Source organism: Nonomuraea sp. NPDC005730 (genome assembly GCF_040630865.1).
Classification (GTDB): Bacteria; Actinomycetota; Actinomycetes; order Streptosporangiales; family Streptosporangiaceae; genus Nonomuraea.
Genome location: NZ_JBEXYK010000028.1, coordinates 1 through 111,271 on the forward strand (window position 1 = coordinate 1; position 111,271 = coordinate 111,271).

The 111,271-nt window shown below is 71.6% G+C and carries 99 protein-coding genes; 63 read left to right on the plus strand and 36 right to left on the minus strand.

Going from position 1 to position 111,271, the window contains the following annotated elements; all coding sequences use genetic code 11:
• Nucleotides 1–47 precede the first annotated feature (47 nt).
• Nucleotides 48–3,686, minus strand: coding sequence for a multifunctional oxoglutarate decarboxylase/oxoglutarate dehydrogenase thiamine pyrophosphate-binding subunit/dihydrolipoyllysine-residue succinyltransferase subunit (locus ABZ444_RS27940; RefSeq protein WP_358002840.1), 3,639 nt, complete (start codon nt 3,684–3,686; stop codon nt 48–50).
• A gap of 204 nt (nt 3,687–3,890) precedes the next feature.
• The gene (locus tag ABZ444_RS27945; protein WP_358002843.1) at nt 3,891–4,535 is read right to left on the minus strand and encodes a phenylalanine--tRNA ligase beta subunit-related protein; all 645 of its coding nucleotides are present in this window, start codon (nt 4,533–4,535) and stop codon (nt 3,891–3,893) included.
• 88 nt (nt 4,536–4,623) lie between these two features.
• Between ABZ444_RS27945 and ABZ444_RS27950 the strand changes: the two genes are divergently transcribed.
• Entirely contained in the window at nt 4,624–5,217 is a 594-nt protein-coding gene (locus ABZ444_RS27950) for a helix-turn-helix domain-containing protein (protein WP_358002846.1), read from the plus strand.
• Nucleotides 5,214–6,503 (plus strand): MFS transporter, encoded by a 1,290-nt coding sequence (locus tag ABZ444_RS27955; RefSeq protein WP_358002849.1) that lies wholly within the window; start codon nt 5,214–5,216, stop codon nt 6,501–6,503. Before ABZ444_RS27950 ends, ABZ444_RS27955 begins: the two co-directional genes overlap by 4 nt.
• Here the strand turns inward: ABZ444_RS27955 and ABZ444_RS27960 are convergent.
• Nucleotides 6,451–7,296 (minus strand): glutathione S-transferase C-terminal domain-containing protein, encoded by an 846-nt coding sequence (locus ABZ444_RS27960; RefSeq protein WP_358002852.1) that lies wholly within the window; start codon nt 7,294–7,296, stop codon nt 6,451–6,453. The two genes, ABZ444_RS27955 and ABZ444_RS27960, sit on opposite strands and share 53 nt — an antisense overlap.
• 46 nt (nt 7,297–7,342) lie before the next feature.
• Here ABZ444_RS27960 and ABZ444_RS27965 point away from each other — a divergent pair, with 46 nt between their 5' ends.
• The 8 genes from ABZ444_RS27965 (at nt 7,343) to ABZ444_RS28000 (ending at nt 16,378) form a co-directional block, all read left to right on the plus strand.
• Complete coding sequence (locus ABZ444_RS27965; protein WP_358002855.1) at nt 7,343–8,401, plus strand: MBL fold metallo-hydrolase; 1,059 nt, start codon at nt 7,343–7,345, stop codon at nt 8,399–8,401.
• 55 nt (nt 8,402–8,456) lie between these two features.
• Entirely contained in the window at nt 8,457–9,329 is an 873-nt protein-coding gene (locus tag ABZ444_RS27970; protein WP_358002858.1) for an SDR family oxidoreductase, read from the plus strand.
• A 178-nt stretch (nt 9,330–9,507) separates the two neighbouring features.
• The gene (locus ABZ444_RS27975; protein ID WP_358002861.1) at nt 9,508–10,665 is read left to right on the plus strand and encodes an ROK family transcriptional regulator; all 1,158 of its coding nucleotides are present in this window, start codon (nt 9,508–9,510) and stop codon (nt 10,663–10,665) included.
• 11 nt (nt 10,666–10,676) lie between these two features.
• Nucleotides 10,677–12,161 carry a sugar ABC transporter ATP-binding protein gene (locus tag ABZ444_RS27980; protein WP_358002864.1) on the plus strand — a complete coding sequence of 495 codons (1,485 nt, stop codon included), beginning with the start codon at nt 10,677–10,679 and terminating at the stop codon, nt 12,159–12,161.
• Nucleotides 12,161–13,168, plus strand: coding sequence for an ABC transporter permease (locus ABZ444_RS27985; protein ID WP_358002867.1), 1,008 nt, complete (start codon nt 12,161–12,163; stop codon nt 13,166–13,168). The genes ABZ444_RS27980 and ABZ444_RS27985 overlap by 1 nt, the downstream gene beginning before the upstream one ends.
• Nucleotides 13,165–14,211 carry an ABC transporter substrate-binding protein gene (locus tag ABZ444_RS27990; protein WP_357984925.1) on the plus strand — a complete coding sequence of 349 codons (1,047 nt, stop codon included), beginning with the start codon at nt 13,165–13,167 and terminating at the stop codon, nt 14,209–14,211. The genes ABZ444_RS27985 and ABZ444_RS27990 overlap by 4 nt, the downstream gene beginning before the upstream one ends.
• 11 nt (nt 14,212–14,222) lie before the next feature.
• Entirely contained in the window at nt 14,223–15,377 is a 1,155-nt protein-coding gene (locus ABZ444_RS27995; protein WP_358002870.1) for a Gfo/Idh/MocA family oxidoreductase, read from the plus strand.
• Nucleotides 15,374–16,378 carry a sugar phosphate isomerase/epimerase family protein gene (locus ABZ444_RS28000; RefSeq protein ID WP_358002873.1) on the plus strand — a complete coding sequence of 335 codons (1,005 nt, stop codon included), beginning with the start codon at nt 15,374–15,376 and terminating at the stop codon, nt 16,376–16,378. Before ABZ444_RS27995 ends, ABZ444_RS28000 begins: the two co-directional genes overlap by 4 nt.
• 11 nt (nt 16,379–16,389) lie before the next feature.
• Here the strand turns inward: ABZ444_RS28000 and ABZ444_RS28005 are convergent, their stop codons facing one another.
• Nucleotides 16,390–16,878 (minus strand): hypothetical protein, encoded by a 489-nt coding sequence (locus ABZ444_RS28005; protein ID WP_358002876.1) that lies wholly within the window; start codon nt 16,876–16,878, stop codon nt 16,390–16,392.
• A gap of 98 nt (nt 16,879–16,976) precedes the next feature.
• The gene (locus ABZ444_RS28010) at nt 16,977–17,768 is read right to left on the minus strand and encodes a helix-turn-helix domain-containing protein (protein ID WP_358002879.1); all 792 of its coding nucleotides are present in this window, start codon (nt 17,766–17,768) and stop codon (nt 16,977–16,979) included.
• Nucleotides 17,769–17,887: 119 nt separating this feature from the next.
• On the opposite strand from ABZ444_RS28010, the gene ABZ444_RS28015 reads away from it, so the two are divergent.
• From ABZ444_RS28015 to ABZ444_RS28025, 3 genes are all read left to right on the plus strand, one after another.
• Complete coding sequence (locus ABZ444_RS28015; protein ID WP_358002882.1) at nt 17,888–18,406, plus strand: DUF2231 domain-containing protein; 519 nt, start codon at nt 17,888–17,890, stop codon at nt 18,404–18,406.
• A gap of 49 nt (nt 18,407–18,455) precedes the next feature.
• On the plus strand, nt 18,456–18,902 hold the full coding sequence (locus ABZ444_RS28020; RefSeq protein ID WP_358002885.1) for a hypothetical protein: 447 nt from the start codon (nt 18,456–18,458) through the stop codon (nt 18,900–18,902).
• An 84-nt stretch (nt 18,903–18,986) separates the two neighbouring features.
• Nucleotides 18,987–20,210: an FAD-dependent oxidoreductase gene (locus ABZ444_RS28025; protein WP_358002888.1), complete on the plus strand. Its 1,224-nt coding sequence runs from the start codon at nt 18,987–18,989 to the stop codon at nt 20,208–20,210.
• Between the two features lie 49 nt (nt 20,211–20,259).
• Here ABZ444_RS28025 and ABZ444_RS28030 read toward each other — a convergent pair whose 3' ends face one another.
• The 4 genes from ABZ444_RS28030 to ABZ444_RS28045 all read right to left on the minus strand — a co-directional run bounded on the left by ABZ444_RS28030 (nt 20,260) and on the right by ABZ444_RS28045 (nt 22,494).
• Nucleotides 20,260–20,580 (minus strand): hypothetical protein, encoded by a 321-nt coding sequence (locus ABZ444_RS28030; protein ID WP_357984902.1) that lies wholly within the window; start codon nt 20,578–20,580, stop codon nt 20,260–20,262.
• A 162-nt stretch (nt 20,581–20,742) separates the two neighbouring features.
• Nucleotides 20,743–21,831, minus strand: a complete 1,089-nt coding sequence (locus ABZ444_RS28035) for a Zn-dependent alcohol dehydrogenase (RefSeq protein WP_358002891.1) — start codon at nt 21,829–21,831, stop codon at nt 20,743–20,745.
• 22 nt (nt 21,832–21,853) lie between these two features.
• Nucleotides 21,854–22,045: a ferredoxin gene (locus tag ABZ444_RS28040; RefSeq protein ID WP_352324009.1), complete on the minus strand. Its 192-nt coding sequence runs from the start codon at nt 22,043–22,045 to the stop codon at nt 21,854–21,856.
• Nucleotides 22,042–22,494, minus strand: a complete 453-nt coding sequence (locus tag ABZ444_RS28045; RefSeq protein WP_358002894.1) for a pyridoxamine 5'-phosphate oxidase family protein — start codon at nt 22,492–22,494, stop codon at nt 22,042–22,044. The genes ABZ444_RS28040 and ABZ444_RS28045 overlap by 4 nt, the downstream gene beginning before the upstream one ends.
• A gap of 85 nt (nt 22,495–22,579) precedes the next feature.
• Here ABZ444_RS28045 and ABZ444_RS28050 point away from each other — a divergent pair, with 85 nt between their 5' ends.
• Entirely contained in the window at nt 22,580–23,209 is a 630-nt protein-coding gene (locus ABZ444_RS28050; RefSeq protein ID WP_358003087.1) for a class I SAM-dependent methyltransferase, read from the plus strand.
• Here ABZ444_RS28050 and ABZ444_RS28055 read toward each other — a convergent pair.
• On the minus strand, nt 23,206–24,516 hold the full coding sequence (locus ABZ444_RS28055) for a DUF1702 family protein (protein ID WP_358002897.1): 1,311 nt from the start codon (nt 24,514–24,516) through the stop codon (nt 23,206–23,208). The two genes, ABZ444_RS28050 and ABZ444_RS28055, sit on opposite strands and share 4 nt — an antisense overlap.
• On the opposite strand from ABZ444_RS28055, the gene ABZ444_RS28060 reads away from it, so the two are divergent.
• The 3 genes from ABZ444_RS28060 (at nt 24,443) to ABZ444_RS28070 (ending at nt 28,599) form a co-directional block, all read left to right on the plus strand.
• Entirely contained in the window at nt 24,443–24,640 is a 198-nt protein-coding gene (locus tag ABZ444_RS28060; RefSeq protein WP_358003092.1) for a hypothetical protein, read from the plus strand. The genes ABZ444_RS28055 and ABZ444_RS28060 overlap by 74 nt on opposite strands.
• Before the next feature lie 64 nt (nt 24,641–24,704).
• Nucleotides 24,705–27,935, plus strand: coding sequence for a BTAD domain-containing putative transcriptional regulator (locus tag ABZ444_RS28065; protein WP_358002899.1), 3,231 nt, complete (start codon nt 24,705–24,707; stop codon nt 27,933–27,935).
• Between the two features lie 34 nt (nt 27,936–27,969).
• Entirely contained in the window at nt 27,970–28,599 is a 630-nt protein-coding gene (locus tag ABZ444_RS28070) for a hemerythrin domain-containing protein (protein WP_358002901.1), read from the plus strand.
• A gap of 24 nt (nt 28,600–28,623) precedes the next feature.
• Here ABZ444_RS28070 and ABZ444_RS28075 read toward each other — a convergent pair whose 3' ends face one another.
• Genes ABZ444_RS28075 through ABZ444_RS28085 form a run of 3 tightly spaced genes read right to left on the minus strand, consistent with a single transcriptional unit; the run spans nt 28,624 to nt 31,704 of the window.
• Complete coding sequence (locus ABZ444_RS28075; protein WP_358002904.1) at nt 28,624–29,679, minus strand: prenyltransferase; 1,056 nt, start codon at nt 29,677–29,679, stop codon at nt 28,624–28,626.
• Nucleotides 29,676–30,386 carry a methyltransferase domain-containing protein gene (locus ABZ444_RS28080; RefSeq protein ID WP_357973483.1) on the minus strand — a complete coding sequence of 237 codons (711 nt, stop codon included), beginning with the start codon at nt 30,384–30,386 and terminating at the stop codon, nt 29,676–29,678. Before ABZ444_RS28080 ends, ABZ444_RS28075 begins: the two co-directional genes overlap by 4 nt.
• 46 nt (nt 30,387–30,432) lie before the next feature.
• On the minus strand, nt 30,433–31,704 hold the full coding sequence (locus ABZ444_RS28085; protein WP_357973480.1) for a glycosyltransferase family 4 protein: 1,272 nt from the start codon (nt 31,702–31,704) through the stop codon (nt 30,433–30,435).
• A gap of 266 nt (nt 31,705–31,970) precedes the next feature.
• Here ABZ444_RS28085 and ABZ444_RS28090 point away from each other — a divergent pair, with 266 nt between their 5' ends.
• From ABZ444_RS28090 to ABZ444_RS28100, 3 genes are all read left to right on the plus strand, one after another.
• Nucleotides 31,971–32,999 (plus strand): GDP-mannose 4,6-dehydratase, encoded by a 1,029-nt coding sequence (locus ABZ444_RS28090; RefSeq protein ID WP_358002907.1) that lies wholly within the window; start codon nt 31,971–31,973, stop codon nt 32,997–32,999.
• 118 nt (nt 33,000–33,117) lie between these two features.
• Nucleotides 33,118–33,675 (plus strand): helix-turn-helix domain-containing protein, encoded by a 558-nt coding sequence (locus tag ABZ444_RS28095; RefSeq protein WP_358002910.1) that lies wholly within the window; start codon nt 33,118–33,120, stop codon nt 33,673–33,675.
• Nucleotides 33,668–34,507, plus strand: a complete 840-nt coding sequence (locus ABZ444_RS28100) for an SRPBCC family protein (protein ID WP_358002913.1) — start codon at nt 33,668–33,670, stop codon at nt 34,505–34,507. The genes ABZ444_RS28095 and ABZ444_RS28100 overlap by 8 nt, the downstream gene beginning before the upstream one ends.
• 10 nt (nt 34,508–34,517) lie before the next feature.
• On the opposite strand, the gene ABZ444_RS28105 is transcribed toward ABZ444_RS28100, so the two are convergent.
• Nucleotides 34,518–34,991, minus strand: coding sequence for a MarR family winged helix-turn-helix transcriptional regulator (locus ABZ444_RS28105; RefSeq protein ID WP_358002917.1), 474 nt, complete (start codon nt 34,989–34,991; stop codon nt 34,518–34,520).
• A 76-nt stretch (nt 34,992–35,067) separates the two neighbouring features.
• On the opposite strand from ABZ444_RS28105, the gene ABZ444_RS28110 reads away from it, so the two are divergent.
• The 3 genes from ABZ444_RS28110 to ABZ444_RS28120 all read left to right on the plus strand — a co-directional run bounded on the left by ABZ444_RS28110 (nt 35,068) and on the right by ABZ444_RS28120 (nt 37,081).
• Complete coding sequence (locus tag ABZ444_RS28110; RefSeq protein WP_358002920.1) at nt 35,068–35,955, plus strand: LLM class flavin-dependent oxidoreductase; 888 nt, start codon at nt 35,068–35,070, stop codon at nt 35,953–35,955.
• 305 nt (nt 35,956–36,260) lie between these two features.
• Nucleotides 36,261–36,902, plus strand: coding sequence for a hypothetical protein (locus ABZ444_RS28115; protein ID WP_358002923.1), 642 nt, complete (start codon nt 36,261–36,263; stop codon nt 36,900–36,902).
• Nucleotides 36,899–37,081 carry a hypothetical protein gene (locus ABZ444_RS28120; RefSeq protein WP_358002926.1) on the plus strand — a complete coding sequence of 61 codons (183 nt, stop codon included), beginning with the start codon at nt 36,899–36,901 and terminating at the stop codon, nt 37,079–37,081. The genes ABZ444_RS28115 and ABZ444_RS28120 overlap by 4 nt, the downstream gene beginning before the upstream one ends.
• Before the next feature lie 35 nt (nt 37,082–37,116).
• On the opposite strand, the gene ABZ444_RS28125 is transcribed toward ABZ444_RS28120, so the two are convergent.
• From ABZ444_RS28125 to ABZ444_RS28135, 3 genes are all read right to left on the minus strand, one after another.
• Complete coding sequence (locus tag ABZ444_RS28125; protein ID WP_358002929.1) at nt 37,117–38,301, minus strand: cytochrome P450; 1,185 nt, start codon at nt 38,299–38,301, stop codon at nt 37,117–37,119.
• 406 nt (nt 38,302–38,707) lie between these two features.
• Entirely contained in the window at nt 38,708–39,391 is a 684-nt protein-coding gene (locus ABZ444_RS28130; protein WP_358002932.1) for a response regulator transcription factor, read from the minus strand.
• 45 nt (nt 39,392–39,436) lie between these two features.
• Complete coding sequence (locus tag ABZ444_RS28135; RefSeq protein ID WP_358002935.1) at nt 39,437–40,588, minus strand: sensor histidine kinase; 1,152 nt, start codon at nt 40,586–40,588, stop codon at nt 39,437–39,439.
• Between the two features lie 125 nt (nt 40,589–40,713).
• Between ABZ444_RS28135 and ABZ444_RS28140 the strand changes: the two genes are divergently transcribed.
• From ABZ444_RS28140 to ABZ444_RS28180, 9 genes are all read left to right on the plus strand, one after another.
• The gene (locus ABZ444_RS28140; RefSeq protein ID WP_358002938.1) at nt 40,714–41,535 is read left to right on the plus strand and encodes a type II CAAX endopeptidase family protein; all 822 of its coding nucleotides are present in this window, start codon (nt 40,714–40,716) and stop codon (nt 41,533–41,535) included.
• Between the two features lie 472 nt (nt 41,536–42,007).
• On the plus strand, nt 42,008–42,853 hold the full coding sequence (locus ABZ444_RS28145; protein WP_358002941.1) for a fumarylacetoacetate hydrolase family protein: 846 nt from the start codon (nt 42,008–42,010) through the stop codon (nt 42,851–42,853).
• Nucleotides 42,853–44,142, plus strand: a complete 1,290-nt coding sequence (locus tag ABZ444_RS28150) for an L-fuconate dehydratase (RefSeq protein ID WP_358002944.1) — start codon at nt 42,853–42,855, stop codon at nt 44,140–44,142. Before ABZ444_RS28145 ends, ABZ444_RS28150 begins: the two co-directional genes overlap by 1 nt.
• Nucleotides 44,139–44,882 (plus strand): SDR family oxidoreductase, encoded by a 744-nt coding sequence (locus ABZ444_RS28155; protein WP_358002947.1) that lies wholly within the window; start codon nt 44,139–44,141, stop codon nt 44,880–44,882. The genes ABZ444_RS28150 and ABZ444_RS28155 overlap by 4 nt, the downstream gene beginning before the upstream one ends.
• A 6-nt stretch (nt 44,883–44,888) precedes the next feature.
• A complete protein-coding gene (locus ABZ444_RS28160) occupies nt 44,889–45,929 on the plus strand; it encodes a sugar ABC transporter substrate-binding protein (RefSeq protein WP_358002950.1) in 1,041 nt (346 codons plus the stop codon).
• Nucleotides 45,929–47,410, plus strand: coding sequence for a sugar ABC transporter ATP-binding protein (locus tag ABZ444_RS28165; RefSeq protein WP_358002953.1), 1,482 nt, complete (start codon nt 45,929–45,931; stop codon nt 47,408–47,410). Before ABZ444_RS28160 ends, ABZ444_RS28165 begins: the two co-directional genes overlap by 1 nt.
• Entirely contained in the window at nt 47,407–48,396 is a 990-nt protein-coding gene (locus tag ABZ444_RS28170) for an ABC transporter permease (protein WP_358002956.1), read from the plus strand. The genes ABZ444_RS28165 and ABZ444_RS28170 overlap by 4 nt, the downstream gene beginning before the upstream one ends.
• Nucleotides 48,396–48,701, plus strand: coding sequence for an L-rhamnose mutarotase (locus ABZ444_RS28175; RefSeq protein WP_358002959.1), 306 nt, complete (start codon nt 48,396–48,398; stop codon nt 48,699–48,701). The genes ABZ444_RS28170 and ABZ444_RS28175 overlap by 1 nt, the downstream gene beginning before the upstream one ends.
• On the plus strand, nt 48,698–49,615 hold the full coding sequence (locus ABZ444_RS28180) for an aldo/keto reductase (protein WP_358002962.1): 918 nt from the start codon (nt 48,698–48,700) through the stop codon (nt 49,613–49,615). The genes ABZ444_RS28175 and ABZ444_RS28180 overlap by 4 nt, the downstream gene beginning before the upstream one ends.
• A gap of 35 nt (nt 49,616–49,650) precedes the next feature.
• On the opposite strand, the gene ABZ444_RS28185 is transcribed toward ABZ444_RS28180, so the two are convergent.
• From ABZ444_RS28185 to ABZ444_RS28215, 7 genes are all read right to left on the minus strand, one after another.
• Entirely contained in the window at nt 49,651–50,922 is a 1,272-nt protein-coding gene (locus ABZ444_RS28185; RefSeq protein WP_358002965.1) for a S1 family peptidase, read from the minus strand.
• Between the two features lie 102 nt (nt 50,923–51,024).
• Nucleotides 51,025–51,972, minus strand: coding sequence for a DNA polymerase ligase N-terminal domain-containing protein (locus ABZ444_RS28190; RefSeq protein ID WP_358002968.1), 948 nt, complete (start codon nt 51,970–51,972; stop codon nt 51,025–51,027).
• 38 nt (nt 51,973–52,010) lie between these two features.
• Nucleotides 52,011–52,685, minus strand: a complete 675-nt coding sequence (locus ABZ444_RS28195; RefSeq protein WP_352322012.1) for a FadR/GntR family transcriptional regulator — start codon at nt 52,683–52,685, stop codon at nt 52,011–52,013.
• 25 nt (nt 52,686–52,710) lie between these two features.
• Entirely contained in the window at nt 52,711–53,736 is a 1,026-nt protein-coding gene (locus ABZ444_RS28200; RefSeq protein WP_358002971.1) for an MBL fold metallo-hydrolase, read from the minus strand.
• Nucleotides 53,737–53,773: 37 nt separating this feature from the next.
• Nucleotides 53,774–54,889 (minus strand): steroid 3-ketoacyl-CoA thiolase, encoded by a 1,116-nt coding sequence (locus tag ABZ444_RS28205; RefSeq protein WP_358002974.1) that lies wholly within the window; start codon nt 54,887–54,889, stop codon nt 53,774–53,776.
• 43 nt (nt 54,890–54,932) lie between these two features.
• Nucleotides 54,933–55,937 carry a sigma-70 family RNA polymerase sigma factor gene (locus ABZ444_RS28210; protein ID WP_358002977.1) on the minus strand — a complete coding sequence of 335 codons (1,005 nt, stop codon included), beginning with the start codon at nt 55,935–55,937 and terminating at the stop codon, nt 54,933–54,935.
• Nucleotides 55,938–56,005: 68 nt separating this feature from the next.
• Entirely contained in the window at nt 56,006–56,656 is a 651-nt protein-coding gene (locus ABZ444_RS28215) for a TetR family transcriptional regulator (protein ID WP_358002980.1), read from the minus strand.
• Nucleotides 56,657–56,843: 187 nt separating this feature from the next.
• Between ABZ444_RS28215 and ABZ444_RS28220 the strand changes: the two genes are divergently transcribed.
• Genes ABZ444_RS28220 through ABZ444_RS28250 form a run of 7 tightly spaced genes read left to right on the plus strand, consistent with a single transcriptional unit; the run spans nt 56,844 to nt 63,926 of the window.
• Nucleotides 56,844–58,448, plus strand: a complete 1,605-nt coding sequence (locus ABZ444_RS28220; protein WP_358002983.1) for an AMP-binding protein — start codon at nt 56,844–56,846, stop codon at nt 58,446–58,448.
• Nucleotides 58,448–59,488 (plus strand): acyl-CoA dehydrogenase family protein, encoded by a 1,041-nt coding sequence (locus ABZ444_RS28225; protein WP_358002986.1) that lies wholly within the window; start codon nt 58,448–58,450, stop codon nt 59,486–59,488. The genes ABZ444_RS28220 and ABZ444_RS28225 overlap by 1 nt, the downstream gene beginning before the upstream one ends.
• Nucleotides 59,488–60,642 (plus strand): acyl-CoA dehydrogenase family protein, encoded by a 1,155-nt coding sequence (locus ABZ444_RS28230; protein ID WP_358002990.1) that lies wholly within the window; start codon nt 59,488–59,490, stop codon nt 60,640–60,642. The genes ABZ444_RS28225 and ABZ444_RS28230 overlap by 1 nt, the downstream gene beginning before the upstream one ends.
• A complete protein-coding gene (locus tag ABZ444_RS28235; protein WP_358002993.1) occupies nt 60,639–61,601 on the plus strand; it encodes a bifunctional MaoC family dehydratase N-terminal/OB-fold nucleic acid binding domain-containing protein in 963 nt (320 codons plus the stop codon). Before ABZ444_RS28230 ends, ABZ444_RS28235 begins: the two co-directional genes overlap by 4 nt.
• Entirely contained in the window at nt 61,598–61,993 is a 396-nt protein-coding gene (locus ABZ444_RS28240) for a MaoC/PaaZ C-terminal domain-containing protein (protein WP_358002996.1), read from the plus strand. The genes ABZ444_RS28235 and ABZ444_RS28240 overlap by 4 nt, the downstream gene beginning before the upstream one ends.
• The gene (locus ABZ444_RS28245; protein WP_358002999.1) at nt 61,993–63,159 is read left to right on the plus strand and encodes a lipid-transfer protein; all 1,167 of its coding nucleotides are present in this window, start codon (nt 61,993–61,995) and stop codon (nt 63,157–63,159) included. The genes ABZ444_RS28240 and ABZ444_RS28245 overlap by 1 nt, the downstream gene beginning before the upstream one ends.
• Nucleotides 63,160–63,200: 41 nt before the next feature.
• Complete coding sequence (locus ABZ444_RS28250) at nt 63,201–63,926, plus strand: DUF981 family protein (protein ID WP_357973393.1); 726 nt, start codon at nt 63,201–63,203, stop codon at nt 63,924–63,926.
• A 4-nt stretch (nt 63,927–63,930) separates the two neighbouring features.
• Here the strand turns inward: ABZ444_RS28250 and ABZ444_RS28255 are convergent, their stop codons facing one another.
• Nucleotides 63,931–65,640: a sigma factor-like helix-turn-helix DNA-binding protein gene (locus tag ABZ444_RS28255; RefSeq protein WP_358003002.1), complete on the minus strand. Its 1,710-nt coding sequence runs from the start codon at nt 65,638–65,640 to the stop codon at nt 63,931–63,933.
• Between the two features lie 263 nt (nt 65,641–65,903).
• Between ABZ444_RS28255 and ABZ444_RS28260 the strand changes: the two genes are divergently transcribed.
• The 6 genes from ABZ444_RS28260 to ABZ444_RS28285 are packed head-to-tail and all read left to right on the plus strand — an operon-like array spanning nt 65,904 to nt 70,390.
• Entirely contained in the window at nt 65,904–66,956 is a 1,053-nt protein-coding gene (locus ABZ444_RS28260; RefSeq protein WP_358003005.1) for an ABC transporter ATP-binding protein, read from the plus strand.
• Nucleotides 66,949–67,626 (plus strand): ABC transporter permease subunit, encoded by a 678-nt coding sequence (locus tag ABZ444_RS28265; RefSeq protein ID WP_358003008.1) that lies wholly within the window; start codon nt 66,949–66,951, stop codon nt 67,624–67,626. Before ABZ444_RS28260 ends, ABZ444_RS28265 begins: the two co-directional genes overlap by 8 nt.
• Nucleotides 67,623–68,315 (plus strand): ABC transporter permease subunit, encoded by a 693-nt coding sequence (locus ABZ444_RS28270; RefSeq protein ID WP_358003011.1) that lies wholly within the window; start codon nt 67,623–67,625, stop codon nt 68,313–68,315. Before ABZ444_RS28265 ends, ABZ444_RS28270 begins: the two co-directional genes overlap by 4 nt.
• A 40-nt stretch (nt 68,316–68,355) precedes the next feature.
• Nucleotides 68,356–69,282 carry an ABC transporter substrate-binding protein gene (locus ABZ444_RS28275; RefSeq protein WP_358003014.1) on the plus strand — a complete coding sequence of 309 codons (927 nt, stop codon included), beginning with the start codon at nt 68,356–68,358 and terminating at the stop codon, nt 69,280–69,282.
• A gap of 37 nt (nt 69,283–69,319) precedes the next feature.
• Nucleotides 69,320–69,802 (plus strand): flavin reductase family protein, encoded by a 483-nt coding sequence (locus ABZ444_RS28280; protein WP_358003017.1) that lies wholly within the window; start codon nt 69,320–69,322, stop codon nt 69,800–69,802.
• On the plus strand, nt 69,803–70,390 hold the full coding sequence (locus ABZ444_RS28285) for an NAD(P)H-dependent oxidoreductase (protein ID WP_358003020.1): 588 nt from the start codon (nt 69,803–69,805) through the stop codon (nt 70,388–70,390).
• Nucleotides 70,391–70,569: 179 nt separating this feature from the next.
• Here ABZ444_RS28285 and sppA read toward each other — a convergent pair whose 3' ends face one another.
• The 6 genes from sppA to ABZ444_RS28315 all read right to left on the minus strand — a co-directional run bounded on the left by sppA (nt 70,570) and on the right by ABZ444_RS28315 (nt 82,935).
• Complete coding sequence (gene sppA / locus ABZ444_RS28290; protein WP_358003023.1) at nt 70,570–72,267, minus strand: signal peptide peptidase SppA; 1,698 nt, start codon at nt 72,265–72,267, stop codon at nt 70,570–70,572.
• A gap of 98 nt (nt 72,268–72,365) precedes the next feature.
• Nucleotides 72,366–73,715: a S8 family serine peptidase gene (locus ABZ444_RS28295; protein WP_358003089.1), complete on the minus strand. Its 1,350-nt coding sequence runs from the start codon at nt 73,713–73,715 to the stop codon at nt 72,366–72,368.
• Between the two features lie 162 nt (nt 73,716–73,877).
• Complete coding sequence (locus ABZ444_RS28300) at nt 73,878–75,251, minus strand: S8 family serine peptidase (RefSeq protein ID WP_358003026.1); 1,374 nt, start codon at nt 75,249–75,251, stop codon at nt 73,878–73,880.
• Nucleotides 75,252–75,424: 173 nt separating this feature from the next.
• The gene (locus ABZ444_RS28305) at nt 75,425–77,320 is read right to left on the minus strand and encodes a S8 family serine peptidase (RefSeq protein WP_358003029.1); all 1,896 of its coding nucleotides are present in this window, start codon (nt 77,318–77,320) and stop codon (nt 75,425–75,427) included.
• Between the two features lie 97 nt (nt 77,321–77,417).
• Nucleotides 77,418–79,658, minus strand: coding sequence for a 1,4-alpha-glucan branching protein GlgB (gene glgB, locus ABZ444_RS28310; RefSeq protein WP_358003032.1), 2,241 nt, complete (start codon nt 79,656–79,658; stop codon nt 77,418–77,420).
• A 169-nt stretch (nt 79,659–79,827) separates the two neighbouring features.
• Nucleotides 79,828–82,935, minus strand: a complete 3,108-nt coding sequence (locus ABZ444_RS28315; protein ID WP_358003035.1) for a BTAD domain-containing putative transcriptional regulator — start codon at nt 82,933–82,935, stop codon at nt 79,828–79,830.
• A 74-nt stretch (nt 82,936–83,009) separates the two neighbouring features.
• On the opposite strand from ABZ444_RS28315, the gene ABZ444_RS28320 reads away from it, so the two are divergent.
• Entirely contained in the window at nt 83,010–83,864 is an 855-nt protein-coding gene (locus tag ABZ444_RS28320; RefSeq protein ID WP_358003037.1) for an NAD(P)-binding domain-containing protein, read from the plus strand.
• Between the two features lie 30 nt (nt 83,865–83,894).
• On the opposite strand, the gene ABZ444_RS28325 is transcribed toward ABZ444_RS28320, so the two are convergent.
• The 3 genes from ABZ444_RS28325 to ABZ444_RS28335 form a co-directional block, all read right to left on the minus strand.
• The gene (locus tag ABZ444_RS28325; RefSeq protein WP_358003040.1) at nt 83,895–85,226 is read right to left on the minus strand and encodes an aminoglycoside phosphotransferase; all 1,332 of its coding nucleotides are present in this window, start codon (nt 85,224–85,226) and stop codon (nt 83,895–83,897) included.
• Between the two features lie 3 nt (nt 85,227–85,229).
• A complete protein-coding gene (gene treS, locus ABZ444_RS28330; protein ID WP_352352254.1) occupies nt 85,230–86,930 on the minus strand; it encodes a maltose alpha-D-glucosyltransferase in 1,701 nt (566 codons plus the stop codon).
• Nucleotides 86,931–87,001: 71 nt separating this feature from the next.
• Complete coding sequence (locus ABZ444_RS28335) at nt 87,002–89,104, minus strand: alpha-1,4-glucan--maltose-1-phosphate maltosyltransferase (RefSeq protein WP_357973351.1); 2,103 nt, start codon at nt 89,102–89,104, stop codon at nt 87,002–87,004.
• 293 nt (nt 89,105–89,397) lie between these two features.
• Between ABZ444_RS28335 and glgP the strand changes: the two genes are divergently transcribed.
• Together glgP and ABZ444_RS28345 are read left to right on the plus strand one after the other, a co-directional pair.
• Nucleotides 89,398–91,977, plus strand: coding sequence for an alpha-glucan family phosphorylase (gene glgP / locus ABZ444_RS28340; protein WP_358003043.1), 2,580 nt, complete (start codon nt 89,398–89,400; stop codon nt 91,975–91,977).
• Nucleotides 91,978–92,027: 50 nt separating this feature from the next.
• Nucleotides 92,028–92,924, plus strand: a complete 897-nt coding sequence (locus ABZ444_RS28345) for a MurR/RpiR family transcriptional regulator (protein WP_358003046.1) — start codon at nt 92,028–92,030, stop codon at nt 92,922–92,924.
• Here ABZ444_RS28345 and ABZ444_RS28350 read toward each other — a convergent pair.
• Entirely contained in the window at nt 92,887–94,797 is a 1,911-nt protein-coding gene (locus ABZ444_RS28350) for a peptidoglycan recognition family protein (RefSeq protein ID WP_358003049.1), read from the minus strand. The two genes, ABZ444_RS28345 and ABZ444_RS28350, sit on opposite strands and share 38 nt — an antisense overlap.
• Nucleotides 94,798–94,985: 188 nt before the next feature.
• Between ABZ444_RS28350 and ABZ444_RS28355 the strand changes: the two genes are divergently transcribed.
• From ABZ444_RS28355 to ABZ444_RS28365, 3 genes are all read left to right on the plus strand, one after another.
• The gene (locus ABZ444_RS28355) at nt 94,986–95,189 is read left to right on the plus strand and encodes a hypothetical protein (protein ID WP_358003052.1); all 204 of its coding nucleotides are present in this window, start codon (nt 94,986–94,988) and stop codon (nt 95,187–95,189) included.
• Nucleotides 95,190–95,196: 7 nt separating this feature from the next.
• Entirely contained in the window at nt 95,197–95,889 is a 693-nt protein-coding gene (locus ABZ444_RS28360) for a CBS domain-containing protein (protein ID WP_358003055.1), read from the plus strand.
• A gap of 249 nt (nt 95,890–96,138) precedes the next feature.
• Complete coding sequence (locus ABZ444_RS28365) at nt 96,139–97,197, plus strand: 3-deoxy-7-phosphoheptulonate synthase (RefSeq protein ID WP_358003058.1); 1,059 nt, start codon at nt 96,139–96,141, stop codon at nt 97,195–97,197.
• A 57-nt stretch (nt 97,198–97,254) separates the two neighbouring features.
• Here the strand turns inward: ABZ444_RS28365 and ABZ444_RS28370 are convergent, their stop codons facing one another.
• Entirely contained in the window at nt 97,255–97,539 is a 285-nt protein-coding gene (locus ABZ444_RS28370; RefSeq protein ID WP_352328823.1) for a Fe-S cluster assembly protein HesB, read from the minus strand.
• Between the two features lie 101 nt (nt 97,540–97,640).
• Here ABZ444_RS28370 and ABZ444_RS28375 point away from each other — a divergent pair, with 101 nt between their 5' ends.
• From ABZ444_RS28375 to ABZ444_RS28430, 12 genes are all read left to right on the plus strand, one after another.
• Nucleotides 97,641–98,297 (plus strand): endonuclease, encoded by a 657-nt coding sequence (locus ABZ444_RS28375; RefSeq protein ID WP_358003061.1) that lies wholly within the window; start codon nt 97,641–97,643, stop codon nt 98,295–98,297.
• A gap of 27 nt (nt 98,298–98,324) precedes the next feature.
• Complete coding sequence (locus ABZ444_RS28380; protein WP_358003064.1) at nt 98,325–99,098, plus strand: enoyl-CoA hydratase-related protein; 774 nt, start codon at nt 98,325–98,327, stop codon at nt 99,096–99,098.
• Nucleotides 99,099–99,178: 80 nt separating this feature from the next.
• The gene (locus ABZ444_RS28385) at nt 99,179–99,526 is read left to right on the plus strand and encodes a hypothetical protein (protein WP_357973329.1); all 348 of its coding nucleotides are present in this window, start codon (nt 99,179–99,181) and stop codon (nt 99,524–99,526) included.
• Nucleotides 99,517–100,722, plus strand: coding sequence for a DUF6395 domain-containing protein (locus ABZ444_RS28390; protein WP_358003067.1), 1,206 nt, complete (start codon nt 99,517–99,519; stop codon nt 100,720–100,722). The genes ABZ444_RS28385 and ABZ444_RS28390 overlap by 10 nt, the downstream gene beginning before the upstream one ends.
• Nucleotides 100,723–100,765: 43 nt before the next feature.
• A complete protein-coding gene (locus ABZ444_RS28395) occupies nt 100,766–101,608 on the plus strand; it encodes a M55 family metallopeptidase (protein ID WP_357697516.1) in 843 nt (280 codons plus the stop codon).
• A 30-nt stretch (nt 101,609–101,638) separates the two neighbouring features.
• Complete coding sequence (locus ABZ444_RS28400) at nt 101,639–103,195, plus strand: flavin monoamine oxidase family protein (RefSeq protein WP_358003070.1); 1,557 nt, start codon at nt 101,639–101,641, stop codon at nt 103,193–103,195.
• Nucleotides 103,196–103,259: 64 nt separating this feature from the next.
• Nucleotides 103,260–103,772, plus strand: coding sequence for a YbaK/EbsC family protein (locus ABZ444_RS28405; protein WP_358003073.1), 513 nt, complete (start codon nt 103,260–103,262; stop codon nt 103,770–103,772).
• Between the two features lie 141 nt (nt 103,773–103,913).
• Entirely contained in the window at nt 103,914–106,094 is a 2,181-nt protein-coding gene (locus ABZ444_RS28410) for a protein kinase (protein ID WP_358003076.1), read from the plus strand.
• 16 nt (nt 106,095–106,110) lie between these two features.
• Entirely contained in the window at nt 106,111–107,877 is a 1,767-nt protein-coding gene (locus ABZ444_RS28415; protein WP_358003079.1) for a serine/threonine-protein kinase, read from the plus strand.
• Nucleotides 107,878–107,912: 35 nt separating this feature from the next.
• Nucleotides 107,913–109,133, plus strand: coding sequence for a serine/threonine-protein kinase (locus tag ABZ444_RS28420; protein ID WP_358003081.1), 1,221 nt, complete (start codon nt 107,913–107,915; stop codon nt 109,131–109,133).
• Nucleotides 109,134–109,386: 253 nt separating this feature from the next.
• Nucleotides 109,387–110,166: an electron transfer flavoprotein subunit beta/FixA family protein gene (locus tag ABZ444_RS28425; protein WP_358003083.1), complete on the plus strand. Its 780-nt coding sequence runs from the start codon at nt 109,387–109,389 to the stop codon at nt 110,164–110,166.
• A 19-nt stretch (nt 110,167–110,185) separates the two neighbouring features.
• Nucleotides 110,186–111,139 carry an electron transfer flavoprotein subunit alpha/FixB family protein gene (locus ABZ444_RS28430; protein WP_358003085.1) on the plus strand — a complete coding sequence of 318 codons (954 nt, stop codon included), beginning with the start codon at nt 110,186–110,188 and terminating at the stop codon, nt 111,137–111,139.
• Nucleotides 111,140–111,271 lie beyond the last annotated feature (132 nt).

Below are 111,271 nucleotides of genomic sequence, written 5' to 3' on the forward strand. Positions count from 1 at the left end.
ACACAGAAGCCCCCGGCCGGACGGCCGGGGGCTCACTGGCGGCCTGCTCAGCCGAAGAGCTGGTGGAGGATCTCCTCCAGCTCGGTGTCGTGCGAGTTGTGCGAACCCGTCGCGGGCGAGCTGTTCGGGGTCCGCGAGACGCGGCGCAGCGACCGGCCGCCGAGCGTCTGCGGGTCTTCGGCCAGCTTCAGCGTCAGGTAGGGCCACGGGCCCATGTTCACCGGCTCGTCCTGGGCCCACACCAGCTCGGCCTGCTGCCCGTAGCGGGCCAGCTCGGCGGTGAGCTCCTCGGTGGGGAACGGGTAGAGCCGCTCGAGACGGACGATGGCGACGTCGTCGCGGCCCGTCTTGTCGCGCTGCGCGGCCAGGTCGTAGTAGAGCTTGCCCGAGACCAGGACGACCCGGGTGACCTTGGCCGGATCGACCGTGGTGTCGCCGATGACCGGCTGGAAGGTGCCGGTGGTGAAGTCGGACGCCTTCGACGTGGCCGCCTTGTGCCGCAGCAGCGACTTGGGCGTGAAGACCACCATCGGCTTGTGCCGGTTGGACTCCACCTGCCAGCGCAGCAGGTGGAAGTAGTTGGCCGGCGTGGACGGCTGCGCGACCGTCATGTTGTCGAGCGCGCAGACCTGCAGGAACCGTTCGATCCTGGCCGAGGAGTGGTCGGGGCCCTGGCCCTCGAAGCCGTGCGGCAGCAGCAGCACGACCGACGACCGCTGGCCCCACTTCTGCTCACCGGACGAGATGAACTCGTCGATGATCGTCTGGGCGCCGTTGACGAAGTCGCCGAACTGCGCCTCCCAGGCCACCAGGGCATCGGGACGCACGACGCTGTAGCCGTACTCGAAGCCGAGCGCCGCGAACTCGCTGAGCAGCGAGTCGTAGACGTAGAACTTCGTGGTGCCCTCGTTGAACTGCTTCAGCGGCGTGTGGTCGGCGCCGGTCATCCGGTCGACCAGCACCGCGTGCCGCTGGGTGAACGTGCCACGCCGGGAGTCCTGGCCGACCAGGCGCACCGGGTGGCCGTCGATCAGCAGCGAGCCGAACGCCAGCGTCTCGCCCATCGCCCAGTCGATCGAGTCGGTCTCGACCATCTGACCGCGGCGCTGCAGCACCGGCGCCAGGCGCGGGTGCGGCGTGAAGCCCTCGGGCAGGTTGAGCTGGGTGTCGACGATGCGCTTGAGCGTCTCGTCGCTGATCGCCGTCGGCGTGTCGGCGTGGGACCACTTGACGACCTCGGCCGGGGGCACCCGCATGGCGGCCGCCTCCTTGGGCTTCTTGGCCGCCTCGCGCGTCTCGGTGAACGCCTGCTCCAGCTTGGCCTGGTAGTCGCGCAGCGCCGACTCGGCCTCCTCGACCGTGATGTCGCCCCGGCCGATCAGCGCCTCGGTGTAGAGCTTGCGGGTGGAGCGCTTGGCGTCGATCAGGTCGTACATCAGCGGCTGGGTGAAGGCGGGGTTGTCGCCCTCGTTGTGGCCGCGGCGGCGGTAGCAGATGAGGTCGATGACGACGTCCTTGCGGAACGCCTGGCGGTATTCGTAGGCCAGCTGGCCCACGCGCACCACGGCCTCGGGGTCGTCGCCGTTGACGTGGAAGATCGGCGCCTGGATCATCCGCGCGACGTCGGTCGCGTAGACCGACGAGCGGGAGGAGGCCGGCGAGGTGGTGAAGCCCACCTGGTTGTTGACCACCACGTGCACGGTGCCGCCGGTGCGGTAGCCGCGCAGCTGCGACAGGTTGAGCGTCTCGGCCACCACGCCCTGGCCGGCGAAGGCCGCGTCGCCGTGGACGAGGACGGGAAGGACGGTGAAGCCCTCCTCGCCGCGCTCCAGCAGGTCCTGCTTGGCGCGGACGACGCCCTCCAGCACCGGGTCGACCGCCTCCAGGTGGGAGGGGTTGGCCACCACGGACGCCGTGATCATCTTGCCGCTCGGGGCGGTGAACTCGCCGCTGGCGCCCAGGTGGTACTTGACGTCGCCGGAGCCGTGGGCGGTGCGCGGGTCGATGTTGCCCTCGAACTCGCCGAAGATCTGCGCGTAGGACTTGCCCACGATGTTGGCCAGCACGTTGAGCCGGCCGCGGTGGGCCATGCCGATGACGACCTCGTCGAGGCCCTCGTCGGCGGCGTCGCTGATCACCGAGTCGAGCAGCGGGATCAGCGACTCGCCGCCCTCCAGCGAGAAGCGCTTCTGGCCGACGAACTTCGTCTGCAGGAACGTCTCGAACGCCTCGGCGGTGTTGAGCCGGGACAGGATGTTGAGCTGCTCGTCGCGCTCGGGCGAGGCGTGCGGCTTCTCCACCCGCGCCTGGATCCAGGCCCGCTCCTCGGGGTTCTGGATGTGCATGTACTCGATGCCGACCGTGCGGCAGTAGGAGTCGCGCAGCACGCCCAGGATCTCGCGGAGCTTCATCAGCGGACGCCCGCCGAAACCGCCCGTGGCGAACTCGCGCTCGAGGTCCCACAGGGTCAGCCCGTGGGACTGGATGTCGAGGTCGGGGTGCTTGCGCTGCTTGTACTCCAGCGGGTCGGTCTCGGCCATCAGGTGGCCGCGCACGCGGTAGGCGTGGATCAGCTCGATGACCCGGGCCGACTTGGCCACGTCGTCGTCGTGCGAGGCCGAGATGTCCTGGACCCAGCGCACCGGCTCGTACGGGATGCGCAGGGCCTCGAAGATCTCGTCGTAGAAGCCGTCCTCGCCGAGCAGCAGCCGGTGGATCTGGCGCAGGAAGTCGCCCGACTGGGCGCCCTGGATGATCCGGTGGTCGTAGGTGCTGGTCAGTGTCATGACCTTGGAGACGGCCAGGCGCGACAGCGTGTCGGGCGAGGCGCCCTGGTACTCGGCCGGGTATTCCATCGCGCCGACGCCGATGATCGTGCCCTGGCCGGGCATCAGACGCGGAACGGAGTGGACGGTGCCGATCGTGCCGGGGTTGGTCAGCGAGATCGTGGTGCCGGAGAAGTCGTCGACGCCCAGCTTGCCCGCGCGGGCCTTGCGGACGACCTCTTCGTAGGCCACCCAGAACTGGCGGAAGTCCATCTCCTCGGCGCCCTTGATCGAGGGCACGAGGAGCTGGCGCTCACCGTTGCTCTTCTGGACGTCGATCGCCAGGCCGAACCCGACGTGCTCGGGCTTGACCAGCGTGGGCTTGCCGTCGACCTCCGTGTAGGAGTGGTTCATCTCCGGCATGGCCTTCAGCGCCTTGACGATCGCGAAGCCGATCAGGTGGGTGAAGGAGATCTTGCCGCCACGCCCCCGCTTGAGGTGATTGTTGATCACGATGCGGTTGTCGATGAGCAGCTTGGCCGGGATGGCCCGGACGCTGGTCGCCGTCGGGACCGTCAGTGACAGGTCCATGTTGGCGGCCGTGCGCGCGGCGGCGCCGCGCAGCTTCACCTCCTCGGCGCCCTTGGGCACCGGGGTGGCCGGCTGCTTCGGCTTCTCGGCTGCCGGAGGCGCCTTCGGGGGCGCCTTGGGAGGTGCGGGCGCGGTCGCAGTGCCGTTCGCCGCCTCCCTGACCGGGGTCCGGCCCGGTCCGTAATCAGGGTTGTAGTCAGCGAAGAAGTTCCACCAGGCCTTGTCGACAGACTCTGGATCTTGAAGGTACTTCTGGTACAGCTCGTCGACAAGCCACTCGTTCTGACCAAAGCTTGCCAGCGGGTTTGTCCGCGACGACTCAGACGACACGGCGGAAATCGCCCTCTTCCGCAGATCGGCGTTGATGTTAGAGAACCTGTCCAAGGCTACTCGCCCGGACCGGCAGCGCGCGCCGAAGAGCACGCGCCGCCTCGAACGATCCTCTCAGGACACGCCGAAGAGGTCACGCCCGCCTAGTCAATCCAGGGAGAGCCGCCATTGTTACTGTTTGGTATCAACGTATGGCCGGCAGGTTTATTTCCCTCCGGGCACGATTCTGCTGGTGATCCGCACTCCGGGTGACAGCTCCGACAGCAGGCCCGCGAGCTCCTTCCCGGCCTGCTGGAGCTCCTCCATCGACATCGGCTCCAGGCGCTCGAGGAGGAAGATCGCGTTGGTCGTCTCCTCGGTGAGCCGGGTGCGCGCCACCTGACGCCAGTTCCACCGGCGGCAGGTCACGCCGGCGTCGTCGCGCCAGATCACCTCGCCGGGCTCGGGCTGCCCGAGCGCCTCCTCCGAGTGCTCGTCGCCGGTCGCCCGCACCAGCCGGGCCGGGCCCTGGTAATGGTCGAGGTCCTCGCCGCCGATGGGCAGCGCGTGCTTGACGCTGATCGTGTTGTACGCGTCGACCACCCGGTTGATCTCCGGCAGCGGCATGCGCCGGGTCAGGGCGTCGACCGAGGGCCTGGTGCGCTGCGGCTTGGCGCCGAAGGAGCGGTAGGCCTCCTTCCAGGCGTCGATCTTGTCGGCCTGCACCTCGGACGCCGACGCCTCGGCCAGCCAGGCGCGGGTGCGGTCGTCGGTGGGGCCGTTCCGCAGGCCGTGGGCCAGCATCACCAGCACGGCGAAGTCGGGGCGCAGGGCGAGGACGGCGTCGTCCACGCGGATGTCGTCAAGCATCCGCCCAGTTTAGGAGGCCGGGCCGGCGGGCCGCAGAGATCGCAAAATAGCCTTTGCAAAAAAGGCTTTGCGGTCTATGCTCGTCCCCATGGAGGAGCAGTACACGATCAGTGACCCGCAGGTGCTCAAAGTGGTCGCCCACCCCTTGCGGGTGCGGCTGCTCGGGCTGCTGCGCAGCGACGGCCCGGCCACCGCCAGCGAGCTGGGCCGCAAGGTCGGCGAGAGCTCCGGCTCGACCAGCTACCACCTGCGCGAGCTGTTCAAGTACGGCTTCATCGAGGAGGACCCCGATCGGCGCGACGGCCGCGAGCGCCGCTGGCGGGCCCGCCACCGCTACACCTCCTGGGACAGCGGCGAGCTGTCCGGCACCGAGGAGGGCCGCGAGGCGGTCCGGATCATGCGGATGCGCCAGGTCGAGGCACTCGCCCGCGTCGCCCAGGAGCACGACGAGCGCCGATGGTCCCCCGAGTGGGTGCGGGCGGCGGGGATGAGCGACGACTTCGTGGAGCTGCCGCCGGCCGGGCTGCTGGAGTTCGACGAGCGGGTCGAGGAGCTGCTCCGCGAGCTGGCCGCCCGCTACGCCGGTGACCCCGACGTCCGGCAGGTGCACATCTGGCGGGGCGGCTTCCCCCGCGAGGGTTTTCCCCAGGCCGGTGACAACGAAGAGGAGCAGGACCGATGACCGCTCGTTCCGCCCTGCGGCGCTACATGCTCGTCAGCTTCCTGACCTGGCTGCCACTGGGGCTCATGGTCGCCTGCATGGTGCTGCTGATGACCGAGAGGGGCCTGAGCCTGGCCCAGGTCGGCCTGTCGGTGACCGTCTTCTCGGTGGTCACCGCGAGCCTGGAGCTGCCCACCGGCGGCCTGGCCGACGTCGTCGGGCGGCGCGCGGTGCTGGCCTGCTCGGCGGTGTTCACCGCGGCGGGCCTGGCGCTGATGAGCGTCTCCACCGTGTTCTGGATGTTCCTGGTCAGCGGCGTGCTCAAGGGGGTGGCCAGGGCCCTGTCCAGCGGCCCGGCGACCTCCTGGTACGTCGACACGCTGCACGGCATCGAGGGCGAGGGTGCCGACCTCAAGCCCGGCCTCGCGCGCGGCGGCGCGATGGAGTCGGTGGCGCTGGGCGTCGGCGTGCTGCTGGGCGGCGCGGTCCCGATGCTGGTGCCGCCGGAGCTGATGACGCCGCTCGCCGTGCCGCCGCTGCTGGGGGCGGGCGCGGCCGTCGTGCTGCTGGTCGTGGTGATGTTCGCGCTGCCCGAGCCGGCGCACGCGCGGCGGTCGCTGGGGGGCGTGCTGCGTGAGGTGCCCGCCACGGTGGTCGCCGGGATCCGGCTGGCGGCCGGGGGCGCGGTGCTGCGCCGCCTGATGGCCGCCGCGGCCGCGTCCGGCGTGCTGCTGATGACGATCGAGCTGCTGACCCCCGGCCGCCTGGCCGAGCTGGCCGGCACGGCCGAGCGCGGCAGCGCGGCCTACGCCGTCGTGGCGGCCCTGGGCTATGCCGCCAGCGCCACCGGCAGCGTGCTCGCCCCTCGCGTGGCGCGCCTGGCCGGGAGCTCGGCCAGGGGGGCCATGGTGGGCGCGGTGCTCTGCGCGCTGTCGGTCGGCTCGCTGGCCGCCACCGCCGGGCTGGACGGCGTGCCCGGCCTGGCGGCGGCCGGGCTGGCCTACCTCGTCCTGTTCGCCGGGCTGTCGGTGACCGGGCTGCTCTGCCTGGAGATGCAGCACAACGCGGTCTCCGCCGCCGAGCGCACCACGGTGACCTCGACGTCCTCGCTCTCGCTCCAGGCCGGCGGGGTGCTGGCCAACTCCACGCTCGGCGTCATGGCCGCGCAGACCGGCGCGTCCGCCGCCTGGTGGGTGGCCTCCGGGGTGGTGCTGGCCTCGGCGCTGCTGTTCGTCGCGATGCCGAGGCCGGGGGTCACAGGCTCCAGTCGAGTTCCGGCCCTACCGGAACGATCCTGCTCGGGTTGACGTTCGTCTGGGTCATGTAGTAGTGGCGTCTGATGTGGTCGAAGTCCGTGGTGTCGCGGAAGGCGGGGATCGCGTAGAGCCTGCGGGTGTACGCCCACAACGCCGGATAGTCCGTCAGCCGCCTGATCGAGCACTTGAAGTGGCCGTGGTAGACCGTGTCGAACCTGACCAGCGTGGTGAACAGCCGCACATCGCTGTCGGTGAGCGTGCCGAAGAGGAACTCCGACTCCGCCAGGCGCACCTCCAGCAGGTCGAGCGTGGTGAACACGCGGGTGACCGCATCCTCGTACGCCTGCTGCCCGCGGGCGAAGCCGGCCTCGTAGACCGCGTTGTTGAGGCCGTGGTAGAGGCGGTCGTTCATGATGTCGATGTCCGGGCGCAGGCGTTCGGGGTACAGGTCGGGCGCGCTGCCCCACGACGTCTCCAGATCGAGGGTGATCTGCGGGAAGTCGTTGGTGACGAGGCGTTCGTCCTGGATGTCCCAGATGCACGGCACGGTGTAGCGGCCCGTGTAGCCCGGTTCGGTCGCGTGGTAGAGCTCCGACAGGTACGGCGGGTCGCCGTCGGGGATCCGCCAGCCCTTCTCGTCGCGGATGGGGTCGACGATCGTGACGTCCAGCAGGTCCTCCAGGCGGAGCAGGGCGCGGACGATCAGCACGCGCTGTGCCCACGGGCAGGCGTAGGAGGCGTAGAGCCGGTAGCGGCCGGGCTCGGGCGGCCCGAGCCGTTCGGTGAAGCGGTTCGGCTGCCGGACGAAGCGGCCATCGTCTGAGATCTCGCGGCTCAGCTTCATGACCCCTAGTAGAACATGATTCGGGACCAGAACTATATTCGGGGCCATGGCTAAGTTCGTGGTGACTCCTTCCAGCGTGGCGCAGCGTGAGGCGTGGATGAGCGGGGCGGTTCCGGAGGTCGAGCGGGTCCGGCCGGGGTTGTGGTCGATCCCGGTGCCCATCCCGGTCAACCCGCTGCGGTACGTGCTGGTCTACGCCCTCGAACTGCCCGACGGCGTGGCCGTCGTGGACGCCGGGTGGAACACCGACGAGGCCTACGACGCCCTCGCCGCCGGGCTGGCCGTGGCCGGCTACGGGATCGCCGACGTCAGGGCCGTCCTGGTCACCCACCTGCACCCCGACCACTACGGCCTGGCCGGACGCGTCCGCGAGGCGTCGGGCGCCTGGATCGGGCTGCACCCGGCCGACGCGAACCTCGTGCGCGAACGGTACGACGAGGACGCCATCGACTCGCTCGTCCAGCGGGAGCGGGCCCTGCTCCGGCGCTCCGGCGTGCCCGATCTGAGCCTGGACGAGCTGGCCGGGGCCTCGATGATGATCAGGCACATGGTCACGATGGCCCGTCCCGACCGGCTGATCGAGGACGGCGAGAAGCTCGACCTGCCCGACTGGGACCTGCGGGCCGTCTGGACCCCCGGCCACACGCCCGGCCACCTGTGCTTCGTCTCGCCGGAACGCAGGCTGCTGCTGTCCGGCGACCACGTGCTGGCGAAGATCACGCCGATCGTGGCCGTGCACCCGCAGTCGGGCCCCGACCCGCTGGCCGACTACCTGGGCTCGCTGGCCGCCGTGCGTGATCTGGAGGTGGACGAGGTGCTGCCCGGCCACGAGTACCGCTTCCTGGAGCTGGCCGGACGCGTCGACCACGTGCTGGCGCACCACGACGAGCGGCTGGCCGAGATCGAACGGGTCGTCGGCGAGGACGACGGCGTGACCTGCTGGGACGTCGCCACCCGGCTGAGCTGGTCGCGGCCCTGGGAGACGATCCCGCCGTTCATGCGCCGGGCGGCCAACAACGAGACGCTGGCCCACCTGGTATGGCTGGCCGGACGGGGCAGGGTACGCAGGCAGGAGGGCGAGCCCGAGCTCTGGAGACGCGCCTGAGCCGGTCGGTTATCGTACTCCTACCAGAATGTTGTTCTCTTGCTCTGGAGGTTCGATGCTTCGGTTCGATGACAGGGTCGCGATCATCACGGGCGCCGGGCACGGCCTCGGCAGGGCGCACGCGCTCCTGCTCGCCGAGCGGGGCGCCAAGGTCGTGGTCAACGACCTCGGCGGCGCGCTCGACGGCACCGGCGCCTCCACCGGCCCCGCCGCCGAGGTGGTCGAGCTCATCACCAAGCACGGCGGCCAGGCCGTCGCCAACACCGACAACGTCGCCACCCCCGAGGGTGCGAGGGCGCTCGTGCAGACGGCCGTCGACGCGTTCGGCCGGATCGACATCGTCGTCAACAACGCGGGCATCCTGCGGGACAGGTCGTTCGGGAAGATGACGGTCGAGGACTTCGACGGCGTGCTGGCCGTGCACGTACGCGGGTCGTACCTGGTCAGCCAGGCCGCCTACCCGCTGATGAAGGAGGCCGGCCACGGCCGGATCGTCAACACCTCCAGCCCGGCCGGCCTGTTCGGCAACTTCGGCCAGGCCAACTACTCCACCGCCAAGATGGGCCTGGTGGGGCTGACCAAGACGCTGGCCATCGAGGGCGCGCGCAACGGCATCAAGGCCAACGCCATCGCCCCCGTCGCCTGGACCAGGATGACCGAGGCGCTGCTGCCGGCCGAGTTCGAGGCGAAGTTCACGCCCGAGCGGGTGAGCGCGCTGGTCGCCTACCTCGTGCACGACTCGTGCGAGTCGAGCGGAGAGGTGTTCACCGTCGGCGGCGGGCGGGTGGCCCGCGTGTTCGTGGCCGAGGGGCCCGGCTGGAAGGCCGACGACCTCACCCCCGAGGCGATCGCCGACAACTGGGCCTCGGTGATGGCCGAGCAGCCGTACGTGCTGACGGCCGGCGACTCGATGAAGGCCATGCTCTAGCGCCGGAGGCTGCCGGAAGCCGGTCATCGCCCGTCGGGGCGGTGGCCGGCTTCCGCGCGTTCGGGAGGGTCTCGCCGAACGTCTCATGCCAGGCTTTGTTCGATCTTCGGCATAAGTCCGCGAGGTTCGGTCGAACAAGACTCTTGATTTGCCGCATGAGTGATCTTATTGTTCCCGCATGACCCCCCAGCCGGGCTCGGCTGCCGACGTCCTGACGCTCATCAGCGCCGGATCGGCGACCACCCGTTCCGATCTCGCGCGCCTCACCGGACTGGCCAGATCCACGATCTCCCAGCGGGTCGACGCGCTCATCGATCGCGGCCTCGTCGAGGAGACCGAGAGCGGCGAGTCCACCGGCGGCCGTCCCCCGCGCCAGCTCCGCCTGCACACCGAGGAGCACGCCTTCGCCGGCGTCGACCTCGGCGCCACCCACTGCCGGGTCGCGCTCATGGACCTGACCGGCGGCCTGCTGGCCGAGTGCGAGGACCCGCTGGAGATCGGCGAGGGCCCCGAGAAGGTGCTCGCCCACGTCGACCAGCGGCTCGACCGGCTGCTCGGCGAGGCCGGACGACCCCGCGCCGCGCTGCGCGCCATCGGCATCGGCGTGCCCGGCCCGGTGGAGTTCGCCACCGGCCGCCCCAACAACCCGCCGATCATGCCCGGCTGGAACGACTACCCCGTCCCCGAACACTTCGACGGCATCCAGGTGCTGGTCGACAACGACGTCAACGTCATGGCGCTCGGCGAGCACCGCAACGCCTTCGCCGGCACCAGCCACCTGCTGTTCGTCAAGGTCGGCACCGGCATCGGCTGCGGCATCGTGGCCGACGGCAAGCTCCACAGAGGAGCCCAGGGCTCGGCCGGCGACATCGGGCACATCCGCGTCAGCGGCCACGACGACGCCGGCTGCCGCTGCGGCAACAGCGCCTGCCTGGAGGCCGTGGCCGGCGGCGCGGCCATCGCCCGCCGGCTCGCCGAGCTCGGGCTGGCCGCCGAGACCGGCGCCGACGTCGTCGCGCTCGTCCAGGGGGGCAACACCCAGGCGCTGCGGCTGGTCAGGGAGGCCGGCCGGCTCATCGGCGAGGTGCTGGCCGGCCTGGTCAACTTCTTCAACCCCGAGGTCATCGTCATCGGCGGCGCGCTGTCCCGCGTCCACGAGCACCTCCTGGCCGGCATCAGGGAGACCATCTACCGCCGGTCCCTGCCGCTGGCCACCCACCACCTGTCCATCACCCCGAGCCGCACCGGGATCAACGCCGCCGCTCTCGGCGCGGGCCTGCTCGCCATCGAGCACTACCTGTCACCGGACAACATCAACCGCATCGTCAACGCCTGAAGGGGACCCCGATGCTGGTCATGAAGGGCATCGTCAAGCAGTTCCCCGGCGTGCGCGCGCTCGACGGGGTCGATCTCGACGTACGGGCGGGCGAGGTCCACTGCCTGCTCGGCCAGAACGGCGCGGGCAAGTCCACCCTGATCAAGGTGCTGGCCGGCGTCCACCAGCCCGACGAGGGCACGATCGTCTTCAACGACGCGCCCGTCCGGCCCACCAGCCCCAACGACGCCATCCGGCTCGGCTTCGCCACCATCTACCAGGAACTCGACCTGGTCGACGGCCTCAGCGTCGCCGAGAACATCTTCCTCGGCCACGAGCACGCCCGCTTCGGGTTCGTCAACCGCCAGGCCGGCCGCCGGGCCGCCCGCGAGGTGCTGGAACGCCTCGGCCACGGCGAGATCCGCCCCTCCACCGAGGTCGGACGGCTCTCACCGGCCGCCAAACAGGTCGTCTCGATGGCCCGCGCCCTCTCCCACGACGCCCGCCTGATCATCATGGACGAGCCGTCGGCCGCCCTGGCCCACGACGAGGTCGCCAACCTGTTCCGCATCATCCGCGAGCTCACCGCCCAGGGCGTGGCCGTCGTCTACATCTCCCACCGGCTGGAGGAGATCCGCGAGATCGGCGACCGCGTCACCGTGCTCAAGGACGGGCGCACCGTCGCCGTCGGCCTGCCCGCCCGCGACACGCCCACCGCCCGCATCGTCTCCCTCATGACCGGCCGCAACGTCGAGTACGTCTTCCCGCCCCGCCCGACCCGGCCGCCCGGCGAGGAGGTGCTGCGCGTGGAGAACCTGACCGCGCCCGGCGTCTTCGCCGACGTCTCCTTCTCCGTGCGCGCCGGGGAGATCGTCGGACTCGCCGGGCTCGTCGGCAGCGGACGCTCCGAGATCCTGGAGGCCGTCTACGGAGCCCGTCCCGCCGCCGGCCGCGTCACGCTCGCCGGCCGCCCGGCGCGCCGCCGCGTGACCGGCGCCGTCCGGCAGGGCATGGGCCTGGCCCCAGAGGAACGCAAGGCCCAGGCCCTGCTGCTCGACCAGAGCGTCACCGCGAACATCACGCTCGGCACCCTGCCGCAGTTCGCCAGGTTCGGGTGGATCGACCGCGGACGAGAGCAGGCCGAGGCCGCCCGCCTGGCCGAGCTCCTCGACATCCGCCCGCCCGACCCCGAGCGCCCGATCAGAACCCTGTCGGGCGGCAACCAGCAGAAGGCCGTGCTCGCCCGCTGGCTGCTCGGCGGACGCAAACTGCTGCTGCTCGACGAGCCCACCCGCGGCGTCGACGTCGGCGCCCGCGCCGAGCTGTACGCCGTCATCCGCGACCTGGCCGACCAGGGCATCGGCGTGCTGCTGGTCTCCAGCGAGGTGCCCGAGGTGCTGGGGCTCGCCGACCGGGTGCTCGTGCTGCGCGAGGGCGCCGTCATCCACGAGGGCGCGGCGGCCGGCCTGGACGAGCACCGCGTACTGGACATGATCATGGATGGGAGGGCCGCGTGATGAGCGACCCCATTGAGGCGCCCGAACGACCCGCCGCCGGCGTCGCCCGGCCGAGACCGTCCCTGCTGAACGGGGTCGCCGAGATCCGCCACCTCGGCCTGCTGGGCGCGCTGGCACTGCTCGTGGTCGTCGGCCTGGTCACCCGGTTCGACAACTTCGCCACCACCTCCAACCTGGTCAGCATCCTGGCCCTGGCCGCCACGATCGGCGTGATCACCGTCGGGGCCACGTTCGTGATCATCGGCGGTGGCATCGACCTGTCCGTCGGCGCCGTCATGGCCCTCGCCTCCGTCTGGGCGACCACGCTGGCCACCCAGTCGTACGGGCCGGTGGTGATGGCCGTCTGCGCGATCCTCGTCGGCACCGGCGCCGGGGTGGTCAACGGGCTGTTGATCGCCTACGGGCGGATGGTGCCGTTCATCGCCACCCTGGCCATGCTGGTGGCCGCCCGCGGCCTGGCCCAGCGCATGTCCGACAGGAAGACGCAGCTCATCCAGGTCGAGGGCATCGTGCAGCTGTCCACCACGCGGCTGCTCGGCATCCCGCTGCTGGTCTACGTGTTCGCCCTGGTCGTGGTGCTGGGGTGGATCGTCCTCAACCGCACCACGTTCGGCCGCCGCACGTACGCGGTCGGGGGCAACCCCGAGGCGGCCAGGCTGGCCGGCATCGACGTACGCAGGCACACGATGCTCCTGTACGCCCTGTCCGGCTTCTGCTGCGGCGTCGCCGCGATCCTCATCATGGCCCGTACGACGACAGGCTCGTCCACCCACGGCGACCTGTACGAGCTCGACGCCATCGCCGCCGTCATCATCGGCGGCACCCTGCTCACCGGAGGCCGGGGCACGATCATCGGCTCGATCCTGGGCCTGCTGATCTTCACCCTCATCACGAACCTGTTCATCCTCAACGGGCTCAACACCAGCGACCAGCTGATCGCCAAGGGCCTGATCATCGTCGTCGCCGTCCTTCTCCAGCGGCGGAACCTGAAAGCGAGAGCATCATGAGTGAGAACGTCGCGCGCAGGGGATTCCTCGTCGGCGGGGCAGTGCTGTTAGCTGCGGGTTGCACCAGCAACGAGCCGGCGGCCGCTCCCTCGTCGGCGGCGCCCGCGCCCGCCCCCGCCGCGAGCGGCAACGACGAACCCGGCCAGAAGGTGACGATCGGCTTCTCCGCGCCGGCCGCCGACCACGGCTGGATCGCGGCCATCGCCAAGAACGCCGAGAGCGCGGCCAAGCAGTACGGCGACGTCGACTTCAAGGCCGTCGAGCCGACCAACGACATCAACCAGCAGATCTCGGCCGTCGAGTCGCTGATCGCGGCCAAGGTGAACGCCCTGGTCATCCTGCCGAACGACGGCCAGCAGCTGAACCAGGTCGCGCTGCAGGCGACACAGGCGGGCATCCCGGTCATCAACCTCGACCGGGTGTTCCCGGACAAGCTGGCCTACCGCACCTGGATCGGCGGCGACAACTACGGCATGGGCGTCGCGGCCGGGCACTACATCGGCAAGCAGCTCAAGGACAAGGGCGTCGCGAACCCGGTGATCGTCGAGATCCAGGGCATCGCCACGCTGCCGCTGACCCAGGACCGCAGCAAGGGCTTCGCCGACGCGCTGAAGACGTACGGGTTCAGTGTCACGGCCAAGCAGGACGCCAAGTTCACCGTCGAGACCGGCAACCAGGTGGCGACCTCGTTGCTGCAGGCGCACAAGAAGATCGACGCTCTGTGGAACCACGACGACGACCAGGGGGTCGGCGTGCTGGCCGCCATCAAGGAGGCGAACCGCGACGAGTTCGTCATGGTGGGCGGCGCCGGCTCGCTGAACGCCATGAAGGAGATCCAGGCCGGCACGTCGGTGCTCAAGGCCACCGTCACCTACAGCCCCACGATGGCCTCCTCGGCCATCAGGCTGGCCAGGTTGATCGCGCAGGGCAAGGGCATGAGTGACCTCGTGGAGAACCAGGTTCCCCAGTCGATCACCCTCGCGTCGGAGACGATCACCAAGGAGAACGTCGACAAGTATCTGGCGCTCGGATTCGAATCCTGATCGGGGGTTGCATGTCAGACAAGACCACCATCGGCGTGGGCATGATCGGCTACGCGTTCATGGGCCGCGTCCACTCCCAGGCCTGGCGGAGCGTCGGCGCGTTCTTCGACCTGCCGCTCGCGCCGCGCATGGCGGTGCTGGCGGGGCGGTCGAAGGAGCAGACCGCCGCCGCGGCGGCCCGGCTCGGCTGGGCCGACGTCGAGACGGACTGGAGAGAGCTCGTCCGGCGGGACGACGTGCAGATCGTCGACATCTGCACGCCGGGCGACTCGCACGCCGAGATCGCCATCGCCGCGCTGCGCGCCGGCAAGCACGTGATCTGTGAGAAACCGCTGGCCAACACCGTCGCCGAGGCAGAGGCCATGGTCGCGGCGGCGGCCGCGGCGCCGGGCAGGAGCATGGTGGCCTTCAACTACCGGCGGGTCCCCGCGGTCGCCCTGGCCCGCCGGTACGTCGAGGAGGGCAGGCTCGGCGAGATCCGGCACGTACGCGCCCAGTACCTCCAGGACTGGATCGTGGATCCGGAGTTCCCGCTGGTGTGGCGGTTGCAGAAGGACAAGGCGGGCGCGGGGGCGCTCGGCGACATCGGCTCGCACATCGTGGACGCCGCCGAGTTCGTCACCGGCCAGCGCGTGGTGGGCGTGTCGGGGCTGACGGAGACGTTCGTCAAGGAGCGTCCGCTGGCGGGGGAGTCGGCGGGGCCGGCGGGGTCCCGTACCGAGGAGAGGGGGGCGGTCACGGTCGACGACGCCGCGCTGTTCATCGGCCGGATGTCGGGCGGCGCGCTGGCCTCCTTCGAGGCCACCAGGTTCGCGACCGGGCGCAAGAACGCGATGCGCATCGAGGTCAACGGGCAGCTCGGCAGCCTGGCGTTCGACTTCGAGTCCATGAACGAGCTGTGGTTCAGCCAGGGCGCGGGCGGGTTCGAGCGGATCCTGGTGACCGAGCCCGACCATCCCTACGTGGGCGCGTGGTGGCCGCCGGGGCACGGGCTGGGCTACGAGCACACCTTCACCCACGAGATCAAGGACTTCCTGGAGGCCGTCGCGGCCGGCACCGACCCCGCGCCGTCGTTCGCCGACGGGCTGCGGGTGCAGCGCGTGCTGGCGGCGGTGGAGGCGAGCGCGGCCGACGGCAGCCGGTACACCCCTGTGGAGGACTCATGAGACCAGTAACGCTGTTCACCGGGCAGTGGGCGGACCTGCCGTTCGAGGAGGTGTGCAGGCTGGCGGCCGAATGGGGCTACGACGGCCTGGAGATCGCCTGCTCGGGTGACCACTTCGACGTGGCGCAGGCGGTGGCGGACCCGTCGTACGTGGAGCAGAAGCGCGCCCAGCTCGACAAGCACGGCCTGAAGGTGTGGACGATCTCCAACCACCTCGTCGGCCAGGCCGTCTGCGACCACCCGATCGACGAGCGGCACAAGGCGATCCTGCCGGCGCGCATCTGGGGCTCGGGTGACCCGGAGTCCGTGCGGCGGGCCGCGGCCGAGGACATGAAGGACACCGCGCGGGCGGCGGCGGCGCTCGGCGTGGACACGGTGGTGGGGTTCACCGGGTCGTCGATCTGGCACACCGTGGCCATGTTCCCGCCGGTGCCGGCGTCGATGGTGGAGGCCGGCTACCAGGACTTCGCCGACCGCTGGAACCCGATCCTCGACGTGTTCGACGAGGTGGGGGTGCGCTTCGCGCACGAGATCCACCCGAGCGAGATCGCCTACGACTACTACACGACGCAGCGGACATTGGAGGCGATCGGGCATCGTCCGGCGTTCGGGCTGAACTGGGACCCGTCGCACATGGTGTGGCAGGACCTGGACCCGGTGGCGTTCATCCTCGACTTCAGGGATCGGATCTACCACGTCGACTGCAAGGACACCCGGGTCCGGATCGGCGACGGGCGCAAGGGGCGGCTGTCGTCGCACCTGCCCTGGGCGGACATGCGCCGGGGGTGGGACTTCGTCTCCACCGGGCGCGGGGACGTGCCCTGGGAGGACTGCTTCCGGGCGCTCAACTCGATCGGGTACGACGGGCCGATCTCGATCGAGTGGGAGGACGCGGGGATGGACCGGCTGGACGGCGCCCGGGAGGCGCTGGGGTACATCCGGCGGCTGAACTCCATCACGCCGCCCGCCACCGCCTTCGACGCGGCCTTCTCCACCACGTAGATCTCGGCTGGTCACGGGCCGGGCGACCGAGGGCCCGGCCCGTGCCGGCCGTCCGGGGCGGGCCGGCGCGCGGTCATCAATCCGACGATCATGATCAGCCCGCAGACGAGGAACGGCCAGCCGTACGGCCGTCGTGGCGCCCAGCCGTCGAAGGTGGTCGCCACCCCCACCAGGGTGACGGCCGCCGCCGAGAGCCACCCGAGTGCCCGCCCGGCCGCGCGGCCGCGCAGCGACGCCAGCAGGACCGCCAGGACGATCCCCGGCCAGGCCATGAGGACGAGGTCCCACACGTACGAGGGCCCCGGCGCGTGGGCGCGGAGCGCGCCGTTCAGCGGGCCGGCGGCGAGGTAGAGCGGGAAGGCCATGACGGCCATGGCCAGGTCGCCGTACATCCCGTCGCCCAGGCGGCCGTCCTGGGTCAGCCAGGTCAGCGTGAGCACCGCGGCGGCGTACCCGAACGCCGCCGACAGTTTCTGGATCCTGGCGATGGCTGCGATCATCGGACGCCTTCCCCTGCCACGTCACCGCTCCGGCGATCCCACGGTAGGGCGCCCGGCGGGCCGTGGCCGGGCCCATGGGAAACCCTTGCCGGAACCGGTCAGGACGCCGGCGGAGCGGGTGGCGGGCCGTCACCGTCCCTGGCGCACGCCGGCGCGTCCGCCTCCGCCTCCGCGTCCGCCTCCGCGTCGCCGGAGCCCCCCGGGACGCCCAGCTCGACGCAGCAGTGGCCCGGCCGCGGGATCAGGGTGGCCTGGACGGCCGGGGCGTCGAGGCCGTCGAGGAAGCCGGTCAGGAACGCGTGGTTGATGCCGCAGACCAGCTCGGGGGCCTTGGCGGCCAGGGGGTGGAAGGGGCAGTTGCGCAGCCGGACCAGGGTCGGGGTGTCGCGGCTGGGCTCGAAACCGTGACGTTCCAGGACCTGCTGGGCGCAGGTCAGCGCGCGCTCGGGGCCGAGCCGGGCGCCGCGCAGCCCGCCGCGTTCGGTGTGGCCGAGGTCGTGGCCGCGCTCGCGGGCCAGGCGGCGGGCCGCCTGACCGGCGCTCTCGCCGGGCGTCTCGGCCAGCACGGCGTCGAGCAGGATGTCGGCGAGCAGGACGGGTTCGCGCTGGGGGATGCTGACCTGGACGTCGAGGTCGGAGGGTTCGTACACCTTGGGGGTGCGGCCGACGCGGCGCAGCCCGCCCGGCTGTTCGTAACGGGTGGCGAGAAGCCCGGCGTCCACCAGTTTGTCCAGGTGGAAGGCGGCGAGCTTGCGGGAGATCCCGACGCTCTGGGCCGCCTCGTCGCGGGTGACGGGCCGCCCGGCGCGGCGGATGAACTCGTACATGCTGCGGCGCAGGTCGTCGCTGAGGGCGGCGACCGCCGCGAGGCTCGTGGAGTCGGACGTCACGCATCCACCTTAACGCCTAGAAAACTTGTGAATCATCTGAAGCCATGCCTTTGTACTGGGGAGGTTGACGCCGCCACCGAATATGTCCAAGACTTGTTGGTGAAATATGGAGGTGGGTCATGGACGAGCTGACCGGACGGGCCAAGCGGCCGGTGACGGCGCTGGCGGGCCCGTACGGGCATCCGGCGCACCCGATCCTGGTGACGGTGCCGATCGGGGCATGGGTGGCCAGCCTGGTCTTCGACGTCGCCTCCCACGTGGTGTCGCCGGGCGGATTCCTGGCGCAGGGGTCGGTCTGGCTGATCGCCCTCGGCGGCCTCGGCGCGCTGGCCGCCGCCTCCGTCGGGTTCCTGGACCTGTTCGCCATCCCGCCCCGTACACCCGCCTTCCGTACCGGCCTGGTGCACATGGCGCTCAACCTGGCGGTCACCGCCGGGTACGCGGCCGGGTTCGCCTGGCGGCTGGGCGGCGGCCCGCCGGGGCCCGTGCCGGTGGGGCAGATCGTCCTGTCGGCGGTGTGCCTGGCCGTGCTCGCGGTGTCGGGCCACCTGGGCGGCAAGCTCGCCTTCCGCTACGGCGTCCGGGTCGCCGACGAGGACACCCAGGCCGAGGGGTTCACCACCACCCCACCACGGTGAGGTCCCGCCCTCGGACATACGAACGGCTCATCTGGAAAGAAGGAAGATCGTGGAGATCGCGGCACTGATCACCTGGCTCGTCACCGCCGTCGGCGGCTTCTACATGCTCGGCACCTGGATCGCCCGCGGCGGCGTGGCCCAGCAGCGGACCGGTGAGTCCCGGCTGCCCGCTCCCGTGCTCTCCGGGCACTTCCTGCTCGCCGCGGCGGGCCTGGTCGTCTGGATCATCTACCTGTTCGCCGACGCCGGCGGGCTGGCCTGGCTCGCGTTCGGGCTGCTCGTGCCGGTCGCGCTGCTCGGGTTCGTCATGCTGGCGCGGTGGATCCCCGTCCATCGGGCGCGGGTCGCCCGGCTCGGCTCCGGCCCGGCGGCGGCCGGCTCGCCGGTTCCGGCCGAACGGCACTTCCCCGTCGCGGTCGTGGCGGGTCATGGGCTGTTCGCGGTCGTGACCGTCGTCCTGGTGCTGCTCACCGCGCTCGGCGTGGGCGGGAGCTGACGTGCGCCGCGATCACCACGCCGAGGCCCGGCGCCGCCAGGGCGCCGAGCCGTTCGTCCAGGAACAGGAAGAGGAGATCCGACCATGCCTGCACCCGCGACCATCGTGATCGCCGGCGGCGGCCTCGCCGCCGCCAAGGCCGCAGAGGCCCTGCGCGGCGAGGGCTTCGACGGCCGGCTCGTGCTGGTCGGCAGGGAGACGCACCTGCCGTACGAGCGGCCGCCGCTGTCCAAGGACTACCTCCAGGGCGCCGGCGAACGCGACAAGATCTTCGTCCACGACCGTTCCTGGTATGCCGAGCACGACGTCGAGCTGCGGCTGGGCGTCGAGGTCACCGGCATCGACCCGGCCGGCCACCGGGTCACCCTCGGCGACGGCGAGCAGCTCGGCTACGACCGGCTGCTGCTGGCCACCGGCTCCCGGCCGCGCCGTCCCGGCATTCCCGGGGCCGACCGGCCCGACGTGCTGTACCTGCGTACCGTCGACGACAGCGAACGCCTGCGCGCCACCCTGGCCGGCGCCGGCCGCGTCGCGATCCTCGGGGCCGGCTGGATCGGCCTGGAGGTGGCCGCCGCCGCCCGCGCCGCGGGGGCCGAGGTCACCGTGATCGAGACGGCGTCCGCGCCGCTGCTGCGCGTGCTGGGGCCGCACGTCGCCCAGGTGTTCACCGCGCTGCACCGCGAGCACGGCGTGAACTTCCTCTTCGACGCCCGCCCCGCCGAGATCACCGATTCCGGGGTCCTGCTCGACGACGGCGCCCACGTCGAGGCGGACGTCGTCGTGGCCGGCGTCGGCGCCGAACCGGACACCGACCTCGCGCGGGCCGCCGGGCTGACCGTCGAGGACGGCGTCAAGGTCGGGGCCGACCTGCGCACCTCCGACCCCGACATCTTCGCGGCCGGCGACATCGCCAACGCCTACCACCCGCTGCTGGGCCACCACGTCCGGGTCGAGCACTGGGCCAACGCGCTCAACCAGCCCGCCACCGCCGCCCGCGCGATGCTCGGCCGGGCCGGCGACTACGACAACCTGCCCTACTTCTTTACCGACCAGTACGACCTGGGCATGGAGTACGTCGGCCACGTCCCGCCCGGCCGCACGCCCGACGTCGTGGTGCGCGGCGACCTGGACACCCGGGAGTTCATCGCCTTCTGGCTGGACGAGGAGGACAGGGTGCTGGCCGCGATGAACGTCAACGTCTGGGACGTCACCGACCACACCCAGGCCCTCATCCGGTCCCGCAAGCCCGTGGACCGGGCCCGGCTCGCCGACCCCGGCACCCCACTCGACCGGCTCCTGCCCTCCTGACACCGGGGGCGGCACGGGACGGTCCGTCCCGTGCCGCGCCGGAGGGCGGTCAGCGCACGACGCGGCAGACCAGGGCGTCGGACGTGCCGCGCAGCGCGGACATCACCACGTCCGTGGTGAGGAACTTGCAGGCCAGGTACGGGTCACCGGAGCCCGCGTAGGTCATCGGGCCGGGGCCGCCGGTGTAGCAGCGCAGGCCGCCGGACTCGTAGAAGCCGATCCACGAGGACGAGCTGACCTTGGCGTGACAGTAGTCGCCGATCGAGAGGGGCCCGAAGGTCACGTCCACGACGGCCGCGTGGGCGGGCGCGGCGAGGGCGAGCAGGCCGGCGGAGGCGATGGAGAGCAGGGCGAGGCCGCGACGAAGCATGGATACTCCTTGGGGGGGTGTGGGCACTCAACCCGGAGTATCCATTAGGAAACTTTCCTTAGCAATGGGTGGGCGACCGGTGTGGCCGATCGCTGCCCGACCTGCCGCAGGGCCGGAGAACAGGGCCGGAGAACAGGGCCCGTTCTCCGGCCACGGGCCGGGTCAGTCCATGATGACGATCTGGCGGAGCACCTCGCCGCCGCGCAGGGCCGCGACGGCGTCGTTCAGGTCGCCGAGCCGGATGCGGGCGCTGATCAGGGATTCCAGGTCGAGCTGTCCCGCCTTGTGGAGCTTGGCGAAGTAGGGGAAGTCGTGCCGCACGTCGGCCTCGCCGTACAGGCTGGACAGCAGCTTCTTGCCCTCGAACAGCAGGCTGAAGGCGGAGATGGAGACCATGTCGTCCAGCGCGCCGGCGCCCACCACGATGACGTCGCCGCCCGCCCGCGTGAGCTGCCAGGCGCTCTGGATGGTCGCCGACTTGCCGACGACCTCGAAGCCGTAGTCGAAGCCGCTGCCGCCGGTCAGCTCGTTCAGGGCCTCGGGGACCTGCTCGGGCGTGACCGCGTGCGTCGCGCCGACCTTCTTGGCCAGGGCGTGCTTGGACTCCAGCGGGTCGACGGCGAGGATCGTCCTGGCGCCGGAGACGCGGGCGCCCTGGATGACCGACAGGCCGACGCCGCCGCAGCCGATCACCACGACCGTGGAGCCGGGACGCACCTTGGCGGTGTTGATCGCGGCCCCCACGCCGGTCGTGATGCCGCAGCCGATCAGGGCCGCCGCCTCCCACGACACGTCGTCGTCGATCTTGATCGCGCCCTGCCAGGGGACGATGACCTCCTCGGCCCAGGTGCCGCAGCCCGCCATGCCGAACGCCGTCGCGTTGTCGCCGCCGAAGCGGAAGTTGCCCTTGCTGAAGGACTCGATGACGTACTTCATGCACATGTACGGCTGCCCGCCCACGCACAGGTCGCAGGACTGGCAGGCCGGGCGCCAGCTGATCACGACGTGGTCGCCCGGCGCGACCGACGTGACGTGCTCGCCCACCTCGACCACCTCGCCCGCGCCCTCGTGGCCCGGGATCAGCGGCACCGGCTGCGGAAGCACGCCGGACATGGCCGACAGGTCCGAGTGGCACACGCCCGTGGCTCTGATCCGTACGCGGACATCGGTCGGCCCGACGGGGGCCAGGGTGATGTCGTCGCGGATGTCCAGCTTGTCGTTGCCTACGGCGTGCAGGATCGCGGCGCGCATGGGGTTCCTCCTCCGGCTACGGCTAGTCCTCTAGCGACAGGGCGGCTTTCGGGCAGGACCTGACCGCGCTGCGGACGCGGTCCTGCATCTCGGGGGGTGGTTCGGGGAGCAGGATGTGCAGCTGGTCGTCGTCGTCCACCTCGAAGACCTCGGGCGCGAGCCCCATGCACACGGCATTGGCCTCGCAGACCAGTTCATCGACCTTGACCTTCATGTGAGCCTCCGGTGATCCCATGAGACCACTTTGGTGCACTCGACGACGTAGGCGATTCGCTTTCTGCCGGTCTGCTCGACATAGGGGGTCAGCAGGTCGTCCGGCACGCCCGGCGTCATCCTGCGCGCGATCATCATGCCGATGTCGAGCACCCGGTCCCGGTCGTCCACCTGCTCGGCGACGCCGTACACGAGGACGCCGCGGAGCTGGTCGTAGTCGTCGCCCGCCTCGATCAGGCAGCTCACCCGCGGGTCGCGGGCCAGGTTGCGTGCCTTCTGCGCCTTGCCGTACGTCCAGAAGGCGATGCGGCCCTCGTCCAGCCCGTAGAACATGGTCACCAGGTGCGGTGTCCCGTCGGGGTTGATGGTCGCGAGCTGGACCTTGCGCGAACCCTCCAGGAACGCTGTGACCTCGTCGTCGGACATCGCGATACGAGCGCGCTGATTCACGTGCCAAGTAGAACAGGTTGCAAAGAAGCACGGCAAGAGGTCCCTGGAATGTTATTCGGTTCGGCTAGGGTGCATGCCTATGACGATGCCGCCGGAGCTGCTGCAAGCAGCGGAGCACGCCAAGGGATTCATGCCGCCGAAGGAAGGGCTGGCCCTGTTCGAGGCGGCCTGCCGGTACGGCGGCCTGGGGCCGCTCTGCGAGATCGGCACCTACTGCGGCAAGTCGGCGATCTACCTCGGCGCGGCGGCCAGGCACACCGGCTCGGTGGTCGTCACCGTCGACCACCACCGGGGCTCGGAGGAGATCCAGCCCGGCTGGGCCCACCACGACCCGGCCCTGATGGACCCGCGCTTCGGGCGGATGGACTCCCTGCCCTTCTTCCGCGCCGCCATCGCCGCCGCCGGGCTGGAGGACGAGGTGATCGCCGTCGTCGGGCGGTCCGACCGGGTGGCCGCGTTGTGGAACACGCCGCTCGGCATGCTCTTCATCGACGGCGGCCACTCCGAGGAGCCGGTGACCCGCGACTACGAGGGCTGGGCGCCGCACGTCATGGAGGGCGGCGCGCTGGTCTTCCACGACATCTATCCCGACCCGGCCGACGGCGGGCAGGCCCCGTACGGGGTCTACCTGCGGGCCCTTGAGTCGGGCGCCTTCCGCGAGGTGTCGGCCGAGGGCTCGCTGCGCGTGCTCGAACGCGTCGGCCAGGGCGTCTAGCGCCGGTGGCGGCGGTTCCACGACCGGCGGGTGTGGGCCTGCCAGCGCTGGAAGTCCTCGTGGGTGTGGGCGTCATGGCCGAGGGCCAGCAGCGCCTGGTCGGTCCAGGCGGCCGCCTCGTCGGGCGCGGCGTCGGCCAGGATCGGCACGGCCAGCCGCGCGTGGTCCGGCAGCGCCCCCGACCGCAGCCGCGCCGTGACCGCGAAGGCGCAGCCCTGGGCCAGGTGGGCGCGGAATCCGTCGGCGCCGGCGTGCTCGGTCAGCCACCACAGCTCGTCGCTGTCGGCGCCGCCCGTGTACGTGGCCGCGAACCCCACGCCGCTCCACAGGTCGGCCCGCCGGCTCGCCGGGAAGCCCGCGATGCGCGCGCCGACGTCGTCCGGCGAGGCGCAGTCGTGGTACCACAGCAGCCGGCCGAGGCCCTGGTCGAAGACCGCGCAGTGGGCGCGGGTGAGCAGGTCGGGCATGCTCCTGCGGCCCACCATGCGGTCGGCGCGCGACAGGCTCCACTGGAAGCCGAACCCGTCCACGGCCAGCCAGCGCATCAGCGGGTGCGCCCGCCGCGCGCCCCAGACCGGACGCAGCCGCAGCAGCGCGTAGCCGCGTCCGGCGCCGACGTACGCGGCGTGGCGGTGATGCTGGGCGGGGCCGGCCAGTAGCTCGTGAAGGCGCCGGCCCCGGGTCAGGGTGAGCAGGTCGAGCACGGTGCAGGCGGCCGCCGCGCCCTCGTGGCCGAAAGGCCGCTGCTCAGGTGAGAGGTCTTCGATCTTCTCGACTTCCCGCGACATCACCGCGTTGAAGCCGAACACGTACGACTTCTCGGAATCCGTGAAGACTGTCCGGGGAGTCCCGGGGCGCAGCCGGAACCTGCGCAGGCCCAGATCGGACTCCGAAGGATCCTTGGCCAGAAACCTCCGCAGCCCCCTCGCCGGGGACAGTGTCGGCTCGATCCTGACCTGGTCCAAGAACGCTGTTGTGCCCGTGTCGCCCACGCTTCCCCCGAAGACGCCTCCTACGGCCAGACACGAAGCTAGTAACCCCATTGCGCCGTTCACCGGCGGCGCACCGGATGTCCCCGGCAAAGAACCCGCAAAAGCCCTTGCGTCCCTTGGCCCCGGCTCAAACCCGCCTCCCAGTGGGCCACAAGCGGGACGTGCGAGAACTACGGACGTTCCCGAACGGACCAGGAGGCCCGGCGCGCCGGCCGCCCTGGACGCCGGCATCACCACGCTCGTGGACTGGGCCCACATCCAGAACACCCCCGAGCACGCCGACGCCGCCGTGGAGGCGCTGCAGGAGAGCGGCATCCGGGGCGTGTTCGCCCACGGCTGGCCGCAGACCGACCCGATGAGGCGGGTCGTGGACAGCGACGAGCCGCGACCTGGAGCTGGCCCGCGACAGCCTGGACCGGTTGCGGCACGCGGCCCCTGAGGTGTTCGGAAGCTGATATTTCCGGCACGGGGGCAATTTCCGGTGATCGTGCGAGAATCCCCGCATGGCGGTGATGTTCCGCGTTCTCGGCCCCTTCTCGGCCGCCCTCGACGACCTCCCGATCGACGTCGGCGGGCCGCGGCCACGGCTGCTGCTGGCCCGCCTCATCGTCGCCAGGGGCGCCACCGTCTCGGTCGACGCGCTCCTGGAGAGCCTGTACGACGGCGACCCGCCGCCCCGCGCGACGGGAACGCTCCACAGCTACGTCTCGAACCTGCGCCGCCTGCTCGAACCCGGACGTGCGCCGCGCGCCCCCTCGGCCGTCCTGGTCAACCGGCCGCCAGGGTACGCCCTGGGCGCCCACTGGCTGGACGCCGCCGAGTTCACCCGCCTGGCCGGCCGGGGCGCCTACGACGAGGCCCTGCGGCTGTGGCACGGCACGCCGTACGAGGAGTTCGCGGACGTGCCGTGGCTGCGGCCGGAGATCGACCGCCTGGAACAGGCGTGCCTGGACGTGCGCGAGCAGCGCCTGGCCACGGCCGGGCCCGACCCGGCGGCCGTGGCCGAGCTGGAGTCGCTGGCCAGGGCGCATCCGCTGCGCGAGAGCCTGTGGGAGGCCCTGGCCCGCGCCCTGTACCGGCTCGGCCGCCAGGCCGACGCCCTGGACGCCCTGCGCGCCGCCCGCCGCCACCTGGCCGAGGAGCTGGGACTCGACCCCGGCCACGGGATCCAGCGGCTGGAGTCGATGATCCTCACGCAGGACGCCGCCCTGGGCGAGGTGGTCACCCGCCCGGTCGTGGAGCTGACGCGGCCGGTCCGGACGGCGGAGCAGGACCGGGTGGTGGTGGGACGGTCCGGCCAGCTCGCCCGGCTGGCGCTGCTGGCCGCCGACGTGGCGGGCGGCCGGACCCGGCTGGCGGTGTTGTCCGGGGAGCCGGGCATCGGGAAGACGTGGCTGGCCGAGGAGTTCGCGCGCGGGCGCGAGGCGGACGGCTGGCTCGTGGCCTGGGGACACTGTCATGAGATGTCGGGCGCGCCACCGCTGTGGCCGTGGCAGCAGATCGTCCGCGACCTGGCCGCCCGCGTGCCGCCCGAGGCCGCCGCGTCCGGCGCGCTCGGGCGGCTGCTCGACGACGCCGCGCCCGAGGAGCACGCCGAGGCGGGCGAGGCCAGGTTCCGGCTGCACCGCGCGGTGGTCGGCTACCTCGCCGCGCTGGCGGCCGACCGGCCGCTGCTCGTGCTGCTCGACGACCTGCAGTGGGCCGACGCGGCCTCGCTCGGCCTGCTCGCCGACCTCGCCCGGCTCCAGCACGGCCGGGTCGCCGTGCTCATCACCGTGCGCTCGGGCGAGGGCACGGGCGCCATGTACGACGCGCTCGCCATGGTCGCCCGCGCCGGCGCGCTGCGGCTGCCGCTGGCCGGACTCGACGCCGCGGCCGTGGCCGAGCTGTCCGGCCTGGACGCCGCCCACGCCGGCGCGCTGGCCGAGCGGACCAAGGGCAACCCGCTGTTCGTCCGCGAGACCCTGCGCCTGGCCGCCGACGAAGGGCTGCCGCGGGCGCTCAGCGTGGTTCCCGAAGGGCTCGCCGACGTGCTGCGGCAGCGGTCGCGGCGGCTGCCCGCGCCCTACCGGGCGGTGCTGGAGGTGGCGGCGGTGGCGGGCGGGGCCACCGACCCCCTGCTGCTGGCCGAGGCCCTGGACACGGCCGGCCGCACCCCCCGGGCCGGCGAACCGGCTGCGGGCGGCGGCGTGCGGCTGGTCGAGGAGGCGGTGGCGGCGGCCGTCGGGCTGCGGTTGCTGGGCGAGGAGCACGCCTTCGCCCACGACCTGGTCAGGGAGACGTGCTACGCCGACCTGCCCGCCGGCCGCAGGACCGAGCTGCACCTGGCCGTGCTCAGGGCGCTCGAACGCCGTCCGGCCGCCGACCTGACCGCGCTGGCCGCGCACGCCCTGGCCGCGGGCCCGGCGGCAGCCGCCGACGCCGTACGGTGGGCCACGGCGGCGGCCAGGCAGGCGTCCGGGCGGCACGCGTACGACGACGCCGTGACCTGGTGGCGGCGGGCCGCCGAGACCCACGGACGGCTGCCCGGCGCCGACCCGGTCCACCACGTGGAGCTGCTGCTCAGCCTGGTACGGGCCCAGCTCGACGCCGGGGACGGCTACGGCGCCCACGAGACGCGCGGCCACGCCGTGCGCGCCGCCGACAGGACCGGCGATCCCGAGCTCGCCGCCCGCGCGCTGACCAGCCTGGAAGCCCCCGGCCTGTGGAAGTTCCACACCTACGGCGACGTGGAGCTGGACGTGGTCGAGCGCATCGAGACCACCCTCGACCGGCTTCCGGAAGGCGACTCCGAGCTGCGCTGCCGCCTGCTGGGCTGCCTGGGCATGGAACGCTACGACGGTTCGGCGGACCCGCGCTGCGACACCGCCACCGCCGAGGCCCTGGCGATGGCCCGCAGGCTCACCGCGAACGGCGCCGGACGGCGGCTGCTGGCGATCACCCTGAACGCCCGCTACCAGGGGATCCAGCTCCCCGAACGCATGCACGAGCTGGACGGCATCGCCATCGAGCTGACCGGCCTCGGCCTGCCCGGTTTCGAACTGCTCGGCCGGCTCATCCAGGAACGCACCCGCCTGGAGCTGTACGACGTGCGCGGCGCGGACGAGGCCGCGCACCGGGCCGGCCTGCTGATCGAACGGCTCGACCTGCCCTGGCCGCGCTTCCAGCACCTGCTCTACCTCGGCTCGCGGCGGCTCGTCGCGGGCGACGTGGCGGGGGCGGAGGAGGCGTACACCACGGCGGCCGAGGCGGGGGAGCGGCTGAACCTGTGGCACACGCAGTCGGCGCTGGCCTCGGTGCTGGTGGCCGTGGACCTGTTCGCCGGGCGGCGGGTCGAGGAGGACCTGCTCGAGCGGTTCTCGCCGTTCCCGGGGCACCGGCAGCTCGTCCGCGTCCTGTCCGCGGTGTACGCCGGGGAGCCGCCGGTCATGCGGGAACCCTGGCACGAGATGCCGCGCGACTTCGGCGAGCTGCCCGCGCTCTGCTACACCGGCCTGGCCAGGCGGGCGATGGGCGACGCGGCGGGATGCCGGCAGATCTACCGGCGGCTGCTGCCGTACGAGGACCGCCTGGCGATCGGGCAGGCCACCTTCCCCACCGGGCCGGTCGGCTACTTCCTCGGCCTGCTGGCCGAGGACCGGGACGCCCGCCGCGCCCACTTCGACCGGGCCGCCGCGCGCTGTGCGGGAGCCGGGCTGGCGTGGTGGGCGGAGCGCGTCTCAAGTACGCGTTGAGTCGCCCTGAAGAGGTGGGGCCGATCGTGGGGGCATGACCACAGACACCATCCGCAACGGCCCCGACCTCGTGCTGTTCCTGGCCTTCCACCGCGCGCTGCGCCGCGACTTCGGCCGCCTGGCCGACGCGCTCGACCGCTGCCCGCCCGGCGACGGGAGCCGCAGGGCGCTCATCGACGAGCACACCGCGATGCAGCTTCGCGCGCTGCACCACCACCACTCCGACGAGGACGCCAACATCTGGCCCCTGCTGCGCTCGCTGGCCCCGGAGGCCACCGAGGTCCTGGACCGGCTGGAGTCCGACCACCAGGAGATGGACGAGGTGATCGAGCGGCTCACCGGCCCCCGCCGCCCGCCCGCCGAGCAGGCCGCCGACCTGCGCGCGCTGCACACGCTGCTCAACGCCCACCTCGACCTGGAGGAGTCGCGGATCGTCCCGCTGATCCGCGCGCACGTCAGCCCCGGGTGGTGGGAGGAGGCGGGCAAGGCGGTCAGCAGGAGCCATGGGCGCGAGCTGCCCATGGTCGCCGCCTGGACCCTCGACGCGGCCGACGAGGAGCAGCGCGCCCACATCTTCGCGACCGCGCCGCTGCCGCTGCGGGTGCTGTACAGGCTGAGCTGGCGGCGGGCGTACGAGCGGCGCTGCGCGCAGGTCTTCGGATGACCCGCCGCCGGGTTGCTCTCCGGGTCAGCCCGGGGGCGCCGGCCTGAAGGACTGACGCTCCACGCACCCGCACGCCTCCGGATCGGACACCGACGTGCCCGCGATGTCGCGGAACAGCCCGGAACCGGGGGACAGGCGCTGCAACGCGTCCGCGGCGAGGATGGCCGCGGCCGCGGTGTAGCCGGAGCGCTCGTGCGGGAAGTGCTTGCGGTTGACGAACTGCCAGCCGGTCCAGTACGAGCCGTCCTCGTGCCGCAGGTGCTGCACGTCGGCGAAGAGCGCGGCGGCCCGCGCACGGTCGCCCATGGCGTCCAGGGCCAGCACCAGCTCGCACGTCTCGGCCCCGGTCACCCACGGCTGGTCGGACACGCACCGGATGCCGAGCCCCGGCACCACGAACGTGGACCACTCGCGCTCCAGCAGCTCGAACGCCTGCCGCCCGCGCACCGCGCCGCCCAGCACCGGGTAGTACCAGTCCATCGAGAACCGGCTCTTGTCGGCGAACGCCTCCGGGTGCGCCGACAACACGTGGGCCAGCCGGTCGGCGGCCAGCTCCCAGTGCGGCTGCGGGTCGCCCAGGTGGTCGGCGAGCAGCACGCCGCAGCGCAGGCCCTGGTGGATCGAGGAGCAGCCGGTCAGCAGCGCGTACGCCGCCGCCCGGCCGTGGGCGTCCCGCTCCCAGACGATCTCGCCCCGCTCGCTCTGCAGGCCCACCACGTAGTCGAGCGCGGCCTTGACCATGGGCCAGTGGCGCTCGGCGTGCTCGCGGTCGCCGGTGACGAGATGGTGGTGCCAGACGCCGGCGGCGACGTAGGCGGCGTGGTTGGACTCGCCGCCCGCCTCGGTGGCCACGCCGTCCAGCAGCTTCATCGGCCAGGAGCCGTCGGGGCGCTGGTGGCGGGCCAGCCACTCCCAGCCGCGCCGCACCGGCTCGGACAGCCCGGCCACGCACATGCCCATCAGGCACTCGACGTGGTTCCACGCGTCCACGTGCCCCTCGGGCCAGGGCACGCCGCCGTCGTCCTGCTGGATGGCCGCGATGCTGAGGGCCGTGCGGACGACCTCCTCGCGGGAGATCATGGCTTCTTGACGTAGAGGACCACGCTCTTGCCGATGAGCGGGTTGAGCAGCGCCTCGGCGATCCTGGTGGCGGCCGGGCGCTTCATGATGTCCCACACCAGCAGCTCGTGGTACGCCTTGGCGACCGGGTGGTCGTCGTTGTTGACGCCCACCGCGCACTTGATCCACCAGTAGGGCGCGTGCAGGCCGTGGGCGTGGTGGTGCGGGCCGATCTCGAAGCCGACGGACTTGAGCTTGGCCGACAGCTCGGCCAGCGTGTAGATCCGCACGTGGCCGCCGGGGGCGGTGTGGTAGTCCTCGTCCAGGGCCCAGCAGATGCGCTCGGGCAGGAAGCTCGGCACGGTGATCGCCGCGGTGCCGCCCGGCTTGAGCACGCGGAAGATCTCCCGCATGGCGGTCATGTCGTCGGGGATGTGCTCCAGCACCTCGGCCGCGATGACGCGGTCGAAGCCGCCGTCCTCGAACGGCATGTCCAGCGCCGTGCCCTGGACGGTGTCGCCGGTCGCGCCCAGCGGCACCTCGCCCGCCTTGTCCATCGCCACGAACATGGCCGCCACGTTGTCCAGCTCGGCCTGGTCCATGTCGAAGGCGACGACGTCGGCGCCCTGGCGCAGCACCTCGAAGGCGTGCCTGCCGCCGCCGCAGCCCAGGTCGAGCACGCGCACGCCGGGGCCCACGGGGAGCCGGTCGAAGTCCACGGTCAGCACTTTGTCGCTTCTCCTTGATCAGCTCTTGGGGCTTTTCGTTCGGGGGTCAGCGGCGGCCCTTGTGCGCCGCCATCGCCTCGCGGTACGCCTCGACCGTCCGCTTGGCGACGACGTGCCAGGTGTAGCGCTCCATGACCCGGTCGTAGCCGGCCTTGCCCACCCGCTCGCGCTCCTCGGGGGAGTCGTGCAGGCGGCGCAGCACGGCCGCCAGCTCCTCGGCGTCGCCCGGCGGGACCTGGACGGCCGCGTCGCCCACGACCTCGGGCAGCGCGCCCGTACGGCTGGCCACCAGGGGTGTGGCGCAGGCCATGTGCTCGACGGCGGGCAGCGAGAAGCCCTCGTACAGCGAGGGGACCACGGAGATCTCCGAGGTGGCGATCAGCTCGCCCAGCTCGTCGTCGGAGATGCCGTGGACGAAGCGCACCCGGTCCTGCAGCGACAGCTCCTGGACGAGCCGCTCGGTCGGGCCGCCGGGGGTGGGCTTGCTGACCACGGTCAGGTTCACGTCGCGTTCGGTGGCGAGCTTGGCGACCGCGCGCAGCAGCGTGGCCACGCCCTTCATCGGCGAGTCCGCGCTGGCCACCGCGACGATCGAGCCCTTGCGGCGGGGCTTGTCCGGGCGCGGGTGGAAGTAGCGGGTGTCCACGCCGAGCGGGATCAGCCGCATGTTGGCCTGCGGGACGTTGAAGTCCCGGTGGATGTCGGCCAGCGACGACTCGCTGACGGTGAGGATCGGGCTGAGCCGGGGGGCGACGCGGGACTGCATCTTCACGAACCCGTACCAGCGGCGCATGGTGAGCTTCTTGTAGCCCGTGGCGGCCTCCAGCTCGATCCGCCGGTCGACGCTGATCGGGTGGTGGATCGTCCCGACCACGGGGAACAGCTTCTGGATGCCGAGCAGGCCGTAGCCCAGGGTCTGGTTGTCCTGGACGACGTCGAAGTCGCCGACGCGCTTCTTCAGCTCGCGGTAGGCGCGCAGGGTGAAGGTGAGCGGCTCGGGGAAGCCGGCCGTCCACATGGTGCCGACCTCCAGGAGGTCGATCCAGTCGCGGTACTCGGCCAGCTTCGGGGTCCTGAACGGGTCCTCGTCCCGGTAGAGGTCGAGGCTGGGCACCTCGCGCAGGACGACGCCCTCGTCCAGCTCGGGGTAGGGCGGACCGGAGAACACCTCGACGTGGTGGCCGAGCGCGACCAGTTCACGGCTCAGGTGCCGGAGGTAGACGCCCTGCCCGCCGCAGGTGGGCTTGCTGCGATAGGACAGCAGCGCGATCCGCAGCGCCTCGCTCACGGACACCCCTTTCTCCGCCGGTAGGCCCATGTTTTCTGCGGTAAGGCCCCAAGAGGCGGGCGTGTACCGTGAAAGATGACCTTAGTCCGAGAAGGCTACCATTCGGTAGGTCACCTGGAATTGTTCACAACAGTCTCCACAGGCCGTGCGAACTGCGACATTAAGGTAACCGAGCGTGGTTCGGTGGAACAGGTTCTAGTTGGCTTTGGTGCTGCGTCCAGGCGCTTAGCTGTACATTCCCGTCCCAAAGGGACGCGGTGCGGGCCACCGTACCTACGTGATAGTTGGAGGACCCCTTGGCCAGGCGCGCTCTGATCACCGGCATCACCGGCCAGGACGGTTCCTACTTGGCCGAGCACCTGCTCGACCAGGGGTACGAGGTGTGGGGGCTGGCCCGCGGGCAGGCCAACCCGCGCGTCTCGCGCATGCGCAAGCTGCTGGCCGACGTCCAGGTGGTCCGGGGCGACCTGCTGGACCAGGGGTCGCTGATCTCCGCGGTGGAACGCGTTCAGCCGGACGAGGTGTACAACCTGGGGGCGATCTCGTTCGTGCCCATGTCGTGGGAGCAGGCCGAGCTGACCGCCGAAGTGACCGGGATGGGCGTCCTGCGGATGCTTGAGGCGATCCGGGTGTGTTCGGGCGTGTCGCGGGGCGGGGGATCGTCGTCCCCGGGGCAGATCCGCTTCTACCAGGCCTCGTCCTCGGAGATGTTCGGGCAGGTCACCGAGACCCCGCAGAACGAGCGCACGGCCTTCCACCCGCGCTCGCCGTACGGGGTGGCCAAGGCGTACGGGCACTTCCTCGCGCAGAACTACCGCGAGTCGTACGGGATGTTCGCGGTGTCGGGGATCCTGTTCAACCACGAGTCGCCGCGGCGCGGCGCGGAGTTCGTGACCAGGAAGGTCACCCTCGGGGTGGCCCGGATCAAGCTCGGCCTGGCCACGGAGCTGCGGCTGGGCAACCTGGAGGCGCGCCGCGACTGGGGCTACGCGGGCGACTACGTCAAGGCGATGCACCTGATGCTCCAGGCCGCCAACCCCGAGGACTACGTGATCGGCACCGGGCGGATGAAGTCGGTGCGGGAGCTGGTGGAGGCCGCCTTCACGGCCGCCGGGCTGGACTGGGAGCGGCACGTGGTGGTCGACCAGGCGCTGCACCGCCCGGCGGAGGTGGACCTGCTGTGCGCCGACCCGAAGAAGGCGCGGGCGCAGCTGGGGTGGGAGCCGCGGGTGTCGTTCGACGAGCTGGTCGCGATGATGGTCGAGAGCGACCTGCGCCTGCTGTCCGCCGGCGGCGACCCCGACCAGGACAGCTCCTGGCCCTAGAGCCGGTTCGGCACCCTCTGGCCCGCCCGATCCGGTGCGGGCCTTTTTTGCTGCTCACGGCTGCTCGTGGTCTGTCCCATTGACAAAGAGGATTTTTACGTAAAAGATTGTTTTTGCGATGAGAGATGTCCTGTATCTGGAACAGATCGAGCAGGCCGAGGCGCTGCTCAAGCCGCAACGGGTCGAGGTGCTGAGGCAACTGGCCGAGCCGCGTACGTGCTCGGAGGTCGCCGAACGTCTCGGGCAGACGCCGCAGCGGGTCTACTACCACGTCAAGCGGCTGGTCGAGGCCGGTCTCGTGGAGCTGGTGTCCGAGCGCAAGGTGCGCGGCGTCCACGAGGGCATCTACCAGGCCGGCGCCCGGTCGTACTGGTTGTCGCCGCGGCTGGTCGGGCGGATCGGGCTGCGCAAGGCGCGCGACGAGCTGAGCCTGGGCTACCTGCTCGACCTCATGGAGGAGGTCCAGGCCGACATCGCCGCGCTCGACCGGGACGCGCCCGAGTTGCCGTCCATCGGCCTGTCCGGAGAGATCCACGTACGTCCGGAGAGCCGCCAGGAGTTCCTGAACGACCTGCAGGGCATGCTGCAGGAGCTTTTCACTCGTTACGGCGGCGCTGAGGGTGACGCCTTCAAGCTCGCCGTCGCCTGTTACCCCAAGGGAGAAGAGCATGAGTGAGCCGATGATCGCAAAGGTCCGCGTTCAGGCGCCGGTCAAGGAGGTGTGGCACGCGATCACCGATCCGGCCGAGGCGCGGGTCTGGCTGGCCGAGCACGCCGAGGTGGACCTGCCGGACCGGTTCGAGTTCTGGGGGCGTACGACGCCGGAGGGCGACGCGCCGCACCAGCGGGTCCTGTCGGCCGACGAGCGCGGCGTGCGGTTCGCCTGGCTGCTGGACGGCGTCGAGACGACCGCCGAACTCGCGGTCGAGGAGGACGGCGAGTCGGCGACGATCGTCTCGGTGTCGCAGTCGCACTTCGACTTCCAGGACGTCGTCACCGGCGCCAGCATCCGGGGCGTGCTGCAGACGTACTGGTTCCAGGTGCTGGCCAGCCTGGCCGAGCACGTCGAGGGCCGCCCGCTCACGCCGCGCGCCGACTTCACCGCGCGCGAGCTGCGCGCCGAGGTCACCATCGACGCGGCGCCCGCCCAGGTCTTCGAGTCGCTGGTCGACTCCGGGACGGTGACCAAGTGGTTCGGGATGCCGATCGAGATCGAGCCGTACGTCGGCGGCCGGTTCGCCATGGGCGGGTTCGCGAACGACCCGTCGCCGGCCAAGGTGCTGGAGCTGGAGCCGGAGCGCCGGTTCTCCGTCGACTGGGGCGGCCCGGGGGTGAGCTCCTGGGAGCTCGCCGGGTCCGCCGGCCGGACGCGGCTGACGCTCGTGCAGAGCGGCTTCGACGCCGAGCGCCCGCCGTACGCGGCCTGGGGCGGGATGCTGTCCGGGGTGGCGGAGCTGCGGCGTTACCACGAGGTGCCGGACTGGCGTCCGATGTGGGTCGAGGCCTGACCGCGCCGGGTCACCCTGGTCTGTCCTGCTCGCCGTCCGGCAGGTGGTCCAGGACGGTCTCGGCGATCGTGGCGAGCACCTCGATCTGCTCCCGCGAGAGCAGGTCGATGAAGTGCCTGCGCACGGACGCCACATGGGCGGGCGCCGCCTCCTGGATGGCCCGCAACCCTCCGTCGGTCAGCACGACCACGGCCCCGCGCGCGTCCCCCTCGAACCCCTCCCGGGTGACCAGCCCGCGCTGCTCCATCCGCGAGATGTGCCGGGAGAGGCGGCTCTTCGACCAGAGCATGCGGTCGGCCAGCGCGGTGAGCCGCCACCGGTGGCCGGGCGTGGAGGTCAGCGCGGACAGGACGTCGTAGTCGGGCGCCGACAGCCCCGAATCGCTCGCGAGGTCGCGGTTGACCTGGGCGTCCAGCAGCAGGCGCATCCTGCGATAGCCGATCCAGGCCCGGAACTCGGCGTCGTCCAGCCAGTTGGGCTCCATGGCCCGGGAGTTTAGTTGACGTGTAACCGACCTCCGCTCTAGGTTTACATGTAAACCAATGCGGAGGAGGCGGGTCGTGTTCGGACTGGGCATATCGACGTCGGCGGCGCCGGGGGCCGATCCCGTGGGCGACGCCCGCGCGGCCGAGGAGCTGGGCTTCGACTTCGTCTCGGCCTCGGATCACCCGTGCGGCGGCGAGCCCACGTACGAGCTGTGGACGATGCTGACCTGGGTGGCCGCCGCCACCTCGCGGATCAGGGTGGCGACGCGGGTGCTGGGAGTGCCGTACCGGCCGCCCGCGATGGTCGCCAAGATGGCCGAGACGCTGCACCGGCTCTCCGGCGGCCGGCTGATCCTCGGCCTCGGGGGCGGCTACTCCGACGAGGAGTTCCGCGCGTTCGGGCTCGGGGTGCCGACGCCCCGCGAGAAGGTGGACGGCATGGTCGAGGCCGTCCACGTCATCCGCGGCCTCTGGTCCGAGTCGGACTTCACTTACGAAGGCTCCCGCTACCGCACCGATCGGGCCACCATCGAGCCCAAGCCCCTCAGCCCCATCCCGATCTGGCTGGGCACGTACGGGCCGCGCGCCCTCGACGCCACCGGCCGGCTGGCGGACGGCTGGATCCCGTCCCTGGGCTTCGCGCCGCCGGAGCGGGCGGCGGCCATGAGGGACCGGATCCTGTCGGTCGGTCGCGCCGTCGAGTGCGTCTACAACGTCACCTTCCGCATCGGCGCCCCCTCCGAGGGTGACGGCGTGGGTGACGGTGTGGGTGACGGCGTGGGTGACGGTGTGGGCGACGGCGTGGTCGCCGGTTCGGTGGCTGAGGTGACCGACCGCCTGGCGGCGTTCGTGGACCTGGGGTTCACGTCGATGAACTTCACGCCCCTCGGCCCCGACCCGCGCGCCCAGGCCGAACGCCTGGCCGAGGACGTCCTGCCCGCCCTGCGCGCATTGGCCTCCTGACCGGCGGCGGCCTCCCCGAGAAGGCGATCCGGGCCCGCGGCGAAGCATGGGTGACCGTCCACCACTTCGTGAAGGCAGCCTGATGACGGCGAGAACGTGATCGCCGAAGCGGGCGAACAGCTGACCGACGCCGAGCCGGCCGCCTGCCGGCCGGACCGACCAGCCCCCGCGATGACGGCCCGTCGGCTGAAGTGATCAGCCTGCGCGGTGACGCGGCGGACCGTCGAGTGAGCAGTCGGAGGGATTGTCCACAGAACGGCGTTCGGCTCTGCGGGGGTCGGGGTGAGGCCGTCACGCTGGACCCCGTGAACGCCGCACTCTCGTTGCTCGGCCGCGCCGAGCGCATCACCCGGTCCTGCCGGCAGGCCGTCGTCTGCCGGCAGACGGCCGCACACGTCTGGGGCCTGAGCGTGCTCTCCGTCCCCGACGCCGACTGGCCGGTGGAGGTGATCGCCCCCGCCCACCTGGCGATCCCCGGCTGCGTCACGTACGTGGGCGAACCGCCCGCCGACGACGTCACCGACCACCGGGGCGTCCGGCTCACCACCATGGCGCGCACGGCCCTCGACTGCGCCCGGTCGTTGCCGCGTCCGGAGGCGGTGGCGGCGCTCGACCAGTTCGCGCGGCGGGGCGTCGACATGGAGGCGTTGTGGCGTCGTCCGCTCAACTCCTGGCGGCTGCGCGACACGCTGAGCCTGGCCGACGGGGGCGCCGCCTCGCCCCGGGAGAGCTGGCTGCGGGTCGTCCTCGTCGACGGCGGCCTGCCCAGGCCCGCCACGCAGCTCGCCGTGCCCTTGGCGGCGGCCGGCGCGCCTACCTCGACCTGGGGTGGGAGCCGTACCAGGTGGGGGTCGAGTACGACGGCCAGGAGCACCACACCTCGCCGGCGGACCGGCGGCGCGACGCCGTCCGCCGCGAGGAGCTGCGGCGGCTGGGCTGGCGCGTGATCGCCGTACGCCGTGACGTCATCCCCGGCCAGATCGCCGGCCTCCTCCGGCACGTCGCCGACGCGTTGATCGAGCGCGGCTGGCAACCCGGCCCGGAGGGCACGGTCCGCGTCCTGCGCCAGATCCGCGCGGCCCGCCGCGGAACCGCTCGCCATCCCCGGCACCGGCGGTTCTCGTGAGGGCGTCCCCGGTGCCTGGGAGGGGTTCGGCGGGGTCAGGCGATCGTGACCGGGAGCTCCTTGATGCCGTTGATGAAGTTCGAGCGCAGGCGGCGGGCCGGGCCGGCCTGGCGGATGCGCGGCCGGCGCCTGGCCAGCTGCTCGAACAGGACGCGCAGTTCCAGCTTGGCGAGGTGGTTGCCGAGGCAGAAGTGCGCGCCGCCGCCGCCGAAGCCGATGTGCGTGTTGGGGGTGCGTCCGATGTCGAAGACCTCCGGGTCCGGGAAGACGGAGGCGTCCCGGTTGGCGGAGGAGTAGAAGACCACGACCTTGTCGCCGTCCTTGATGGGCTGCCCGCCGAGCACCTGGTCCGCCATGGACGTGCGCCGGAACAGGTTGACCGGCGAGACCCACCGGACGATCTCGTCGGCCGCCGTCCTGGCCAGCGTGGGGTCGGCCACCAGGCGGTCCCACTGGTCGGGGTGGTCGAAGAGGGCGAGCATGCCGCCGGAGGCCGCGTTGCGGGTGGTCTCGTTGCCCGCGACGATCAGCAGCAGGACGAACAGGTCGAACTCGTCCTCGCCGAGGGTTTCGCCCTTGTCGTCGGGCTGGAGGAGCTTGGTGATGATGTCGTCCTTGGGGGCGGCTCTGCGCTGCGCCGCGAGCTCGTTGGCGTAGGCGTACACCTCCATGGCTGCGCCGGAGCCCTCCTCGGGTGTCGCCGCGTAGTCGGGGTCCTGGGCGCCGATCATGCGGTTCGACCAGGAGAACAACTTGTCGCGGTCGGTCGCGGGAGCGCCGAGCAGCTCGCAGATCACGTACAGGGGGAGGGGGGCGGAGATCTCGGTGACGAAGTCCACCTCGCCGGAGCACTTGTCGAGCAGGTCGTCGCAGATGTCGCGGATGTGCTGTTCGAGGGCGCCGATCGTCCGGGGTGTGAAGCCCCGGTTGACCAGGGAGCGCCGCCTGGTGTGCTCGGGCGGGTCCTGGTTGAGCATCATCAGCCGCTGGAGGGCGATCTGGTCCTCGGGCATCTCGTCGAAGAGGGCGAGCTTCTTGGCCGAGGAGAACAGATCGGAGTGGCGGGAGACGTGCACGACGTCCTCGTAGCGGGTGACCGCCCAGAACCCGGGCTCGCCGTCGTGCCGGTGGACGGGGGAGTTGGCGCGGAGCCAGGCGAGCTGTTCGTGGGGTGGGCCGGAAGTCGCGTAACGGTCCCTGTCGACGAGGTCGATATGCACGCGCGGTCACCTCTTGATCAAGCGCTTGGTTTATTCGTACTGAAACGTGTTCTATTACGCCACTGTACGCCCGTCAAGTAGCCCACACCCCGCCACCATCCCCGCCGTCCAGACACCCCGCCATAACCCCGCACCGAACAACCCCCTCACCCCCGACACCTCCTTCCACCCACGCCCCCAAACCAAGCACCACAGCACCGCCGCACCCTGCACCCACATCGCCCCCAACCCGACCTCGCCCCCAAGCCGCCCCCAAGCTCCCGACCCATCCCCGCGCACGGGCCCATCTCCGGGGTGAGGAACGTGCGGACTGTCGTTGGCGGTGCGCGCGGGAGCTCGGCGGCCCCGCCCGTAAGGCCCTTCGGGGGCGGGGCCGGGGGCCGGGGGCCGGGGCCGAGGTGGTCGATCAGGTGGTGGTGTGGTCGGTGGGCCCGGTGTCCTTGGGCGGGTGTCCGCTGTCCTTCAGGTGGAGGGCGAGGCGGGTGCGGTCGGGGATGCCGTACTTGCGTAGCAGGCTTGAGACGTGGTTCTTCGCCGTGCCCTCGGTGATGAGCAGCCGCGCCGCGATCTCCCGGTTCGTGGCCCCTGTGGCGATCAGCTTGGCGACCTCTGACTCCCTGATCGACAGGCGCTCCTGGTGAGGCAGTGCCCTGGGCGCGGCAGGGGTGCGCCGTAGCTCGGTCACCAGACGTGCGGCGACGGGTGAGGCGAGCACCGTCTCCCCGCGGCCGGCCCGGCGGATGGCGTCGACCAGTTCCTCCGGCGTGCAGTCCTTGAGCAGGTAGCCGACGGCCCCGCCGCGCAGGGCGCCGAAGATGTAGTCGTCCTCGTCGAAGGTGCTGAGCACGATCGCGGCCACGCCGAGATGCCCGGCCGACAGCCGGCGGATGAGCTCGACGCCGTCCATCCCGGGCATTCTCGCGTCCACCAGCGCCACGTCCGGCCGGCACCGCGCGGCCACGCGTAGCGCCTGCTCGCCGTCGGCGGCCTCGCCGGCCACCTCGATGCCGTCCTCGATCTCCAGCATCTTGCGCAGCCCCTGCCGGATCAGCTCCTGGTCGTCGGCCAGCAGGACCCTGATCGTCGTCATGTCACCCCGCCCGCGTCCCGCCGTCCGGCATGTGCTCGCGCCGCGTCATGACGCTACCTCGCCGAGCCGTGCCGGAAGCTCCGCCCGTACCTCGAAGCCGCCTTCCGGGCGGTCGCCCGCGACCAGGGTGCCGCCCGCCGTGCGGGCGCGTTCGGCGAGGGAGCGCAGGCCGAAGCCGTCGCGTGCGTCCGCGCTCCGGCCCGCGCCGTCGTCGGCGACCACCAGGACCACTCGCCCGCCGCCGAAGGTCAGCCGGCCACGGACGTGGCGGGCCCCGGCGTGCCGGACGGCGTTCGTCAGGCCCTCCTGCAGCACGCGGTAGAGCACCAGCTCCACGTCGGGCTCCAGCGGCACCTCCTCGCCCTCGACCGCGAAGGACACCGCCAGCCCCGTACCGTCGAACGAGGCCGCCAGCCGCTCCAGCGCCGCGCTGCTGACCTGGCCCTCCAGTTCGAGCGGGCGCAGGGCCCTGACCCAGCGGCGGGCGTCGGCCAGGGCCGCCACGCTGATCTCCTTGGCCAGCCGCACCTCGTCCCAGGCGGCCTCGGGGCGACGTGAACGTAGGCGTCCGGCGTTCTCCAGGCTGATCTTGATCACGGTCAGGTGGTGGCCGATCGAGTCGTGCATCTCCGCGCCCATCCGCGCCCGCTCCTGCGCGACCGTGAGCTCCCGCACGCGGGCGAGAAGCCGCTGCGCCTCGGCCCTTCTGCGCCGCGCCTCCAGCACGGCCGACGTCATGCCGAGCACGAACGAGGCGGCCACGATGAACGGCACGGCCTGCCCGGCGGCGTGCATCAGACTCCGGTCGTACATGACGATGTCCAAGGTGGACATGAATGCGCTCAGGCAGCCGATGATGACCGCCGCGGCCCGCATGTCGTACACGAACGCGACGTTGGCGATGGCGATGAGCGTCAGCAGCATGTGGGACCCGTCCGATCCCAGCGGTCCCAGCGCGAGGGTCGCCAGCAGGAACACCAGCGCGACCGGACGCCGCCACCCGGTGGCGCGCCGCCAGGGCAGCAGCAGCCACAGCGCGGCCACGAGCGCCAGGACGGCATGGAACACCACGATCTGGGCCGGCGTTCCCGGGTCTGAGGCGTACGCGATCGCAGTGCCCGCGAGCACCACCCAGAACACCACGCTGAACAGGGCCGGCCGGTCGGGGTCACGCAGCCTGGCCAGAGAGGGAGGCATGCCCGACGACTCTAGCCGCGCGCGTGAGGGCCGGGATCCTCCCTCAGGCCCATGACCTTTGTCATGTCCGATTCAGACTCCGGGCTGATGTGCCGACCCGGCCCGGTTACCTAGCGTGTTCTTCCATGAACAGAGCCACCCATCCCGTCTGGGCAGTGCTGATCACCGTGGCCGCCACGTTCGCGCAGGTCATCGTCGGCACCGCCCCTGCGACCCTGCTGCTGGCCTCCGACCATCCCCTCTACCGGCCGCTCGGCATGATCGGCATCACGCTGGCCGCGCTCGGGCTGGTCTATCTGATCCGGCGTTTCCTCGGCGGCCAGTCCTGGGCCGGGGTGGGCATGGAACGGTCCCGGCGGGCCGTGCCGCAGCTGTTGCTGGGGGTCGTGGCGGGCGCGGTCCCCACGATGGCCGCCATCTTGTTGTCGCTGGCGTTCGGCGTGACGTCCTTGGCGCCGAAAGAGATGATCTTCGCCAATCTGGGGCTGGTGCCGTACGGCATCGCGTTCGCCCTGCTCAGTCAGGCCTTCCCGGAGGAGTTACTGTGGCGAGGGCACCTGTTCGACACGTTGTCGGCCCGGTTGTCGCCGAGAGCCGTGCTGATCGTGGTGTCGGTGGGGTTCGGCGCGCTGCACATCCTCTCCAACAGCCCGGCCGACTCGCCCGCCGAACGGCTGCTCTACATACTGCAGGCCGTCGCACTCGGCTTCGCGTGCGCGGCGGCGCGGGCGCGTACGGGGACGGTGTGGATGGCGGTCGGCGTGCACACCGGCCTGCACACCGGCAACCTGCTCCTCCCGACGGAGGCCGTCCATTACGTCGTGCAACTCGTCATCCTGGCCTGCGCGCTCACCGTCAGCGGGTTGTTACTGCTCCGGCGAGGGAAGGGAGCGCGAGAGCAGGAGGCGTGCCGCCCTGGGCCCAGCACTTACGAGCCGGGCCGCTGAAGTCCTTCGACTCCCGCAGCCGGCTCACCTGCGGGTGCACGTCGTCCGACGACCATGGCACGCACCAGACTTCGACCGTCCGGACGTGGCCGAATGCCCATCCCCGTTCCCCACGTGCACTGCACGCCGACCAGCGTCTCCTGGCCGAATCCGGTCGGACGCTGGTGGGGCGTTCCCGCCGGCGTGACCGCGCCGGAGTTCCCTCGATCCAGGCGTCCGAGTGTGGGGCGGTCAGGGGCTGCGGAGTGGGAAGGGGAGTGAGGGGTACCTCCGATGTTTTTCAAGGTGATGCAAGCGACGAAAGAGGGGAATCTTCGGAGCTCTCGGGGCTGAGGGAGGCGATAGGTCGGGGTTCGAGGTGTCGTTGTGGGTTACGGATCGGATGTATCCGCTTGTACGCCCTTGACACGCGCCGCCATGTCGCAGCAGCATCTGAAGCACAGACATCCGATGAATAAGTGAAGGGTGCGGTGTGAAGCTGCTGCGAGTGGGACCTGTCGGACAGGAGCGGCCGGTGGTGATGGACGCCTCCGGCACCCTGCGCGACATCGGGGAGCCCGAGATCGACGGGGCTTTCCTCGCCTCCGGGGGAGTGGCGCGCGTACGTGACGCGCTGGAGCGCGGCGACCTGCCCGTCGTCGATGCCGCCGGGCTGCGGGTGGGCGCGCCGATCGCCCGGCCGGGCAAGGTGGTCTGCATCGGCCTGAACTACCGCGACCATGCCGCCGAGTCCGGTGCGGAGCCGCCCGCCGAGCCCGTGGTGTTCATGAAGGCCGCCAACACCGTGATCGGCCCGTACGACGAGGTGCTGGTGCCGCGTGGCAGCGTGAAGACCGACTGGGAGGTGGAACTGGCGGTCGTGATCGGCCGGCGGGCCCGCTACCTCGACAGCCGGGACGAGGCCCTCGACGTGATCGCCGGGTACGCGATCTCCAACGACGTCTCCGAGCGCGAGTTCCAGCTCGAACGCGGCGGCCAGTGGGACAAGGGCAAGTCGTGCGAGACGTTCAACCCGCTGGGTCCCTGGCTGGTGACGGCGGACGAGGTCGGCGACCCGCAGAGCCTGGGGTTGCGCCTCCGGGTGAACGGCGAGCCGCGCCAGGACGGCGGCACCAAGGACATGATCTTCGACGTGGCCGAGATCGTGCGGTACCTGAGCCGGTTCATGGTGCTCGAACCCGGTGACGTGATCAACACCGGCACCCCGGCCGGGGTCGCGATGGGCATGCCCGGCCAGCCGTACCTGCGTGCGGGCGACGTGATGGAGCTGGAGATCGACGGGCTCGGCCGCCAGCGGCAGACGGTGGGGCAGGCCTGATGGCGTACAGGATCGTCGCGCTGGAGACGCACGACGTGCGTTTCCCCACGTCGCGGGAGCTGGACGGGTCGGACGCGATGAATCCGGACCCCGACTACTCCGCCGCCTACGTGGTGCTGAAGACCGACGACGGGGTCGAGGGGCACGGGTTCGCGTTCACCATCGGACGCGGCAACGACGTGCAGACCGGAGCGATCCGGGCGCTTGAGCCGTACGTGCTCGGCCGGGACGTCGAAGACCTCGGCGCGCTGTACAAAGAGCTGGTCAACGACTCGCAGCTGCGGTGGCTGGGGCCGGAGAAGGGCGTCATGCACATGGCGATCTCCGCCGTGGTCAACGCCCTGTGGGACCTGAAGGCCAGGCGGGCGGGCAAGCCGGTGTGGCGGCTGCTGGCGGAGATGTCGCCCGAGGAGATCGTCGGGCTGATCGACTTCCGCTACCTGAGCGACGCGCTCACCCAGGACGAAGCCCTCCAGATCCTGAAAAATGCGGAAGGGGGGAAGGAGGAGCGGATCCAGCGGCTCATCGAGACCGGCTACCCCGCCTACACCACCTCCCCCGGCTGGCTCGGCTACGACGACGACAAACTGCGACGCCTCTGCAAGGAGGCCCTCGACCAGGGCTTCGGCCAGATCAAGCTCAAGGTCGGCGCCGACCTCGACGACGACCTGCGCCGCTTCCGCGTGGCCCGCGAGGTCTGCGGCCCCGACTACCCGATCGCGATCGACGCCAACCAGCGCTGGGACGTCGCCTCGGCCATCGAGTGGGTCGGCGCGCTGAGCCCGTACCGGCCGCACTGGGTGGAGGAGCCGACCAGCCCTGACGACGTGCTCGGCCACGCCGCCATCGCCGAGGGCATCAGGCCGGTCGCGGTCGCCACCGGCGAGCACGTCCAGAACCGCATCGTCTTCAAGCAGCTCCTCCAGGCCGGCGCGATCTCCTACCTGCAGATCGACGCGGCCAGGGTCGGCGGGGTCAACGAGAACCTGGCGATCCTGCTGCTCGCGGCCAAGTTCGGCGTGCCGGTCTGTCCGCACGCGGGCGGCGTCGGGCTGTGCGAGCTGGTGCAGCACCTGTCGATGTTCGACTACGTGGCGATCACCGGCACGATGGACGGCCGGGTGATCGAGTACGTCGACCACCTCCACGAGCACTTCGTGCACCCGGTCGTCATCGACCACGGCCGCTACACCGCCCCCATGGCCTCCGGCTTCAGCGCCGAGATGCACGCGGCGTCGATCGCCGCCCACTCCTTCCCCGACGGCCAGGTATGGAGGGCCACGTCATGACGCTCAAGGCCATCGTGACCGGCGGCGGTTCAGGCATCGGCCTGGCCACCGCCACCCTGCTCGCGGCGCGCGGCATGAAGGTCGCCTGCCTCGACCTCGCCCCGCCCGGCGACCCCTTCGTGGGGATCAAGGCGGACGTGGCGGACGACGCGTCCGTGCGGGTGGCGGTGGCCGAGGCCGCGGAACGGCTCGGCGGCATCGACATCGTGATCAACAACGCGGGCGTCGGCGCCCAGGGCACGGTCGAGGACAACCCGGACGAGGAGTGGCGGAAGGTCTTCGAGGTCAACGTGTTCGGCATCGTCCGGGTGAGCCGGGCGGCCCTGCCGTACCTGCGCAGGTCGGAGCACCCGGCCATCGTCAACACCTGCTCGATCGCGGCCACCGCGGGGCTGCCGGACCGGGCGCTCTACAGCGCGACCAAGGGCGCGGTGTTGTCGCTGACCCTCGCCATGGCCGCCGACCACGTCCGCGAGGGCATCCGCGTCAACTGCGTCAACCCGGGCACCGCCGACACCCCGTGGGTGGGGCGGCTGCTCGACTCGGCCGACGATCCGCAGGCCGAACGAGCGGCGCTGAACGCCAGGCAGCCCATGGGCCGCCTGGTCAGCGCCGAGGAGGTCGCCGCCGCGATCGTCTATCTGGCAGGTCCCGAGGCCGCCGCGACCACCGGCACCGCGCTCGCGGTCGACGGCGGCATGCAGGGGCTGCGGCTCCGGCCAACCAACCAAGGAAGGTAACCCCCCATGAAGATCGGTCCGGTGGTCGCGAGCGCGGCCCTGCTGGCGGTCGTCGCCGCCTGCGGCTCCAGCGGCACGAACGGCACCAGCGGCTCCTCGGCGGAAGGGGGAGGCGGCGGCAAGGTGGGCATCGACCACCCGCGCGCCGACTCCGACTTCTGGAACTCCTACATGAAGTACGTCCCGCAGATGGCGACCGAGCTCAAGGCCGACCTGATGCCCGCCACCAACTCCCAGAACGACGTCTCCAAGCTGGTCAACAACGTGCAGGCGCTGGTTGGCCAGGGCGCCAAGGCGATCGTCATGGCCCCCCAGGACACCGGCGCCATCGCCAACACGCTCCAGCAGCTGGAGAACAAGAAGATCCCCGTGGTCACCGTGGACACCCGGCCCGACAAGGGCAAGGTCTACATGGTCGTACGCGCCGACAACCGCGCGTACGGCACCAAGGCGTGCGAGTTCCTCGGCGAGAAGCTCGGCGGCAAGGGCAAGGTCGTGCAGCTCGAGGGCGCGCTCAGCTCGATCAACGGCCGCGACAGGTCCGAGGCGTTCAACGAGTGCATGAAGAGCAAGTTCCCCGGCATCACGGTGTTCAGCGAGCCGACCGAGTGGGAGGGCAGCAAGGCGGCGTCCATGCTCCAGACCCGCCTGGAGCAGAACCCGGACATCAAGGGCATCTACATGCACGCCGGCGGTGTGCACCTGGCCCCGACGCTGCAGGTGCTCAAGCAGAAGAACCTGCTGGTCCCGCCGACCGACCCCAAGCACGTCTTCGTGGTCTCCAACGACGGCATCCCGCAGGAGTTCGAGGAGATCCGCAAGGGCAACATCGACGCCACGGTGTCGCAGCCGGCCGACCTCTACGCCCGGTACGCGATCTTCTACGCCAAGGCGGCGGTCGACGGCAAGACGTTCCAGCCGGGCCCGACCGACCACGGCAGCAACATCATCCAGCTGCCCAACGGCTTCGAGGACCAGCTCCCGGCGCCGCTGGTGACGAAGGACAACGTGGACGACCAGAACCTCTGGGGTAACCAGGTCAAGTGATGAAATATCACGTTGAAGCCCGAAATGTCGTCAAGCGTTTCGGCCCGACCACCGCGCTGAACGGCGCGGAGATCGCCATCGCCGAGGGCCAGACCCACGCCCTCGTCGGCCGGAACGGCGCGGGGAAGTCCACTCTCGTGTCGATCCTCACCGGGCTCCAGCGGCCGGACGAGGGCGAGGTGCTGTTCTCGGGAGAGGCGGCGCCCGCCCTGGCCGACCGCGACGCCTGGCGGCAGCGTGTCGCCTGCGTGTACCAGAAGTCCACGATCATCCCGGCGCTGACGGTCGCGGAGAACCTGTTCGTCAACCGCCAGACCGGCCGCGGCCGGGTGATCAACTGGCGGGCGCTGCGGGCCAAGGCGCGCGAGCTGCTGGACACCTACGAGGTCGACGTCGACCCGCAGGCGCTGGCCGGCGAGCTGGGTGTCGAGCAGCGGCAGCTCGTGGAGATCGCGCGGGCGCTGTCGTTCGGCGCCCGGTTCATCATCCTCGACGAGCCCACCGCCAGGCTCGACGGCCCTGCCATCGAGCGGCTGTTCACCCGCATGCGCTCGCTGCGCGAGCAGGGCGTCACGATGATGTACATCTCGCATCACCTGGACGAGGTGTACGAGATCTGCCAGAGCGTCACGGTCTTCCGCGACGCCCGGCACATCGTGACCCGGCCGGTCGCCGGGTTCCCCCAGGACGAGCTGGTGGACGCGATGACCGGCGAGGCCACGGCCGCCTACGAGGCCCGGCAGCGCGTGCCGGGCGAGGCGGTCGTGTTGTCGGGCGCGGGCCTGTCGCTGACCGGCCGCTACCAGGACGTGGACATCTCGGTCAGGTCCGGCGAGGTCGTGGGTCTGGCGGGCTCGGCGAGCAGCGGCAAGGTCGGCTTGGCCGAGACCCTGGTCGGGCTGCGCAAGCCGGACACGGGCGTGGTCACGATCGACGGCACCCGGGTCAGGCCGGGCGACGTGCCCGCCGCCATGCGTGCCGGGCTCGGGTTCGTGCCCGAGGACCGGCACCACGAGGGTTTCGTGCCGATGTTGTCGGTGGGGGAGAACGCGACCCTGCCGATCGCCCACAAACTGGGCGCCTACGGCATCGTCTCGCCCGCGCGGCGCCGGGCCAGGGCCGTCCAGATGATCGAGAGCCTGGACATCAAGACCGAGGGGCCCGACCAGCCCGTCGGCGACCTGTCCGGCGGGAACGCGCAGAAGGTCGTGTTCGCGCGGGCGCTCGTGGACGACCCGAGGGCGCTGGTCGTGATCAACCCGACCGCGGGCGTCGACGTCAAGGCCAAGCAGGCCCTGCTCGGCGCGGTCGAGGACGCGGTCGGCCGGGGCGCGGGGGCCGTCGTGGTCTCCGACGAGCTCGACGACCTGCGCATCTGCGACCGGGTGCTGGTGATGTTCCACGGCAGGGTCGTCAAGGACGTGCCGCGTGGCTGGACCGACCACGAGCTCGTGGCCGTGATGGAAGGCATACAAGAGTGACCACTTTGACTGCTCCGGCCCCCCGGCTGAGGCTGGCCCGGTTCCGCGACCTGACCCTGGTGCCGGTGATCCTGCTCCTGCTCGTCGTGGGCGCGTTCCTCGACCCGACCTTCCTGACGGCGGGCAACCTGACGAACGTCCTGCAGCAGCAGGCGGCGATCTCGCTGCTCGTGCTGGCCGAGGCGATGATCCTGATCGCCGGGAAGTTCGACCTGTCGCTGGAGTCGACGGTCGGCACCGCGCCCGGCATCGCCGTGATGCTGGTCGTCCCGGCCTCGGCGGGCGGGTTCGGCCTCGGGCTGCCGGGCTGGCTGGTGATCCCGCTGGCCCTGCTCGTGGGCGCGGCCATCGGCGCGTTCAACGGGTTCCTGATCATCAGGTTCCAGCTCTCGGCGTTCATCGTCACGCTGGCCATGCTGATCATCGTGGACGGCCTCCAGCAGGGGCTCACCCAGGGCAAGACGCTGTTCCAGCTCCCCGACTCGATGCTCTACCTCGGCAGCGCCACCTGGCTCGGCCTGCCCGCCGCCATCTGGATCGCCGCGCTGCTGTTCGCCGCCGGCGTCTTCAGCCTGACCTACCTCAGGCTCGGCCGCTCCCTGTACGCGATCGGCGGCAACGCCGACGCCGCCCGCGCCGCCGGCGTCCGGGTGGACCGCGTGCTGTTCGGCGTGTTCGTCCTCGGCGGGATCCTGGCCGCCACGGCCGGCATCCTGGAGACCGGGCGCCTCGGCGCGATCGGCAACGAGATGGGCGACGGCTGGATCTTCATGGTCTTCGCCGCGGCCGTCATCGGCGGCGTCAGCATGGACGGCGGCAAGGGCACCGTCCTCGGCGCGCTGACCGGCGTGCTGGTGATCGGCCTGGTCCAGAACATCCTCACCCTGATCGGGGTCTCCGGTTTCTGGCAACCGGTCATCTACGGTGGCATCATTCTCATCGCACTGATCATCAGCAGGATCGCCGGCGGAAAGGCGCAGGACTGATGGAACGCCTCGCCCTGCGCACCAGGCTCCGGCCCGGGTGCGAGGAGACCTACGACCGGGAGCACGCCGAGATCCCGGCCGCTCTGGAGTCCGCCATGCGCGCCAACGGCGTGATCTCGTGGCGCATCTGGCGCGACGGCCTTGACCTGTTCCACTTCGTGGAGGTCGAGGACTACGCCGCGCTGCAGGCCGCGCTCAAGGACGACCCCGCCGACCAGGCCTGGCAGCGCCAGATGAACCGCCTGCTCGACGGCGACTTCGACAAGTCGGCGGGCGGCCTGCGACAGGTGTGGGAGCTGACGTGATCGACCTGCCCCGCGTCGGCCTCGGCGGCGCCCCGCTCGGCAACCTGTACCAGGCGGTCTCCGGCGAGCAGGCGCGGGCCACGGTCGACGCGGCCTGGGACAGCGGCGTGCGCCTTTTCGACACCGCGCCCCACTACGGGCTGGGGCTGTCCGAGCGGCGCCTGGGCGCCGCGCTCGCGGAGCGGTCGGGCTACGTCCTGTCCACGAAGGTGGGCCGGCTGGTGGTGCCCTCGCAGGTGCGCGACGACGACGAGATGTTCGACGTCCCGGTCGGGCTGGGCCGCGAATGGGACTTCTCGGCCGACGGCGTGCGCGACTCCCTGGAGGACTCCCTGGCCCGGCTCGGCCTGCCGGAGATCGACATCGCGCTCATCCACGACCCCGACGACCACCTGGAGCAGGCGCTGACCGAGGCGTACCCGGCGCTGGCCGAGCTGCGGGAGCAGGGCGTGGTCAAGGCGATCGGTGTCGGGATGAACCAGTGGCAGGCGCCGCTGCGCTTCGTCCGGGAGACCGGCGTCGACGTCGTCATGCTCGCCGGCCGCTACACGCTGCTCGACCAGTCGGGGCTGCCGCTGCTGGACGAATGCGCCGAACGCGGCGTCCGGGTGCTGGCCGCCGGGGTCTTCAACAGCGGCCTCCTGGCCACGCCGGCCCCGTCGGGCACCTTCGACTACGCGCCCGCGCCGGCGCCGCTGCTGGACCGGGCCGCCCGGATCGCCGCCGTCTGCGAGCGCCACGGCGTCTGCCTGCCGCAGGCGGCCATGGCCTTCCCGCTGCGCCATCCGGCGGTCGCCTCGATCGTGCTGGGCGCCCGCGCGCCCGAGGAGGTCCTGGCCAACGCCGCGCTGTGGTCCTGCCCGGTCCCCGAGGACCTGTGGCTGGAGCTGGCCGGCGAGGGCCTGCTGAGCTGACCGCGGCCGGGCCCCCGCCCGGCCGCCGTCCTCGTTCAGTGCACCTGTACGTACGCGCCGAAGGCCAGCGCCACGTCCCACACCCGGGAGAAGACGATCACCCGGCCGCCGTCCAGGCCGCCGCAGGAGACCGGCTTGCTGACGGCCGACGTGATGCCCTGCGCCGCGACGTCGTCGAACCAGTTGGTGTAGGAGTAGACCGGGCCGCCGCTGTCGCCGTGGGCCACGGCGCAGCCGCCGACGACGCTCTTGGCCCTGACCATGTGCTTGACGTACTGCCCGTTCGTGTACGTGCCGCTCCACCCGGTCTCGGTCACCTTGATCAGGCAGTACTCGCCCAGTGACGCCCCCGAGTTGCACACGAAGTTGCCGACGTACGCCTTCCACAACGCGACCACCCGGTTGCTGGTGGAGGCCGCGGGACCGCCGTCGAAGACGTTGGCCGTGGCGTCGGCCAGGACGATCGCGGCGTCCCGCTTGGGCAGCCGCCACTGCAGGTCGCCCATGCGGTTCGCCGGGCTGCCCGAGCCGCCGCCGTCGTAGAAGGAGTCCCAGAACTCCCCGCAGTGGGCGGCGGTCAGGAAGCCGGGATTGCCGTTCTTGTCATAGACGGCGAACCCCGAGGTGCAGCCGGAGCCGGTCCTGGCGTTCCAGGTCCGGCCGCCCGCGTAGTAGCTCGGGACGTCGTCCTGCCTGCTGTAGGCCGGGTCGAAGCGCTCGCCGCGCTCCAGCGTGATCGGCGCGGTGGCGCCGCCGGGCCGCTGGAGCTGGTCGGGGGCGGTGTCCTCGTCCGGGACCGACAGCCGCACGCCGCTCCCGTCGGCCGCCGGGGCGGCGCCCGTCACCTGCCCGGACTCGCTCCACCTGTCGGCCTCGGCGAGGAGGTCGGCGTAGGAGAAGGCGGACGGGAGCACGGAGATCGGAGCGGTCAGCCGGCCCTCGTCGACCAGGGCCCGCACGGGCGCGGGCACCTGGCCCTTCCAGTACAGGCGGACCTCGTGGTTCTCGGGCGCGACGACCACGCCGCCGTACCCGTCGGAGGTCTCGGCCACGGCCGTGACGCGGTCGGCGACGGCGTTCAGCCGGGTCTGCTCGGTGAAGAGCGCGTCCCAGCTCGCGAAGCCGCCGGGGACCTGGCCGCGCGGGCCGGTCGAGTCCCTGGACGGCGGTTTGCCCCCGGCGTCGGCGGACTGCCGGGTGAGGTCGGGGCCGGAGGCGGTGACCGCCGAGGCGGCTCCGGCGCCCAGGAAGGGCACGACGGCGCACGCCAAGATCAGCACCGTCCGGCGTAAGCGGATGTTCTGCATGGATCCCCCCATGTCTGGATGAGGGGCCATCACAGCAGGCGATCCGGCACATCTTCCGCGTCCAAGTACCGCTCCGCGCTGTGCTCTCCGGGCTTGCCGGCCTCAGGAGGGGATGAACAGCCAGTACGTGGACGTGCCGGACTCGTAGCGGGAGTCCAGGCGTTTGGCCACCACGCCGGGCAGACCCTGCTCGCGCGCCGCCTGCCGGACCGCGCCGGCCTCGCCGGGCCACGAGGGGGCGGTCTGCCAGCGGGGGCCGGCCAGCCCCAGCGACTCCAGGGCGGCCCGCCGGTCGGCGAACGGCTCGTCCAGCAGGGAGCGGCCCTCGTCGTACAGCAGGTCGTGCACGACCAGGATCTCGGTTCCGGCCAGCGTGACCACCTCGCCGTCCAGCACCGCCGTCCGGCTGCCGAACGACTCGGCCAGCGGGCGCAGCCAGGGATGCTCGCGGGCGGCCGTCGTGCGTCCGCCGTCGACGGGGACCAGGAGCCGGCGTCCGCCCCAGGCGAACTCGAAGGCGTAGGCGGCGGCGTCCCTGGGCGGCCGGGCGCGCTCGGTGGGCAGCATGGGCTCCACGTCGGGGAACGGGTCGCGGACGGGGGCGTCCATGCGGTGGATCATCCAGTTCTTGCCCCGCGTCCGGAACAGCACGAACCGCCCGGAGGCCCGCCGGCCGTGCAGGACGAACTTGACCTCGCGCTCGGACCACTTCTCGGTCTCGTACGTGCCGGTGTCCCAGACGGTCATGGTGCCGCCGCCGTACTCGCCCTTGGGGATCTCGCCGTGGAAGGTGAGGTACTCCATCGGATGGTCCTCGGTGTGCACCGCCAGGTGGTTGGTGCCGGGGTCGGCGGGCAGGCCCTTGGGGACCGCCCAGGAGGCCAGCACGCCGTCGCGTTCCAGCCGCAGGTCCCAGTGCAGGGACCGGGCGTGGTGCTCCTGGATGACGAACGCGGCGCCGCCACCGTCCTCGGGAGGGGTGGCGGGTACGGGCTCGGGGGTGCGGCTGGGGTCGCGTTTGCTGCGGTATCGCTCCAGTTTGTCGGCCACGACACGGTTACTACCCGGGGAACGGTCGCGCGTGCCGATCAGTCGAGGGCCTTGCGCAGCCACGCCTCCACGCCCGCCACGTGCACGGTGGCCCACGACCGCGCCACGTCCGGCTGACGGGCGGCGATGGCCTCGTAGATCGCGGTGTGCTGCTCGCGGGTCTTCTCCATCGCGCCCTCCTGGGTGAGGCCGCGCCACACCCGGGCCCGAGTGGTCGGACCTGACAGGCTCTCGATGAACGAGCAGAGCACGCTGTTGCCCGACCCGCGCGCGATGCGCTGATGGAACTCCAGGTCGTTGGCGACCAGCTCCTCGACCGTCGGCTGCGCGGGCAGCGAGTCGAGGATGCGCCGCAGCTCCTCGATGTCCTCGTCGCGCATCAGCTCGGTGGCGAGGGCCGTCGCGGCCGGCTCGAGGATGCGCCGCACCTCGAAGAACTGGATCACCGTGTCGTCGCGGTGCAGGTCGAGCACGAACGACATGGTGTCGAGCAGCAGGTGCGGCTCCAGGCTGGTGACGTACGTGCCATCGCCTTGGCGCACGTCGAGCACGTTGATCAGAGCGAGCGCGCGCACGGCCTCGCGCAGCGAGTTGCGCGACAGCCCGAGCCGCTCGGCGAGGTCGGCCTCCTTCGGCAGACGGTCGCCCGGGGTCAGCTCCCCGGAGAGGATCATCTGCTTGATCTTGTCGATGGCCGCGTCGGTGACCGCCACACTCTTCTCCCTAGACATCGGATGTCTAGGAGTCTAGAGCCTGGAAGCGTACGGGATCGACGTCCGGAACGCGGCGGATCAGGCCCCGGGTCTCCAGGGTGCGCAGATGGGCCGCGGCCTCGCCGGCCGCCATGCCGCGCAGCACGGGGGCCAGGTCGTCCCAGGGCCGGTTCCAGGTCATCATCGAGGCGACCTCCCAGATGGTCAGCGGTCGCGACCGCTCGGCCATGAGGGTGCGCAACCGGATCAGCTTCTCCTCGTGATGGTGGCGGATCTCGGCGGCGCGCGCGGCAACATCGGGAAATATCCACTCGTGTGCCGGCAGGGCGTCGAGGGGGCCCAGCTCGCCGACCCGGTCGAGCGAGTCCAGGAAGTCGCCCAGCGGATCGATGTCGTCCCGGTCGTAGGGATAGATCCCGATGTGCGGGGTGATGTCGGGAAGGACGTGGTCGCCGGTGAACAGCCGGTCGGCGTCCTCCAGGTGCAGGCAGATGTGGCCCGGCGTGTGGCCGGGGGTGTGCACGGCGCGTAGCTTGCGGCCCGGCAGCTCCACCAGGTCGCCGTCGCGCAGCTCGCGGTCGGGCAGCGCGGGCGGCGTCGGCCGGGTGCCCATCGCCTCGCGCACCTCGCCGGGGTCGGCGCCGGCCCGCCTGAGCATGTCGGACTGGAAGCTCGCGTGCTCCTCCGCGGCGAACCGGTGCATGAGCCGGACCAGCGCGGCGTCCTCCTCGTGCATGGCGATCCAGGCCCCGGACGCCTCCTTGACCTGCCCGGCCAGCCCGGCGTGGTCGGGGTGGAAGTGGGTGACGACCACGCCGCTCACGGCCGCGACGTCGAGCCCGAGCGCGGCCAGGCCGCCGCTGAGCGCCTCCCAGGCGTCGGGATGGTTCCATCCGGCGTCCACCAGCACCGGCCCGCGCGGCGACTCGACGGCGTAGACGAGCGTGTAGCCGAGCGGGTTGCCCGGGATGGGCACCGGCACGCTCCACACCCCGCCGCCGAGCTCCTGCGGCCGCTGTTCCGAGTACGGCCTGCGCCTGGTCTTCCCCACCGGTTCCCCCGATCGAGCACGTGCGTTGAATGGTGGATCAGGCCAGGCGTTCGAGGATCGTCGCCGTGGCCAGCGCACCGCCCGCGCACATCGTGACCAGCGCGGTGGTGGTGTCGGAGCGTTCGAGCTCGTGCAGGGCGGTGGTGATGAGCCGGGCGCCGGTGGCCCCGACGGGATGGCCGAGCGCGATGGCCCCGCCGTTGACGTTGACCCGGTCGAGGTCGGGCTCGTGCACCGCGGCCCACGAGAGCACCACGGACGCGAACGCCTCGTTCACCTCGAACCTGTCGATGTCGCCCATGGTCATCCCGGCCGCCGTCAGCACCTTCGCGGTCGCCTCCACGGGACCGTCGAGATGATAGTGGGGCTCGGCGCCGACGAGCGCCTGCGCCAGGATGCGCGCCCTGGGCCGCAGCCCCTGCCGGCGGGCCTCCTGCTCGCTCGTCACCAGCACGGCGGCCGCGCCGTCGGAGATCTGCGAGGACGTGCCCGCGGTGTGCAGGGCGCCCTCGGCGACCGGCTTGAGCCCGGCCAGGCTCTCGACCGTGGTCTCGCGTAACCCCTGGTCCCTGCGGACGGATCCGACGGGCACGATCTCCCGCTCGAACCGCCCGTCGGCCCACGCCTTGGCCGCCAGGCGCTGCGACCGAGCGCCGAACCAGTCGAGCCGCTCCCTGGTCAGCCCCCGCCGCCGGGCGATGCGTTCGGCCGCGGTGAACTGGTCGGGCAGGTCGATGCTCCAGTCGTCGGGGCGCGGCCGCGCGGGGCGCACGTTGCTGCCGAGCGGCGCCCTGCTCATCATCTCGACCCCGCATCCGACGCCGGCCTCGATGACGCCCGCCCTGATCATCGCCGCCGCCAGGTGCACGGCCTGCTGCGAGGAGCCGCACTGGGCGTCGAGCGTGGTGACCCCCGTCTGGTAGGGGAGCCCGGCGTAGAGCCACGAGTGGCGGCCGACGTGGCCGCCCTGCTCGCCGGCCTGCGTGACGCAGCCGGCGAACATCTGGCCGACCGTGGCCGGATCGACGCCGGCGCGCTGGACCAGGCCGTTCAGTGCCGCGGCCAGCACCTGCTGCGGCTTGAGCTCCGACAACCATCCCGCCCGCTTGCCGATGGGCGTGCGAACGGCCTCGACGATCACAGGTGTGCCCACAGTCGCCTCCAGAACGTTGCTCTGGCCGCGACTGTAACGCGTTCTACTTTCTGGTGGAAGGCTCGCTTCCGGCGGGGAGCTCGGCACGTAGCCCGAAAGTGTCGAAAAGCCGCAGGTCGAAGAACATGGCGACGTGGTTGATGCCTTCTTCGCGCAACGCCAGCACCATGATGGCGAAGCGGCGGTAGACGTCGTCCTCGCGGAAGTAGACGGCGAACGCGGGCTGGCCGTTGGCGGCCACGGGGAGCAGCCTGAGGTCGTGCGGCCGGCTGGCGGGGCACTGGGTGGACACGAGCTCGCCGATCGCGTCGGGGCCTTCGTACCAGCCCACGTAGGGGGGCATCTCCCAGATCGCGTCTTTGGTGAACAGCGAGACCAGCTCGTCGACGTCGTAGTTCTCGAAGGCGGCGACGTAGCGGTCGAGCAGGTGGCGCTGCTCGGCGGAGAGCGGCTCGACCTGGTCGTCGAGGCTCGGCGAGACCTCGCTGAGCTGCGCGCGGGCCCGCTGCAGGATGCTGTTGACGGCCGCCGTGGACAGGCCGACCGCCTCGGCGACCTCGGCCGCCCGCCATCTGAGCACGTCGCGCAGGATCAGCACGGCGCGCTGGCGGGGCGGCAGGTGCTGGAGCGCGGCGACGAGCGCGAGCCGGATGCTCTCGCGCGAGGTCACGATCGAGGCGGGGTCGTCGGCCGCCTCGATCCCGGCCAGCGTGTCGGGCACCGGCTCCAGCCAGGGCACCTCGCCGTCCTGGACCAGCGGCGCGGTCGCCTCGGTGCTCGGGGCGCCGAGGCCGGTCGGCAGGGGCCGCCGGCCGCGGCTGTCGAGCGCGGTCAGGCAGGCGGTGGTGGCGATGCGGTAGAGCCACGTGCGCAGCGACGACCGCCCCTCGAACCCGTCGTAGCCCCGCCAGGCCCGCAGATAGGTCTCCTGTACGAGATCCTCGGCGTCGTGCACCGACCCCAGCATGCGGTAGCAGTGTGCGAACAGCTCGCGCCGCATCGGATCGGCCAGCCGGAGGAAGTCTTCGCTCGTCGGCTTGTCGCTCATGCCCCCCTGTATAGCTTCCGCCACCGACAAAAAGCCGATTAGGGCATGACGGAGATGTCCGGAAGGGGTTAGATGCCGGCCAGCAGGCGATTCGCGGCGGTCTCGATGCGCCGCTGGATCTGGTCGTACGTGCGCCGCCCCCGCAACATCTCCAGCAGCTCCTGCACCCACACGCTGGCCAGCGAGCCCGCGAGGTCGAGCTGCTCCTCGCCGGCCTGGTCGATCGTCAGCCCGTCGGCGGACACCCGCAGCAGCAGGCCCGTCATGCGGTCGCCGAACGGTGTCTGGACCTCGGCCATGATCAACGACCGGATCAGTGCGTCGGCCAGCTCCGGCTCGCGCATCAGCCCCCGCGTGGCCCGCATGAGCACGTCGACGGCCCGGCTGGCCGGCGTGGAGGCCCCGGGCGGGCGGCGCTCGATGCTGCTCTCCAGCAGGTCGATCTCCTCGCCCACGACCGCCACGACCAGGTCCATCTTGGACGGGAAGTAGCGGTAGAGCGTGCCCAGCGCCACGCCGGCGCGTTCGGCGACCGTGCGCATCTGCATCGCCTCGACGCCGCCGCGCGAGGCCAGCGCGGCGGCGGCCTGGACGATGCGCTTGCGGCGTTGGTGCTGGCTGCGGGTGCGGACGCTGCGACCGCCCGCCGCGGCGCGGCCCTCGGCGGCACCCTCGGTGTCGCTGGGGGGCGCGGAGAATGTCCCGGGCGAGGTACGCATAAGAACACGTTATCTGATTTCTCGGCAACGCGGCTTGTTACTCGCGAGTCACAAACAGGCCGTATTGGCCCATGTCTAAGGCGTTACAGGACTATGTCGGAACATTGTGCAGAGGATCGGTACTGGACAGATATTAGAATCTGTTCTAGTTTGCCATTCGGCTTACCTAGCGCTTGCTGGAGGCTCGATGATCGCGCAGACGCTGGCGGCCCTGCTCCTCGACCGGGCGCAGGACGACCGACCTGGGCTGATGTTCGAGGGCGCGGTGTGGTCGTGGCGCGAGCACGTCGCCCGCTGCCGGGCGGCGGCGGCCTGGCTGAGCGGGCGCGGCGCGGGTCTGCACGTGGGCGTGCTGGCGGAGAACGTCCCGGAGCTGCTCCTCCTGCTCGGCGGGGCGGCGCTCGACGGGCACGTGCTGGTCGCGCTGAACCCGACGCGCCCGGCCGAGGAGCTGGTCCGCGACGCCCGCGCCACCGACGTGGACCTCCTGCTCTGGGACGCCCCCTTCGCGGGCCCGGCCGCGTCGGTCGCCGAGGCGCTGGGCGTGGAGAGCGTGCCGCTGTCCCTGGTGTCGTCCCTGGGGGAGGGCGGCGGGCGGCCCGGCGAGGCCGCTCCCGGCGACCTGGTGATGCTGATCTTCACGTCGGGGACCTCCGGCCGGCCCAGGGCCGTCCGGATCACGCAGCGCAAACTGGCACTGCCGGGGCTGAGCCTGGCCGCGCTGCTCACGCCCGAGGACGTCGTCTACTGCTCGATGCCGCTGTTCCACTCCGGAGCCCTGATGGCCGCCTACGCCCCGGCCGTGGCCTCGGGGGCGGCGCTGGCCGTGCGCAGGCGGTTCTCGGCCTCCGGCCTGCTGCCGGACGTACGGCGGCACGGCTGCACCTACCTGCACTACGTCGGCAAGGCGCTCTCCTACGTCCTGGCCACCCCCGAACGCCCGGACGACGCCGACAACCCCCTCAGGATCGCCTTCGGCAACGAGGGCAGCGCGGTGGCGACCAGGCGGTTCGGCGAGCGGTTCGGCTGCCGGGTGATCGACGCCTTCGGCTCCACCGAGACGGCCATCTCCTTCAGCCCCGACCCCGGCGCCCCGCCCGGCAGCCTGGGCAGGCTGGGCGCGGGCGTGGAGATCCTCGACCCCGCCACCGGACGCCCGTGCCCGCCCGCCCATATCGAGGGCGGCCGCCTGCTCAACCCGGACGAGGCCGTCGGCGAGCTGGTCAACACCGCCGGCCCCGGCCTGTTCGAGGGCTACTACAACGACCCGGACGCGGACGCCGAACGCGTCAGGAACGGCGCGTTCTGGTCCGGCGACCTGGCCTACGCCGACCCCGCCGGCCACGTCTTCTTCGCCGGACGCGGCACCGAACGCCTGCGCGTGGACGGCGAGAACCTGGCCGTCGCCCCCGTGGAGGCCGCCCTGCGGGAGTTCGGCGGCGTGGTGGAGGCGGCCGTCTATCCGGTGCCGGACGCGGCGGCCGGCGACCAGGTGATGGCGGCGCTGGTCCTGGACGGCCCCTTCGACGCCGAGGCGTTCACCGCGTTCCTGGCCGGGCGTACCGACCTGGGCCCCAAGTCCTTACCCCGCTATATCCGGATTTGTAGTGAACTTCCGCAGACCCCCTCCCACAAGGTCATCAAGCGGATCCTGGCCAAGGAGGCGTGGCGGACCGGCGACCCCGTCTGGTGGCGCTCCCCTGCCGGATTACGCCCCCTGACCGGCGTGGACGTCAAGGCGATCGAGGACGAGTTCGTCGAGCACGGCAGGCACCACCTCTTGGAGAGCTGATGGATTTCAACCTGGACGAGACCCAGCAGGACCTGAAGAAGCTGACCGCCGAAGTGCTGGCCAAGCAGGGGGAGGGCGGCCCGGCGGCCAAGCAGGGGGAGGGCAGTTCGGCGGCCAAGCAGGGGGAGGGCGGTTCGGCGGCCGAGGACGCGCTGTGGCAGGCCGGGCTCCTGGGCGTGTGCGCGTCCGAGGAGGCGGGCGGCGCCGGGCTCGGCCCGGTCGAGATGGCCGTGGTGCTGCGCGAGGTGGGTGCGCGGGCGGCGGCCGTACCGGCGTTGCCCGTCCTGGTGAGCACGCTGGCCCTGGCCCGGCACGGCAGCCCTGACCAGCGAGGGCGGGTCACGCGCGGCACCCTGGCCCGGCGCGAGCCCGGCCGGGCCCCGGCCGATCCGCCTGCCACGGCGGCCCGCCGCGAGGGCGACGGCTGGTCGCTGACCGGGCGCAAGGTCGCGGTGCCGTACCCGGCGGACGACGTCCTGGTCACCGCGGACGAGGGGCTGTTCCTGGTGACGTCGCCGCCCGTGAGCCCCGAGTTCACCTCGACCGGCGAACCGGCCGCCACGGTCCTGCTGGACGGCACGCCCGCCGAGGCGGTGGCCGGGCCCGAGGCCGCCGCCGACGCCGGACGCCTGCTCACCGTGGCCGTCGCCGCGCAGGCGAGCGGCGTCCTGGCCGGGGCGCTCGACCTGACCACCTCCTACATCAGGACGAGACGGCAGTTCGGCCGGGCGCTGGCCGAGTTCCAGGCCGTGACCATGCAGATCGCCGACGTCTACATCGCCGGACGGGCCCTCGACGTGGCCATGTGGTCGGCGGCGTGGCGGCTGGCCGAGGGCCTGCCCGCCGACGAGGACGTGGCGCTGGCCGCGTTCCACGTCTGCGAGGCCGTCAAGGCGCTCTACACCTGCCAGCACCTGCACGGCGGCCTCGGGCTCGACGTCACCTACCCGCTGCACCGCCACTTCGCGCAGGCCAAGCACCTGTCCCACCTGCTCGGCGGCGCCGACGCCCAGCTCGACCTGATCGGAGCCCTCGTCTGATGCTGATCGACCTGACCCGGGAGCAGCGCGCGCTCCGCGACGAGCTGCGCGAGTACTTCCGCGGCTGCCTGACCGCCGAGGACCGCGCGAAGATCGCCGACGACCCGTTCGGCGAGGCGTACATGGAGCACTGCCGCCGGCTCGGCCGCGACGGCAAGCTCGGGCTGGGCTGGCCCAAGGAGTACGGCGGGGGCGGGTACGGCCCCCTGGAGCAGCAGATCTTCGCCAACGAGATCGCCCGCGCCGGGGTGCCGTACCCGATCATCACCGTGCAGACGGTGGGGCCGACGCTGATGCAGTACGGCACCCGGGCGCAGAAGGACCGGTTCCTGCCGCGCATCCTGGCCGGCGAGTGCCACTTCGCGATCGGCTACAGCGAGCCCGAGGCCGGCACCGACCTGGCCTCCCTGCGCACCACGGCGGTGCTGGACGGCGACCACTACGTCGTCAACGGCCAGAAGATCTTCACCAGCGGCGCGCACTACGCCCAGTACATCTGGCTGGCCGCCCGGACGAACCCCGAGGCCAAGAAGCACAAGGGCATCACGATGATGATCGCCGCCACCGACGACCCCGGCTTCTCCTGGACGCCGATCGTCACCATGGACGGCCGCCACCACACGAACTCCACCTACTACTCCGACGTGCGCGTCCCGGTGGACATGGTGGTGGGCGAGGTGGACCGCGGCTGGGACCTGATCGTCAACCAGCTCAACCACGAACGTGTCACCCTCGGCCCGGCCGGCAACCTCGGCCAGACCTACGACCGCTTCCTGGCCTGGGCCAGGCACGCCGGGCTGACCGACAACCCGGACGTACGCCGTGCCCTCGCCCGGGTGTGGGCCGCCTTCCGTACGAACGAGCTGCTCAACTGGCAGGTGGCGGCGAACATGGACCTCGGCTGGCTGGGCGCGCCCGACGCCTCGGCCACCAAGATCTACGGCTCCGAGCGCATGCAGGAGATCGGCCGCCTGGTCTGCGACGTCGTGTCCAGATACGGCGACCCGTCGGACCCGGAGACGGCCGAGCTGGCCGAACGCATGGACCACGCCGTCAAGGGCGCGGTGGTGCTGACGTTCGGCGGCGGGGTCAATGAGGTGCAGCGCGAGCTGATCGCGATGCTCGGCCTGAGCCTGCCGAGGCCGCCGCGATGACCGAACCGATGACCGACGCGATGACCGACGCGATGACCGACCCGATGACCGACCCGATGACCGACGCGGAGCTGCACGAGCTGGCCGGCAAGCAGATGGCGATGGGGGAGCTGCGCGGCACCCCGGCCGCCGACCCGGTGAACGCGCCCATGATCCGCCACTGGCTGGCGGCCATGGGCGACGCCAACCCGCGTTACCTGCAGGAGGGCGTGGCCCCGCCCGCGATGGCCCAGGTGTGGACCATGCAGGGGCCGGGGTCGCAGGCCAAGGACCGCTCGCCGGTGGACGACCTGCTGGCCGCGCTCGACGCCGCCGGCTTCACCGGCGTCGTGGCGACCAACTGCGAGCAGACCTACCACCGGTACGCCAGGATCGGCGAGCTGCTGACCCCCGGCACCCGCTGCACGTCGCTGGCCGGGCCGAAGCGCACCGCCCTGGGCGAGGGCTACTTCGCCACCTGGAACGTCACCTGGTACGGCGACGACGACCAGCCGGTCGCCGAGATGCTCTTCCGGGTGCTGAAGTTCCGCCCGAAGGCGCCCGCCCCGCGCGAGCGGGAGCCGTACCCGCTGCGGCCGGCGGTCAACGCGGACACCGCGTTCTTCTGGGAGGGGGCGCGGAACGGCGAGCTGCGCGTCCAGAGCTGCGCGGACTGCGGGGAGCTGCGCCATCCGCCCGGCCCGATGTGCCCGAACTGCCGCTCGGGGAACCGGTCGCACGTCGTCGTGAGCGGCCGCGGCACCCTCTACAGCTACGTCGTCCACCACCATCCGCCGGTGCCGGGGCGCGAGGTCCCGTTCGTGGTGGGCGTGGTGGAACTGCCGGAAGGAGTACGGATCGTGGGCAACGTCGTGGACTGCCCGGTCGAGAAGGTGGAGGTCGGGATGGCCCTGCGGGTGACGTACCGGTCGATGGACGACGAGCTCGTCCTGCCGATGTGGACGCCGGAGGAGCCGTGACCCCCGCCGCCGGAACGGCCCTGCCCGAGCTGGCCGTGGACCTGACCCCCACGACGGTGATCGCCACCGCCCTGGCCACCAGGGACTTCACCCCCGTGCACCACGACACCGCCAAGGCCCGCGCACAGGGCTCGAAGGACATCTTCCTCAACATCCTCACCACCATGGGCCTGGTGGAACGCTACGTCACCGACTGGACGGGCCCGGAGGCGGTCATCACCAGCATCAACGTCAAACTGGGCGTCCCGGCGTACGCGGGGGACCGGCTGAGCTTCAGCGGCGTGATCGTCGAGCGCGACGGCGACCGGTACACCGCGCAGGTGCGCGGCAGGGTGAGCCTGGGCGACCACGCCACCGGCACCGTCACGTTCGTCCTGCCCGGGAGCGCGTGATGCCGAGCGGGCGGGCCGCGATCGCGGGCATCGGGGCCACCGAGTTCAGCAAGGACTCCGGCCGGTCGGAGCTGCGGCTGGCGGCCGAGGCCGTGCTCGCCGCCCTGGACGACGCCGGGGTGCCGCCGTCCGAGGTGGACGGCATGGTCACCTACACCCAGGATGCCAACCAGGAGATCGCCGTCGCCCGGGAGACCGGCATCGGCGACCTCACCTTCTTCTCCCGCGTCGAGTACGGCGGCGGCGCGGCCTGCGGCACGGTCGCGCACGCGGCGATGGCCGTGGCCACCGGCATGGCCAGGACGGTGGTCTGCTACCGGGCCTTCAACGAGCGCTCGGGCCGCCGCTTCGGCCAGCCGAACGCCCGGCTGACCGGGGAGCCCACCTCCCAGGGCCTGGAGATGAGCTGGCACGTGCCGTACGGGCTGATGACCCCGGCCGCGTGGGTCGCCATGTTCGCGCGGCGGTACATGCACGAGTTCGGGGCGACGTCGGAGGACTTCGGGCGGGTGGCGGTGGCCATGCGCCGGCACGCCGCCACCAACCCGGCCGCCTGGTTCCACGGGCGGCCGATCACGCTGGCGGAGCACCAGGCGTCCCGGTGGATCGTGGAGCCGCTGCACCTGCTCGACTGCTGCCAGGAGAGCGACGGCGCGGTGGCCCTGGTCGTGACGTCCGCCGAACGCGCCCACGACCTGCGCAGGTCGCCCGCGGTGATCGCGGCGGCGGCGCAGGGGGCGGGCGCGGGCCAGATGATGATGACGAGCTACTACCGGGACGACATGAGCGGCCTTCCGGAGATGTCGGTCGTCGGCCGGCAACTGTGGAAGATGTCCGGGCTGTCCCCGGCGGACATCCAGACGGCCATCCTGTACGACCACTTCACCCCGTTCGTCCTGGCCCAGCTGGAGGAGCTGGGCTTCTGCGGACGCGGCGAGGCCCCCGACTACCTGCGGGACGGCGGCATCGAGCTGGACGGCCGCCTGCCCGTCAACCCGCACGGCGGCCAGCTGGGCGAGGCGTACATCCACGGCATGAACGGCATCGCCGAGGCGGTCCGGCAGATCAGGGGGACGGCCGCCAACCAGGTGGCCGGGACGCGGAACGTCCTGGTCACGGCGGGGACCGGGGTGCCGACGAGCGGCCTGATCCTGTCGGCGTCGTGACGGTCAGTTAAGAGAAAGGTGCATAGGGTAATCATCCCTGTATGGGTGGATTCTGGGAGGTCCTGGCACAGCCGGAGTTGAAGATCGACTGGGCCAGGATGCCCACCTACAACACGATCATGGCGGTCGCCGCCGGCGTCGGGTTGCTGCTCGTGGTCTCCTTCGGCCGCCGGCTGCTCAGGGGCGACCCGCTGGAGCACGTGGACGGCTGGGCGCTGGCGTTCGGCGCGGTCGGGGCCGTCCTGGCGGTCACCGGGCTGCACATGACGCTCACCTGGCCGCTGGCCGGGCAGGGTTTCCCGTTCGACAACATCATCTTCGGGGAACCCTCGCTGGCGTTCGGCGTGTTGCTGCTGGCCGCCGCGCTCTACCTGTGGAAACGCTGGGGGCTGAGCACCGTGGCGCCCGACCGGCGCAAGCTGGTGGCGCGCACGGCCGGGCCGATCTCGCTGTTCGTCTTCGGTATGGGGCTGGCCTGCTTCGGCATCGCGGCGGCGGGGTGGACGTACACGCTGTTCGCCGCGCCGCCGCAGGAGCCGATCTCGGGGGCCTTCGCCGACCTGCCGCTGCTGGAGGCCACCTTCATCTCCGGCCTGTACGTGCTGGTCGGGGTGGGGGCGGTGCTGTTCCCGTTCGCGCTGCGGGCCAGGGGTGGCCCGGTGACGACCGTCACCGGGGTGTGCTGGGGGATCGCCGGGGCGGCGTTCCTGCTGTTCGGCGCGCTGAACTACTTCACCCACATCGGGCTGATCGTCAACACCATGTAGGCGCTCACGGGCCCATGAACATCGGCACGGAGAAGAACACGATCATCGCGATGGCCACGCAGATCAGGAACCCGATCAACTCCCAGGCCCAGTCGTAGTGCCGTTCCCTGCGCCGCTTGAGCGCCTTCTTCCTGGCCGCGGCCTTCTTCTTGCCCGCCGGCTGCTTGCGGGCGCCGGGCTTGGCGCCGCCTCTCCCCGGCGAGCGGGCCGGCTCGGCGCCGGGTTTCCGCCGGGACGGGCCCTGGAGGTCGCGCGTGGGGTCCGGGTAGCGCGCGCGGTCGGCCTCGAGCTCGCGGGCGAGCTCGAACGCGAAGTCCGCCGCACGACTGCGCCCGGACGGCGCCGCATCATCGGACAGGGCCGAGTCGGACAGGGCCGAGTCGGACAGGGCCGAGTCGGACAGGGCCGGGTCGGACAGGGCCGAGTCGGACAGGGCCGGATGGGACGGCGCCGGGGCGGATGGGGCCGGGTCATGGGGTGACTCGGGGGCGGGCATGCGGTAGACCGGCTCGGCGGCGGCCCTGGACCTCGGGGTGAACAGCGGCGCCGTCTCCTTGCCCGGCTGCTGCGCCGTCAGGGGACGCCGGGGAGCGGGGGCCGGGTCCTGACGCGCCGGAACGTCCCTGATCGCGGGCATCTCCTGGGTGATGGGCTCGTCGTCCAGCACGTCCGCGGGTATGGGCGCGGCCAGGAAGAAGGGCCGCTCCCCGGGCGGGGGAACGACGGCGCCCGCCACCCGGCCCTCGGCCGGAGCGGCGGGTGGCGCGGTGAAGTCCCCCGTGCTGAACGGCCCGGCGGACGGGGCCGCGACCTCAGGCAGGGGCTGCTCGGGCTGCGCAGGTTGCGGGAGCTTGGGCAGGAACGGTCGTACGGCCGCCGCCCGCGCGGCCGGGTCCCGCAGCGGCCCCATCGAGTCCAGTGCCGCGAGCGGGTCGCGCAGCTTGGGCATCGGCGCGGTCGTCGCCTCGTGCACGGACGGCCGCCCGGCGGGCGGCGGCGCGAGCAGGTCCGCCGGGAAGATCCCGGTGCTGGTCGCCGGGTCGGCCTCGGCGAGCGGCAGCGGCCACTGCGGCGGCGCGGGCCAGAGCGGCTTGACGAACAGCGGCCCCGGCTCGGCCGGCACCGATCCCGCGAAGTGCACACGCAGGATCGCGGGCGGCTCCGGCCAGGGCAGACGCCCCAGGACGTCGCGCAGCGGCGCGACCGCGAGCGCGCCGTGGACGTCGGCGACCGGCTTCGACACCCGACCGCCGGCCAGCGCGGTCAGGGCCATGTCCAGGACCTCGCGGAACCGGTGGCCCGCTCCGAAGGCGAGCTCGTCGGCGGTGTCGGGGGCGACGTCGAGCACCCAGGCCAGCTCGGCCCGGCTCAGCCCGCACACCGCGCACAGCACCAGCACCTCGCGCTGCTGCGGGCGTAGCTCGCGCAGCACGCGCTCGACCAGCGCCGAGGCCGGGTCGATGAGCGGGTCCACGACGGGCGGGGCGTAGACGACGTCCCGCCGGTGGATCTGGCGGCGGGCGTAGGCGTACAGGGCGGCACGGGGCGGGGCGACGTCGGGGACGCCGGCGAGCACGGACGCCAGGACGTCGGACGCGGCGCCCGGATCGCCGAGCTGGTCGGCGCAGTACGCGAACAGCCCGGCGGCATGGCGGTCGTAGAGCTCTGCGATCAGTTCTGTGCGGGGGCGCTGACCGGTGAGCGGCTGGGACACGGGGCCGATCCTCTTGCTAAATGTGCGGACGCTGAGGTGAGGGGTACGCGTCTGGAGTTTGTGGAGGTAATCATGCCAACTCACCCAGGCCCGGCGCACCACTTGATCGGAAATTCCGGTAAATCTCCCTGGTCAGTGAAACGTTTAAGCCGTCCCCCGTGGGGACACGGGGGTGAGGGTCGCCGTAGTCTTGTGGGCCACCGAGATCATGCGGCGGTCGTGGCAGGGGGGCCGCGGCCCTGCCATCGAGCGAGAGGTCACGCGTGATCACATTCGACGCTGTCACCAAACGCTATCCAGACGGCACCACCGCCGTGGACGCCCTCTCCCTTGAGGCGCCCACCGGCGAGATCACCGTGCTGGTGGGCCCTTCGGGCTGCGGGAAGACGACGTCCCTCCGGATGATCAATCGCATGATCGACGCTTCCGAGGGACAGATCCTCCTCGACGGGGTGCCCGTGAGCGGCATCGACCCGCCCACGCTGCGCCGCGGCATCGGGTACGTCATCCAGCAGGCCGGCCTCTTCCCGCACCGGAAGATCGTCGACAACATCGCGACGGTCCCGTACCTGCTGGGCTGGGACAGGAAGAAGGCCCGAGCGCGGGCCATGGAGCTGCTCGAACGCGTCGGCCTCGACCCGGCCTTCGCCGACCGCTATCCCTTCCAGCTCTCCGGCGGGCAGCAGCAGCGCGTGGGCGTGGCCAGGGCGCTGGCCGCCGACCCGCCCGTGCTGCTCATGGACGAGCCGTTCAGCGCGGTCGACCCGATCGTCCGCACCAGCCTCCAGGACGAGCTGCTGCGGCTGCAGGCGGAGCTGAACAAGACCATCGTGTTCGTCACCCACGACATCGACGAGGCGATCAAGCTCGGCGACCGCGTGGCCGTGCTGCGCGTGGGCGGGCGGCTGGCCCAGCTCGCCGACCCCAAGACGCTGCTGTCGGAGCCGGCCGACGACTTCGTCCGCGAGTTCCTGGGACACGACCGGGGGATCAGGCGGCTGCAGTTCATCTCCACGAAGGGGCTGCGGCTGCGTACCGACCTGACCGTGCGCGAACGGGCGGCCGGCGACGAGCCGTGGCTGCTGGTCGTGACCCCCGACGACCGGCCCGTGGGCTGGTTCGCCGGGTCGCGGCCCGAGGAGCTGGAGCCGTACGGGACGTTCGTGCTCGGCCGCGACTCGATGCGCTCGGCCCTGGACGCGGCGCTGCTGTCGCCCTCCGGCTGCTCGGTCGCCGTGGACGAGGACGGCAGGGTCGTCGGCGTGGCCACCAGGGAGGCCCTGGACGAGGCGCTGGCGGAGGCCGCCGATGCGTGAGGGTCCGCCCAGCATCTGGGAGTGGATCGCGCGCAACTGGGACACCGGCCGCGCCGACAGCATCAGGAACCTGCTGACCGACCACCTGACCATGTCCCTGGTGCCGATCCTGGCCGCGCTGGTGCTGGCGTTGCCGCTCGGGCTGGCCTGCGTGCGCTGGCGCTGGCTCTACCAGCCCACCTCGGGCCTGATGAATGTCGTCTACGCGCTGCCGTCGCTGCCGGTGTTCATGTTGCTGATCTCGGTGACCGGGCTGTCGCAGACCACCGTGATCATCCCGCTGACCTTCTACGGCATGGCCGTGCTCATCCCGGCCGTGGTCGACGGGCTGAACTCGGTGCCCGACCACGTGCGCCAGTCGGCCGTCGCGATGGGGTTCACGCCCATGCGCCGCCTGCTGCAGGTCGAGCTGCCCATCGCCACGCCGGTGGTGCTGGCCGGGCTGCGCGTGGTCGCGGTCTCCAGCATCAGCCTGGTCAGCGTGGGCGCGCTGATCGGCCAGGGCGGGCTCGGCGGGCTGTTCACCCGGGCCTACCAGAACCCGTTCATGCCGCCGGTGGTCACCGGCATCGTGCTGATCGTCGCGCTGGCGCTGGTCGCCGACGGCCTGCTGGTCCTGACCCAGCGCCTGCTCACCCCCTGGGTGCGCGCGCGGAAGGGGACGTCGTGAGCTGGTTGGGCTCGTTCTTCGGCTGGCTGGCCGACTTCTTCGGCACCGGGGCGAACTGGGCCGGCCCCGACGGCATCCCGGCGCGGCTGCTGGAGCACCTGGAGTTCTCGGTCCTGGCGCTGGGGCTGGCGATGCTGATCGCGGTGCCGCTGGGGCTGGCCATCGGCCACACCGGCAGGGGCGAGGTCGTGGTCGTCATCTCGGCGAACCTGGCCAGGGCGCTGCCGACGCTCGGCCTGCTGGTGCTGTTCGTGCTGCTGCTCGGCACGTCCTCGATCTGGCCGGTGATCATCCCGCTGGTGTTGTTGTCGGTGCCGCCGATCCTGGTCAACACCTACGAGGGGATCAGGGGCGTCGACCCGGAGCTGCGCGACGCGGCGTACGGGATGGGGCTGCGCGGCGGGCAGGTGCTCGGCCGGGTGCTGGTCCCGGTGGCGCTGCCGCTGATCCTGCTCGGGCTCAGGCTGTCGGCGATCCAGGTGGTCTCCACCACGACGGTCGCGGCGTACACGGGGCTCGGCGGGCTCGGCCGGTTCGTGATCGACGGTTTCGCGACCAAGGATTATGCGAGCGTTGTGGGGGGTTCAGTACTGATTGTGCTGTTCGCGCTTGTGGTGCAGATCGTGTTCGCCCTCATCCAGAGGGCGACCGTTTCGCCGGGGGTGAGCCAGAGACTGAAGGTTCGATAGTCTCCGGTATTACCTGCCGCTTTAGAAGGGAAATTCAAAGATGAGACGCATGATCGGCACCGCGGCGGTGCTCGTGTCGGCGACGCTGGCGCTGGCTGCCTGCGGTGGCGGGAGCGGCGGTGGGGGCAACCCGCTCGACACCACGAGCGCGGCGCCCAGCGGGTCGGCCGCGGCGGCCGGGGGCAAGGCCGTCATCGGCTCCTTCGACTTCGACGAGAGCGTGCTGCTCGCGTCGATCTACGCCCAGGCGCTGGAGGCCAAGGGCGTGCAGGTCGAGGAGAAGCCGCGCATCGGCAGCCGCGAGGCGGTCTACGACCAGGTCAAGAACGGCGGCCTGACCATCGTTCCGGAGTACAACGGCAACCTGCTGGCCTTCATCGACCTGAAGAACACCGCCTCGACGACCGACGACGTCAACGCGGCGCTGAAGGAGAAGCTCCCGGCCGAGCTCGAAGTGCTCGACTCCTCCCCGGCCGAGGACAAGGACAGCCTCTCGGTCACCAAGGACACCCAGACCAAGCAGTCGCTGAACACCATGGAGGACCTGGCCAAGGTCTCCAAGAACATGGTCGTCGGCGGCCCGCCCGAGTTCAAGAAGCGGTGGGAGGCCCGCTTCAAGGAGGTCTACGGGATCGAGTTCAAGCAGTGGGAGCCGAAGGGCCCGGCCACGGCCGACGCCCTGAAGGACGGCTCGATCCAGGTCGGCAACGTGTTCACCACGGACCCCAAGATGCTGGCCAACAACCTGGTGGCGCTCCAGGACACCAAGAACATCTTCCCCGCCCAGAACGTCACGCCGCTGCTGTTCAAGGCCGGCGCGAACGACACGATCCGCACCACGCTCAACGGCATCTCGGCCAAGCTGAGCACCCAGTCCCTGCTCGACATGATGCAGAAGATCTCCGTCAACAAGGACGAGCCCGCCACGGTGGCCAAGGAATGGCTGACCTCCAACGGCCTCGCCTGACGCCCGCGGCGGGGGCCTCCGGCCGGAGGTCTCCGCTGTGAGTGAGTTCACGGAGGCGATGGCCCAACTGGCCGCGGGCGTCGCGGTGATCACCGTCCGGGACGGGCGTGACGACCTGGGCGTGACCGTGTCGGCGCTGATGTCCGTCTCGGCCGAGCCGCCGCTCGTGCTGATCAGCCTGGCCTCCCGCGGCTACCTCTGCGAGGTGCTGCTCCGGCAGGACCGGTGGGCGGCCTCGCTGCTGTCCGCCGGCCAGGCCGCGATCGCCAGCCGCTTCGCCACCGCCGGCCGTCCGAGCGCCCGCCTCCTGCTGGCGGGTACCCCCCACCACCGGGGGACGCACACCGAGGCGCTGGTGGTCGAGGGCGGTGTGGCGGCCCTGGAGGCCGAGACGACCCAGGTCGTCCCGGCCGGCGACCACACGCTCTTCGTCGCCCAGGTGCTGTCCGTTCCCTATGTCACCCCCGCGCTCCAGCCGCTGGTACGGCTGCGCGCCCGCTACCGGCCGATGGGATGCTGAATGCGCAGTTTCCTCTTCCTCCTGGGCGGCAATCGCCGTGACGGCAACACCGAGACCCTGGCCAGGCACGCCGCCGCCGCGCTCCCGCCGGACGTCCGGCAACGCTGGCTGCGCCTCGACGACCACCCGCTGCCGCCCTTCCAGGACATCCGCCACTCCGGCGACGGCGTCTACCCCGTCCCCGAGGGCGCGGAGAAGCTGCTCGCCGAGGCCACGCTCGACGCCACCGACCTGGTGATCGTCTCCCCGCTCTACTGGTACAGCGTCTCGGCCACCACCAAGCTCTACCTGGACTACTGGTCGGCCTGGATGCGCGTCCCGGGCTACGACTTCAAGGCGCGCATGGCGGGCAAGACCGTCTGGGCGATCACCACGATCAGCGAGGAGGACGAGTCGGTGGCCGATCCGCTGATCGGCACGCTGCGCCTGTCGGCCGAGTACTTCGGGTCGTGGGGCGGCGCGCTCATCGGCTACGCCAACCGCCCCGGCGACATCCTGCGTGACACCGGCGCCCTGGAGCGGGCCGCGGCCTTCTTCAGCCCCCGCGCTCGAAGTGCGGATGCAGGAGCGTCCTCGTCCCGGCCTTGACCAGCGTCGGTGAGAACGTCGATCAGCACGATGCCCGCCGAACGCGGGGTTTTTCGGCACGGGCAGCTCGCGTCCACCCGGGTCGAGCACCCGGGTCGAAGCGCGCTTGGCCGGGCTCCACGCCCACTGGCCGCCGGGCGCCTCCGATCCCCATGGATCAGGGAGCACGCAAGATCGAATTACCTGATGACGTACCAACCGGGCAAGGAGAGCGGACCGGCGGCGGGCAGGCCCAGCTCGGCCGACAGGCGGGCCAGCGGCCCCCAGGCGTCGAGCCGCACCCGGGCCAGGGCGGCGGACTTGTCCTCGCTGGACTCCGGGCCCCGCAGGCGCTCCAGCGGGTTGAGCCTGGGGTAGACGCGTACGGGGGCGTCGTCGGCGAGCCCGGCGCGCTCGCGGGCCAGGCCGAGGGCGTGCTCAAGGCCGCCCAGCTCGTCGACCAGGCCGTTGGCGTGGGCGTCCGCGCCGGTCCAGACCCGGCCTCTGGCCAGCTCGTGGACGCGTTCGCGGGTGAGGTCGCGGCTCTGGGCCACCTTGCCCACGAAGTCGTCGTAGATACGGTCGAGCCAGCCGTTCACCCGGTCCCACTGCTCGGGGGAGAAACCGCGGGCGGTGGAGAACATTCCGGCGTTGACCCCGTCGGCGACCAGTTCAGTATTTATCCCGATTTTTTGGAGCAAGTCAGTCATGACGGGCTTGCCGCCATATACGCCGATCGAGCCGGTCAGGGTGCCGGGCTGGGCCACGATCACGTCGGCGCCCATGGAGACGAAGTAACCGCCGGAAGCGGCCAGGTCGCCCATGGAGACGATCACCGGCTTCACCCGGCGGGTCAGCGTCACCTCCCGCCACACCGTGTCGGAGGCCACGTACGAGCCGCCGGGGCTGTCCACGCGGAAGACCACGGCCTTGACGTGCTCGTCCCGGCGGGCCGCGCGCAGCGCCGCGCTGATCGTGTCGGAGCCCATCGCGCCGCCCCCGCCGAGCGGGCTGCGGCCGCTGCGGCCGCTCCTGATCTGCCCGCTGCCGTGCACGAGCGCGATGCCGTCGGCCATGGGGTGCGGCAGCTTCCGCACCGCCGCGCTCCTGGCGTACCGGGAGACGAACAGCAGGTGGGCCTCGCCGCCCGTGGCCCGCCTGATCTCGTCGTACACCTCGTCGCGGTAGGCGAGGGCGTCCACCAGGCCGGTCTCCCGCGCCTCGGACGCGGTGAACGGGCCGCGGTCGACCAGCTCACGCACCTTGCCGGGGTCGAGCCTGCGGCCCTCGGCGATGCCGCGGACGAGCTGCTCGGCGACCGACTCCACGATGCGGGTCATCGACTCGCGATGGGGCTCGGTCATGTGGTCCTGGGTGAAGGTGTTGACCGCGGTCTTGTACTCGTGCCGCTGCCCGGCCTCGACCGCCACGCCCAGCTTGGTCAGGGCGCCCTTGAGGAAACGCTGCTCGATCGCCACGCCCGTGAGCCCGACGTCGCCGCTGGGCTGGAGGTAGACCCGCTCGAACGCGGTGGCCAGGTAGTAGGGCACCGTGCCGCCGCTGAACTCCCCGAACGTCTCGGCGTAGGCCACGGTCAGCTTGCCGGAGGCGCGGAAGCGGGTGACGGCCTCGCGCAGCTCCTGGACCATGGCCAGGCCCATGGGGTTGCCGCCGAGCTTGACCACCAGCGCCTTGACCCTGGAGTCCCGGCCGGCCCGCCGGAGGCCGGACAGCACGTCCGACAGACGGGTCTTGCGCATGGACAACACCGCGGCGACCGGGTCGGACGGCGGTCCTTCCGTGAGGCCCTCGGTGAGATCGAGCTCCAGGACCAGCGGGCCGGTGCGCCGCTGGCGAAGCTTGTCGACGGTTTCGAAGATCGCCCTGCCTGCGTCCATATAGCCACCCTAAGCGACACATTCTGTATCGGGCCCGGAACAGGTCCAGGCGGCCGCCCGGGTGCGGGCGGCCGCCTGGAACCTGCGCCGGTGGCGGGTCAGTGGCGGTTGTGCAGGGCGGCGTGGACGTTGATGCGGGGGGTGGTGAGCTGGGTGCCCGCGCTGGCGTACGCGATGGGCTTGCCGGTGCGCTTCAACGCGTCGAGGAGCTGGTCGGAGGTGGCGTGCGCGCGCTTCTGCCGCAGCAGCGCGAACGAGCCGGCGACGTGCGGGGCGGCCATCGAGGTGCCGTTCAGCGTGGCGTAGGCGTTGCCGCTGATGGCGGCGGTGATCGAGACGCCGGGCGCGAACAGGTCGAGCATGGTGCCCCGGTTGGAGAAGGAGGCCACGGCGTCCTGCTTGTCGGTGGCGCCCACGGTCACGACGTTGGAGACGCAGGCGGGCCAGGAGACGGAGGCGTCGAAGCCGTTGTTGCCCGCGGCCACGACGGTGGCGACGCCCTTGGCCTGGAGACGGTCCACCTCGGCCTTGAAGTCGGCGCCGTCGCCCTCGTCGCAGTAGGTGTCGTACTTGCCGCCGCCCAGGCTCAGGTTGACCGCGGCGACGTCGTACTGGTCGGCCAGCACGTTCGCGTACGCCATGCCGGTCAGGACCGAGGAGTCGTAGGCGAGCACGCAGGACGCCGCGGCGCCGCAGTAGGGGGAGTTGTCGAAGCGGCTGAAGACCTGGATCGCGATGATCTTGGCCTTGGGGGCGACGCCGGGGTTCGGGAACTCCTTGGTCGCCTGGCCCGCGGCGATGCCCGCGACGTGGGTGCCGTGGTAGCACAGGCCGTACTCGGGCCGGGGGGCGTTGCGCAGGCACGCCTCGGTCTCGGAGCTGGCCGCGCCGTCGCCGATCTGGAACTGGCTGCCGTTGGGGCACAGCGGCGTCGAGCCGTCGGCCGGGTCGGTGGCGGAGAAGCACGCCTGGGCCGCGATGCGGCGGCCGAAGGCCGGGTGGTCGTTGTCGATCCCGGAGTCGATGATCGCGACGGCGGTGCCCTTGCCGGTGAAGCCCTGCCGGTGCGCCCGGTCGGCGCCGATCAGCGGGACGCTCTGCGCCAGCGAGGGCTCGTTGAGCCGGTCCTTGCGGATCGAGACGACGTCCGCCTGCTCGGCGACCTTCTCCAGCTCGGCGCGGGTGCCGCGGTAGACGAAGAAGTCGAGCTTGCCCGCCAGCTCGGCGGGCGGCGTGGCCACGACGTTCCGCTTGTCCTGCCTGACCCCTTCCGCGCCGGCCAGGGCCGACTGCACCTGGGCGGGCTGGCGGACGCGGACGATGACGCGGTGCTCGCCGGCCGAGGTCACAGCCGGGTCGATCTTGGACTCGGGGTCGGCCAGGGCGGGGGTGGCGACCATCGTCGCAGCGGTGGCGGCGAGGGTGATCGCACCGGCCAGCAGAGACATGAGTCTCAACTGATCCTCCGGGGGGTCAGGGGGCGTTTGTGTAAAGAAGTGTAGATATTGGACAAGAGATGTCAGAGAGGCGCTTGTGTTCTGTTACCGCTTCTTGTTCTGGTACGCGAAAGGGCCGGATCGTCCCGTCCGGCCCTCTCGTACGTGCTGGTCTCAGGCTTTGGGAGCACTCGGGGCCGTGGCGCTGAACACGTCGATACGAGCGGTGCGCGCCTGGGCGCCGCCGGCGGGGTAGCCGATGCTCCGGCCCGTGGCCTGCAACCGCTGCAGGCTCTGCGCCACCGTGAAGTTCGGGTACGCCTGCCGCATCAGCGCGAACGCCCCCGCCACGTGCGGCGTGGCCATCGACGTGCCGCTCTTGTCGGCGTAGGTGTCGTCGGGCACCGACGACCTGATGCCCACGCCCGGCGCGAGCAGGTCGAGCAGCGGTCCCCGGTTGGAGAAGTCGGCCACCGCGTCCCGGTCGTCGGTGGCGCCCACCGCGACGGCGGAGGAGATGCAGGCCGGCGCCGAGACGCCGTCGGGGAAGCCGTTGTTGCCGGCCGCGACCACGGGCGCGACCCCGAGGGAGATCAGTGTGTCGAAGTCCGGCTTGAGGCCCGCCGCGCTCGGGTCGGAGTCGCAGTTCTCGCGGTACGGCCCGCCGCCGCCCAGGCTCAGGTTCGCCGCGGCGACGTGCTGGGCCGCGGCCACCCGCGCGACGTACTCCAGCGCCAGCTTCTGGTCGGAGGTGTAGCTGAGGAAGCAGGGCGCCTGGGTGCCGATGACCGCGCACGTCATCGCGCTGTCGATGCGGCTGAACACCTGGATCGGCAGGATGCCCGCGGCGGGCGCGACGCCGTTGGAGGGGGCGCCGGTCGTCATCCGGCCCGCGGCGATGCCCGCGACGTGCGTGCCGTGCGAGCAGGCGTTGACGCCGTTCACGACGCACTGGGCGGTCTCGGCGTCGGCGGACCCCGGGCCGGTCTGGCTCGGCTGGCTGTTCGGGCAGAGCGAGACCGAGCCGTCACTGGCGTCGGAGGAGGAGAAGCACGCCTCGTCCACGATCCGGCCGGCGAAGAACGGGTGGTCGCGGTCGATGCCCGTGTCGAGGACGGCCACCGTGAAGCCCCTGCCCGTCCAGCCGGCCGCGTTGGCCCGGTCGGAGCCGATGATCCGGGTGCTCGTGTCCAGGACGGCAGGGCGCAGCTCGTCCTTGTAGACCGCCTGGACGCGGTCGTCCTTCCTGAGCTGGGCCAGCGTCTTGCCGTCCAGCTCGGCGACGAAGAAGTGGGGCGACTGCGCCGCCTCCAGCACCCGGCTGCCCTCGGAGGCCTGTTCGAGATCCTTGGCCACGGCCTGCACGTTCTGCCCCGGCTTGAGCTGGATGATCGACCGGACCTTGCTCTTGGCCTTGACCTCCGCGACCAGGGCGGGGCTGATGACCGGGTCGCCGGTGTCGCGCGCGTCGGCGGGTGGCGCCGCGCACAGCACGGCGGATGTCGTGGCCAGCGCGGCAGCGCCGGCGAGCAGGGACCGTAGCCTCACTTAGTCCTCCGAGGGTCAGACCGTCCGGTGTGAGGTGTCCATCCCCTGGTGTGACATGTGTGATGTCGGTGACCTATGTGAAAGCAGTGAAAGCTGAGCGGGTTTTTGCCATGTGGCGGGGAAGACGGAAGGGCCGGTCGGAACCGACCGGCCCTTCCCTTGGTGACGCTGCCTCAGAGCGACTTGATCACGTTCTTCGTCGCCTTCCTCAGGGCCGCCTTCGACGCCGCGCCGCTCAGCCGCACCTTCTCGGCGGCGGTCAGCACGGTGGTGCCGTTCCTGCCGTGCGCCCAGTTGAGCCAGGCCGTCAGCAGCGCGCTGTCCAGCTTGTCGCGGGCCGTCTTCGTGCCCTTCAGCACCCGGTACGCCTTGCCCAGCGACGACGCCTTCGTCAGCTCGGGGAACACCTTGCTGGCCTTGCCGATCAGCTTCAGGTAGCAGTTCAGCGCGTTGTCGGGGATCGTCCCGCTGCTGCGGTGGATCTCCACGGCCCACTTGCCGGCCGCCATCCTGGCGCCGGCCGTGCCGCGTGTGCAGACGGCGGCGGCCGACGGGGCGGGGGTCGGCGTGACGGTCACCGTCACCGTGACGGTGGGCAGCGGGACCGGCGTGACCGAGGACGTGGGGGCCGGCGCCGGCTGCCCGTCGTCCGTGGGGTCGGGCTCGGGCGTCGGGCCGCTGCCGTCCGTCGGGTCGGGCTCGGGGTCGTCCGTGGGGGCGGCCGTCGGCGCCTGCGTGATCGGCGGCTGGGTGCCGGTGCCGGCCAGGGCGGCGCCCACGTCCAGGCGGGGGGTGGTGACCTGGGCGCCGTTGGCCTCGTACTGGTAGGGCCGGCCCGTGGTCTTCAGCGTGTTGATCAGGTCGGCGACGGGCGTCTGCGGCGAGGCGGCCTTCATCAGCGCCAGCGCGCCGGCGACGTGCGGCGTCGCCATCGAGGTGCCGCTGTGCGTGGCCATCTGGTTGTCCGGCACCGAGGACTGGATGTCCACGCCCGGGGCGAAGAAGTCGACCAGCGAGCCCCGGTTGGAGAAGTCGGCGATGGCGTCGGCGCCGTCGTTCGCGCCGACCGCGACCGCCGAGGAGACGCAGGCGGGGTAGGAGGCGCCCTCGAAGAACTCGTTCCCGGCGGCGACCACGGTCGCGATGCCCTTGGCCAGCAGGGCGTCGATCTTCGGCTTGAAGACCGCGCCCTCCTCGGTGGCGTCGCAGTCGGTCTCCGACAACGCGCCGCCCAGGCTCAGGTTCACCGCCGCGACGGGCTGGGTGAGCGTGGCCACGTAGTCCATGGCCAGCCGCAGCGACGACTCGAAGGCCAGCAGGCACGACGACTCGCCCATGCAGGTGTCCTCGTCGTTCACCCGGCTGAACACCTGCACCGCGATGATCCCGGCGCCCGGGGCCACGCCGCCGCTGCCCGCCGCGATGCCGGCGACGTGCGTGCCGTGCTCGCACAGGTTCACGCCGCCGGACAGGCACTTGGCGGTGGTGGCGTCGGCCGCGCCCTCGCCGGTCTGCTGGGGCTGCCCGTTCGGGCAGAGCGACTCCACGTCGCTCTCCACGGCCGAGAAGCACGCCTCACCGGCGAGCCTGCCCCCGAAGTACGGGTGGTCGCGGTCGATCCCGGTGTCCAGGACGACGATGTTCTGGCCCGCGCCGGTGAGGTTCTTCTCGTGGGCCTTGTCCGCGCCGATCTGGGTGATGTTGGCCCCCACCTCGGCCGGCGCGTACGTCCGGTCGCGGTGGATGGAGGTGACGCGCGGGTCCTCGGCCAGCTTCGCCAGCTCCTCGGCGGTGCCCTCCACCACCATGAACGGCTGACTCTGCGGCTGCAGCAGCACGTCGACGCTCTGGGCCGCCGCCGCGCCGGCCACCGGCTCGTGCTGCGCGGCGTCGGTCAGCTCCACGATGGCGCGGGTGGTGTCGCCGTCGAGCGCGAGGCCCTCCTCCAGCTTGCTGCTCTGGGAGGGCGCCGGCGTCGGCGTCGCCGCGGGGTCGTCGGCGAACGCCGGGACGGGGGCCGATAACAGGGCCAGCACGATCGAGCACACGATCAGGGGGCGAAATCGCACGCGTCCTCCGAAGGGGATGATCTCGGAGTTTAGGGCGATTTATCCCGCCAGCACAGAGCCCGGCCCTGTTTCTCACCGAACTTTCAGCGCACGCACCTCAAACGTTCAGCGGCCCCGAAGACCCGGACGACCCGGACGACTCCGACGACGCGGACGACTCCGACGACGCGGACGGCTCGGACGACTCCGGCGGCGCCTCCTTGGTCAGCCACACCGCGCCCAGCGGCGGCACCCGCAACGTCGTGGAGAACGGCAGCCCGTGCCACGGCTCGGCCTCGGCCTCGACCCCTCCCATGTTGCCCACGCCGCTGCCCCAGTAGTCGTAGGCGTCGGTGTTGACGACCTCCGCCCAGTGGCCGCCGTAGGGCAGGCCGAGCCGGTAGTTCTCGTGCGCGCTGCCGCTGAAGTTGACCACGCAGGCCGCCGCCGACCCGTCGGCCGCGTACCGGACGAACGAGAACGTGTTCCCGGACGCGTCGTCGGCGTCGATCCAGCGGAACCCCTCCGGTCTGGCGTCCTGCTCCCACAGCGCCGGGGTCTCCTTGTAGAGCCTGTTGAGGTCGCGGACGAGCCGCTGCACGCCCTTGTGCCCGTCGAACTCCAGCACCCACCAGTCGAGCCCGCGCTCCTCCGACCACTCCGAGCCCTGGCCGAACTCGCCGCCCATGAACAACAACTGCTTGCCCGGATGCGCCCACATGAACGCCAGCAACGCCCTGAGCTGGGCGAAACGCTGCCATTCGTCCCCCGGCATCTTGCCGAGCAGCGAGCCCTTGCCGTGCACCACCTCGTCATGGGACAGCGGCAGCACGTAGTTCTCGGAATAGGCGTAGATGAGGGAGAACGTCATCTGATGGTGGTGGTACTGGCGGAAGATCGGCTCGCGGCGCAGGTATTCGAGCGTGTCGTGCATCCAGCCCATGTTCCACTTGAACCCGAAGCCGAGGCCGCCCAGGTGCACCGGCCGCGACACGCCGGGCCAGGCCGTCGACTCCTCGGCGACGGTCGAGATGCCCGGAGCCTCCCGGTAGCAGACCGAGTTCATCTCCTTGAGGAACTCGACCGCGTCGAGGTTCTCCCGGCCGCCGTAGACGTTGGGGGTCCACTCGCCCTCGCGGCGCGAGTAGTCGAGGTAGAGCATCGAGGCGACCGCGTCCACGCGCAGGCCGTCCACGTGGAACTCCTGCAGCCAGTAGAGCGCGTTCGCGACCAGGAAGTTCTTGACCTCCCTGCGGCCGAAGTCGAAGACGTAGGTGCCCCAGTCGGGGTGCTCGCCCCTGGCCGGGTCGGCGTGCTCGTACAGCGGGGTGCCGTCGAAGCGGGCCAGGGCCCACTCGTCCATGGGGAAGTGGGCCGGCACCCAGTCCAGCAGCACGCCGATGCCGCGCTGGTGCATGCGGTCCACGAAGTGCCGGAACTCGTCGGGCGTGCCGAACCTGGCCGTCGGCGCGTAGTAGGACGTCACCTGGTAGCCCCACGAGCCGCCGAACGGATGCTCGGCCACCGGCAGCAGCTCGACGTGCGTGAACCCCATGTCGGCCACGTAGTCGGAGAGCTGGTCGGCCAGCTCCAGGTAGGACAGCCCCGGCCGCCACGAGCCGAGGTGCACCTCGTAGACGCTCATCGGCCCGAGCTGCGCCGGCCGGTCGCGCCGCGCGGTCATCCAGTCGTCGTCGGCCCAGGTGTAGGCGGACTCGTCGATCACGGAGGCGGTCATCGGAGGCACCTCGGTGCGCCGGGCCATGGGGTCGGCCTTGTCGCGCCAGAGCCCGTCGGCGCCGAGGATCTGGAACTTGTACCGCTCACCGGCCGCCAGCCCGGGGACGAACAGCTCCCACACGCCCGACCGGCCGAGCGAGCGCATCGGGTAGGCGGTGCCGTCCCAGTGGTTGAAGTCGCCGACGACCCTGATGCCGCGCGCGTTCGGCGCCCAGACGGCGAACGCGGTGCCCTGCACGTCCTGGTGCTCCATCACCCGGGCGCCCAGGACCTCCCACAGCCGCTCGTGCCGCCCCTCGCCGATGAGGTGCAGGTCCACCTCGCCCAGCGTGGGCCAATGCCGGTACGGGTCCCTGACCTCGTACGGCTCGCCACCGGCGTACCGGACGCGCAGGGTGTAGTCGGGCACCTTGTCCAGCCCGGCGACCGTGGCCTCGAACACGCCGTGGGCCTGGTGTCTCATGTCGTGGGCCGTGCCGTCGTCGAGCACCACCTGCACCCGCTCGGCCAGCGGGCGCAGCGCGCGGAACACCACGCCGCCCGAGACCGGGTGTGCTCCGAGCACGGAGTGCGGATCGTGGTGCGCCCCGCCAGCGAGGCGGTCGAGCTCTGTCCTCATGGGCATGCTCCCAACCCTGCCTTATGATGACCGTCCATCTCTGGCACTGCCCGCTTTCACGGCGACAATCACCGAATGTGCAAAATCCCGGGATGATCGCAGAAGTATGCGGGATCGTCATGGATGATCCTTGGCCGTGTCGTGGCCGGACACGTCCTGCATGAGGCGATCAGGCGCCCGAGGTGTCCTCCAGGAGCTCGTCCACCGGCATGCCGGCCCCTTCGGCCAGGCCGGTCGCCAGCGCCGCCGCGCCCAGGGCCGCCGTCACGACCGCCGTGATCCGGTCCACGTCCCCCCGCTCGCCCGCCGGCAGCGGCGCCCCGACGGACGCCCTGAGCGCGGCGGCCTTCCCGAGCAGCCGCGCCGCGTCCGCGTACCGGCCGCCGAGGGCCCGCGCCCCCGCCAGCCCCTCCAGCCCGAGGGCGGTCGCGCGCGGGTCGCCCACCTTGCGGGCGGCGGCCAGCCCGCGAAGCTGGAACTCCAGCGCGCCCGCCGCGTCCCCGCGCAGCTCGGCCACGAACCCCAGTTCCGCCAGGATCAGCGCCGCGCCCGGCTCGCCGGCGACGTCCAGCACCCAGTCCAGCCAGGTCAGCAGCAGCCGTTCGGCCTCGTCGAGCCGTCCCTGGCGGCGCGCGCCGAGCGCCAGCCCGATCTCGGCGAACTCCTCGGCCGGACGGTTCGACTGCGACACCGCCAGCCGCCTGGCCCGCTCGTGGTGGTCGTCGGCCGCCGCGTGGTCGCCCCGCAGCATGGCGATCCGGCCCAGGCGGGACAACGCGTCGGAGACCGAGCTCCACAGGCCCAGCTCCTCGGCCATGCGCAGGCCCTCCGCCCGCAGCCCGGCGGCGCGGTCGTAGTCGCCGATGATCTCGGCGTGGCTGCCCAGGCATTCCGCCGCCCGCAGCTCGCCCCAGCGGTCCCCGGTCCGCCTGAACAGCGCCAGGCCGCGCTCGCCGTCGCGCCGCATGCCCTCCAAATCGCCGCGCATCCCGGCCCATCTGGCCCGGACGGTCAGGGTGGCGGCCATGCCCCACTCGTCGTCCAGTTCGCCGAACTCCGACAACGCCGTCTCGATCATGCCGACGCTGACCGACAGATCGTCGTACCCGAACAGGGCGAAGCCGACGAACCACCGCGCCCTGGCCCGCTCCCGGGCGTCCTGGACGGCCGCGAACAGTTTCGTCACGTCCGGGCCTGGCGGCTGACCCACCAGCAGCCGCATACCCGCCAGCCACGCCCTGGCCTGCGGGGCGCCCGGATCGTCGTCCGTCGCGATCGCGAGCGCCGCCTCCAGCGCCCGCTCGCCCTCGCCCAGCCGGCCGCGCAGCACCCAGTACCAGGCCAGTGCGTTCACCAGCCGCAGCGCCTCGGCCGCCGCGCCGAGCCGCACCGCCGTCTCCAGCGCCGCGCGCAGGTTGCCGCCCTCGGCGTCGAGCTGGGCGAGCGCGCGCCGCTGCCCGTGCCCCCGCAGGTACGGCTCCACCCGCTCGGCCAGGCCCGTGTAGTGGCGCACGTGCCGGAGCCGTACCTCCGCCGGCTCGCCGGCCGCCTCCAGCCGCTCCACGCAGTACGCCGCCACCGACTCCAGCAGCCGGAACCGCGGCTCCCCGTCGCCCCACGCCCGCACCACCAGCGAGCGGTCCACCAGCCTGGCCACCGCCTCCAGGACGTCCACGCCCGGCTCGGCGCAGACCTCCTCGGCCGCCTCCAGCGTGCACCCGTCGGCGTGCACGGCCAGCCGCCGCAGCACGACGCGCTCGTCCTCGCCCAGCAGCTCCCAGCTCCAGTCGATCATCGCGCGCAACGTCTGCTGCCGCGCGGGCGCGCCGCGCCGGCCGGAGGCGAGCACCCTGAACCGGTCGTCCAGCCGTTCGGCGAGCTGGCGCGGGGTGAGCGTGCGCATCCGGGTCGCGGCCAGCTCCAGGGCCAGCGGGATGCCGTCCAGCCGGGCGCAGATCTCGGCGACGTCGGCGTCCGGCTCGATGCCCGCGCGCGCGGCGAACAGCTCCGCCGCCGCCTCCCGTCCCAGCGGCGGCACGCTCCACAGGGCCTCGCCCTCGATGCGCAGCGACTCCTGGCTGGTGGCCAGGACGCGCAGCCCGGGAGCGGCCCGCAGCAGCCGCCCGGCCAGCGCGGCGACCTGCTCGACGACGTGTTCGCAGTTGTCCAGGACGAGCAGCGTCCGGGTGCCCTCCAGGACACCGGCCAGCCGCGCGGTCAGGTCCTTCGCCGCGCCGCCCACGTCGTCCCGCAGGCCGAGCACCCCCGCGACCGCCTCGGTCACCTCGACCGCCGGCGCCCCGGCGCGCAGCCCCGCCAGCTCCACCAGCCACACCCCGCCGGCGAAGCCGGGCGGCCCGGGGGAGTCCGCCGCGGCGAGCGCGAGGCGGGTCTTGCCGACCCCGCCGGGGCCCGTCAGCGTGACCAGCCGGTTCGCGCGCAGCAGGGCGCGCACCTCCGCCACCGCCTCCTCCCGGCCCACGAGGCCGGTGAGCGGCGCGGGCAGGTTCGTCCGCCGCCGCCCCGGCCCGTCGAGCGCCGGGTCCTGCTCAAGGATCGCCTGGTGCAGCGCGACCAGCTCGGGACCGGGGTCGAGCCCGAGCTCGTCGGCCAGCCGCGTCCGCAGGTCGGCGTAGCTGGCCAGCGCCTCCCCCTGCCGTCCCGCCCGGTACAGGGCCCGTACGTGCGCGGCCCGCAGCCGCTCGCGGAACGGGTGCTCGGCCACCAGGTCGGCCAGCTCGGCCGCCAGCAGCCCGTGCTCGCCCAGCCCGAGCCGCGCCTCGGCCAGCTCCTCCAGCGCCACCAGCCGCTGCTCGTCCAGCCGGGCCACGGCGGCCCTGGCGAACTCCTCGTCGGCGAACTCCGCGAAGGCGGCTCCCCGCCACAGGTCGAGGGCCTGCCGCAGCAGCCCGGCGCGGGTTCGCGGGTCGGCGCTGCGCTGCGCCTGCCCGACGAGGTCGGCGAACCGTCCGGCGTCCACGTCCTCGGGCTCGACCCGCAGCACGTATCCCGGCGCCCGGTACGCCACCAGCTCCCGGTCGCCCAGCACCCGGCGCAACTGCGACACCTTCACCCGGAGCGCGGCCAGGGCGTTCGCCGGCGGCCTGCCGCCCCACAGGTCCTCGATGAGCCGGTCGGCGGAGACCGGCCGCCCGGCGTGGATCAGCAGGTCGGCCAGCAGCGCCCGGACCTTGACCTCCAGCACCTGGACAGGCTCGCCGCCGGCCCCCCAAACGGCGAGCGCCCCCAGCACCCCGAACCGCACTCCGCCCCCCATAAGCAACTCCGAATCAGACCATAACCCCCAGCGGGCAGGGTGAACGCATCCGTCAGAACCTAAGGAATCCCGAAATGTCAGAAGAAATTTCCATCATCGGTCTCGGCCTCATGGGCGCGGCGCTCGCCGGCAGCCTGCTGGACGCCGGACACCGCGTCACCGTGTGGAACCGTTCGGCGGACAAGGCCGAGCCCCTGGTCGCCAGGGGCGCCACCCGCGCCGCGACGGTGGCGGAGGCGGTCGCGGCGAGCCCGCTGGTGATCGTCTGCGTGCTCGACTACCCGGCCGTGTACGAGCTGCTGGCCGACACCCCGCTGGCGGGCCGCGTCGTGGCGAACCTGACCACCGGCAGGCCCGTCGAGGCCCGCCAGGCGGCCGAATGGGTGACCGCACGCGGCGGCGACTACGTGGACGGCGGCATCATGGCCGTGCCCCAGATGGTCGGCCGGCCCGGCGCGCTCGTGCTCTACAGCGGTTCGCAGGCGGCGTTCGACCGCTTCGAGGAGGCGTTCCGCGCGATGGCCGAGCCGCGCTTCGTCGGCACGGACCCCGGCCTGGCCCCGCTGCTCGACCTGGCCATGCTCACCGGCATGTACGGCCAGATCGCCGGCTTCCTGGAGGCGGTCGCACTCGTCGACTCGGCCGGCTATCCGTTGACCGAATTCACCAGCAACCTCCTGGTCCCGTGGCTCAACGCGATGGCCGCCGCGCAACCCGAGTGGGTCAAGTCAGTGGAGTCGCGCGACTACACGACTCTGGTGTCGAACCTGGAGATCAACAGGTCCGGCCTGGAGAACCTGGTGCGTGCCTTCAGGGAGCAGCAGGTCAAGCCCGACCTCCTGCTGCCGCTGAAGGCGATCGTCGATCAGCGCACCGCCCGCGGCCACGGCGCCGAGGGCCTGCCCGGCCTGGTCGAAGAGCTGCGCTGACCCCCGGGCCGCCTCGGGGCGCCCCGCCGGTCAGGCGGGGCGGGGGTGGAAGGCGGCCAACGGGATGGAGACCCACGACGGGCGGTTGCGGGCCTCGTAGACCACCTCGTACACCGCCTTGGACAGCTCGAACGCCCGCAGCAGCGCCGCGTCCCCGACCGTGATCATGCCGCCGCCCTCCCGGTAGCCGTCCAGGAACGCGGTGCGGTTGCGGTCGGCCCATGCCTCGGCCCGGGGCTGGAGCTCGGCGGCCTGCGGGTGGTCGGCCAGCAGGTGCCTGGCCGCGTAGTCGAACGAGCGCAGCATGCCGGCCACGTCCCGCAGCGGCGACGACAGCGCCCGGCGCTCGGCCAGCGGCTGCCCCGGCTCGCCCTCGAAGTCGAGCACCACCCAGTCGGTGGGCGTGCGCATCACCTGGCCCAGGTGGTAATCCCCGTGAACGCGCTGCACGGGCACTTCCCTGGTGAGCAGTTCCACCTGGTGGTAGGCGTCCTCCAGGGCCGTCACGTGCCGCCGCAGTTCTGGCACCTCGGCCATGGCCCGCCCGAGCTGCCGCCGGAAGCCCTCGGCCATGCGTTTGACCTCGGGAATCTCGACCAGCTCGGTGGGGAACGCCGCCGCCAGCTCGTGGTGGACGCGGGCGGTGGCGACGCCCAGCCGTACGGACTCGGCGGCGAAGTCGCCGCCCGCGTCGGCGGCGGTGACCCCCGGCAGCGAGGCGTACAGGTCGCGGACGCTGGCCAGCGCGAGGTCCCAGCCGTCGTTGGCGTTGGACAGGTACTCCTGCATGAAGGCGAGCGTGGTGTCCGTGCCGTCCACGTCGGCCTCGATCCACCCGTACGGCTGGGCGATGTTCGGCGCGCTCCGGGCGGCCAGGGCGCTGATGATCTCCAGCTCCGGATTGACGCCCGGGATGAGCCGGCGGAACATCTTGCAGATGTAGGAGTCGCCGTACACGAGCGAGGTGTTCGACTGCTCGGCCCCCAGCACCAGGCTGCGCTGGGAGGTGTCGATGACGACGCCGGGCGCGTGCCGCATGCGCAGCCCGCTGCGGGTCTCGTCGCCCGCCATGCCCTCCAGCAGCCAGCTCATGCTGTCGGCGTCATGGACGGCGTCGTAGAAGTAGGTGTCGCCGAGGCTGCCGATGAGGGCGTGGTTGAGCCGGTCGGGCAGGTCGTGCCGCTCGCCCAGGAAGATCTGGTACCGGTCCCGCGCGCCGTCCTGCCAGACGGCCACGATCAGGTGCCGGAGCCCTGGCGTCAGTACGACGTCCGACTCGATCGACAGATCGTCGATCGGGCGCCCCTTGCCGCCGAACCATCGTTGGCGGCCGATCCATGCGGCAAGGAGCTCCTCTATCACGCCCTACTCCTCCTGGGTGTGTGCCGGTGGGAGTGTGAACCAATAGAACCCATGCCCGGGAAGCGTCAAAAGATACGGTAGTTCGCCAATTGCCGGGAATGGGACCCCTCCCATGGTTTCCACGGGGGAGACGCCGACGAATCTGCGCAGGTCAAGCTCGACCGGTTGCGGGAAGCGCGACAGGTTGTTGACGCACAACATCCGGTCGTCGCCCAGCTCCCGGACGAACGCGAGCACGCTGGGGTTGGAGGAGTTGAGCTCGGCGAACTCGCCGAGCCCGAAGACGGGGTGACGTTTGCGGATCTCGATCATCCGCTTGGTCCAGTGGAGCAGCGAGCCCGCGTTCTTCTGGTGGGCCTCGACGTTGATCGCCTGGTAGCCGTAGATCGGGTCCATGATCACGGGCAGGTAGAGCCGTCCGGGGTCGCAGTCGGAGAACCCGGCGTTGCGGTCGGGGTCCCACTGCATCGGGGTACGGACGCCGTCGCGGTCGCCGAGCCAGATGTTGTCGCCCATGCCGATCTCGTCGCCGTAGTAGAGCACGGGAGAGCCCGGCAGCGACAGGAGCAGCGCGGTGAACAGCTCGATCTGGTTGCGGTCGTTCTCCAGCAGGGGAGCCAGCCGCCGGCGGATGCCGACATTCGCCCGCATACGCGGATCTTTGGCGTACTCCGTGTACATGTAGTCGCGTTCTTCGTCGGTCACCATTTCGAGCGTCAGCTCATCATGGTTCCGCAGGAAAATCCCCCACTGGCAATGTTCCGGAATTTTCGGCGTTTGTGCCAAAATTTCGGAAATGGGGTAACGGGACTCCCGGCGGACCGCCATGAAAATGCGGGGCATGAGCGGGAAATGGAAGGCCATGTGGCATTCGTCCCCGCCGCCTACCGGATCGCCGAAATATTCCACCACGTCCGAAGGCCACTGATTCGCCTCGGCGAGCAGGACCCGGTCCGGGAAGAGCCGGTCGACCTCGCGCCTGATGCTCTTGAGGTACTCGTGCGTCCTGGGCAGGTTCTCGCAGTTGGTGCCCTCCTCCTCGAAGAGGTAGGGCACCGCGTCCAGGCGGAAGCCGTCGATGCCGAGGTCCAGCCAGAACCGCAGCACCTCCAGCATGGCCTCCTGCACGTCCGGGTTCTCGTAGTTGAGGTCGGGCTGGTGGTGGAAGAAGCGGTGCCAGTAGTACTGGCCGCGCACCGGGTCGTAGGTCCAGTTGGACGTCTCGGTGTCGATGAAGATGATCCGGGCGTCCTGGTACTTCTCATCGGTGTCCGACCAGACGTAGAAGTCGCCGAACGGGCCTTCCGGGTCGTGCCTGGAGGCCTGGAACCAGGGATGGGCGTCGCTGGTGTGGTTCATGACGAGGTCGGCGATCACCCGCATGCCGCGTTTGTGTGCCTCGTCGACCAGCTTCACGAAGTCTCCCAGATCCCCGAACTCGGGCAGGATCTTCATGAAGTCGGCGATGTCGTAGCCGCCGTCACGCAGCGGCGACTCGTACAGGGGCAGCAGCCAGAGGCAGTCGACGCCCAGCCACTGCAGGTAGTCGAGCTTGCTGATCAGACCTCTGATGTCCCCGGTCCCGTCGCCGTTGGAGTCGGCGAATCCCCTGATCAGAACCTCGTAGAAGACGGCGCGCTTGTACCAGTAAGGATCGCGCGGCTTTTCCTCGTCAAAGGTGTTGGGAATGGGTGTGGAGCTCATGGGCTCCCCCAGAGGGGGCTCATGAGGAGGGCGCTTTCACACACGTTGAAGACTCCCCGCTGAATTCTGTTCTACCGTGGCGCGGCTCGTACGGTGAGAATGTGGGCAGGCTGGATGTGAGGGTCGAGACGCACATAGTTGCTCTGCCTCCAGCGGTAGGACTCGCCCGACAGCTCGTCGTCCACGACGAACTCGGCGTTCCAGTCGAGACCGATGGCGGGCAGGTCGAGATCTACCGTCGCCTCGTGGGTGTGGTGAGGATCCAGATTGACAACCGCCAGAACGACGTCGCCCAGCCCGTGCCTTCGTGTGGCCGTGTCGTAGGCGCCCGGAAGCCGTTTGGAGAAGCAGACGATGTCCGGATGGTCGACCCTGTGGAACCGTAGGTTACGCAATTCCTGCAGCGCCGGATGCGCTCTTCGGAACAAATTCAGATGGGTGATGAGCGGGGCGAGGGTCCTTCCGTCGCGTTCGGCGGCCGCCCAGTCGCGTGGCTTGTACTGATATTTCTCACTATCTAGGTATTCCTCACTCCCCGGGCGCACCGGAACGTTCTCGGCCAGCTCGTACCCGGAGTAGACCCCCCAGGTCGGCGACGTGAGAGCGGCCAGCACGGCCCTGATCCTGAACGCCGGCACGCCGCCGTGCTGCAGGTACTCGTGCAGGATGTCCGGGGTGTTGACGAACAGGTTCGGCCGCAGGAACGCGGACGTCTCGTGCGAGAGCTCCGACAGGTACGTCTCCACGTCGAACTTGGAGTTCTTCCACGTGTAATACGTGTACGACTGGTGGAACCCCGTCTTGGCGAGCGTCTGGAGCATCGCGGGCCGGGTGAACGCCTCGGCCAGGAACACCACGTCCGGGTCGGTCGCGTGGATGTCGGCCAGCAGGCGCTCCCAGAACGCCACCGGCTTGGTGTGCGGGTTGTCCACCCGGAAGATCCGCACGCCGTGGTCCATCCAGTGCCGCAGCACCCGCCGGACCTCGGCGAAGATGCCCTCGGGATCCCTGTCGAAGTTGATCGGGTAGATGTCCTGGTACTTCTTCGGCGGGTTCTCGGCGTAGGCGATCGTCCCGTCCGCCCGGATCGTGAACCACTCCGGGTGCTCCTTGACCCACGGGTGGTCGGGGGCGCACTGCAGGGCGAAGTCGAGCGCGACCTCCATGCCCAGGGCGCGGGTGCGGCTGACGAACTCGTCGAAGTCCTCAAGGGTGCCCAGGTCGGGATGGACGGCGTCGTGGCCGCCGTCCTCCGAGCCGATCGCCCACGGCGAGCCGGGCTCGTCGGGCTCGGGACTGAGCGTGTTGTTGCGGCCCTTGCGGAAGGTCTGGCCGATGGGATGGATCGGCGGCAGGTAGACGACGTCGAAGCCCATCTTGGCGATGGCGGGCAGCCGCTTGGCCGCGGTCTGGAAGGTGCCGGACCTGGAGACGCCGGACTCGGTGACGACCGCGCCCTCGGACCTGGGGAAGAACTCGTACCAGGAGCCGTAGAGCGCCCTGCGCCGGTCGACCCTGACCTTGTACGGCTTGGCCCTGGTCACCAGCTCGCGGAACGGATGCGCCGCCAGCAGCGCGGCCGTCTCGGGGAGCTGGGCGATGGACAGCCGGGCGCGCGGGTCGAGCTCCTCGTCCCGCAGCGTGGCCGCCACCGACAGCAGCGCGGCCCGGTGCCCGCACGCGCTGTCGCCGTTGCCGTTGCCCTTGCTGTTGCCCATGCCGTTCCTGGAGTGCCCGTTGCCGGGGCCCGCCTGGCCGCCGGGCGCGGGGCACTCGGCCGTACGGACGGCCTTGGCGGCCCGCTCGAACAGCCGGGCCCCCTCCTCGCACATGAGGTCGGTGTCGAGGCCGCGCGGGATCTTGATCTCGGCGTCGTGCAGCCACGTCCTGATCGGATCGCTCCACGCCTCCACGCGGAACATCCAGTCGCCCTCGGCCGGCAGGCACACGTCAACGCCCCAGCGGTCGGTGCCGGGGGCGAGCTCGCGCATGGGTTTCAGGCGGCCACGCTGTCCGTCGGGCGAGGTGAGCACCACGCCCGCGGCCACGGCGTCGTGGCCTTCTCGGAAGACGGTCGCCGAGACCTGGAAGGTCTCGCCGGCGACCGCCTTGGCGGGCCACTGCCCGCAGTCGACGACGGGGGAGATGTCCGTGATGGGAATTCGTCCGATCATCGCATTCGCAGGGTTTGCGACGGCGCGCTCGGCGCCGCCGGAGGCTTTCCGTATGTGCAAGATTTCGCAACCGCGCGGGACCGCTGGATACGGCCTACCCCGGCAGTAACGATCCTTGCACGTAAATAGTGGACAGCAGCGGATAGACCTCCCGAGTGTGTTCCCGGGAGAGCCAACAAAGAGGAAAGTTGCCCCAATCGTCCGGCTTCATGCTTGTTCCGGGCTGGGGTTTGAAGGGGCTTCTTGGGGGTGAAGGACTGAGAGGTCCCTCCTAGCCCGTAGGGTGCAGAAACGTGAGAGCTATCCGCCGGTTTACCGTCCGCACCGTCCTGCCCGCGGAGATGGCCGCCCTGGGCGAGCTCGTGCACAATCTCCGCTGGTCCTGGCACCCGGAGACGCTGGACCTCTTCGCCGAGGTCGACGCGGCCCTGTGGGAACAGGTCGGTCACGACCCCGTGGCCCTGCTCGGCGCCGTCACACCGGCCCGGCTCAACGAGCTGGCCGCCGACCGCCGTTTCCTCCGCCGTCTCGCCGACGCAGCAGATGACCTGCGCGAATACATGACATCGCCGCGCTGGTACCAGACGCTGCCCGACGTCGCCCGCGCCATCGCCTACTTCTCCCCCGAATACGGCATCGCCGCCGCGATGCCCCAGTACTCAGGCGGTCTCGGCATCCTCGCCGGCGACCACCTCAAGGCGGCCAGCGACCTGGGCGTGCCGATCCTCGCGGTCGGCCTGCTCTATCGCCACGGCTACTTCACCCAGTCGCTCTCGCCGGAGGGCTGGCAGCTCGAGCACTACCCGGCGCTCGACGCCGGCGGGCTGCCGCTGACCCTGCTGAAGGACGGCGACGAACCCGTCAAGATCCGTCTCGGCCTGCCCGAGGGCCGCGTCCTGCACGCCCAGGTCTGGGTGGCGCAGGTGGGCCGGGTGCCGCTGCTGCTGCTCGACTCCGACGTGGCCGACAACGACACCGCCGCCCGCGACGTCACCGACCGCCTCTACGGCGGCGGCACCGACCACCGGCTCATGCAGGAACTGCTGCTGGGCGTGGGCGGCGTCCGCGCCATCAGGGCCTACTGCCGCATCACCGGCCACGCCGAGCCCGAGGTCTTCCACACCAACGAGGGCCACGCCGGCTTCCTCGGCCTGGAGCGCATCCGCGAGCTGACCGAGTCACGCATGTCGTTCGACGAGGCGCTGGAGGCCGTCCGCGCCGGGACGGTGTTCACCACGCACACGCCGGTGCCCGCCGGCATCGACCGTTTCCCCTGCGACCTGATCGAACGCCACTTCGGCGGCGACTCCGCCTGGCCGACCGTGCCCGTCGAGCGCATCCTGGCCCTGGGCGCCGAGGCCGAGCCCGGCCGCTTCAACATGGCCGTCATGGGCATGCGCCTGGCCCAGCGCGTCAACGGCGTCTCCGAGCTGCACGGCGCGGTCAGCCGGGAGATGTTCAAGGACCTGTGGCCCGGCTTCGACCTCGACGAGGTGCCGATCGGCTCGATCACCAACGGCGTGCACGCGCCCACGTGGGTCGGGCGCGAGTTCATGGAGCTGGCGGGCCGCGAGCTGCCCTCGCTGATCGAGCGCGCCCGCGGCTGGGAGGGCATCCAGAAGATCTCCGACCGGGAGATCTGGGAGATCCGCGGCAAGCTGCGCAGGCGGCTGGTCGAGGGCGCGCGCGAGCGGCTGCGCAGGTCGTGGCGCGAGCGCGGCGCCTCGGTCGCCGAGCTGGGCTGGATCGACGACGCGCTCGACCCCGACGTGCTGACGATCGGCTTCGCCCGGCGGGTGCCGTCGTACAAGCGGCTCACGCTCATGCTGCGCGACCCCAGGCGGCTGGCCCGCCTGCTGCTCGACCCGGACAAGCCGGTGCAGATCGTGATCGCCGGCAAGGCGCATCCGGCCGACGAGGGCGGCAAGAAGCTGATCCAGCAGATCGTCAAGTTCGCCGACCAGCACAACGTGCGCCACCGGATCGTCTTCCTGCCCGACTACGACATGACGCTCGGCCAGCTCATGGTCCAGGGCTGCGACGTGTGGCTGAACAACCCGCTGCGGCCGCTGGAGGCGTCCGGCACCTCGGGCATGAAGTCGGCGCTGAACGGCGGGCTCAACCTGTCGATCCGCGACGGCTGGTGGGACGAGTGGTACGACGGCACCAACGGCTGGGCCATCCCCACCGCCGACGGCGTCAGCGACCCCGACCGGCGCGACGAGCTGGAGGCCGGCGCCCTGTACGACCTGATCGAGCACGAGGTGTCCGACCGCTTCTACGACCGGCCGTTCGACGAGCTGCCGCGCAGGTGGATGGAGATGGTCAAGCACACCCTGGCCTCGCTCGGGCCCAAGGTGCTGGCCGGACGCATGCTCCGCGACTACGTCGTCGGCCTCTACACCCCGGCAGCCAAGTCGGCCCGCGCGTTGTCGGCCGACTCCTACGCCGCGGCCAGGGCGTTCGCGGCCTGGCGGGTGCGCGTCACGCGGGCCTGGCCGGGGGTGCGGGTCGAGCACGTCGAGGCGTCGGGCGTGGGCGACGCCCCCGAGGTGGGCGCCTCGGTCGAGCTGCGGGCCACGATCGCGCTCGGCGACCTGGAGCCGGGAGACGTGCTGGTCGAGGCCGCGTACGGCAAGGTCGGGCCGCACGACGAGCTGGTCCGTCCGCGGTACGCGCGGCTGGCCGTGGAGTCGCTGGAGGACGACGGCCACGCCCACTTCACGGGCCGGGTGCCGCTCGACCGTACGGGGGCTTTCGGATACACCGTCCGGGTCGTCCCGCATCACCCGTTCGCTGCCACTCCGGCGGAACTGGGGCTGATCGCCGTCCCTGAGGAGCCGGTGGGAATGACGAACGGCACCTTGCGCTGATATATCCGGACGAGGTCGGCCCGGTGGTCGGGCGGTGCATAATCAGGACCGTGGACGACAGCGGGAATGGCCTGCGGGCCGACAATCTGGTGGCCACGGTCCGCGGTGTCCTGCCGTCCCTGACGCCTGCCGCGCAGACCGTCGCCCGGCTCATCCTGGAAGATCCGGCGACGGTCGCGCGCAGCACCATCACGGAGCTGTCGGCCGCCTCCGGCACCAGCGAGGCCACCATCGTGCGCACCGCGCGGCTGCTCGGCTTCGCCGGATATCCCCAGCTCAGGCTGGCTCTGGCGGCGGCGGCCGCGCAGCCCGACCGGCTCGTGCCCGGCGACCTGGCGCCCGACGACCCGCTGTCGGAGGTCATCCAGAAGGTGGCCAGGGCCGAGTCGGAGGCCATCAACGACACCGTCGCCCAGCTGACCAGCGAGCGCCTGGGCCTGGTCGTCGACGCGATCGTGGGGGCCAGGCGCATCGACGCCTACGGCGTGGGCGCCTCGGGATTAGTCGCCCAGGACGTCGCCCAGAAGCTGCTGCGCATCGGCCTGTCCAGCCACGCCTTCCAGGACGCCCACCTGGCCCTGACCAGTGCCGTCCTGCTGAAGGCGGGCGACGTGGCGATCGGCATCAGCACCTCGGGGGAGACCCCCGACGTGATCGAGCCGCTGCGCCGGGCGGGCGAGGCGGGGGCCACCACGGTGGCCGTCACCAACAACCCGCGCTCGACGATCGCGGAGCTGGCCGAGCACGTGCTGATCTCGGCCGGGCGCGAGACGGAGTTCCGTCCCGGCGCCCTGGCCAGCAGGATCAGCCAGCTCCTCGTCGTCGACTGCGTGTTCGTCGGCGTCGCCCAGCGCACGTTCGACTCCTCTCAGGAGGCGCTCGCGAGCACCAGGCGCGCCGTCAAGGAGTTCACCCGGAGAACGTCACCTGCACGTCGTCAGCCTTGACGTACATCACGCGGTGCCCGAACTGGATCTCCAGGTACTTCGTCTTGCCCTTGACCACCGTGTGGTCCTCCAGGTTGAACGTGACCGCCCGGTAGTACTCGGCGGCGGCCGGCCCTGCCAGCGTGTACTTCTCGCCCGCCGAGAACGTGTACTGCAGCGGCGTCACCGCCTGGTACGGGATGCCCGCCGGGTACGCCTCCTGCTCCGGGTACGCCCGCCCGAACACCGGCACGGTCGCCTTGCCCGGCTTCGGGGTGACGACGAGCCCCATCGACGGGATCGCGGTCGGGGCGCTCGCCGGGTTGTGGAACCACGACTTCTGGCCGAGGTACCAGATCGCCGTCCAGTCGCCCTGGCGGTCGGCGACGGCGAAGCGCTGGCCGGTGCTGGCCCTGGCGCTGTGGTCGTACACGCTGTAGAGCGAGCCGCCGGTCGGGTGCTTGCCGATGTCCTTGATCAGCGGGGCGTCGTCGCGCGGCTCGGTGCGCAGCCACACGGTGCCGGCGCTGAGCGGCGGGCAGGCCGCCTCGGGGTTCTTGCGGTCGCAGCCGTAGAAGTAGGGCTTGTTGGTGGCGAAGTCCGGCTTGATCATGACCGAGCCGGACTTCGGCCCGCCGAACTGGTGCAGCGGCGCGCCCATGAGCTGGAAGTAGTGCGCCCAGTCCCAGAACGGCCCCGGGTCCTCGTGCATGCCGCGGACGGTGCTCGGGATCGTGCCCGGGACGTTGTCGTGGCCCAGGATGTGGGCGCGGTCGAGCGGCACGCCGTGCTTGAGCGCCAGGTACCGGACGAGCCGGGCCGACGAGCGGTACATCGCCTCGGTGTACCAGGTGCTGCCCTCGGCCAGGAAGCCTTCGTGCTCGATGCCGATGGACTTGGCGTTGATGTACCAGTTGCCGGCCTGCCAGCCGACGTCCTTGGTCTTGATGTGCTGGGCGATGTGCCCGTCACTGGAACGGACCGAGTAGTGCCAGCTCGCGCCGTAGTTCGGGTCCTGGTTGAGCTTGATCGACGGGAGGAAGTAGCCCTCCATGTCGTGGATGATGATGTAGTCGACCTTCTGGCTGACCGGGCGGTTGGCCAGGTCGTAGTGGCCGTAGTCGTCCGGCGGGAGCTCCTGGTAGGCCGAGGGGATCCACTCGCAGGAGATCGAGGACGGGCACTCGACGCCGTCGCGCCGCGCGGGCCGCAGGCCGAGCTTCTCCAGCCACTTCTCGATCTTCTCCAGGTCCGGGACCTTGGGCAGGGTGATCTTCTGCCCGTCGTCCGTGGTGCGCTCGGCGCCCTCCTGGATGGTGGCGTAGACCTCGTCGGCGAAGAACTTGGCCGCGTCGGCCTCGTCGGCGCCGGAGTACTTGGCGACGGCTCCGTACCATTCGCCGGGATTGGCGCTCAGGGGCGCGCCGAGGCTCTTCTGGTAGTCGGCGAGCAGCGCCGCGCCGCCGCGGATGTTGGCCGCGTCGTCGGTGCGCAGCCGCTCGTGGCTCTCGCCGGTGAGCTGCGCGGCGCGTTCCATCGTGCGCAGCGAGGCGGGGATCTCCGCCGGGGCGGGGGTCGCCGTGGGCGCGAGCGGCCTGCTCTCGTCGCCGCGGGCGTCCTCCTCGCCCTCTCCGTGGTGGTTCGAACCGGTGTACGCGGCCGCGTCGGTCAGGTGCATCGGGCCGAACCCGGCGTCGCTCGACGGCTGGCCCGCGTGGGCGTCCCAGCGCGACTCCAGGTACGAGACGCCGAGCAGCACGCTCTGCGGGACCTTGAACTCGTCGGCCGCCGCGGCGAACGCCTGCTGCCGGTCGGCGGGTTCTTCGGCGTTGGCCGAGGGCACTTGGGTTAAGGGCAACAAGGCGACGACGGCGATCGCCAGCGCTCTGCGCATGAACCGCTCCTTGACTGGGGGGTGTGATGCGGGTTCAGCGTCTCAACATTTTCCTTCTCTGGCGAGAACTTTGCGAAGATATTTTTCATCGCTTAACGGGCACCGGACCGGGCCCGGGGGGCCGAATATCCAGGACTACCAGGTGAGGGGCTGGGTAGGCGGGCCTTCGGAGGAGAGGGGGAGTTGTCATGCCTCGACCCGGAAGTCACTCCTATGACAACGAGCGCCGCCGGCTGCGCAAGCAGCTGGACCGGCAAGGGCTGAGCGAGCAGGAGCTCAAGAAACGCGTGGCCAGGAAACTCCAGTCGGATCCGGACAAGAGCCCGCGCAAGGTGGGCGGCGACCGCGCCGAAGGACCCAAGTCCGAACGGCCCCGCCGGGGGGAGCGCTGAGGACCTGATGACCGGCATCATCGACCGCGTCGGCGTCCAGGACCTGCTCGCGACGCGTGACGCCCAGCTCGCCGAGGTGCTGCCCGAGCGCGAGTACGCCTGGGCGCACCTGCCCGGCGCCGTGCACCTGCCGCTCGGCTCGCTCGACCGGCTGGCCGACGACCTGCTGGACCGGTCGCGTCCGGTCATCGTCTACTGCCACGACTGGCTCTGCGACCTGAGCCCGCGCGCCGCCCACCGGCTGGCCCGGCTGGGCTTCGCCGACGTGCACGACTACGGCCTGGGCAAGATGGACTGGCTGTCGGCCGACCTGCCGTACGAGGGGGAGGCCGTCCTGGTGGGCTCCGGCGCCCGGCGCGACCCGGTCACGGCGGATTTGGAGGACCCGCTGGAGGAGCTCAGCGAGCGCATCGTCGCCGATCCGGCCGGGCTCGCGGTCGTGGTGGACCGGGACGAGGTGGTGCAGGGTGTCATCGGGTCGCGCGAGCTCAAGGGCGCCGACCTGACCGGCACCGCCGAGGCCGCCATGAACACCGGCGTCACCACCGTACGGCCCAGCGAGCAGCTCGACGCCCTGGCCACCCGCATGGAAGGCGCGAACGTCGACCACGTCGTCGTCACCCGCGCCGACGGCACCCTGGTCGGCCTCTACGGGCTCGGCGACCTGCGCGAACCCGGCTGGGAATCCGATCTCGGATAGCGGACGGGATTTGGAGCCGTCACCCGGCGTCTGCTAGCGTCGACAGCATGTCAGTGATCAGCCGATTTTGGCGCTATGTGGCGGCTCCGGGTGGAGCCGAAGGTCACATGCGCTGACTTACTGATCACCCGGAGCCCAAAGGCAGAGACGTCCCGTCTCTGCCTTTCGTCGTTCAGGCGGACGGCTCCGGGGGCCACGGACGTGGGCCGTACCGCCTTCGAACTTCCATCGAAAGCGGAGGACCAGCCCATGACCACGACCAGCGACCTGCGCATCACCTCGTTCGAACCCCTGCCCACGCCCCACGAGCTCATCGGTGAACAGCCGCTCGGCCCCGAGCGCGAGGCGCTGGTGGCGGCGAGCAGGAACGCCGTGCGCGACGTGCTCGCCGGCGACGACGACCGCCTGCTGCTCATCGTCGGCCCGTGCTCGGTGCACGACCCGGAGGCCGCGCTCGACTACGCCCGCCGCCTGGCCGCCGCCACCCGCGACCTCGGCGACGCCCTGTGCGTGGTCATGCGGGTGTACTTCGAGAAGCCGCGTACCACCATCGGCTGGAAGGGCCTGATCAACGACCCGGACATCGACGGCGGTCACGACGTCCAGCGCGGGCTGCGCCTGGCCAGGACGGTGCTGCTCGACGTGCTCGACACCGGGCTGCCGGTGGGCTGCGAGTTCCTTGAGCCCACCAGCCCGCAGTACATCGCCGACGCCGTCACCTGGGGCGCGATCGGCGCGCGCACGCCCGAGAGCCAGGTGCACCGCCAGCTCACCTCCGGCCTGTCCATGCCGGTCGGCTTCAAGAACGCCACCGACGGCGACGTGCAGGTGGCCATCGACGGCGTGAAGGCCGCCGCGCACCCGCAGGTGTTCTTCGGCATCGACGACGAGGGCCGGGCCGCGGTCGTCTCGACCACCGGCAACCCCGACTGTCACGTCATCCTGCGCGGCGGGCGCACCGGCCCGAACTACGACCCCCAGTCCATCGGCGACGCGCTCGCGCTGCTGGCCAAGGCCGGGCTGCCGGAGCGGCTGATCATCGACGCCAGCCACGGCAACAGCGGCAAGGACCATGTACGGCAGGCGGCGGTGGTGCGCGAGGTGGCCGGACGCCTGGCGGCGGGCGAGAAGGGCGTCGCGGGGCTGATGGTGGAGAGCTTCCTGGTGCCGGGGCGGCAGGAGCCCGGCCCGGCGGAGGGCCTGACGTACGGGCAGAGCATCACCGACGCCTGCGTGGGCTGGGAGGAGACCGAGCGCCTGCTGGCCGAGCTGGCCGACGCCGTGCGCGCCGGCCGCGCCGCCGGCTGACGGCCTCCCGGCGGCCCCGAGGTGGTGGGCGGGCCGCCGGAAGCCCGGCAGGGCCGGTCAGGTGCGGCGGTCCAGCCGGAACGTCGGGTGCCCCGGCGTGCCCGGCTGGGCGTCCAGCGACTTGTCGTCGAGGATGGGCGCCGCGTCCTCGGCCACGAAGACGCGCACGTCCCCCTGCTCGATGACCTGGTCCCCGGCGTACGGCGTGCTCGCCAGCGACACCTCCAAGGCGCCCGCCTCGTCCGGCTTGGCGGCGATCCGCAGGCCGGCGTGCGCGGGCACGTCCTCGCCGACCATCAGGTCACGGATCGCGACCACGGCGTTGTCAGTCAATGTCAGCACGATGCGCTCCTTCTCGCTGGAGACCCCCCGCCTCCCCCGCGACCAGGGAGGCAAACGCGCCGGGCCGGGATGAGCGCCCGCCATGGGGGTAGCGGAGCGTCATGGCTGACAAGGACAAGGGCGTGCTGGACGCCCTGCTCGAACAGTGCGGCCAGACGTTCGCCGCGGAGGCGGGCATCCGGCTCGCCGACAGGCCGCGGCCGCTGTACCAGCTTCTCGTGCTGGCCACGCTGCTCAGCGCGCGCATCTCGTCCGGGGTGGCGGTGGCGGCGGCGCGCGAGCTGTTCGCCGCCGGGTACCGCACGCCGCGCGACATGGCGCGGGCGAGCTGGCAGGACCGCGTGGACGCCCTCGGCCGCGGCCACTACCGGCGTTACGACGAGCGCACCTCGACCATGCTCGGCAGAGGCGCCGAGCTGCTGCTCGACCGCTGGAAGGGCGATCTGCGCAGGTTGCGCGACGAGGCCGGGGGCGACCCCGGGCGCATCGGCGAGCTGCTCCGGGAGTTCCCCGGCATCGGCCCGACCGGCGCCGACATCTTCCTGCGCGAGGTCCAGGGCGTGTGGCCGCAGGTCGCGCCGCACCTGGACGGGCGGGTGCTGGACGGCGCGGCCCGGCTCGGGCTGCCGCGCCAGGAACGCGGCCTGGCCCGCCTGGCCCGCTCCGGTGACGAGCTCGCCCGCCTGTCGGCGGCGCTGGTACGCGTGTCGACCAGTAGGAAGGCCGCCGACGAGGTGAAGTCGGCCGCAGCGGGGTGAGCGGGAGCGCTCTGTTAGGTTCGGCTCATGGGTGAGTTTGTGAGCGTCGAGGTGGCCGACCAGATCGCCACGATCCGTCTTGACCGTCCGAAGATGAACGCGCTCAACGTTCAGACGCAACGGGAGCTCGTCGAGGCGGCGCTTCAGGTCGATGCCGACGACCAGGTGCAGGCGGTGATCCTCTACGGCGGCGAGCGGGTCTTCGCCGCCGGCGTGGACGTCAAGGAGATGGCCGACATGTCCTATGCCGACATGTCCACCCACTCCCGCACGCTCCAGGCGTGCTTCACCACGGTGGCCCGCATCGGCAAGCCGGTCATCGCCGCCGTCACCGGCTACGCCCTGGGCGGCGGCTGCGAGCTGGCCCTGTGCGCCGACTTCAGGGTGGCGGGCGAGTCGGCCCGGCTCGGCCAGCCGGAGATCCTGCTCGGGCTCATCCCGGGCGCGGGCGGCACGCAGCGCCTGCCCCGGCTCGTCGGCCCGTCCCGCGCCAAGGATCTGATCTTCACCGGCCGGCACGTCCCCGCCGCCGAGGCCCTGGCCATCGGGCTGGTCGACCGGGTGGTGCCGGACGAGCAGGTCTACACGGCGGCCCTGGAGTGGGCGGCCACGTTCGTCGGCGGCCCGGCCGTGGCGCTGCGCGCCGCCAAGCAGGCCGTCGACCAGGGAGCCGAGGTCGACCTCGACTCCGGCCTGGAGATCGAGCGCCTGCACTTCTCCGGCCTGTTCGCCACCGACGACGCCAGGATCGGCATGCGGGCCTTCGCGGAGAAGGCCAAGGCCAAGTTCACCGGACGGTGACCGCCCGGCCGCCATACGAATGCGACCCTTTGGAGTAGGCCGTCCAAGGGGAAGCGGGTTTGCCAGTATGGTGGCGTTTCATGATGCGCGTCCCGGTCCCCGCCCGGCTGCGTAAAGCCGTGCGTACGTGGTTCGACTCCCGTTACATCTCCGTCGCCGACCACCGGCAGGACATCCGGGACGCGCTCTGGGAGGTCCAGACCCTGCGCAGGGAGATGGCGACGCTGCAGGGCGAGGTCGAGCGGCTGCGGAACGCCCGCCCGGCGGCCGGCCCGGTGATCGACAAGGCCAGGGTCGACGACACGTACCGGCTGGCGCAGGAGACCGCGCAGGCCCTCGACGGCGTGCTCCAGAACGAGGTGCTCGTCTGGCAGGCCATCGACGACCTGCGGGCCCGCGTCCCCGAGGGGGGCCGGCCGTGCGCGTGACCTGGTCCGGCGGCGAGCTGACCTTCCGTCTCGACCCCGAGGACGAGATCACCGGCAGGGCGGCCGACGAACATCCCGTCAAGCTGGCCACCAACTCCTGCTCGATCGGCGGCGTGCCCGCCGACGCCCACCCCGACCTGTTCGCCGTGGCCGCCTGGACGATCGTGGCGCCCTGGACCAGGCGGCGGATCACGTTCGACCGGGCCGTCTCCGCCGAGGTGGCCGCGGCCCTGCACGACGGGTGGGGCATCGAGGCCGGGCCGGTCGGGGCCGAGCCGCGCCGGGCCGGGGACCGGCTCGCCATCTCCTACAGCGGCGGCGCGGACTCCGTGGCCGCGGCGGCCATCCATCCGTCGGCGCCGTTCGTGCACTTCCGGCGGGTGCCGCATCCGAGGGTGCCCAACCGGTGGCCGCACTACCGCTCCGACGTGCTGGCCAAGCTGGCCGAGCGGACCGGCCGTGAGCTCACCACCATCACCTCCGACCTGGAGTTCACCCTCGCCGAGCCGCGTCCGGGCTATCCGGAGCACCACGCCGTCGCGGCGGGGGCGCTCCTGCTGGCCGACCGGATGAACCTCGGTGGCCTGGGCTTCGGCTATGAACTCGGTTCACGCTGGCTCGGCGGTGACCGTTACTTGTTGCGGTTCACGCCTGACAACCCCATGTGGGCGCCGCACGGCGCGTGGGGCCGGTTGTTCGCCGCCGCGGGCGTGCACATCGTGCTCCCGGTCGGCGGGGTGAGCGAGGCCGTCACCATGCGGCTGGCCCTGAACTCCGAGCTCAAGGACCAGGTGCGCTGGTGCCTGCGCGGCACCGACGGCCCCTGCCGCACCTGCGGCAAGTGCCTGTACAAGGAGCTCATCCAGGCCGCCGTCGAGCGCCGTCCGCTGGACACGCCCCTCACCGCCGACCGTCCCGTGGCCCGCAAGTGGCTGCGGCCGCCCCCCTTCGGGGGCCAGGAGATGGTCGAGTACGGCCTCGCCCGGATCCCCGGCGTCGAACGGTCCCTGTTCGCCAAGGCCCTCGACCATTTCGAGGCCACCGAGGAGTCCACGAGCTGGCTCGACCACTGCTACCCGCCGGCGATCGAGGAGATCCCCGAGCCGTGGCGGGCGGAGGCGGCCGCCTTCCTGACCTCCCAGGTCGGCCTCATGACCGAGGCCGAGGTACGGCGGGTGGAGACGTGGGGCGCGTGACCGTCCGCGGGGCGGATCCGGCGAAGTGCGAGGAGTTGACTGCGTGAAGGTTTACCTGTCGGTGGACATGGAGGGCGTGACGGGGCTGACCGACCCCGAGGAGATGCACGCCGGCAAACGCGGCTACGACCGCGGCTGCGAGCTGATGACCGCCGACGCCAACGCCGCCGTGGAGGGCGCGTTCGCCGCGGGGGCGGGCTCGGTGCTGGTCAACGACGCCCACGGGTCCACCAAGAACCTGCGGATCGACCTCCTGGACCCGCGGGCCACCCTGATCCGGGGGCCGGGCAAGGCCCAGCGCATGGCCCAGGGGCTCGACGGCACGTTCCAGGCCGCGTGCTTCGTGGGCTACCACGCCAGGGCCGGCGTCCAGCACGGTGTGCTCAACCACACGTGGATGGGCAAGGAGATCCAGAACGTCTACCTCAACGGCGAGCTGTGCGGCGAGACCCGGCTGGTCGCGGCGTGCGCGGGCTTCCACGGCGTGCCCGTCGTGCTGGTGACGGGGGACGAGGCCGTCGGCGAGGAGGCGCGCGAGCTGCTCGGCGACGTCGAGACGGTGGCGGTGAAGAAGGGGATCGACAAGTTCTCGGCCGAGTTGCTGCCGCCGAGCGTCGCCCAGGCGAAGATCCGTGAGGCCGCCGCTCGTGGGCTTTCCCGGTTGAGCGACTTCACGCCTTATCGGGTGGAGGCGCCGTACACGCTGGGGGTGGAGTGGAACTCGACCGCCATCGCGGCGGCGGTGGCGCTGGTGCCCGGGGTGAAGACGGTCGGCTCCCGGCACACCGAGTTCACCACCGACGACTTCCGCCAGATCATGGCGCTGCTCGGGATCTTCGCCACCATCGGCGGCCAGGTGGCCTGCGGCAGCGGGCCGTACGGCTGAGATGTCGGTAACTGCTGACCTAGGGAGCGGGTGACGGTGGAAGGCGCGGCGCTGACCCGGCGGGGGCTGCTCGTCGGGATCGGAGCGGTGGGCGGCGCGGGCGCCATGTACGCCGCCATGGGCGCGCTCGGGCTCGCCCCGTCGGAGCAGGACAAGGAGTTCGCCGCGCCGCGTCCCGGCGACTTCTCCCTGCGCGGCAAGGGCGCGGCCAAGGTGGTGATCCTCGGCGCGGGCGTGGCGGGACTGACGGCCGCGTACGAGCTGGGCAAGGCCGGCTACGACTGCACCCTGCTCGAAGCCAGGGGCAAGGCCGGCGGCCGGAACCTCACGCTGCGCGGCGGCGACCGCCTGACCGAGCTGAACGGCCCGGCCCAGGACGTCAAGCTCGGCGAGGGCGTCTACTTCAACGCCGGGCCCGGCCGCATCGCCCCCTGGATGGTCACCCTCGACTACTGCAGGGAGCTGGGCGTCCCGATCGAGACGTTCGTCAACAACAACGCCGCCGCGTACGTCCACACCAACGGCAAGACCGTGCGGGCCCGCACGGCCCGAGCCGACATGTACGGATATGTCGCAGAACTGCTGGCCAAGGCCACAAATATCGGCGCGCTCGACAAGGCGATCACCGCCGACGACCGGCAACGCCTGCTGGAGTTCCTCCGCCGGTTCGGCGACCTGGGACCCAAGCTCGACTACGAGGGCTCACCCCGGCGCGGCTTCACCAAGTACCCGGCGCTCGACGGCGGCACCCCCATCCCGCCCCCGGGCACCCTCCACGACGTGCTGGCCGCCGCCACCGGCCGCGCCATCACCAACGACTTCGGCTACGACATGGCCACCCCCATGTTCCAGCCGGTCGGCGGCATGGACGCGATCGTCAGGAAACTGACCGAGGCCGTAGGGCCCGACCGGATCAGGACCGGCGCCAAGGTCACCAGAATCACGACCCTGGACGACGGCGTCGAGGTGGCGTACGACGGCGGCACCGTCAAGGCCGACTACTGCATCGCCACCCTCCCCCCGCACCTCCTCGCCAAGATCCCGCACAACCTCGGAGCGCAGGTCACCAGCGCACTGAGCACCCCCATCCCGGTCGCGGCCGGCAAGATCGGCCTGGAGTACGGCAGGCGCTGGTGGGAGCTGGAGGACCGCATCTACGGCGGCGTCACCGAGACCGACCTGGACATCACCCACATCTGGTACCCCTCCCACGGCTACCACTCCGAACGCGGCCTGATCGTCGGCTACTACAACACCGAGCAGAACGCCGAGCTGTACGGCTCCTTGACCCCCGAGGACAGAAGGCGGAAGGCCCTCACCCAGGGCCGGAAGGTCCACGGCGACAAATACCGCCAGAACCTGCTGTCCAGCGTCTCGATCGCCTGGCACCGCCAGGAGCACATCCAGGGAGGCTGGATGTACTGGCCGTCCTTTGATTCGTCCTTCACTCTTCTGCAACGCCCCGCCGGAAGGGTCTACTTCGCGGGTGACTGGCTCACCCACCTGATCGCCTGGCAGGCAGGCGCCATGGAGTCGGCCCGCAGCGCCGTCACCCTGCTGCACCAGCGGGTGCTGCAGTCCACGTGACGTCGCACGCCACTTCCTCGACCGGCATAGGGTCGGTCAAGGAAGAGCGATCGAGGAGACGAGGATGACGTTGCACTGGGTGCCCGCGACCGAGCGCGCCGACCTGCTGGCCGATCCGGTGGCGTTCGCCGTGCCGGGCGTCGAGGGCGCCGAGGTGGCGGAGATCGACCCCGACCTGGCCGACACGGCCGCGTTCTGCGAGCGCTACGGCGTACGGCTCGACGAGTCGGCCAACTGCGTGGTCGTGGCCGCCAAGCGCGGCGGCGAGATCCGCTACGCCGCCTGCATGGTGCTCGCGACGATGCGCGTCGACGTCAACGGCGTGGTGCGCAAGCACCTCGACGCCCGGAAGGCGAGCTTCGCGCCGATGGCCGACGCGGTCGAGCTGACCGGCATGGAGTACGGCGGAATCACCCCGCTCGGGCTGCCCGGCGACTGGCCCGTCCTGGTCGACGTGCACGTCGCCGACCATCCCAGAGTGGTGATCGGCAGCGGCGTGCGCAGGTCGAAGCTCGCCCTGCCGGGCGCCGCGCTGGCCGGGCTGAAGGGCGCCGAGGTCCTGTCCCTGACGACCTGAAGGCCCCGAAGCCGAACTGAAGCCAATTCGAGACCGTTGGATGGGAAACCGATGAGGCCGTATCGGACGTTGTACGAGTGGGAATGTGGCCTCATGGTTCATCTCGTGGGCGGGGATTAAGCCGGTATGGTGCTTCATGCCATGAACGATGACCGACTAGGCCCTTACCGGCTGCTCAGGCGGCTCGGTGAAGGCGGGATGGGCGTTGTCCACCTCGCTGTCGACCCCCAGGGGCGACAGGTGGCGGTCAAGGTCCTGCGCGGAGAGGTCGCCGGTGACGAGGTCGCCAGGCGACGGCTTTCGCGTGAGGTCGAGACCATGCGCCGCGTCCGCAGCAAATTCATCGCAGAAGTGGTCGATGCGGATGTAACCGGTCATCGTCCCTACATCGTCACGCGTTACGTGCCCGGCCGTCCGCTCGACGAGATCGTCAAGGACGACGGGCCGCTCGACCTGCCCGCGCTGGTCCGGCTCGCCCACGGGGTGGCCTCCGCGCTGGCCGTGGTCCACTCCGTCGGCGTGATCCACCGCGACCTCAAACCGGGCAACGTGCTGATCCTCGACGGCGAGCCCGTCCTGATCGACTTCGGCATCGCCCAGGCGGTCGACGCGACCAGGCTGACCCAGACCGGCATGTTCATCGGCACGCCGGGCTACCTCGCGCCCGAGATCATCGAGGGCCAGGAGGCCGGCCCCGAGGTCGACATCCACGCCTGGGCGGGCACGCTGCTCTACGCCGCCACCGGCCAGCCGCCCTTCGGCAAGGGCACGCTGGAGATGATCTTCTACAACATCACCGCCGGCAAGGCCGACATCAGCGGCGTGCCGGCCGAGCTGCAGCCGCTGCTCAAGGCGGGCTTCCAGCGCAACCCGGCCAAGCGGCCCAAGGCCGCCGACCTGGCCGAGCAGACGGCCCGCATGTTGCCGAGGCCGCCGCGCGGCGGGCCCGACGAGATCTCCACCGTGCCGCGGCCCGACGCGCCCGACGACTACCCGACCAGGCGGCCGCCGTTCGTGGGGGAGAAGCCCTCCTACGACGTCTCCACGCCGCCGATGACGCCGCGCCGGCTGATCGACGGCCAGGAGCCGCCGGTCGCGCCGCCCGCCGACCCGCACTTCGTCTCGCTGCTGCCCAACCAGGCGGCCGGGCTGCCCAACCAGGCGGCCCCGCTGCCCAGCCAGGCGGCCCCGGTGCCCGGCGCCGGGCTGCCCGAACCGGGCGCGGCGCTGCCGGACCAGGGCGCGGGCGACCCGTGGCCGACCCGCCGGGTCTCGCCGGAGGAGCTGCGCCAGATCCAGCGCGAGGCCGGGCCCAGCCAGCCCTGGCCGCAGCAGCAGCCTCCGCCGCACCCCCAGCCGCAGCCTCAGTCACAACCTCAGCCGCAGTCGCACCCGCAGGTCAACCTGCAGGCCAACCCGCACGAGGCCGACGTGCCCACCCGGCGCGTGCGCCCGGACTCGGCGGAGTTCGGCCGGCTCAGCTCCGGCCCCCAGCCGGTCGACCACGGCCGGCTCGGGTCCGGTGCCCAGCCGGTGGACCACGGCCGGCTCGGGTCCGGTGCCCAGCCGGTGGACCACGGCCGGTTCGGCTCCGGCCAGGAACCGGCGAACTACGGCCCGGTGCCCGTGCAGCCGCCGCCCTACATTCCGGCGCAGCCGCAATACCCGTCCCAGGACCCGCAGGCCGCTCGCGAGGCGTACAACGCGGGCGGGCGTCCGGGGCAGGCGCTGCAGCGCTCCAAGGCGTACGGGGTGGCGAGCGCCATGCTGCTGATCCTCATGATCGTGGCGGCCGTGATGGCCCCCGTCCTGGTGGCGGTGGTGGCGATCCCGATCGCCGTGCTGCTGCGCGCGGCAGACCTCGCCCAGCCGGCGCTGAGCGGCCGCAGGCCCGCCGGGTCCGCCGCCCTCGACGTGATCAGGGTCTTCGCCCGGCCGCAGGCGCTGGCCAAGTCCGTGGGCATCACGGTCGCGCTCGTCCTGTACGCCCTGATCCTCGGCCTGCCGGTGACGCTGCTGCTCAGCGTGGTGGTCAAGATGAACTCGGCCAACGCCCTCGCGTGGGGGGCCGCGGTCGCGCTCTGGACCCTCTGCGCGGGGCCGGGCGTCGAGGGCCCGGGGCGGCAGATGCGCAGAACGCTCTCATCGCTCGTACCCTCGAGGACAGCGGCCATGGCGATGGCGGGAGTCCTGGCGGCGGGCGCCGCGCTCTCGCTGATCCTCGCCTACGGCACGTTCGGGGACACGGCAAGGGGGAGTGTATGGAGTCCACTGGACGTCACACCCGTGACAGAGCAACTCACCAGCCTGAAGGGCGGCTGAGCCGAGGAAGGTGGCGATGAGCATCCAAGCGCCGGAACGCCTCGGCCCCTACCGCATCGTCAGGAAGATCGGCGAGGGCGGCATGGGGGTCGTCCACCTGGGTCTCGACGGTGAGGGCCGTGAGGTCGCCATCAAGGTGCTCCATCCGCACGTGGCCGCCGACCTCAAGGCCCGCGACCGGCTCACCCGCGAGGTCGAGACCATGCGCCGGGTGCGCAGCCCGTACGTCGCCGAGGTCATCGACGCCGAGCTGGTGGGGGGCCAGCCCTACGTCGTGACCCGCTTCGCCCCCGGGCGCACGCTCGAGGAGACCGTGCTGACCGAGGGCGCCCTGGAGGCGCGGCAGGTCATCAGGCTGGCCCAGGGGCTGTGCCAGGCGCTGGTCGCCATCCACGCGGCCGACGTGATCCACCGCGACTTCAAGCCGTCCAACGTCATGCTGGTCGACGGCGAGCCGCTGGTCATCGACTTCGGCATCGCCCACCTGGTGAACGCGACCCGGCTGACCCAGACCGGCATGTTCGTCGGCACGCCCGGCTACCTGGCGCCCGAGATCATCCGCGACTCCGACATCACCCAGGCGGCCGACGTGCACGCGCTGGCCTCGACGGTGTTCTTCGCCGCCACGGGCGCGCCCCCGTTCGGCACCGGGACGTTCGAGGCGGTCTGCTTCAACATCATGGAGGGACGGGCCCAGCTCGACCGGGCGCCCGCGTGGCTGCGCGGCTGGTTGTCGCGCGCGCTGCGGGTCGATCCCGCCGCCCGGCCGGGCGCCCATGAGCTGCTGCGGATGGCCAGGGAGCTCGACCCGTCGGTGACGACGTTCAACGAGATCGAGGGGCCGACCGGCACCAAGCGCATCGGCAGCGGCACGCGCGCCATGGACACGTTCTCCGACCTGCTGCCGCCGGTCGAGTACCGCAAGCCCGCGCCGCCGCCCCCGCCACCGCCGCCCGCGCGGCGGGAGGAGCGGCCGCCGCCCTACGTGCCCGCGCCCACCTCGGCACGCCCGGTGCCGCGCACCGACCAGCGCGTGGCCGGCTACCCGGCGCCGCCGCCGCAACCGCGCCCCTACACGCCGCCGCCCCAGCCGCGCGGCCACGTGCCGCCGGCGGAGCGGAAGAGGTACCTGTTCGGCGCCCAGGTGACCGGGTTGCTGCTGCTGGTCACGCTGGTGGCGCTGACCGTCATGATGCCCGTCGTGATGGGGGCGGTGGCCGTCGCGCTCGCGGTGGTGCTGCGCGTGGGCGAATACCTCTTCGGCGACATGGTCAAGCGGCGCCAGATCCGCGGCAGCAGCTCGGCCGACCCGCTGCTCGCGCTGGTCGGCACGCCGTGGGCGCTGGTCAAGGCCGCGCTGGTGACGCTGGTGCACGTGCCGCTCGCGCTGCTGTTCGGCGCGTGCGTGTGGGGCGCGCTCCACTGGGCCGGCGGCATGGGCACCAACCAGGCCGCCGCCTACGCGGCCGGCGCGTTCGCCGGGGGCCTGTTCGTGCTGCCGGGCGGCGGCGCGCCGCGCAAGGCCGTGACCCGTACGCTCACCGGCGTGCTGCGCAGCCCCGGCGCCGCGCTGGTCGCGGTCGTCGCGGTGGGCACGGCCGCGCTGTTCGCGGCGATGTTCGCGCTCGGCCAGGACCCGGTGTGGACGCCCTGGCGGGCCCCGCAGAGCGTGATCGACGACCTGGCGAGCGACGCCAGGCAGAGCACGATCGGGCTGATCACCGGCCTGATCGAAAGTCTGCTCGACGGGCTGGGGTTGGGCTTCCTGACTCCGTGGTCCTGAGTGTCCCCCTCGGCCCGACGGGGGAGAGATGAGGTATGAGCGAGCGCCTCGGCCCTTATGAGCTTCTCTCCAGGCTCGGCGCGGGCGGCTTCGGCGAGGTCCACCTGGCGCTCGACAGCCAGGGGCGCACGGTCGCGGTCAAGGTGCTGCATCCGCACGTCGCGGCCGATGCCCTCGCGCTAGGCAGGCTCGACCGCGAGGTCGAGACGATGCGCCGGGTCGGCGGGCCGCACGTCGCCGAGGTGCTCGACGCCTCGCTGGAGGGCCCCAGACCCTACCTGGTGACCCGCTACGTCCAGGGCCGCCCGCTCAGCGCCGTCCCCGTGCCCGTGGCCGAGCTGGGCCCCCTGGCCTCGGGGCTGGCCGACGCGCTGCTGGCCATGCACGAGTCCGGGGTGGTCCACCGCGACCTCAAGCCGGCCAATGTGATGATGAGCGAGGACGGCCCGGTCGTCATCGACTTCGGCATCGCCAGCGCGCTCGACTCGTTGTCGGTCACCGCGTCGGGCGCGGTGGTCGGCACGCCCGGCTACCTGGCTCCGGAGCTCCTCGAAGGCGGGAACGCGGGCGTCGAGGCCGACGTGTTCTCCTTCGGCGCGACGCTCGCCTACGCCGCGACCGGGCGGCAGCCGTACGGGCAGGGGCCGGCCTCGGCGGTGGCCTACCGGGTCGTGCACCACCCGCCCGACCTGGAGGGCGTGCCGGACTGGCTGGCGCCGCTGTTACGCGAGTGCCTGGCCACCGACCCCGCCGCGCGGCCCACGGCCGCGCAGATCTGCGCCCGGCTGGGCGTCGCCCCCGTCCCGCACGTACGGCAGACCGGCCCCCGTCCCTCGGCCCCGGCGGCGCGTCCCCGGCGGGCCGACGACATGAGCACGAGAGAGTGGCGGCCGGGCGACGGCCGTCGTAGGTCGGTCGAGGAGTCCAGGGCGCGGCACCGGGAGAAGGTGCGCAGGCGGTGGCTGATCGGCTCGGGCCTGTTCGTGTCGCTGCTGGCGGCGGCCGCCCGCGAGCCGCTGCCCGAGGTGGCGCTGTTCCTGCTGGCCGCATACGTGCTGGCGGTGGTGAGCGACGCGGGGGTGGCGCTGCTCTCGCGCGGGCCGTACCGGCGGAGCCGGATGGTGGCCGACCTGGTGAGCGTGGCGGGGGCGGTGGGGCTGTGCTTCGGGCTCGCCGCGGTGTTCAGCACGTTCACGCTGGCCCTGTTCGCGGGTACGGCCCTGGTGGTGGGCATCGTGTTCCTGTTGTCCGCCTGAGTTCCCTTCGGGGGGCGATCGGAACGTACCGAATAAAGTTCGGTATGGTGGGAAGGGGAGGGCTTCACGCGGGAACCGCTGGTTTGCGCGTAAGCTACCCGCGGGTAACATGACCGCGGGAGCCAGGGCACGACTCTGACCCACCCCGTGTCAGGAGCCCGTCGGGTACCTGGCAGTCTGGTCAGCATTGCATTCGGCGCCTATCGCAGCGACGCGGTGGGCGCACGCGAACACGGGAGGTCGGCCACCGGCCATGAACATCGTCGTCTGCGTGAAGCAGGTCCCCGATACGGCGACCGAGCGCAAGCTGCGGTCCGATGACAACACGCTCGATCGTGACGCCGTCGACGGCGTGGTCAACGAGCTTGACGAGTACGCGGTCGAGGAGGCGCTGAAGCTCAAGGAGGCGCATGGTGGCGAGGTCACCGTGCTCACCATGGGCCCGGGCAAGGCCACCGAGACCATCCGCAAGGCCCTGGCGATGGGCGCCGACAAGGCGGTCCACCTGAGCGACGACGCGCTGCACGGCTCCGACGCGCTGTCCACCTCGTACGCGATGGCCCAGGTGCTCAAGAAGATCGGGTTCGACCTGGTCGTCCTGGGCTCGGAGTCGACCGACGCCCGCACCGGCGTGCTGGCCGCGATGCTGGCCGAGCGCCTGGGCACGGCCCAGCTCACCCTGGCCAACAAGGTGGAGATCGAGGGCACCTCGATCAGCGTCCAGCGCATCACCGACTACGGCTTCGACAAGGTCCAGGCTTCGCTGCCGGCCGTCGTGTCCGTGGTGGAGAAGATCAACGAGCCGCGTTACCCGTCCTTCAAGGGCATCATGGCGGCCAAGAAGAAGCCGGTCGAGACGCTGGCCATCGCCGACGCCGAGATCGACGCCGCCCAGGTCGGCCTGGGCGCCGCCTGGTCCGAGGTGGTCGACTTCGCCGCCGCGCCGCCGCGCGCCGCCGGCACGATCGTCAAGGACGAGGGTGACGGAGGCTCGAAGGCCGCCGACTTCCTCGCCTCCAAGAAGTTCATCTGAGAACGGGGGTTTTACTGATATGTCGGAGATTCTCGTTCTCGTGGAGCAGATCGACGGCGAGGTCAAGAAGGTCACGCTCGAACTGCTGACCCTGGCCCGCTCGCTCGGCACGCCCGCCGCCGTCTGGGCCGGCCCCGGCCTCGGCGACGCCGCCAAGGCCAAGCTGGCCGAGTACGGCGCCGAGACGATCTACAACGCCGGGTCCGCCGACATCGTCGACCACGTGGTGGCGCCCAAGGCCGAGCTGCTGGCGCAGCTCGTCGCCGAGAAGTCGCCCGCCGCGGTGCTCGTGGCCGCCACGGCCGAGGGCAAGGAGGTCGCCGGTCGCCTGGCCGTCAAGACCGACTCCGGCGTCATCACCGACGCCGTGGGCCTGTCCGAGGGCTTCGTGGCCGACCAGTCGATCTTCGGTGGCGGCGTCAACGTGCACTCCAAGGTGCGCAGGGGCACCCCGATCGTCGCCGTACGCCCGAACTCGACGGCCCCGCAGGCCGCCGCGGGCGCCGGCGCCGTCGAGGAGGTGTCGGTCGCGCTGAGCGAGGCGGCGAAGGCCGCCCGCATCGTCGAGCGCGTCAAGCAGGAGAAGGGCGCCAGGCCCGAGCTGACCGAGGCCGCGATCGTGGTCTCCGGCGGCCGGGGCGTGGGCTCCGCCGAGAACTTCTCCGTCATCGAGGGCCTGGCCGACGCGCTGGGCGCGGCCGTCGGCGCCTCGCGTGCCGCCACGGACGCCGGCTGGTACCCCCACCAGTTCCAGGTGGGCCAGACGGGCAAGACGGTCTCGCCGCAGCTCTACATCGCGGCCGGGATCTCCGGCGCCATCCAGCACCGGGCCGGCATGCAGACCGCGAAGACCATCATCGCGATCAACAAGGACCCCGAGGCGCCGATCTTCGAGCTCGCCGACTACGGGGTCGTGGGCGACCTGCACCAGGTCGTCCCGCAGCTCACCGAAGAGGTCGGCAAGCGCAAGTAGCGTCAGAGATCGGCGGGCGCGGGTAGCGCTCGGACCGAAGCGGCGCCGCACGACGGGCGGCGCCGCGTCGCCCTCACAGGCGGGCGGGGCGGGCGCGGTCCGGAGATCGGCAGAGCGGGGGGGAGGGGCAGA

Excerpts from the sequence above, each read along its gene's own strand:
- ABZ444_RS28075 (WP_358002904.1), bottom strand. The coding sequence starts at position 29,679 with ATGATCTCCCGCGAGGAGGTCGTCCGCACGGCCCTCAGCATCGCGGCC.
- ABZ444_RS28050 (WP_358003087.1), top strand. The coding sequence starts at position 22,580 with ATGCCGCCGGAGCTGCTGCAAGCAGCGGAGCACGCCAAGGGATTCATG.
- ABZ444_RS28215 (WP_358002980.1), bottom strand. The coding sequence starts at position 56,656 with ATGCGTACCTCGCCCGGGACATTCTCCGCGCCCCCCAGCGACACCGAG.
- ABZ444_RS28095 (WP_358002910.1), top strand. The coding sequence starts at position 33,118 with ATGAGAGATGTCCTGTATCTGGAACAGATCGAGCAGGCCGAGGCGCTG.
- ABZ444_RS28415 (WP_358003079.1), top strand. The coding sequence starts at position 106,111 with ATGAGCATCCAAGCGCCGGAACGCCTCGGCCCCTACCGCATCGTCAGG.
- ABZ444_RS28155 (WP_358002947.1), top strand. The coding sequence starts at position 44,139 with ATGACGCTCAAGGCCATCGTGACCGGCGGCGGTTCAGGCATCGGCCTG.
- ABZ444_RS28410 (WP_358003076.1), top strand. The coding sequence starts at position 103,914 with ATGAACGATGACCGACTAGGCCCTTACCGGCTGCTCAGGCGGCTCGGT.
- ABZ444_RS28105 (WP_358002917.1), bottom strand. The coding sequence starts at position 34,991 with ATGGAGCCCAACTGGCTGGACGACGCCGAGTTCCGGGCCTGGATCGGC.
- ABZ444_RS28245 (WP_358002999.1), top strand. The coding sequence starts at position 61,993 with ATGCCGAGCGGGCGGGCCGCGATCGCGGGCATCGGGGCCACCGAGTTC.
- ABZ444_RS28015 (WP_358002882.1), top strand. The coding sequence starts at position 17,888 with ATGGACGAGCTGACCGGACGGGCCAAGCGGCCGGTGACGGCGCTGGCG.
- ABZ444_RS28210 (WP_358002977.1), bottom strand. The coding sequence starts at position 55,937 with ATGAGCGACAAGCCGACGAGCGAAGACTTCCTCCGGCTGGCCGATCCG.
- ABZ444_RS28385 (WP_357973329.1), top strand. The coding sequence starts at position 99,179 with ATGATGCGCGTCCCGGTCCCCGCCCGGCTGCGTAAAGCCGTGCGTACG.
- ABZ444_RS28070 (WP_358002901.1), top strand. The coding sequence starts at position 27,970 with ATGACCACAGACACCATCCGCAACGGCCCCGACCTCGTGCTGTTCCTG.
- ABZ444_RS27985 (WP_358002867.1), top strand. The coding sequence starts at position 12,161 with ATGAGCGACCCCATTGAGGCGCCCGAACGACCCGCCGCCGGCGTCGCC.
- ABZ444_RS28085 (WP_357973480.1), bottom strand. The coding sequence starts at position 31,704 with ATGGGCCTACCGGCGGAGAAAGGGGTGTCCGTGAGCGAGGCGCTGCGG.
- ABZ444_RS27975 (WP_358002861.1), top strand. The coding sequence starts at position 9,508 with ATGACCCCCCAGCCGGGCTCGGCTGCCGACGTCCTGACGCTCATCAGC.
- ABZ444_RS28275 (WP_358003014.1), top strand. The coding sequence starts at position 68,356 with ATGAGACGCATGATCGGCACCGCGGCGGTGCTCGTGTCGGCGACGCTG.
- ABZ444_RS28225 (WP_358002986.1), top strand. The coding sequence starts at position 58,448 with ATGGATTTCAACCTGGACGAGACCCAGCAGGACCTGAAGAAGCTGACC.
- ABZ444_RS28035 (WP_358002891.1), bottom strand. The coding sequence starts at position 21,831 with ATGCGCGCCGCGATCCTGCACGCCGTAGGCAACGACAAGCTGGACATC.
- ABZ444_RS28420 (WP_358003081.1), top strand. The coding sequence starts at position 107,913 with ATGAGCGAGCGCCTCGGCCCTTATGAGCTTCTCTCCAGGCTCGGCGCG.
- ABZ444_RS28355 (WP_358003052.1), top strand. The coding sequence starts at position 94,986 with ATGCCTCGACCCGGAAGTCACTCCTATGACAACGAGCGCCGCCGGCTG.
- ABZ444_RS28025 (WP_358002888.1), top strand. The coding sequence starts at position 18,987 with ATGCCTGCACCCGCGACCATCGTGATCGCCGGCGGCGGCCTCGCCGCC.
- ABZ444_RS27995 (WP_358002870.1), top strand. The coding sequence starts at position 14,223 with ATGTCAGACAAGACCACCATCGGCGTGGGCATGATCGGCTACGCGTTC.
- ABZ444_RS28100 (WP_358002913.1), top strand. The coding sequence starts at position 33,668 with ATGAGTGAGCCGATGATCGCAAAGGTCCGCGTTCAGGCGCCGGTCAAG.
- ABZ444_RS27965 (WP_358002855.1), top strand. The coding sequence starts at position 7,343 with ATGGCTAAGTTCGTGGTGACTCCTTCCAGCGTGGCGCAGCGTGAGGCG.
- ABZ444_RS28315 (WP_358003035.1), bottom strand. The coding sequence starts at position 82,935 with ATGGGGGGCGGAGTGCGGTTCGGGGTGCTGGGGGCGCTCGCCGTTTGG.
- ABZ444_RS28425 (WP_358003083.1), top strand. The coding sequence starts at position 109,387 with ATGAACATCGTCGTCTGCGTGAAGCAGGTCCCCGATACGGCGACCGAG.
- ABZ444_RS28235 (WP_358002993.1), top strand. The coding sequence starts at position 60,639 with ATGACCGAACCGATGACCGACGCGATGACCGACGCGATGACCGACCCG.
- ABZ444_RS28140 (WP_358002938.1), top strand. The coding sequence starts at position 40,714 with ATGAACAGAGCCACCCATCCCGTCTGGGCAGTGCTGATCACCGTGGCC.
- ABZ444_RS28040 (WP_352324009.1), bottom strand. The coding sequence starts at position 22,045 with ATGAAGGTCAAGGTCGATGAACTGGTCTGCGAGGCCAATGCCGTGTGC.
- ABZ444_RS28350 (WP_358003049.1), bottom strand. The coding sequence starts at position 94,797 with ATGCGCAGAGCGCTGGCGATCGCCGTCGTCGCCTTGTTGCCCTTAACC.
- ABZ444_RS28005 (WP_358002876.1), bottom strand. The coding sequence starts at position 16,878 with ATGATCGCAGCCATCGCCAGGATCCAGAAACTGTCGGCGGCGTTCGGG.
- ABZ444_RS27990 (WP_357984925.1), top strand. The coding sequence starts at position 13,165 with ATGAGTGAGAACGTCGCGCGCAGGGGATTCCTCGTCGGCGGGGCAGTG.
- ABZ444_RS28055 (WP_358002897.1), bottom strand. The coding sequence starts at position 24,516 with ATGCCGCTCTCCTGCAGCGCCTCCACGGCGGCGTCGGCGTGCTCGGGG.
- ABZ444_RS28130 (WP_358002932.1), bottom strand. The coding sequence starts at position 39,391 with ATGACGACGATCAGGGTCCTGCTGGCCGACGACCAGGAGCTGATCCGG.
- ABZ444_RS28320 (WP_358003037.1), top strand. The coding sequence starts at position 83,010 with ATGTCAGAAGAAATTTCCATCATCGGTCTCGGCCTCATGGGCGCGGCG.
- ABZ444_RS27945 (WP_358002843.1), bottom strand. The coding sequence starts at position 4,535 with ATGCTTGACGACATCCGCGTGGACGACGCCGTCCTCGCCCTGCGCCCC.
- ABZ444_RS28065 (WP_358002899.1), top strand. The coding sequence starts at position 24,705 with ATGGCGGTGATGTTCCGCGTTCTCGGCCCCTTCTCGGCCGCCCTCGAC.
- ABZ444_RS27960 (WP_358002852.1), bottom strand. The coding sequence starts at position 7,296 with ATGAAGCTGAGCCGCGAGATCTCAGACGATGGCCGCTTCGTCCGGCAG.
- ABZ444_RS27970 (WP_358002858.1), top strand. The coding sequence starts at position 8,457 with ATGCTTCGGTTCGATGACAGGGTCGCGATCATCACGGGCGCCGGGCAC.
- ABZ444_RS28360 (WP_358003055.1), top strand. The coding sequence starts at position 95,197 with ATGACCGGCATCATCGACCGCGTCGGCGTCCAGGACCTGCTCGCGACG.
- ABZ444_RS28030 (WP_357984902.1), bottom strand. The coding sequence starts at position 20,580 with ATGCTTCGTCGCGGCCTCGCCCTGCTCTCCATCGCCTCCGCCGGCCTG.
- ABZ444_RS28265 (WP_358003008.1), top strand. The coding sequence starts at position 66,949 with ATGCGTGAGGGTCCGCCCAGCATCTGGGAGTGGATCGCGCGCAACTGG.
- ABZ444_RS28230 (WP_358002990.1), top strand. The coding sequence starts at position 59,488 with ATGCTGATCGACCTGACCCGGGAGCAGCGCGCGCTCCGCGACGAGCTG.
- ABZ444_RS28375 (WP_358003061.1), top strand. The coding sequence starts at position 97,641 with ATGGCTGACAAGGACAAGGGCGTGCTGGACGCCCTGCTCGAACAGTGC.
- ABZ444_RS28295 (WP_358003089.1), bottom strand. The coding sequence starts at position 73,715 with ATGTCTCTGCTGGCCGGTGCGATCACCCTCGCCGCCACCGCTGCGACG.
- ABZ444_RS28135 (WP_358002935.1), bottom strand. The coding sequence starts at position 40,588 with ATGCCTCCCTCTCTGGCCAGGCTGCGTGACCCCGACCGGCCGGCCCTG.
- ABZ444_RS28175 (WP_358002959.1), top strand. The coding sequence starts at position 48,396 with ATGGAACGCCTCGCCCTGCGCACCAGGCTCCGGCCCGGGTGCGAGGAG.
- ABZ444_RS28335 (WP_357973351.1), bottom strand. The coding sequence starts at position 89,104 with ATGATCGGACGAATTCCCATCACGGACATCTCCCCCGTCGTCGACTGC.
- glgB (WP_358003032.1), bottom strand. The coding sequence starts at position 79,658 with ATGAGGACAGAGCTCGACCGCCTCGCTGGCGGGGCGCACCACGATCCG.
- ABZ444_RS28380 (WP_358003064.1), top strand. The coding sequence starts at position 98,325 with ATGGGTGAGTTTGTGAGCGTCGAGGTGGCCGACCAGATCGCCACGATC.
- ABZ444_RS28160 (WP_358002950.1), top strand. The coding sequence starts at position 44,889 with ATGAAGATCGGTCCGGTGGTCGCGAGCGCGGCCCTGCTGGCGGTCGTC.
- ABZ444_RS28365 (WP_358003058.1), top strand. The coding sequence starts at position 96,139 with ATGACCACGACCAGCGACCTGCGCATCACCTCGTTCGAACCCCTGCCC.
- ABZ444_RS28430 (WP_358003085.1), top strand. The coding sequence starts at position 110,186 with ATGTCGGAGATTCTCGTTCTCGTGGAGCAGATCGACGGCGAGGTCAAG.
- ABZ444_RS28165 (WP_358002953.1), top strand. The coding sequence starts at position 45,929 with ATGAAATATCACGTTGAAGCCCGAAATGTCGTCAAGCGTTTCGGCCCG.
- ABZ444_RS27950 (WP_358002846.1), top strand. The coding sequence starts at position 4,624 with ATGGAGGAGCAGTACACGATCAGTGACCCGCAGGTGCTCAAAGTGGTC.
- ABZ444_RS28150 (WP_358002944.1), top strand. The coding sequence starts at position 42,853 with ATGGCGTACAGGATCGTCGCGCTGGAGACGCACGACGTGCGTTTCCCC.
- treS (WP_352352254.1), bottom strand. The coding sequence starts at position 86,930 with ATGAGCTCCACACCCATTCCCAACACCTTTGACGAGGAAAAGCCGCGC.
- ABZ444_RS28185 (WP_358002965.1), bottom strand. The coding sequence starts at position 50,922 with ATGCAGAACATCCGCTTACGCCGGACGGTGCTGATCTTGGCGTGCGCC.
- ABZ444_RS28285 (WP_358003020.1), top strand. The coding sequence starts at position 69,803 with ATGCGCAGTTTCCTCTTCCTCCTGGGCGGCAATCGCCGTGACGGCAAC.
- sppA (WP_358003023.1), bottom strand. The coding sequence starts at position 72,267 with ATGGACGCAGGCAGGGCGATCTTCGAAACCGTCGACAAGCTTCGCCAG.
- ABZ444_RS27980 (WP_358002864.1), top strand. The coding sequence starts at position 10,677 with ATGCTGGTCATGAAGGGCATCGTCAAGCAGTTCCCCGGCGTGCGCGCG.
- ABZ444_RS27955 (WP_358002849.1), top strand. The coding sequence starts at position 5,214 with ATGACCGCTCGTTCCGCCCTGCGGCGCTACATGCTCGTCAGCTTCCTG.
- ABZ444_RS28250 (WP_357973393.1), top strand. The coding sequence starts at position 63,201 with ATGGGTGGATTCTGGGAGGTCCTGGCACAGCCGGAGTTGAAGATCGAC.
- ABZ444_RS28220 (WP_358002983.1), top strand. The coding sequence starts at position 56,844 with ATGATCGCGCAGACGCTGGCGGCCCTGCTCCTCGACCGGGCGCAGGAC.
- ABZ444_RS28405 (WP_358003073.1), top strand. The coding sequence starts at position 103,260 with ATGACGTTGCACTGGGTGCCCGCGACCGAGCGCGCCGACCTGCTGGCC.
- ABZ444_RS28000 (WP_358002873.1), top strand. The coding sequence starts at position 15,374 with ATGAGACCAGTAACGCTGTTCACCGGGCAGTGGGCGGACCTGCCGTTC.